General features: G+C 39.9%; 89 protein-coding genes and 1 riboswitch (2 of these 90 running past the window's edge). Of the genes, 49 read left to right on the plus strand and 40 right to left on the minus strand.

Annotation, left to right across the window (positions count from 1 at the left end):
- Positions 1-381: the 5' portion of an inositol-1-monophosphatase gene (gene suhB, locus ACRRSQ_RS14875; protein WP_440876548.1), read on the minus strand. It extends 423 nt beyond the left edge of the window; the window shows 381 of its 804 coding nt (coding positions 1-381); its start codon is at positions 379-381; the stop codon falls past the left edge of the window.
- 386 nt (positions 382-767) lie between these two features.
- On the opposite strand from suhB, the gene trmJ reads away from it, so the two are divergent.
- The 12 genes from trmJ (at position 768) to ACRRSQ_RS14935 (ending at position 11776) form a co-directional block, all read left to right on the plus strand.
- Positions 768-1538: a tRNA (cytosine(32)/uridine(32)-2'-O)-methyltransferase TrmJ gene (gene trmJ / locus ACRRSQ_RS14880; RefSeq protein ID WP_440876549.1), complete on the plus strand. Its 771-nt coding sequence runs from the start codon at positions 768-770 to the stop codon at positions 1536-1538.
- A gap of 52 nt (positions 1539-1590) precedes the next feature.
- Positions 1591-2403 (plus strand): serine O-acetyltransferase, encoded by an 813-nt coding sequence (gene cysE / locus ACRRSQ_RS14885; RefSeq protein WP_440876550.1) that lies wholly within the window; start codon positions 1591-1593, stop codon positions 2401-2403.
- A gap of 154 nt (positions 2404-2557) precedes the next feature.
- On the plus strand, positions 2558-3064 hold the full coding sequence (gene iscR / locus ACRRSQ_RS14890; RefSeq protein WP_440876551.1) for a Fe-S cluster assembly transcriptional regulator IscR: 507 nt from the start codon (positions 2558-2560) through the stop codon (positions 3062-3064).
- 39 nt (positions 3065-3103) lie between these two features.
- The gene (locus ACRRSQ_RS14895) at positions 3104-4318 is read left to right on the plus strand and encodes an IscS subfamily cysteine desulfurase (protein WP_440876552.1); all 1215 of its coding nucleotides are present in this window, start codon (positions 3104-3106) and stop codon (positions 4316-4318) included.
- 18 nt (positions 4319-4336) lie between these two features.
- A complete protein-coding gene (iscU, locus tag ACRRSQ_RS14900) occupies positions 4337-4714 on the plus strand; it encodes a Fe-S cluster assembly scaffold IscU (RefSeq protein ID WP_440876553.1) in 378 nt (125 codons plus the stop codon).
- A gap of 15 nt (positions 4715-4729) precedes the next feature.
- Positions 4730-5053, plus strand: coding sequence for an iron-sulfur cluster assembly protein IscA (iscA, locus tag ACRRSQ_RS14905; RefSeq protein ID WP_440876554.1), 324 nt, complete (start codon positions 4730-4732; stop codon positions 5051-5053).
- Between the two features lie 12 nt (positions 5054-5065).
- On the plus strand, positions 5066-5590 hold the full coding sequence (gene hscB, locus ACRRSQ_RS14910; RefSeq protein WP_440876555.1) for a co-chaperone HscB: 525 nt from the start codon (positions 5066-5068) through the stop codon (positions 5588-5590).
- A gap of 40 nt (positions 5591-5630) precedes the next feature.
- Positions 5631-7493, plus strand: coding sequence for a Fe-S protein assembly chaperone HscA (gene hscA, locus ACRRSQ_RS14915; protein ID WP_440876556.1), 1863 nt, complete (start codon positions 5631-5633; stop codon positions 7491-7493).
- Between the two features lie 23 nt (positions 7494-7516).
- Positions 7517-7855 (plus strand): ISC system 2Fe-2S type ferredoxin, encoded by a 339-nt coding sequence (gene fdx / locus ACRRSQ_RS14920; protein ID WP_440876557.1) that lies wholly within the window; start codon positions 7517-7519, stop codon positions 7853-7855.
- 263 nt (positions 7856-8118) lie between these two features.
- Positions 8119-8340: a YgaP family membrane protein gene (locus tag ACRRSQ_RS14925; RefSeq protein WP_440876558.1), complete on the plus strand. Its 222-nt coding sequence runs from the start codon at positions 8119-8121 to the stop codon at positions 8338-8340.
- A 9-nt stretch (positions 8341-8349) separates the two neighbouring features.
- Positions 8350-10281, plus strand: a complete 1932-nt coding sequence (locus ACRRSQ_RS14930; protein ID WP_440876559.1) for a putative bifunctional diguanylate cyclase/phosphodiesterase — start codon at positions 8350-8352, stop codon at positions 10279-10281.
- Positions 10271-11776, plus strand: coding sequence for a hypothetical protein (locus ACRRSQ_RS14935; protein WP_440876560.1), 1506 nt, complete (start codon positions 10271-10273; stop codon positions 11774-11776). The genes ACRRSQ_RS14930 and ACRRSQ_RS14935 overlap by 11 nt, the downstream gene beginning before the upstream one ends.
- A 79-nt stretch (positions 11777-11855) precedes the next feature.
- On the opposite strand, the gene ACRRSQ_RS14940 is transcribed toward ACRRSQ_RS14935, so the two are convergent.
- Positions 11856-12653 (minus strand): hypothetical protein, encoded by a 798-nt coding sequence (locus ACRRSQ_RS14940; protein WP_440876561.1) that lies wholly within the window; start codon positions 12651-12653, stop codon positions 11856-11858.
- 185 nt (positions 12654-12838) lie between these two features.
- Here ACRRSQ_RS14940 and ACRRSQ_RS14945 point away from each other — a divergent pair, with 185 nt between their 5' ends.
- The 7 genes from ACRRSQ_RS14945 (at position 12839) to ACRRSQ_RS14975 (ending at position 22305) form a co-directional block, all read left to right on the plus strand.
- Positions 12839-13525 carry an ABC transporter ATP-binding protein gene (locus tag ACRRSQ_RS14945; protein ID WP_440876562.1) on the plus strand — a complete coding sequence of 229 codons (687 nt, stop codon included), beginning with the start codon at positions 12839-12841 and terminating at the stop codon, positions 13523-13525.
- Complete coding sequence (locus ACRRSQ_RS14950; RefSeq protein WP_440876563.1) at positions 13519-16002, plus strand: ABC transporter permease; 2484 nt, start codon at positions 13519-13521, stop codon at positions 16000-16002. Before ACRRSQ_RS14945 ends, ACRRSQ_RS14950 begins: the two co-directional genes overlap by 7 nt.
- Before the next feature lie 74 nt (positions 16003-16076).
- Positions 16077-17195, plus strand: coding sequence for a type 1 glutamine amidotransferase domain-containing protein (locus ACRRSQ_RS14955; RefSeq protein WP_440876564.1), 1119 nt, complete (start codon positions 16077-16079; stop codon positions 17193-17195).
- A 40-nt stretch (positions 17196-17235) separates the two neighbouring features.
- Positions 17236-17922: a response regulator transcription factor gene (locus tag ACRRSQ_RS14960; protein ID WP_440876565.1), complete on the plus strand. Its 687-nt coding sequence runs from the start codon at positions 17236-17238 to the stop codon at positions 17920-17922.
- Positions 17912-19249: a sensor histidine kinase gene (locus ACRRSQ_RS14965; protein WP_440876566.1), complete on the plus strand. Its 1338-nt coding sequence runs from the start codon at positions 17912-17914 to the stop codon at positions 19247-19249. Before ACRRSQ_RS14960 ends, ACRRSQ_RS14965 begins: the two co-directional genes overlap by 11 nt.
- 129 nt (positions 19250-19378) lie before the next feature.
- Positions 19379-21508, plus strand: coding sequence for a methyl-accepting chemotaxis protein (locus ACRRSQ_RS14970; protein WP_440876567.1), 2130 nt, complete (start codon positions 19379-19381; stop codon positions 21506-21508).
- Between the two features lie 92 nt (positions 21509-21600).
- The gene (locus tag ACRRSQ_RS14975; protein ID WP_440876568.1) at positions 21601-22305 is read left to right on the plus strand and encodes a TorF family putative porin; all 705 of its coding nucleotides are present in this window, start codon (positions 21601-21603) and stop codon (positions 22303-22305) included.
- An 83-nt stretch (positions 22306-22388) separates the two neighbouring features.
- Here ACRRSQ_RS14975 and ACRRSQ_RS14980 read toward each other — a convergent pair whose 3' ends face one another.
- Positions 22389-22679, minus strand: coding sequence for an ArsR/SmtB family transcription factor (locus tag ACRRSQ_RS14980; protein WP_440876569.1), 291 nt, complete (start codon positions 22677-22679; stop codon positions 22389-22391).
- Positions 22680-22853: 174 nt separating this feature from the next.
- On the opposite strand from ACRRSQ_RS14980, the gene ACRRSQ_RS14985 reads away from it, so the two are divergent.
- Both ACRRSQ_RS14985 and ACRRSQ_RS14990 read left to right on the plus strand, forming a co-directional pair.
- Entirely contained in the window at positions 22854-23765 is a 912-nt protein-coding gene (locus tag ACRRSQ_RS14985; RefSeq protein ID WP_440876570.1) for a permease, read from the plus strand.
- 71 nt (positions 23766-23836) lie between these two features.
- Entirely contained in the window at positions 23837-25312 is a 1476-nt protein-coding gene (locus tag ACRRSQ_RS14990; protein ID WP_440876571.1) for a glutathione synthase, read from the plus strand.
- 134 nt (positions 25313-25446) lie between these two features.
- Here ACRRSQ_RS14990 and ACRRSQ_RS14995 read toward each other — a convergent pair whose 3' ends face one another.
- Positions 25447-25728, minus strand: a complete 282-nt coding sequence (locus ACRRSQ_RS14995) for a hypothetical protein (RefSeq protein WP_440876572.1) — start codon at positions 25726-25728, stop codon at positions 25447-25449.
- 1178 nt (positions 25729-26906) lie between these two features.
- On the opposite strand from ACRRSQ_RS14995, the gene ACRRSQ_RS15000 reads away from it, so the two are divergent.
- On the plus strand, positions 26907-28040 hold the full coding sequence (locus tag ACRRSQ_RS15000) for an L-dopachrome tautomerase-related protein (RefSeq protein ID WP_440876573.1): 1134 nt from the start codon (positions 26907-26909) through the stop codon (positions 28038-28040).
- A 129-nt stretch (positions 28041-28169) separates the two neighbouring features.
- On the opposite strand, the gene ACRRSQ_RS15005 is transcribed toward ACRRSQ_RS15000, so the two are convergent.
- The gene (locus tag ACRRSQ_RS15005) at positions 28170-29864 is read right to left on the minus strand and encodes a hypothetical protein (protein WP_440876574.1); all 1695 of its coding nucleotides are present in this window, start codon (positions 29862-29864) and stop codon (positions 28170-28172) included.
- Between the two features lie 77 nt (positions 29865-29941).
- Positions 29942-32932, minus strand: a complete 2991-nt coding sequence (locus ACRRSQ_RS15010) for a TonB-dependent receptor (protein WP_440876575.1) — start codon at positions 32930-32932, stop codon at positions 29942-29944.
- 377 nt (positions 32933-33309) lie between these two features.
- On the opposite strand from ACRRSQ_RS15010, the gene ACRRSQ_RS15015 reads away from it, so the two are divergent.
- Positions 33310-35997, plus strand: a complete 2688-nt coding sequence (locus tag ACRRSQ_RS15015) for a glycosyl hydrolase (protein ID WP_440876576.1) — start codon at positions 33310-33312, stop codon at positions 35995-35997.
- A 225-nt stretch (positions 35998-36222) separates the two neighbouring features.
- On the opposite strand, the gene ACRRSQ_RS15020 is transcribed toward ACRRSQ_RS15015, so the two are convergent.
- From ACRRSQ_RS15020 to ACRRSQ_RS15035, 4 genes are all read right to left on the minus strand, one after another.
- Complete coding sequence (locus tag ACRRSQ_RS15020) at positions 36223-36741, minus strand: NUDIX hydrolase (protein WP_440876577.1); 519 nt, start codon at positions 36739-36741, stop codon at positions 36223-36225.
- A gap of 56 nt (positions 36742-36797) precedes the next feature.
- Positions 36798-38156, minus strand: a complete 1359-nt coding sequence (locus ACRRSQ_RS15025) for a phosphomannomutase (protein WP_440876578.1) — start codon at positions 38154-38156, stop codon at positions 36798-36800.
- 75 nt (positions 38157-38231) lie between these two features.
- Positions 38232-39422, minus strand: coding sequence for an AGE family epimerase/isomerase (locus tag ACRRSQ_RS15030; protein ID WP_440876579.1), 1191 nt, complete (start codon positions 39420-39422; stop codon positions 38232-38234).
- Between the two features lie 148 nt (positions 39423-39570).
- Positions 39571-40572: a LacI family DNA-binding transcriptional regulator gene (locus ACRRSQ_RS15035; protein ID WP_440876580.1), complete on the minus strand. Its 1002-nt coding sequence runs from the start codon at positions 40570-40572 to the stop codon at positions 39571-39573.
- 340 nt (positions 40573-40912) lie between these two features.
- Between ACRRSQ_RS15035 and ACRRSQ_RS15040 the strand changes: the two genes are divergently transcribed.
- From ACRRSQ_RS15040 to ACRRSQ_RS15070, 7 genes are all read left to right on the plus strand, one after another.
- The gene (locus ACRRSQ_RS15040) at positions 40913-42319 is read left to right on the plus strand and encodes an MFS transporter (protein WP_440876581.1); all 1407 of its coding nucleotides are present in this window, start codon (positions 40913-40915) and stop codon (positions 42317-42319) included.
- 115 nt (positions 42320-42434) lie between these two features.
- Positions 42435-43604 carry a glycoside hydrolase family 130 protein gene (locus tag ACRRSQ_RS15045; protein ID WP_440876582.1) on the plus strand — a complete coding sequence of 390 codons (1170 nt, stop codon included), beginning with the start codon at positions 42435-42437 and terminating at the stop codon, positions 43602-43604.
- An 11-nt stretch (positions 43605-43615) separates the two neighbouring features.
- On the plus strand, positions 43616-44833 hold the full coding sequence (locus ACRRSQ_RS15050) for an AGE family epimerase/isomerase (RefSeq protein ID WP_440876583.1): 1218 nt from the start codon (positions 43616-43618) through the stop codon (positions 44831-44833).
- Positions 44834-44908: 75 nt separating this feature from the next.
- A complete protein-coding gene (gene pgi, locus ACRRSQ_RS15055; RefSeq protein ID WP_440876584.1) occupies positions 44909-46558 on the plus strand; it encodes a glucose-6-phosphate isomerase in 1650 nt (549 codons plus the stop codon).
- Positions 46559-46635: 77 nt separating this feature from the next.
- The gene (locus ACRRSQ_RS15060; RefSeq protein ID WP_440876585.1) at positions 46636-48570 is read left to right on the plus strand and encodes a sialate O-acetylesterase; all 1935 of its coding nucleotides are present in this window, start codon (positions 46636-46638) and stop codon (positions 48568-48570) included.
- A gap of 117 nt (positions 48571-48687) precedes the next feature.
- Positions 48688-51309, plus strand: a complete 2622-nt coding sequence (locus ACRRSQ_RS15065) for a sialate O-acetylesterase (RefSeq protein WP_440876586.1) — start codon at positions 48688-48690, stop codon at positions 51307-51309.
- 240 nt (positions 51310-51549) lie between these two features.
- Entirely contained in the window at positions 51550-52521 is a 972-nt protein-coding gene (locus ACRRSQ_RS15070; RefSeq protein WP_440876587.1) for a LysR family transcriptional regulator, read from the plus strand.
- Here ACRRSQ_RS15070 and ACRRSQ_RS15075 read toward each other — a convergent pair.
- The 6 genes from ACRRSQ_RS15075 to ACRRSQ_RS15100 all read right to left on the minus strand — a co-directional run bounded on the left by ACRRSQ_RS15075 (position 52516) and on the right by ACRRSQ_RS15100 (position 59575).
- A complete protein-coding gene (locus ACRRSQ_RS15075) occupies positions 52516-52902 on the minus strand; it encodes a hypothetical protein (protein WP_440876588.1) in 387 nt (128 codons plus the stop codon). The two genes, ACRRSQ_RS15070 and ACRRSQ_RS15075, sit on opposite strands and share 6 nt — an antisense overlap.
- A 38-nt stretch (positions 52903-52940) precedes the next feature.
- Positions 52941-53348: a hypothetical protein gene (locus ACRRSQ_RS15080; protein WP_440876589.1), complete on the minus strand. Its 408-nt coding sequence runs from the start codon at positions 53346-53348 to the stop codon at positions 52941-52943.
- Between the two features lie 26 nt (positions 53349-53374).
- Positions 53375-54016: a putative quinol monooxygenase gene (locus tag ACRRSQ_RS15085; protein ID WP_440876590.1), complete on the minus strand. Its 642-nt coding sequence runs from the start codon at positions 54014-54016 to the stop codon at positions 53375-53377.
- 71 nt (positions 54017-54087) lie between these two features.
- Positions 54088-54756, minus strand: coding sequence for an oxygen-insensitive NAD(P)H nitroreductase (gene nfsB, locus ACRRSQ_RS15090; RefSeq protein ID WP_440876591.1), 669 nt, complete (start codon positions 54754-54756; stop codon positions 54088-54090).
- 265 nt (positions 54757-55021) lie between these two features.
- The gene (locus ACRRSQ_RS15095; RefSeq protein WP_440876592.1) at positions 55022-58456 is read right to left on the minus strand and encodes a response regulator; all 3435 of its coding nucleotides are present in this window, start codon (positions 58454-58456) and stop codon (positions 55022-55024) included.
- Between the two features lie 72 nt (positions 58457-58528).
- Positions 58529-59575, minus strand: a complete 1047-nt coding sequence (locus ACRRSQ_RS15100; protein ID WP_440876593.1) for an HD-GYP domain-containing protein — start codon at positions 59573-59575, stop codon at positions 58529-58531.
- A gap of 553 nt (positions 59576-60128) precedes the next feature.
- Here ACRRSQ_RS15100 and ACRRSQ_RS15105 point away from each other — a divergent pair.
- Positions 60129-61682, plus strand: coding sequence for a response regulator (locus ACRRSQ_RS15105; RefSeq protein WP_440876594.1), 1554 nt, complete (start codon positions 60129-60131; stop codon positions 61680-61682).
- 174 nt (positions 61683-61856) lie between these two features.
- On the opposite strand, the gene ACRRSQ_RS15110 is transcribed toward ACRRSQ_RS15105, so the two are convergent.
- On the minus strand, positions 61857-64043 hold the full coding sequence (locus ACRRSQ_RS15110; protein ID WP_440876595.1) for an OsmC domain/YcaO domain-containing protein: 2187 nt from the start codon (positions 64041-64043) through the stop codon (positions 61857-61859).
- 384 nt (positions 64044-64427) lie between these two features.
- Here ACRRSQ_RS15110 and ACRRSQ_RS15115 point away from each other — a divergent pair, with 384 nt between their 5' ends.
- Both ACRRSQ_RS15115 and ACRRSQ_RS15120 read left to right on the plus strand, forming a co-directional pair.
- Positions 64428-65330, plus strand: coding sequence for an ABC transporter substrate-binding protein (locus ACRRSQ_RS15115; protein ID WP_440876596.1), 903 nt, complete (start codon positions 64428-64430; stop codon positions 65328-65330).
- Positions 65331-65340: 10 nt separating this feature from the next.
- Positions 65341-66912 carry a sensor histidine kinase gene (locus ACRRSQ_RS15120; protein ID WP_440876597.1) on the plus strand — a complete coding sequence of 524 codons (1572 nt, stop codon included), beginning with the start codon at positions 65341-65343 and terminating at the stop codon, positions 66910-66912.
- Between the two features lie 18 nt (positions 66913-66930).
- On the opposite strand, the gene ACRRSQ_RS15125 is transcribed toward ACRRSQ_RS15120, so the two are convergent.
- The 7 genes from ACRRSQ_RS15125 to ACRRSQ_RS15155 all read right to left on the minus strand — a co-directional run bounded on the left by ACRRSQ_RS15125 (position 66931) and on the right by ACRRSQ_RS15155 (position 77934).
- Positions 66931-67785: a hypothetical protein gene (locus ACRRSQ_RS15125; RefSeq protein WP_440876598.1), complete on the minus strand. Its 855-nt coding sequence runs from the start codon at positions 67783-67785 to the stop codon at positions 66931-66933.
- A gap of 10 nt (positions 67786-67795) precedes the next feature.
- Positions 67796-68638, minus strand: coding sequence for a hypothetical protein (locus ACRRSQ_RS15130; protein ID WP_440876599.1), 843 nt, complete (start codon positions 68636-68638; stop codon positions 67796-67798).
- A gap of 8 nt (positions 68639-68646) precedes the next feature.
- Entirely contained in the window at positions 68647-70728 is a 2082-nt protein-coding gene (locus ACRRSQ_RS15135; RefSeq protein ID WP_440876600.1) for a TonB-dependent receptor plug domain-containing protein, read from the minus strand.
- A 299-nt stretch (positions 70729-71027) separates the two neighbouring features.
- The gene (locus tag ACRRSQ_RS15140) at positions 71028-72827 is read right to left on the minus strand and encodes a thiamine pyrophosphate-binding protein (protein WP_440876601.1); all 1800 of its coding nucleotides are present in this window, start codon (positions 72825-72827) and stop codon (positions 71028-71030) included.
- A 65-nt stretch (positions 72828-72892) separates the two neighbouring features.
- Positions 72893-75391: an EAL domain-containing protein gene (locus ACRRSQ_RS15145; RefSeq protein ID WP_440876602.1), complete on the minus strand. Its 2499-nt coding sequence runs from the start codon at positions 75389-75391 to the stop codon at positions 72893-72895.
- 232 nt (positions 75392-75623) lie between these two features.
- Positions 75624-76901 carry a diguanylate cyclase gene (locus ACRRSQ_RS15150; protein WP_440876603.1) on the minus strand — a complete coding sequence of 426 codons (1278 nt, stop codon included), beginning with the start codon at positions 76899-76901 and terminating at the stop codon, positions 75624-75626.
- Positions 76902-76932: 31 nt separating this feature from the next.
- Positions 76933-77934 carry an ABC transporter substrate-binding protein gene (locus ACRRSQ_RS15155; protein ID WP_440876604.1) on the minus strand — a complete coding sequence of 334 codons (1002 nt, stop codon included), beginning with the start codon at positions 77932-77934 and terminating at the stop codon, positions 76933-76935.
- Between the two features lie 276 nt (positions 77935-78210).
- On the opposite strand from ACRRSQ_RS15155, the gene ACRRSQ_RS15160 reads away from it, so the two are divergent.
- The gene (locus ACRRSQ_RS15160; RefSeq protein ID WP_440876605.1) at positions 78211-79194 is read left to right on the plus strand and encodes a YeiH family protein; all 984 of its coding nucleotides are present in this window, start codon (positions 78211-78213) and stop codon (positions 79192-79194) included.
- A gap of 66 nt (positions 79195-79260) precedes the next feature.
- Here ACRRSQ_RS15160 and cobO read toward each other — a convergent pair whose 3' ends face one another.
- From cobO to ACRRSQ_RS15180, 4 genes are all read right to left on the minus strand, one after another.
- Positions 79261-79872: a cob(I)yrinic acid a,c-diamide adenosyltransferase gene (cobO, locus tag ACRRSQ_RS15165; protein ID WP_440876606.1), complete on the minus strand. Its 612-nt coding sequence runs from the start codon at positions 79870-79872 to the stop codon at positions 79261-79263.
- Positions 79873-80017: 145 nt separating this feature from the next.
- A riboswitch (adenosylcobalamin-variant (AdoCbl-variant) riboswitch) is annotated at positions 80018-80097 on the minus strand.
- 134 nt (positions 80098-80231) lie between these two features.
- Positions 80232-82292 (minus strand): M13 family metallopeptidase, encoded by a 2061-nt coding sequence (locus ACRRSQ_RS15170; protein ID WP_440876607.1) that lies wholly within the window; start codon positions 82290-82292, stop codon positions 80232-80234.
- A gap of 220 nt (positions 82293-82512) precedes the next feature.
- Positions 82513-83193, minus strand: a complete 681-nt coding sequence (locus ACRRSQ_RS15175; RefSeq protein ID WP_440876608.1) for a TetR/AcrR family transcriptional regulator — start codon at positions 83191-83193, stop codon at positions 82513-82515.
- A 24-nt stretch (positions 83194-83217) separates the two neighbouring features.
- Positions 83218-84444 carry a threonine/serine ThrE exporter family protein gene (locus ACRRSQ_RS15180; protein WP_440876609.1) on the minus strand — a complete coding sequence of 409 codons (1227 nt, stop codon included), beginning with the start codon at positions 84442-84444 and terminating at the stop codon, positions 83218-83220.
- A 222-nt stretch (positions 84445-84666) separates the two neighbouring features.
- On the opposite strand from ACRRSQ_RS15180, the gene ACRRSQ_RS15185 reads away from it, so the two are divergent.
- On the plus strand, positions 84667-84843 hold the full coding sequence (locus ACRRSQ_RS15185; RefSeq protein ID WP_440876610.1) for a hypothetical protein: 177 nt from the start codon (positions 84667-84669) through the stop codon (positions 84841-84843).
- Here ACRRSQ_RS15185 and ACRRSQ_RS15190 read toward each other — a convergent pair.
- Complete coding sequence (locus ACRRSQ_RS15190) at positions 84838-85671, minus strand: NRDE family protein (RefSeq protein WP_440876611.1); 834 nt, start codon at positions 85669-85671, stop codon at positions 84838-84840. The genes ACRRSQ_RS15185 and ACRRSQ_RS15190 overlap by 6 nt on opposite strands.
- 127 nt (positions 85672-85798) lie before the next feature.
- Between ACRRSQ_RS15190 and ACRRSQ_RS15195 the strand changes: the two genes are divergently transcribed.
- Positions 85799-86569, plus strand: coding sequence for a class II aldolase/adducin family protein (locus tag ACRRSQ_RS15195; protein WP_440876612.1), 771 nt, complete (start codon positions 85799-85801; stop codon positions 86567-86569).
- A 106-nt stretch (positions 86570-86675) separates the two neighbouring features.
- The gene (locus ACRRSQ_RS15200; protein ID WP_440876657.1) at positions 86676-87860 is read left to right on the plus strand and encodes a mandelate racemase/muconate lactonizing enzyme family protein; all 1185 of its coding nucleotides are present in this window, start codon (positions 86676-86678) and stop codon (positions 87858-87860) included.
- Between the two features lie 78 nt (positions 87861-87938).
- Here the strand turns inward: ACRRSQ_RS15200 and ACRRSQ_RS15205 are convergent, their stop codons facing one another.
- On the minus strand, positions 87939-88397 hold the full coding sequence (locus ACRRSQ_RS15205) for an Lrp/AsnC family transcriptional regulator (RefSeq protein ID WP_440876613.1): 459 nt from the start codon (positions 88395-88397) through the stop codon (positions 87939-87941).
- Positions 88398-88562: 165 nt separating this feature from the next.
- Between ACRRSQ_RS15205 and cysK the strand changes: the two genes are divergently transcribed.
- Positions 88563-89549 carry a cysteine synthase A gene (gene cysK, locus ACRRSQ_RS15210; protein WP_440876614.1) on the plus strand — a complete coding sequence of 329 codons (987 nt, stop codon included), beginning with the start codon at positions 88563-88565 and terminating at the stop codon, positions 89547-89549.
- A 36-nt stretch (positions 89550-89585) separates the two neighbouring features.
- On the opposite strand, the gene ACRRSQ_RS15215 is transcribed toward cysK, so the two are convergent.
- Positions 89586-90524 carry an amidohydrolase family protein gene (locus ACRRSQ_RS15215; protein WP_440876615.1) on the minus strand — a complete coding sequence of 313 codons (939 nt, stop codon included), beginning with the start codon at positions 90522-90524 and terminating at the stop codon, positions 89586-89588.
- An 11-nt stretch (positions 90525-90535) separates the two neighbouring features.
- Complete coding sequence (locus ACRRSQ_RS15220; protein ID WP_440876616.1) at positions 90536-91261, minus strand: SDR family NAD(P)-dependent oxidoreductase; 726 nt, start codon at positions 91259-91261, stop codon at positions 90536-90538.
- A gap of 148 nt (positions 91262-91409) precedes the next feature.
- Here ACRRSQ_RS15220 and ACRRSQ_RS15225 point away from each other — a divergent pair, with 148 nt between their 5' ends.
- Together ACRRSQ_RS15225 and ACRRSQ_RS15230 are read left to right on the plus strand one after the other, a co-directional pair.
- A complete protein-coding gene (locus ACRRSQ_RS15225; protein ID WP_440876617.1) occupies positions 91410-91835 on the plus strand; it encodes a DUF3010 family protein in 426 nt (141 codons plus the stop codon).
- A gap of 422 nt (positions 91836-92257) precedes the next feature.
- On the plus strand, positions 92258-94054 hold the full coding sequence (locus ACRRSQ_RS15230; RefSeq protein WP_440876618.1) for an acyl-CoA dehydrogenase C-terminal domain-containing protein: 1797 nt from the start codon (positions 92258-92260) through the stop codon (positions 94052-94054).
- A 221-nt stretch (positions 94055-94275) separates the two neighbouring features.
- On the opposite strand, the gene ACRRSQ_RS15235 is transcribed toward ACRRSQ_RS15230, so the two are convergent.
- A complete protein-coding gene (locus tag ACRRSQ_RS15235) occupies positions 94276-95877 on the minus strand; it encodes a GMC family oxidoreductase (protein ID WP_440876619.1) in 1602 nt (533 codons plus the stop codon).
- Between the two features lie 170 nt (positions 95878-96047).
- Between ACRRSQ_RS15235 and ACRRSQ_RS15240 the strand changes: the two genes are divergently transcribed.
- Positions 96048-97109 carry a helix-turn-helix domain-containing protein gene (locus ACRRSQ_RS15240; RefSeq protein WP_440876620.1) on the plus strand — a complete coding sequence of 354 codons (1062 nt, stop codon included), beginning with the start codon at positions 96048-96050 and terminating at the stop codon, positions 97107-97109.
- Positions 97110-97179: 70 nt separating this feature from the next.
- Here ACRRSQ_RS15240 and ACRRSQ_RS15245 read toward each other — a convergent pair whose 3' ends face one another.
- The gene (locus tag ACRRSQ_RS15245; protein ID WP_440876621.1) at positions 97180-97785 is read right to left on the minus strand and encodes a DUF4136 domain-containing protein; all 606 of its coding nucleotides are present in this window, start codon (positions 97783-97785) and stop codon (positions 97180-97182) included.
- Positions 97786-98159: 374 nt separating this feature from the next.
- Here ACRRSQ_RS15245 and ACRRSQ_RS15250 point away from each other — a divergent pair, with 374 nt between their 5' ends.
- On the plus strand, positions 98160-99752 hold the full coding sequence (locus ACRRSQ_RS15250; RefSeq protein ID WP_440876622.1) for an ATP-binding protein: 1593 nt from the start codon (positions 98160-98162) through the stop codon (positions 99750-99752).
- Between the two features lie 87 nt (positions 99753-99839).
- Here ACRRSQ_RS15250 and ACRRSQ_RS15255 read toward each other — a convergent pair whose 3' ends face one another.
- On the minus strand, positions 99840-100058 hold the full coding sequence (locus tag ACRRSQ_RS15255) for an EF-hand domain-containing protein (RefSeq protein WP_440876623.1): 219 nt from the start codon (positions 100056-100058) through the stop codon (positions 99840-99842).
- A gap of 513 nt (positions 100059-100571) precedes the next feature.
- Here ACRRSQ_RS15255 and glyA point away from each other — a divergent pair.
- The 5 genes from glyA to ribBA all read left to right on the plus strand — a co-directional run bounded on the left by glyA (position 100572) and on the right by ribBA (position 105483).
- Positions 100572-101828, plus strand: coding sequence for a serine hydroxymethyltransferase (gene glyA / locus ACRRSQ_RS15260; RefSeq protein ID WP_440876624.1), 1257 nt, complete (start codon positions 100572-100574; stop codon positions 101826-101828).
- Positions 101829-101959: 131 nt separating this feature from the next.
- The gene (gene nrdR / locus ACRRSQ_RS15265) at positions 101960-102424 is read left to right on the plus strand and encodes a transcriptional regulator NrdR (RefSeq protein ID WP_440876625.1); all 465 of its coding nucleotides are present in this window, start codon (positions 101960-101962) and stop codon (positions 102422-102424) included.
- Positions 102425-103570: a bifunctional diaminohydroxyphosphoribosylaminopyrimidine deaminase/5-amino-6-(5-phosphoribosylamino)uracil reductase RibD gene (ribD, locus tag ACRRSQ_RS15270; protein WP_440876626.1), complete on the plus strand. Its 1146-nt coding sequence runs from the start codon at positions 102425-102427 to the stop codon at positions 103568-103570. It begins immediately after the preceding gene.
- Positions 103571-103595: 25 nt separating this feature from the next.
- Positions 103596-104261 carry a riboflavin synthase gene (locus ACRRSQ_RS15275; RefSeq protein WP_440876627.1) on the plus strand — a complete coding sequence of 222 codons (666 nt, stop codon included), beginning with the start codon at positions 103596-103598 and terminating at the stop codon, positions 104259-104261.
- A 112-nt stretch (positions 104262-104373) separates the two neighbouring features.
- The gene (ribBA, locus tag ACRRSQ_RS15280; RefSeq protein WP_440876628.1) at positions 104374-105483 is read left to right on the plus strand and encodes a bifunctional 3,4-dihydroxy-2-butanone-4-phosphate synthase/GTP cyclohydrolase II; all 1110 of its coding nucleotides are present in this window, start codon (positions 104374-104376) and stop codon (positions 105481-105483) included.
- Positions 105484-105565: 82 nt separating this feature from the next.
- Here the strand turns inward: ribBA and ACRRSQ_RS15285 are convergent, their stop codons facing one another.
- From ACRRSQ_RS15285 to ACRRSQ_RS15305, 5 genes are all read right to left on the minus strand, one after another.
- The gene (locus tag ACRRSQ_RS15285; RefSeq protein WP_440876629.1) at positions 105566-106708 is read right to left on the minus strand and encodes a hypothetical protein; all 1143 of its coding nucleotides are present in this window, start codon (positions 106706-106708) and stop codon (positions 105566-105568) included.
- Positions 106709-106841: 133 nt separating this feature from the next.
- Positions 106842-110552, minus strand: a complete 3711-nt coding sequence (locus ACRRSQ_RS15290) for a hypothetical protein (protein WP_440876630.1) — start codon at positions 110550-110552, stop codon at positions 106842-106844.
- 423 nt (positions 110553-110975) lie between these two features.
- Positions 110976-112841, minus strand: coding sequence for a 1-deoxy-D-xylulose-5-phosphate synthase (dxs, locus tag ACRRSQ_RS15295; RefSeq protein WP_440876631.1), 1866 nt, complete (start codon positions 112839-112841; stop codon positions 110976-110978).
- 57 nt (positions 112842-112898) lie between these two features.
- The gene (gene ispA, locus ACRRSQ_RS15300; protein ID WP_440876632.1) at positions 112899-113789 is read right to left on the minus strand and encodes a (2E,6E)-farnesyl diphosphate synthase; all 891 of its coding nucleotides are present in this window, start codon (positions 113787-113789) and stop codon (positions 112899-112901) included.
- Positions 113786-114037 (minus strand): exodeoxyribonuclease VII small subunit, encoded by a 252-nt coding sequence (locus ACRRSQ_RS15305; RefSeq protein ID WP_440876633.1) that lies wholly within the window; start codon positions 114035-114037, stop codon positions 113786-113788. Before ACRRSQ_RS15305 ends, ispA begins: the two co-directional genes overlap by 4 nt.
- Positions 114038-114385: 348 nt before the next feature.
- Here ACRRSQ_RS15305 and pomA point away from each other — a divergent pair, with 348 nt between their 5' ends.
- Positions 114386-115150: a flagellar motor protein PomA gene (gene pomA, locus ACRRSQ_RS15310; RefSeq protein WP_440876634.1), complete on the plus strand. Its 765-nt coding sequence runs from the start codon at positions 114386-114388 to the stop codon at positions 115148-115150.
- A gap of 7 nt (positions 115151-115157) precedes the next feature.
- Positions 115158-115343, plus strand: the beginning of a protein-coding gene (locus tag ACRRSQ_RS15315; RefSeq protein WP_440876635.1) for a flagellar motor protein MotB. 762 nt of this gene lie beyond the right edge of the window; 186 of the gene's 948 nt are visible here — the first part of the coding sequence; its start codon is at positions 115158-115160; its stop codon lies off the right edge, out of view.

Consider the following 115343-nt stretch of genomic DNA (forward strand, 5'->3'; position numbering starts at 1 on the left):
GGCAGTAAATAGTTCGCCACGAATTGGGTCATAGATAACAGCCTGATCTAACTTGCCTTTTACTTTAAGCGCAATAGATACAGCAAAATGAGGAATGCCTTTAACAAAGTTGGTGGTACCATCAAGTGGGTCGATGATCCATTGGTAGTCGTTATCTTCACCTTTAAGTTCACCAGCCTCTTCACTGATAATGCTGTGATTTGGGTATGATTTACGAATGGTTTCAATAATTGTCTGTTCTGCGCTTAAATCAACACTCGTGACAAAATCATTTGTGCCTTTCTTTTCAATTTCTACTTTATCTAACTGTTCGAACGCGCGAACAATTACAGTACCTGCATTACGCGCAGCGCGCACAGCAATATTTAGCATCGGGTGCATATTGACTACCTTATTTAACGAATAAATAGTAATAATCTTCTAATAAATTAACACAATACGACCGAGCCGCGCCTATTCATAGGCAAATGCAGGGTTAATTTCTTAGAAAATATATTAAACAACTTTGTAAAAGAGCAACGCTTGAAACGCCGAGCGAAAATCAAGCGCGCGTATTATAGCAAAGCACAAACAAATAGGCGATAAAGAATTTATCTGAGTCGTTAATATTTGTTTTGTTGTTGTCTTCATTAGGGTTTTTATTAATAAATGCATCAGCTCATAATCAATAGCCATAGCTTAGACCAATAAATTAGTGCTTTTTAGCAGTACATTGTTATTTTTCTATGGTAAAATCGAGGCTGTTTTAGCCATCTAGATAGTTATAAATGTCAGACTCTTTATTAGATAATGTTCGTATTGTACTAGTCAATACTTCAGATTGCCGTAATATCGGCTCAGCAGCTCGCGCAATGAAAACCATGGGCTTAAGCCAACTTATTTTGGTTGACCCAATTGAAATGCCAAATGGCCAAGCTCAAGCTTTAGCCGCAGGGGCAACCGATGTACTTGCTAACGCTAAAGTGGTTGCTACTTTAGAAGAAGCCATTAATGAGTGTGGTTTAGTTGTTGGTACCAGTGCACGTTCTCGCACGTTACCTTGGCCTATGCTTGAACCGCGTGGCTGTGGTGAAAAGTTAATTGAAGAAGCTAGCGAATATCCAGTGGCATTAGTCTTTGGCCGTGAAAGCAGCGGCTTAACCAATGAAGAATTGCAGCTGTGCCATTTCCACGTGCAAATTCCAGCTAATCCTGAATATAGCTCGCTTAACTTAGCGATGGCGGTGCAAACCTTAAGTTATGAAGTACGCACTAGTTATTTGCTAAAAGAAGAGCAAAAACATCAGAGCAAAGCAGCGGCACAAACAGACGAAGAAGCGTTTCCTGTCGTTGAAGAGACCGAGCGTTTTTATCAGCATTTTGAAAATGCACTAAAAGGCACCGGTTTTATAGTGCCAAGTCATCCTGGTTTAGTCATGACTAAGTTAAGACGACTTTTCAACCGAGCTCGTCCTGACGTTAAAGAATTAAAAATGATGCGCGGTATTCTTGCTTCGGTAGAGCGAGCTAGCGCCAATAAAGATAACGATAACAACTAATCGCTTAGCAAAGGCAAGCGTGTACTAATAATTTCACATTAAGGGAAATAACATGTTCAGTCGTATCAAAGAAGATATAAACAGTGTCTTTGATAGAGATCCCGCAGCACGTACGGTTTTTGAAGTATTAACCAACTACCCAGGCATGCATGCTATTTGGTGGCATCGTTTGTCTAATTGGTTTTGGAAAAAAGACCTGAAATTAATTGCGCGTACCATTTCAACGTTTGCTCGTTGGTTAACTGGCGTGGAAATTCACCCTGGTGCTACCTTAGGTCGCCGTTTTTTTATCGACCATGGTATGGGCATTGTTATTGGTGAAACGGCTGAAATTGGTGATGACTGTACTATTTATCATAGTGTGACTTTAGGTGGAACGAGCTGGAATGCCGGTAAGCGCCACCCAACTTTAGGCAATGGCGTCGTTATTGGCGCTGGTGCAAAAGTATTAGGGCCACTTAATATTGGTGAAAATTCACGTATTGGTTCAAATGCGGTAGTGGTAAAAGATGTGCCTGCAGGAGCAACTGTTATTGGCATTCCAGGTCGTGTGGTAAACACTAAAAAAACTGACCAAGCCAGTAATGGCGAACGTGATGCTATTGCGAAAAAATATGGTTTTGACGCCTACGCGGTGGCAACTAATAATCCAGATCCGGTAGCTAAGGCGATTGGTCGAATGCTCGATCATATGCACTTAATGGACAACAAAGTGTCTGAACTTTGTAAAGAAATTAATCAACTTGGCGGTAGTGTTTGCCAAGAAGCGCTACCTGAACTTCGTGTTGGTGAGTTTGTCGAAGACGAAAAAGCCGCCGCTAAGAAGCGAGAAGAGACAGTAAACTCGTTTGATCCTGAGATCTAATCACGCAAAAAATTGAATACTTGAGTTAAATGCTCAAGTATTTAATTGACTCTCAAATTAAAGCAAGTAAAATACCCGAGTAAAGTGGTTGGTTATTTACTTGACTATATAACAAGGTTATGTAAAATTGCGCTGCGAATAAGACGGGGATCAAATGAAATTAACTTCAAAAGGGCGCTATGCCGTAACAGCTATGTTAGATGTGGCACTTCACGCTGCAACAGGCCCTGTGCCATTAGCTGATATTTCTGAACGACAGGACATCTCATTATCGTATTTAGAACAGTTGTTTTCTAAATTACGCAAGCACGGTTTAGTTTCTAGCGTGCGTGGCCCAGGTGGCGGCTATCGACTTGGTCGATGTTCAGCACAAATAAGCATTGTTGACGTGATTGCTGCAGTTGATGAAAGCATTAACGCAACACGATGCGAAGGTAAGGCTGATTGCCAAGGTGGCGTAAAATGTTTAACCCACTCACTATGGTCAGACTTAAGTGAAAGAATTGAAGGCTTTTTAGAAAACATTTCATTATCTGAATTGGTTAGCCAAAAAGATATTAAAGCTGTGTCTCAACGACAAGATCAGCTGTACATAAAGTCTCAACACCCAAATGAGTTAGAAACCCTAATTTCAACAAAGAATGTGATTAACGACTGGTAACTTGCCAGCGTAGCTATACAGATTGGAGATTGTGAGCGAATGAAGCTTCCTATTTATTTTGACTACTCAGCAACAACACCAGTTGATAAGCGTGTTGCTGAAAAAATGATGCAATACCTTACTACCGACGGTTTTTACGGTAACCCAGCCTCGCGCTCTCATAAATTTGGCTGGCAAGCTGAAGAAGCGGTTGATATTGCGCGCAATGACATTGCCGACCTAATTAACGCTGATCCTCGCGAAATTGTATTTACCTCTGGCGCAACTGAATCAAACAACCTTGCCATTAAAGGTGCGGCGAATTTTTACAGTAAAAAAGGTAAGCACATTATTACCTGCAAAACCGAACATAAAGCGGTTTTAGATACCTGTCGTGAACTTGAACGTCAAGGTTTTGAAGTGACTTACCTTGACCCTGAATCAAATGGTTTAATCGATCTTAAAAAGCTTGAAGCGGCGTTTCGTGATGACACTGTGCTCGTAAGCATTATGCATGTAAATAACGAAATTGGTGTTGTACAAGATATTGCTGAAATTGGCGAGTTATGTCGCTCACGTAAAATTATTTTCCACGTAGATGCCGCACAAAGTGCCGGTAAAATTGCCATTGATATGCAGCAATTAAAAGTGGATATGATGTCGTTCTCGGCGCATAAAATTTACGGTCCAAAAGGCATTGGCGCTTTATATGTTCGCCGTAAGCCGCGTATTCGTTTAGAAGCCCAAACACACGGCGGTGGCCATGAACGCGGTATGCGCTCTGGTACTTTGCCAACTCACCAAATTGTTGGTATGGGTGAAGCTTTCCGTATTGCTAAAGAAGACATGGCAAAAGACTTAGCTCATGTAACCGCGATGCGTGATCGCTTATGGGCTGGCATTAGCGAAATGGAACAAGTATTTATTAATGGTGATGCTGAGCAACGTTATGCAGGTAACTTAAATGTTAGCTTTAACTTTGTTGAAGGCGAATCATTAATTATGGCATTAAAAGACCTAGCGGTATCTTCTGGTTCAGCTTGTACTTCTGCAAGTTTAGAACCTTCATACGTTTTACGTGCGCTAGGGTTAAATGACGAAATGGCACATAGCTCAATTCGTTTCAGTTTTGGCCGCTTTACTACCGAAGAAGAAATTGACTACGCAATCGAAATTATTCAAAAAGCGATTGGTCACTTACGTGATATGTCACCACTTTGGGAAATGTTTAAAGACGGTATTGATTTAGATTCTATTGAGTGGGCTGCTCACTAGAGTAATTGGGAGAATATTATGGCTTATAGCGAAAAAGTAATCGATCATTATGAAAATCCACGTAACGTGGGTTCATTAGATAAAGATGATCCGCAAGTAGCAACCGGCATGGTTGGCGCACCAGCGTGTGGCGATGTAATGAAGCTTCAATTAAAAATTACCGACGAAGGTATTATTGAAGATGCTAAATTTAAAACCTATGGTTGTGGTTCAGCGATTGCGTCAAGTTCACTTGTTACTGAGTGGGTAAAAGGTAAATCAATTGACGAAGCAGCTGAAATTAAAAACACCGCTATTGCAGAAGAACTAGCATTACCACCGGTTAAAATTCACTGTTCTATCTTAGCGGAAGATGCAATCAAAGCCGCTATCGAAGATTATCGTAGCAAGAACTAGCAAGGCGGAAAAAGTATGGCTATCACGATGACCCCCGCAGCAGCTGATCGGGTAAAATCGTTTTTAATCAACCGTGGTAAAGGCTTAGGTTTACGCCTTGGTATTAAAACCACTGGTTGTTCAGGGCTTGCCTATGTGCTGGAATTTGTTGACGATTTAAACGAAGACGACGAAATGTTTACCATAGATTCAGTCAATATTATTGTTGACGCAAAAAGTCTGGTTTATATCGACGGTACGCAGCTAGATTTTGTTAAAGAAGGCTTAAACGAAGGCTTTAAATTTACTAACCCTAACGCCAAAGGCGAATGTGGTTGTGGTGAAAGCTTTAACGTTTAGGCTTAGGTAATCATGAATTATTTTCAGTTATTTGGTATCGAACAAGGCTTTAATATTGATTTAAATGCCTTGTCTGCTATTTATCAAAAACTTCAAAAAGCGGTCCATCCCGACCGTTTTGCGCATAGTTCAGCACAAGAACAATTAGTTGCTGTGCAAAAATCTTCAACCATTAACGACGCATACCATACGTTGAAAGACCCACTAAAACGCGCTGAATATTTGCTTAAATTACGTGGCACAGATATGCCAAGTGAACAAGCATCGTTTGGTGATGTGAGTTTTTTAATGCGCCAAATGGAATTACGTGAAATGCTTGATGAAGTTAAGCAAGCGGAAAATATTGACGATGCAATGTTTGCTGTCTCACAAATATTTGAGAGTGAATTTACCGAACACTTACAGCAGATGGAAGCGCAGATCGCAGAAAATAAAACGGCATCAGATGTTTTAGCTTGTGAAAACTTGCGCAAATTAAAATTTTATCAAAAACTTCAGATAGAATTAGATCGCCTTGAAGATCTATTATTCGATTAATACGTTGAACACTTATCTGAACTAATCAAAAGAACCTATCATGGCATTATTACAAATTGCTGAGCCGGGACAAAGTACAGTTCCTCATGAACACCGTTTAGCCGCAGGTATCGACTTAGGTACAACCAACTCACTTGTTGCGAGTGTAAAAAGCGGACTACCTGAAACACTTGTCGATGAGCAAGGCCGTGATATTTTACCATCGGTGGTGAGCTATCAAGACAACAATATTCTTGTTGGTGATGCAGCTAAAGCATTATCGGTTAGCGATCCTGAAAATACCATCGTTTCTGCTAAGCGTTTAATTGGTCGTTCATTGGCTGATATTCAAGCTAAATATCCATCGTTGCCTTATCAATTTACTGGCGATGAAAACCATCCAGAATTATTAACTAGGCAGGGCAAAATGAACCCTGTGCAAGTGTCGGCAGAGGTGTTAAAAACCTTGTCAATGCGTGCCGAAAAAGCCTTAGGTGGTGAACTTACCGGTGTTGTTATTACTGTGCCTGCCTATTTTGATGATGCACAACGCCAAAGTACAAAAGATGCCGCTAAACTTGCTGGGCTAAATGTATTACGCTTGCTTAATGAACCTACCGCTGCAGCTGTAGCTTACGGTTTAGACTCAGGTCAAGAAGGCGTTATTGCCGTTTATGACTTAGGTGGCGGTACCTTTGATGTTTCAATATTACGTTTAAACAAAGGCGTATTTGAAGTATTAGCAACCGGTGGCGATTCAGCGCTTGGCGGAGATGATTTTGATATTGCTTTAGCAGATCATTTTATTGAACTTGCAGGTTTAGAGCGTCCACTATCACATTCATTAGAACGTCAAATTCAGCAGCAAGCATGCCAAGTAAAAGAGTCACTGTCAGATGCTGAACAGTGTGAGATTAATTTAACTTTAGATGATGGCAAAACCTTTTCATCTACTGTTGATAAAAATACCTTTGAGCGTTTAATTCAGCCACTTGTTGCGAAAACATTACGTGCCTGTCGTCGTGCATTAAAAGATGCGCAAATATCGACGGAAGAAGTGATTGAGACTGTGATGGTTGGTGGTTCAACACGCGTACCTATAGTGCGTAGTGAAGTTGAAAAGTATTTCAACAAAACGCCACTAACATCAATCGACCCAGATAAAGTTGTTGCTATTGGCGCCGCCATTCAAGCAGATATTCTTGCTGGTAATAAGCCAGACAGCGAAATGCTACTACTTGACGTTATTCCCTTATCGCTTGGTTTAGAAACCATGGGCGGTTTAGTGGAAAAAGTCATTCCGCGCAATACCACGATTCCTGTTGCTAAAGCGCAAGAATTTACCACCTTCAAAGATGGTCAAACGGCGATGGCGGTGCATGTTTTACAAGGCGAGCGTGAATTGGTAGAGCATTGTCGCTCACTTGCACGTTTTGAATTACGTGGCATTCCAGCGATGACCGCAGGTGCTGCTCATATTCGTGTAACCTTTAAAGTTGACGCGGATGGTTTGCTTGAAGTGACGGCGATGGAAAAATCGACCGGTGTTGAAGCCAGCATTGCAGTAAAACCGTCATTTGGTTTAGAAGAGCAGCAAATTACCAATATGCTACTTGAATCAATGAGTAATGCCAAAGGCGACATTCAAGCACGGATGTTAAAAGAGCAGCAAGTTGAAGCCGCTCGTGTCATTGAGTCAATTCAATCAGCGTTAGCAGCAGATAGCCATTTATTAGCTGAGAACGAACAAGCTGAAATTAACCAAGCTATTGCTCAATTAAATCAAATTAGCCAAACTGATGTTGCGGACGATATTGAAGCCGCCATTGAAAAATTAAACCAGAGTACTGCCATTTTTGCTGAACGTCGCATGGATTCATCGATCAAAACAGCATTAGCGGGCCATTCTGTCGACGAGGTTTAGCTCGTAATTATTAGGATATAAAGATGCCAAAAATTATTTTTCTCCCTCATGAAGAGCTTTGTCCAGACGGTGCGGTACTTGACGCACAAGAAGGCGAAAGTGTGTTAAATGTCGCGCTTAAAAACGACATTGGTATTGAGCATGCTTGTGAAAAAGTCTGTGCTTGTACTACGTGTCATGTCATTATTCGTGAAGGTTTTGACTCACTTGAAGAAAGCGATGAGTTAGAAGACGACATGCTAGATAAAGCATGGGGATTAGAGCCAGAATCGCGTTTAGGTTGTCAGGCGAAAGTCACGGATGAAGATCTAGTGGTAGAAATTCCAAAATATACCGTCAATATGGTTTCGGAAAATCACTAGCTCATTTTTCAAACAAAACAAAACATAATATAAGGGTAATGGTTTGATGCTATTACCCTTTTTTGTGCCTCAAAAATACTGAAAAACCTCTTATAAGTAAATTGTTTACCTTTGTGTGGTATGTCATAGTTAATGGTTGGTAAACCTTCTTGGTAATAATAAATGATATAATTTTTATCATTGTCTCCGTTGTTTGAATGCTTTGTGAATTTTTCACCTATACTTTGTTAACCAAGATTAACAATATTTCAGTAGGTATTCATATGCTTAACATTAAACATAATCTGTGTGCTTTAGATCGAGCATTAAGAGGGATAATTGCGATTGCTTTGCTAAGCTATGTTATATTTTTTGGAGAGCAAATTGGTGATGTTTTATTGCAAGCTGCTATTCTTATTTTTGCGGTGTTGAATTTAATTTCATTTTTTTTGGGGTGGTGTCCTGTATACCAAGTTGCCAATATAAGCACTTGCCGCAAAAAATAATTTCAGCCTATGACTATTACTGATTTATCATCAGGTTTAAGAAATCGCTTGTTGTTTACGTCCGTTGCCCTTGCCATGGTGGTTTCGACAATTTTTATCTATGTTGCTTTCAATCTTTCGCAAGATTTAGGTGAGTCACTTGAACTTGATCATAATGAGCATTTATTGCAAGCGCTTAGTCAACATATACAAGATGAAATCTCTTCTGTTGACACAAAAAACGTAAACCTTAGTGAAAATATTAATGCTGATTTAGTCAGGCATTTAGACCTAGATATTGTTGGCGCTGAAATTTGGTTTAATAACCAACATATTAAGCTAAAAGTAGATGATTCTTATAATAAACAAGTTGATTTGGTCGCTGCTGTCAATAGCAAAAAAACGGCACAGGGAACAATAACAAAAGACGACACTAGGCTCTTTTGGAGTTATCACACAAGCCCTGTAGGCAAGTACTCTATATTATTAGTGCGAAAAACCCATGCGTTAGATAAAGCATTAGCCTTGGCAAAAAATCGGCTATCGATCACCGCATTTTTAACCTTTTGGTTACTTGTTTGGGCGGCATTGATTTTGTCTGCATTAGTAACTAAAAGGTTTGAACAAGGCAATGCTCGACTGCATTATTTAGCAACCCATGACGTATTAACTGGCTTGGGCAATCGAGCGTATTTGTATCAATATGCTCAGCATTATTTTTCAGCCGAACAAGTTAACAAACATAAAGAACACCATACCTTATTAGCCTTATATGTAATTGATCTTGATAAATTTAAAGATATTAACGACACCATGGGGCATTTAACTGGTGATGAACTGCTAAAAACAATTGCTGATCGTTTAAATAAAGTGCAGCAATGGCCAGTTAAAGTGATCCGCTTTGGTGGAGATGAATTTGTTGTTTGGTGTGATGGAATAAATGAGCAGCAAGCAGTCGCATTAGCGGAAGAAATTGTTCATTTATGTCGTCAGCCTATTGATATAAATGGTTACGTTTTTGAAACCAGTGTTAGTGTAGGCTTCTCATTTTATCCTACCAGTGGTTTACGACTCGATACCTTGTTAAAAAATGCCGATATTGCTATGTATCAGGCAAAAAAACATCGACTGGGTTTTCAAGTCTTCCAACAAGAGCTTTTCAGTCGCTCCGAGTTCCGAGTAAATTTACGAGGACAATTAAACAAAGCCTTAATGCAGCGACAATTTATTCTACATTATCAACCTAAAGTGCTATTGCCTGATAAAAATATGATTGGTGTAGAAGCGCTGGTGCGATGGCAGCACCCCAAAGAAGGTTTGCTGATGCCACAAGTGTTCATCGATCTTATTGAGCAAAGTATGTTTGTTCATGAGTTTACTCGTTATGTATTGCAACAAGCTATTTGTCAGTGTCGGTGTTGGTTAGATAGTGGCATTGAAATGCCTATTGCAGTGAATATTTCACCCTATAATTTGATGGACCCTAAGCTTGTCAGTTATTTAAGTGAGATGTTAATTCATTATCAAGTACCGCCACATATGCTTGAATTGGAGCTTACTGAAAACGCTAGCATGGTTAATATTGACAAAACAATTGAAGTGTTTGGTAAATTAAGAGCGCTAGGTGTGAAGCTTGCCATTGATGACTTTGGCACTGGCATGAGCTCTTTGGCTTACATTAAACAACTTGATGTAGATTACATTAAAATTGATAGATCTTTTATTGTTGACTTGGTCACCGATCAACGAGATGAAGCGGTAATGGTGAGCATGTTTGTATTGTGTCAAAAATTAGGCAAGTTAATTGTTGCCGAGGGAGTTGAAACCATTGAGCAAGAAACAAAGTTGAAAAGCTTAGGCTGTAATATAGTGCAAGGGTATTTGTACAGTCGACCAATATCTGCCCAAGATGTAGTAAAAGGGATCTATAAACAGCAAATGGAGCCGCGTTATGTTCGCTAGTTTTCAACGCCATACATTGATGAAGTTGATAAAAGGGCAATGTATTTTTTTACTTCTGTGGCCCTTTTATGCAATAAGTGACATTGTGGTCGGTGCTGATGACTGGGAGGGGTATACTCATCAAGACGGTTCGGGGATTTATTTTGATTTAATGAGAAAAATTTACCCTGAGCAAAAGTTGATTTATCAGATTGAGCCGTTTAATCGGGTTAAACAAGGTTACAAGCAAGGTAAGGTAGATGTTATTCTTGGTGTCTACCCCAATGAAATTCAAAGCAAGGTACTGCCTAAATGGCCTATTGATCTTGAAGACCCAGTCGTGGCATTTTATGACAGCCGTAAAATAAACTTCAACCACATTAGTGATATTGAACGATATTCAGTGTCTTGGGTGAGAGGTTATGACTTTGATCAATACTTGCCAATTAAAACCTCCCAGTATGATGTTGACCACCCCAGTGTTGGCTTTAAATTACTGCTTAATAATCGAGTAGATGCTTTTATTGACTATGCTTACAACCGACCTAAAGGTACCCCCGATTATATTAAATCCTTCGAACTCTTGCCCGCCAGAAAAGTATATGCCGCATTTCAAAGCAATATTCGCGGAAAAAAACTGGCTGCTCAGTTTGATGTAGAGATCGAAAAGTTGATGGCATCGGGGGAGTTGGCCGCGATATATGGCGACGTTTTTAGTGACAGTGGTTTTGAGCAGCCTATCAGTAATCAGCAAAAGGTGGTGTTGTTTACCGATGAACGCGATTTGCTAGGCATTAAAAATAATGCTTTGATTAAGTCACATTCTTCTTTATACCAAGTAGCTATGCTGCTTAAAGAACTGTTACCTGAATATCAGTTTGTTTATCGACATAACAGAGGTGTTGAAACGGCGTTAAATCAAGCAAAAGAGCCTGCTGCTTGTATTCTTAATGCGGTAAAAACGCCAGCAAGAGAGCAAGCGTTTTTGTTTAGCCAACCCTTAATGTTGTATCAAGGCGTAAGGCTTTATTCACCTACCGCTTTAGCTGAACAGACTCGGTTAAATTTAGCCAAGTTATTAGCTGAACACACCGAGCTAACGTTAGGGGTGCACGCTGGTCGAAGTTATGGGGCTCAGGTAGATGATGTGATTAAAGCATTAGATAAAGATCAGGTTTTTTACACGCCCAATGATGAAATTTCAGCGATAAAACAACTTGCTAAAGGGCGCTTTGATCTGTTGATTGAATCACCAATAGTGTTTAATGGTTATTGGTCGCAGCTTAATAATAATATGCCTTTATATCATTACGAATTAACGGAAACCGCAGCCTATTTAACCGGGCATTTATTATGCAAAGCAAATAAAGACAATGGCGTGCTAATTGAAAAAGTCGATGCCGCCTTGGCTCAACTCTATCAATCAGGCGCGTTTTATAAAGCGCAAAGAGCGTTAATGACAGATATTCATCTGCCTTCTTTTCAGCAAGCTTATCGCGAGAATTTTGCTCACTAACTTTTATAGACTATCGCGATAATTGGCCAAATATTGAGACGTTGATGTTTACGCAATAGGGGAAGTGAGCAACAAACATTTACCTTTTTTGGAAGTGCGAATAGCTGTCGGTTGAGCGTTCATCTATTTTGGTGAAATAAGCAAAGCTGCCTTTCATGATCATATCTTGCTGTAAAGGCAATATGCTGCCATCAATATGGGTGAAGTAAAAGCTTAGCGTGAGCTCGGTAATATTTGCGGTAAATAATGGTGAAAACTCAGCATTGTTGTTAATGGTAATTTGTTCAATAAACTGATGTTTTTTATGATAAAGCAACTCGCCATCAAGCTTACCTATTGCATCATCACCTAATTTTTTTAGCGATACCTTAAAACCCATAGTGATATATTTTTCGTTTTCTGCTAGCAAGTGAAGACTTGGCACATTAATCATTTCTCTAAGCGCAACCGAATAACTTTGCCCAGAGTCCTTATTTTCCTTGGCGTGGCGTTTTTGTTGCTGAAATTTTTGTCTTTGTTTTACTGTTGGTAACTCACCATTAAGCTGTAACAGCGTCCACGGTTTTTCTTTGCTTAAATTCGGCTGATAAGCTTCAATGCTGCTAGTAATATCTCCTTCTTCATTCTCATAACGAGAAACTTGATAAGCCCATTTTTTGCGTGGCGTTTGCTCAAATTTTGTGATCGCATCATTAATTTTTACTCGCAGTAAGCTCTGTTGATCATCAAGGTGCTGCCCATCAAGATACTGTTCAACAAGGTGTTCAGCTCGCTGCTTGGTATCACTAGCTGTTTGTATAACGCTGACTTGCGTCTCGGTTTTGGCAATACTGGACCAAGGTAAAAAAGCCAGTGATAGCAGATAAAGGTAAGCCATAATTTTTCCGGTTAATTGCTTTACAACAAGGGTAAGCGGGACGATGTGAAATGTTTGTGAATTATTCTTAATAATTTAATCTGAGTTAAAAAATTTATTAAAAGCACTTTTTAAAGGCATTTCACAACTATTTCACAAGCGGGCTTTTAAGCTTTGTCTAACCTAGTTATTAGAGAGCCCAGCTTATGGAACATCGAATCGACCTGAAAAACATTAGCCAGTCATTTGAAATGAATGGCAACGCAGTGACCTTATTTGAACAGCTAAATTTGTCTATTTGCCAAGGGCAATCTTATGCCATTACTGGCCCGTCAGGTGCAGGTAAATCAAGCTTGCTGATGTTAGCCTCAGGGCTTGAAAAACCGACCACAGGGCAATGCGTGGCGGTTAACCATGGCCGAGAATTTCCAATAGCAGAGCTAAGAGCTGAGGTTGGTTTTATTTTCCAGCAATTTCATTTGTTACCTGAATTAACCGCGCTCAATAATGTTGCCCTGCCGCTGAAACTACGCGGTGATAACAAGGCACTAGCAAAGGCTAAGCAGTGGCTTGAACACGTAGGCTTAAGCCACCGCCTTGATCATAAACCGAGCGAGTTAAGTGGCGGCGAGCAGCAACGTGTTGCCATTGCCCGCGCGTTGGTATTTAAGCCTAAGTTTATTTTTGCAGATGAGCCAACCGGTAATCTTGATCCTAAAAGTGCGGCAGAGGTCGCTAAGCTGTTGATCAGTTGTTGTCAGCAACAAAATGCTGCGCTGGTGATGGTCACCCACAGTGACGCACTGGCCAGTCGCGCAGAGCATATTTATTCTTTAGCCGGCGGTACGTTAAGTTTGAAAAAATCAGTTCAGGCAAAGGAGCTGTTATGTTAATTCATCATTTTAAACTGGCTTGGCATTTTTATTGTCAGGAATATCACCAAAGCCATCAAAAATTACTGCGTTGGGTACAAGCGGTATTGTTACTGTTTATCGTCACTTTAAGCCTTACCAGCTATAGCATTCAGCACTTTTTACAGCAAAACTTAAACGGTTTGCTTGGCGCTGATGTGGTGCTTAGTCAAAAACATCCGTTAATGGCGCAGCAGCTGAAAACGATTTCAACTTTTACCTCAAAACAGGTGACCACTCAGCAGATCTCCACAACCTTGACCCACAAAGGACTGTGGCAACAAGTTCAGCTAAAAGCAGTTGATCAGCATTATCCTTTACAAGGGCAGCTTATTACTTCAACAAGTTTGCAAGGTGAAGGCGAAAGTACGTTAACAGGGCCAAGGGTTGGGAATATCTGGTTAGATGCGAGGTTATTCGCAAGCTTGTCAGTCGCTATTGGTGAGCAATTAGTTATCGCAGGTAAAACTTTTGTCGTTGAAAAAATTATCCAGCACGAGCCCGATCGTTTGATGGAAGGTCACAGCGTTGCGATGCGCGCGATGATCAATAGCGCCGATATGCAAGCACTTAACTTTTCACAAGATCTTATTCAGTACCGGTATTTATTAGCGGCAGAGCCAGCACAAATCGATAAACTGTTAACTTGGCAACAAAAAGCGCTACCAGCAGCGCAAATGCACCATAAACAAGGTCGACATCCTTTGGCGCTGTTTTGGCAAAGAACGGAAAATTTTATTGGTTTAGCCTCGATTATTTTATTTTTTATGGCGGCAATAGCCATTGAACAACTTGCGCAAGTGCACATTAAAAAAGATCAATACTTTTCTGCAGTATGCATGAGCTTAGGGGCGTCACAAACCAGTGGCCTACAAATATCCATTTTTAAATGGCTGATCAGCACTTTACTGTTACTGCCTGTGGTTTTGCTGGCAGCGCTTGGGCTACATTATCTGGTCATTGAATTTTTAAGCGATACCTTTGCCAATGTAAACCGAAATTGGCAACTGGCCACCATGCTTAAATCAGCGGGCGCGGTCATTACTGTGTTTGCGGTGTTTCATGCGCCGGTGTGGTTATCGCTACATAATAGCTCAGTTGCGCAGCAGCTATTAGGGCAACAAAGCGTGTTCAAACAAGGTTTAACTAAGCTGTCAGGTTTATTAGTTTTAATCATTATTGCTTACGCATATTCAGACAACGGCTTATTAACGTTTATGATGTTGGCTGCGATTGCATTAAGCATTGCCTTGATGATCGTGATGAGTTGGTCGGCACTAACGGTTGGAGAAAAGGCCACGCAGCGCTTTTCAGGTTTAGTGCCTTTTGCGTTATTTATGATGAAGCAACGCTTAGTCAGTAAAAGCACCCAAATTCTGGGGGTTGGTTTATGTGCTTTTTTATTGCTGTTTACCTTAATGCTGCTAAAAGATCTTGGCGCGAGCATGTCGGCTTACCAAAGGCAACACGACGGCAATGTTTTTATTTCACAAGCAAGCAGCGCTCAAATGCAGTTTATTGAGCAGTGGGCAGCTGAGCAAAATATTGCTATTCGCCAGAGCAAACCTTATATGCATGCAAAACTTGTCGCGGTTAATGAGCAGTCGCTGAATGAATTTAGCCAAAGCCCAAGCGAGAGTTTAGCCACCTTTAGTAAAAGCATTCGCCTGCATTGGAATGATAAACTACCGGAAAATAATCGAATTATCAGCGGTAAATGGTGGCAAGGTGATGGCAAGCATTGGCAGCGAATATCGGTTGAACAAGAAGTGCTGTCAGATTTGGGCCTAGCACTTGGAGATAAACTCACTTTTTTCATCAATCAAAAATCTTATGATTTTGAGATTACCGCTAGCCATGAATTTAAACCCGGCGCAGGCTCCATTACTTTTTGGGTACAAATGCCAACAAGCGCTTTATTACATATTCAATCGGCTCATTATTCCATGGCAAGCATGGAATTAGCTGAGCAGCAATGGCCTTTACTGGCGGGGTTATGGCAAAAATTTCCGTCATTGCGCATGGTTTCGTTAAAAGAAATGACAGAGCGCTTTGATCGCATGCTAGCTATGATCACAAAAGTTATCGCCGGTTTTGCTGCTATGATCATTGCACTCGCCTTAGTTGTTATTTTGGCGTCAATTAAAGCGTTATCACCTAGGGAAAAACAAAAAAACAGTGTTATTTTAAGTTTTGGTTTTGCGCGCAGCACTTGCTTAAAATTGAACCTGATTGAGTGGTTAGTCACAGCAGTTATTACCGCGATAGGCGCCATTGCTGGCACCTATATCGCCGGGCTGCTTATTTATCAATCGCAGTTTTCACTCAATTATCAGCCTGATTTTATCTGGCTGGCGATAACCCTTATCAGCATTTTATCTTTTGTTACGCTAATTGGTGTTTATGCCAGTAGAAAAAGCTTAAACAGCTCGGTCAGACATTTATTAGCCAGTAATTAAAAATATTTCACATTCGTTTCACATCGACTTTGTCATCATGGCTTCACTAATTACCGAAACGAAGGATTAATTTGATGAAACATATACTAAATGTACTGATGGTATTAGCGCTTTTGTTAATTACGTCATGGCAAGTAAAAGCACAAACCTCTGCCAAAAAAGTAGTGATGGTGCTGAGCAGTTATGGTCAACAACAGGGAGACTTAACGCCAGGTTATGAGTTTGATGAGTTTTCAAAAGCGTACCAAGTTTTTAAAGCTAATGGCATTGCCGTTGATCTTGCCAGTCCAAAAGGCGGCATGGTTGAAGCGGATAAATATGACCCAAGCAAACCTTATAATGTGCCGGTACTGGCTGATAAAGCGATTATGGCTAAACTGGATAATACCCTAAAAACGGGTGAGCTTGATGCTAAAAATTATGACGGTATTTTTATTGTTGGCGGTAAAGGCGCAATGTTTGATTTACCCAAAGATAAAGCGCTGCAACAAGTGATTGCCGATATTTATCAACAGCAAGGCAGTGTTGCTGCTGTGTGCCATGGGCCTGCCGCATTAATTGATGTAAAACTTGCCGATGGTAGTTATTTAATCGCCAATAAAGCAGTGAATGGTTTTACCAATCAAGAAGAGCGTTTATTTGGCAAAAAGTGGCTGAAACAGTTTGAATTTATGCTTGAAGATAAGCTGATTGAACGCGGCGGAAAATATCAATCTAGCGATATTATGCTTAGCCATGTCGCTGTCGACGAGCGCTTAGTGACTGGGCAAAACCCAAGTTCAACTGTTGGTGTTGCCACTGAATTAGTGAAACAATTAGGGCTTATTCCAGTGGAATTAGCACAAGATATTGAAGATAAAACCTTGGCCGAAATTGCGCAGTTTTTATCGGGTGATACATCTGCGATAGCAAGATTTAACAATAAGCCCAATGACTACCACATTCCGCTAGTTGGCATGTATGGTTTTTATTACCTAAAAGCGGCAGAATCAACACTGCAACATCAAAATTCGCTTGCGCTGATGTTGGTCGCACAAGAGGCGTTGAATAATGCCACGCTTGATCTTACCATTGCTAAAACTCAGCATAAGTTAGGGCAAATTGCCCAAGCCAAAGCAACGGTCACAAAACTCATTGCCGCTAAGCCTGATTATCAACCGGCACAAACGTGGTTAAAAGAGTTGTCGCTTTAAAATAGCTGTTTTATTAAAACCTGTGTCGACGGAGCAAACCATGTCACTGAATGTACTGCTGGTAGAAGATCAGTTAAGTATCGCCAAAAACATTGCCGATTATATGGAAGCAAAAGGGCATACTTTTGATTTTGCGACCAATGGCGAGCAAGGCTTAAATTTGGCCCTAACTCATCATTACGATCTGATCTTGCTTGATTTAAATCTACCGGTCATGGACGGCTTAGAAATTTGTCGCCAGCTAAGAGAAAAAGCCGAGCGGCATATTCCGATTTTAATGTTAACCGCCCGTGATAGCATTGAAGATAAAGTGACCGGTTTTGGCGTTGGCGCAGACGACTACTTAACCAAGCCGTTTCAGTTACAAGAACTTGAAGTGCGCTGTTTAGCGTTGTCCCGCCGACATTTATTGCAAACCAGCAATACCCTAACTTTAGGGCCTCTGGTGATTGACCGCACGCAAAAAAAAGTGAGCCGAGCAGGCCAGCCGCTTAACTTACATAGCATGGGGCTGAAAATTTTAACGATATTAGCCGAAGCCTATCCGCAGGTGGTTAGTCGCTCTCAACTGCTGCAAAAAATTTGGGGCGATGAACCAACGGAGTCTGACGCCATGCGCTCCCATATTTATCAGTTGCGCAGTGTTTTAGATAAACCTTTTTCATACCCGTTAATTAAAACCGTGCATGGCGTAGGTTTTGTATTGGATATAAAAGATGAGCAATAAACCGAAAAAGTTTCACAGTTTAAGCCGGCGCATTGTTGCTCAGTTTTGTATTTTTACGCTGTTTTTGTCAGCCATTTTTGGCTTTTTAGCTTTTATCTTGTTGTATAACTTAGAAGATAGTTTTATCGAACGTGACATTGACCAAGAAGCGCAGTATTTAGTTAATCATTATCAGCAAAATCAGCAGTGGCCCGCTGTTCGAAGTGCTTATTTTTCTCTGCACTTTTCGACAGAAAGCTTGCCAAAAGATATGCGCGAAACATTTATTGCCGAGCCGCAGCGTAAAGAGTTTTACGGAGAAGCAGGCCGGCATTATCATTTACTTACCTTGTCCACTATTAGCAATATTAACAATGTTAATAATGCCTATTTGCTGGCAGAGGTTAGCCAAAAACTATTGGTGCGCCCAGTTCGCGAAGGCATATTCAAATTACTGATTATCAGTGCGCTGATGTTAACCGTAATTGCCTTTATTATCGCTTGGCTACTGGGGCGAAAAACCGCGAAACCGTTAAAAGACTTGGCTGATTTAGTTGATGGCGTAGCGCCTGAAAATATACCTAATACTTTTGCTGATAAATTTCCAAACAATGAAATTGGCATTTTGGCGCAAACCCTTGAACATTCAATGCAGCAAATTAGTAAAGCGCTAGAGCGTGAACGTTGCTTTACTCGCGATGTTAGCCATGAACTGCGCACTCCGGTGGCAGTGATCAAAAATTCGGTCGAGCTTTTTCAGCAAAAAAATAACGCTCAAACGGCTGATAGTGCTAACAAGGCAGCTCTTAATAAGGAAAGTGCCAACAGGGAAAATACTGAAATTGTCAGCCGCATTGGCGAAGCAGCAGTGCAAATGGAGCAAACCGTTACCACCTTATTACTTTTAGCGCGTGAAGAGCATGCACAGGCGAAGCAAACGTTAGTGCCATTATTGCCGTTAATTGAGCAATCAATCATTGAACAAAGTTATTTGCTTGAAGGTAAATCAGTCGACGTGCAAGTTGATGATAATTGCGCAGTATCAGTAATGGCGCAGCAGGGCATGTTAAAAGTACTGTTAGATAATTTATTAAGTAATGCTTTTCAATATACCGAGCAGGGCAAGGTTATCGTCAGCTTTAATGACAATACCTTAACCATAGAAGATACCGGCCCGGGCATTGAAAAAGACATTTCACAGCAAGTGACCGAACCTGCCATTAAAGGCAGTCAAAGCACCGGCTATGGTTTTGGGTTGTCGATTGTTAAACGTTTATGTGAAAACCAGCAATGGCAACTTACCGTGGTAAGCGAGCAAGGAACCCGAATTTCTATTGGTTTTAATTAATTGGTTTTAGTTGAAATATAAAAAATAGATTTCACTTGATAGTAAATTTATTTGGCGAGAATCATTTTGTATTACTAAGCTTAATTATATTTTTAATTTTTATATGCTTATATAAGATTAAGGTTGGTTATGCTTTTACAAAAACAAAGTTTATCTATTAAGTTATTATTGGTTGTTGGTGGCTTATTGATCCTCATGTCACTCAGTTTCATTTTAATTAGTGCGATATCGTTAAATAGTGCTGAAAAAGAGATTGTTTCTGAGGTGAGTAATGAGGTTCGCACTCAAATAGAACAAACCGTTGCTGCAAAATCCAGCGCCATTGCTTTTGATATTTCAAATATTTTTAATGAGAGTTTTGTTTACCCTTACCAATTAGCGAATCAAATTTCAGCCAGTATTGAAGGCAAACTACCTGAACCTTATAGTCGAGGTCAGGTTGAGGCTATGGTTAGCAATACACTTTCTTATAGCAGTGTTTCTTCCATGTATTCTCAATTTGATGCGAATAAATTTGATGGCAGAGACTCGGAATTCACGGAAGGGTTTAGTCATTCTGTTGTTGGTGCAGGAAGTTTAGAAGTATATTTTGTGCGAGAGCAAAATAATAATATTTCTCAACAACCTATTGAAAACGCTACCGACAAATATGACGAAACATTAGATGAGTTTGGTAACCGCGCTGCACAGTGGTATTTATGTTCTAAAGAAACCTTAAAAGCTTGTATTAATAACCCTTATAAGTACGAAATAAGACCTGGGTATACGGAGTTAATGACCAGTTTAGTTGTGCCAGTTGTTGCTGACGGTACGTTTAGAGGTGTTGTTGGGGTTGATCTTAATTTACCTATTTTACAAGAGAAAGCCAAACAGCTAAAAGCCTCTCTTTATGGTGGCAAAGCAAGTGTTTTAATTGTGAGTAATGATGGCTTTTTGGCAGCAGCTACCGAATATGAAAAAAGCTTAGCCCGACCAATTAAAGAAGTCCTTAAAAGAAGCAATGAATTACTGGATATTTCAGGGCAAAACAAATCGATTATTATTGATAATTTACTCTATTTTGTACGCCCAATTAAAATTAATGCCTCAGGTGAAGCGTGGAATCTAATTGTCGGTATCGACCTGAAAGCGGCCATGTTACCTGTAAGTGAAATATCTGCAGGCATTGCTGAAATCATTAGCCATATCATCACCAGTTTCTTAATACTTGCCATAATCTCTACTGTTGTTGCATTAGTGTTAGTTAACATCTTTACGAAAAGTATTGTTAAGCCTGTTAAGGCAGTGGCAGACAAAATGGCTGAGCTGGCGGGGCAAGGCGGAGATTTAACACAAGAATTGCAAGTGCATTCGCACGCGGAACTTATTAGCTTAAGTAATGCTTTTAACCAATTTAGAGAAAAAGTAAGAGATTTGTTAGAGCAGGCGAAAATGTCAGGACAAGCCGTGCTAGAGCAAAGTGAAGAAAGCAAGCGTAATGCTGAGCAAACACATGGTCAAATATCGCTGCAAGAAACCGAAGTTAATAGCATTGTTACTGCCATTACCGAGATGTCAGCAACAGCGTCTGAAGTCGCAAATACTGCGTCTGATGCCGCCACTAATGCTGATGCTGCAAGTCATTCTATTAGAGGCACTGAATCTGATGTTTCACTAGCAACCAATGAAATCACTACTTTATCCAATGAAATGTCTACCGCGACTGACGCAGTAAAAGCGGTATCCGTAAGAAGTGAAGATATTCGAAAAATCTTAGATGTTATAAGCTCCATAGCCGACCAAACAAATTTACTGGCTCTAAATGCCGCCATCGAGGCGGCAAGGGCGGGTGATCATGGTCGAGGTTTTAGTGTGGTTGCAGATGAGGTTAGGGCGTTAGCTTCAAAAACATCTGACTCTGTTGATGAAATCTCACAAGTTATCTCTTCATTGCAAGAGGAGGTGTCTACAACCGTTAGTCTTATTGAGCAAGGCACTGAAAAAGCTCAAACTGCGGCCGATAAGTCAAATGCTGCTTTTCTAAAAATGAAAGAAACTGTGAGCCAAATTGGCGAGGTTACCCAACATATCATTCAAATTGCGGCGGCTGCAGAAGAACAAAGCCAAGTGTCAGAAGAGCTCAATAGAAATATGGTAGTTGTTGGCGATGCCACTAAAGAAGTGCTCAGTTTATCTGAAGCTTCTAAACAAAGCGCGATGATCATTAATAAAGATGTCATCTCCTTGGAAAACGCATTGAGCAAGCTTAAAACCAACTAAAAAACAACGGAATAACGTTAAGCGAGCTTAAGCTAATAGCAACAAATAAATTGTCTGTTTTGAACCAAGTGTACATATTAAGGGATAGCATAATGAACAAATACATTTTTATTGCGGTTATCAATTGTTTAGTGTTTTTTTCAATGAATGCGATTGCAAATATTTCAGCAACTATCAACCTTGCCTCCGATTATACCTTTAATGGTGTAAGTCAAACCGGCAATGACCCTGCTTTGCAAGGGAGTCTAGACTATGCAAACGATAATGGCTTTTATGTAGGCACGTGGGCATCAAATGTTGATTTTGGCGCTGGTGATGACACTAATATTGAGTGGGATGCTTATATCGGTCAGTATTTTCAACTTAATAAACAGATTGGTTTAGATACCGGCATTGCTTATTACACCTATCGAGGCGATTCATTATCAGACGAGTATAACTACCCTGAGGCATATGCAAAACTTTCATATAATTCTTCAATGGGAGATAGCGAATTAAACTTTTGGTATACCTGGGATTATTTTGGTCTAGACGTAAAGCATTACATTGCAATGGTCGCTCACAATGTTGAAATAGCGCCAGGGCATACGATTAGAGTGAGTTTTGATCGCTCTGTATCAGCAGACGAAGATAAGTGGTCTTGGGATAATAGCGATGCCTATAATCACTACCGTATTGCGTATATGACAAGCTGGAACGGGTTAGATTTTGACTTAGCCGTTGAAGACACGAACATGGATATTGAAAGCGCCGATGCCAGGGTAGTATTGTCAGTGTCTTATACCTTAAATCTATAGTTTTTTAGTCGCTTGATAAGTTTGTTGTGACTTTGCATTAAAAGCTTGTAAGGTCATAACAAATCAAGTTGAACACTAACTTCTTATTGCTCATCCGCGCAGCATTCTTCTTGCAAAAAAGCGATCACCGACAGCAACTTTTCGTATTCAACCACGCAAAAAAGCGTGCGTCCTTCACGGCGTTGTTTAATTAACCCCGCCGAAGCTAAGCTTGAAATATGATGTGATAACGTTGAGCCAGGCACTTTTAATTCTTCTTGCACTGTGCCAACGGCGATGCCTTGTTGGCCCGATTTTACTAAGCGTTTGAATATCGCTAATCGTGTTGGATGTCCTAATTCTTTTAGGGCTTTGGCAATTGTTTCTAGTTCCATTTTCTCTCTCAACTCATCTTTTATAATTCGATATTACTAGAAATATATTGACATGAAAATGTTTATCTCTATAATTCGAGAAAACTAGAAATATAGAAATATAGAAATATAGAAATATAGAAATATAGAAATATAGAAATATAGAAATATAGAAATATAGAAATGTTGTTTGAGATGAATATTACCCACCAAATGATTGCTGATACGTTGCAGATGTTTGCTTTTTTAGCCGTAGAGCTAACCCTGCTATTTTTATTGATAAGCTACCTTGTTGGTGTGCTTCAGGAATATATTCCGCCAAGTAAAATTCAAAGCATATTAAGCAGTAAAAAAGGCAAGGGCTATATTATTGCCGGCTTTTTAGGAGCAATAACGCCTTTTTGCTCGTGTTCAACTATTCCTTTTTTAAAAGGCTTGCTGCGCGCAAAAGCAGGCTTTGGCACCATGATGGTTTTTCTTTTTGCTAGCCCGTTATTAAACCCAATTATCATCGGCTTATTTGCGGTGACATTTGGCTTACAAGTCACCTTATTTTATTTTACCGTCGCCTTGGGCGTATCAATTATCGCGGGTATTAGTTTAGAAAAGCTAGGCTTTGAAAAATACATAAAAGCGCAAGCCTATATAACACCAGAAAGTGCAGGCTGCTCAGCAAGTTGTAATACCAAAAATCCGGTGAGTAAATGGCAAAAAATTTGGCAAAGCACATGGTCTGATTTTAAAAAAGTACTGCCGTATTTAATCGGCGGTATCGCTTTAGGCTCATTAATTTATGGCTTTATGCCGACGGAATTTGTTGCGCGTGTCGCCAGTGAAAACAACCCGTTTGCCGTACCTATTGCTGCGGTAATTGGCATTCCTTTATACATTCGCGCAGAAGCTGTCATTCCTTTAAGCGCTGCGCTTGCCGCTAAAGGCATGGGGCTTGGCGCGGTAATGGCCTTAATCATTGGCAGTGCTGGCGCGAGTTTAACGGAAGTCATTTTATTGAAGTCAATATTTAAGAAGCAAATGATCCTCGCCTTTTTAGCCGTGATTTTATCCATGGCCATTGGCGCTGGTTATCTTTATTCCTACTTGTTTTAACCATTATTTATTAATCATTATTTTTTAAACATAAGTTTATAAATTAAATCGATAACGCACTTGGAGCTAGCATGAAAACTTTAGCTAACGATTTGGTTGCCCAGCCAATCATTAATGAGGCAATTGAATGGGCGCTGATGCATGGCGTTGCCTTTCGTCGAGCAGACAATGGCGCTAGGCATTGCCCCTTTAGTATTGCGCCGATGACGATGGCAAAGCGCACTTTCCAACACTTACGAAAAGTCACGCCTTTGATCACTAAGCTCATCAGTGAGGTTTCAGAAGATCATGACTTTTTGCAAACCTCTTTGGCTAAGGTAGCTAAAGCTGATCCATTTATGGCAAGGTTATTTGCTTTGCATCAGCAAGGGCATGGAACACCAAGTCATCGTAATATGGCGGCGCGAAAACCTTTGCTACTGATGCGCACCGATTTTATGGATGATCGCCAGCAAGGGCCAAAAGTGATTGAATTTAATGGCATTGCCGCAGGTATGGCACCTTTTGGTCAGCGCGCGAGTGAGTTTCATGCCTTTATGCATAACCAATGGCCTGATACCTATCACCAATGGTCAGAAAATAATGCGGCGATAGCGGAGAAAAACCAAGGGCTTGAACAATTAGCTGTAGCTATTGCACAAGCGGCGCGCAATATACACAAAACATTTTCCAGCAAAGAAACAGCGAAATCGCCGACATTTTTAATGGTGGTGCAAGAAAATGAGGACAATGTTTATGACCAACACTTACTTGAACTAGCCCTGCACAAACTTGGGGTGAAAACGGTGCGGCGTACTTTTGAACAGCTTAGCAGAGAGCTTTCAACCGGTGAAAATCAACGTTTATTGTTAGCCGGTGTTGGCGCAATTGATGTCGTTTATTTACGAGCCGGTTATCAGTATAAGGATTATTACTCGTACCAGCGCATTGAGTCGACATGCTGTCATACCTTAAGCCAAACTAGACTGTTTATCGAACAACATCATGTTGCTGTGAATGCCACTTTTAGCCAGCAATTAGCCACCAGTAAAACCATGCAAATGTTGTTAACCATGATGCCAGCTAAAGAATATGCCCGCTGGGGACTTAATCTTGATCAGGCGTTATTGGTTAAAAGTGTTTTGGCGCAGATGAAAGCTGTTACCCCTGAAACAATACATTGGTATCACCATCACGCTAACAAAGACGAGTGGGTGTTAAAAAATCAAGGCGAAGGTGGTGGTCACTGTGTTTTTGGTGACGATATTAGCGATAAGTTAACTTCTCTTAAGCCTACAGAATACGATGCGTGGGCGTTAATGCAGCGCTTGTATCCACACGAGCGAGAAGTAGCAATCGTTGCAGTACGTGATGGTAAACAAGAAGTTATTGACGACCTGGTCAGTGAAATAGGCTTATTTAGCGCCTATTTTGATGGCGAGCCGATAACCGAATTAGCGGGGTATGCCGGCTATCTTATTCGCAGTAAACCGGCCAGTGAAAACGAAGGTGGCATTCATAGCGGTAAAGGCATTTTAGACTCGCTGGCACTGGTGAGTAATGAATAAATGTTGAGTAGTGAATAAATGCTGAGTAGGGAATATAAGCTCAGTAGTAAATGGAAGCTAAGAAGAGAATAAGACAAACAGCACCTGATGAATATCAGCTGCTGTTTCATAAATCCTTATTCTCTCAACAGCCTCTAAGTATTTTTTATCTCATTCAGTTTCGCTAGCGCATCATCAAAGTTATAAGCATCAACCAAGGCCTCTATCGCTTTTATCGGCTCGTGGTATGGGCTATTGGCAATTTTCGGCAATAGCTCACTAATAAAGTCAGTTGCTTCAGTATCATAATCTTCTAATAGTGCGGCAAGCTCTGTCAATAATGTGTTAATTTCATCATCTCTATTTTGAGCACTAACAAAGTCTTGGTTAACTTGTTGTTGGCCTTGATAAAAACGTAATAATAGCTTTTTGTTCAAGGTATGATTGTTCTGGGTGGTTTTAAGACCGGAGCGAATATCTATGCCCTTAAGTGGCGGAATATCATCGCTAATCTCATTTTGCGGCTGAGCTTTATTCGTATTTTACTTTCGATGAATACATTCCAGGCATTTAATACTTGTTAAATAGGATTTAATTCGTGTGAATAAAAGGAGGTTTTATCAGCGTCACATTTGAAAAGGACTGGGCGGCACCCTGAGTATGCCTGCTTGTGCCATCAACAATGACGGCAGCATTTCTATCAGATGGATTCGCTTCGATAGTTGAGAAAGGGACTGAGTCATTAATTCGTTATCCACTAGCGGAGTAATTAATTCTTGTGTTTAGTTTGTGTTCGTACAAGCCGCTACCAAAAAATTACCATATTCAAGCTGCTGTTACTTTACTACTCGAGGCGAGTTCCTTTCTCAGTCTATACACTTATAGTCTAATTTTGACGGCCAAAGCGTACTTCATCCATAAACCCAACATCAATATTTTCAGTTGGACATTAAACGGATCGTGACATATCGTTTACGACCAATAGGTTTTTAAAAATCTTTTGGACATTTTGAAATTGCTTTAAGTGTTTTGAGCGGCACGTTATTCAACTGAATCCTAGTGCATGAAGTAAGCGATAGATTTTACTTAAGGATATAGCGCTTGCTACCTTCAGCTATCAACCGAACTCTTGTTGGTTTGGATCTATTATTTTGAATAGATAAAGCCCATTGTTTTAATTGTTTATTGGTTAATTCAATAGGACGAGCTTTACTGCGTTTGATATATAACCTATCAATACCTGAGGTTAAGAGGCTTATTATCTATGTTTTAACATTTCCTCTTGCGATACTAAGGTATTTCGCTTTTTCAGTTCGACTACTTTCAGGAAGAAAGTGGTCTATAGCTAAAGATCTGACTTCCAGTCGGCGATCACTTTCTCAGTGAGATAACCTTTTAAAGTCTTTTCCTATATTTGTGTAAGCACTTAAAATAAGGGAAGTTTTATTGAAGGAAACTTTGTTGAAATTGGTGTTAACAGAAAGAGGGCGCATATTTTATTCCATAATTATGGAATAAATCCTCCACAATGTTAGGAACATAGTGCTATGTTTTATGACTTTGAGCTTGTTTATACTAAACTTATTAATAAATAACTAAGAGCAAGGTGATACCAGTGAATGTAATTAAAGATATAAAAATGATTATACTCGGTGTTGTTATACTTTCTGGCCACGTTAGTGCAACTGAGCAAGTGAAAAGTGAAGTATTTTTATCGTTAAAAGAAGCCGCAGCGGGTATTGCTTATACACAGGATAAACGTTTGTTTATTACCTACCATCCTTTTTATAACCCGAAAGTAAAAGTTGCAGAGCGTTTAGGTAATGGCGATATTGTTCCGTTTCCAAATGCTGACATGCAAAATGCTTATGATACCAAAGAGCGCTTAAAGAGCCCTGACGAATATTTTAATTGGGTTTTAAGCACAAGAACAGACGGCGAAGGAACGTTGTGGATACTAGACTCTGGTCAAGCTGAACCAAGAATTACACCTAAACTCGTCGCTTGGGATTTGGCAAAGCATCAATTGAAAAAAATAATACATTTACCAAAAACGGTGGCTTTACCTGAGTCTCAACATAATGATTTTGCTATTTCGACCAAACATAATGTCATTGTTATCGCAGATGAAGGGATTGCTACAGGTCCTATTGGCGCCAAAGCTGCCTTAGTGGTGATAAATACTGTTACCGGTGAAAGCCGACGTGTAATGCAGGGTACCGACCGTGTCGCGCCAAGAATGAATATGCCAATGCTGATGGATAAAGGCACGCCGTACGAAAAGTCGATTGACTTGTTTATTGGGGTAGATGGTATCGCCCTTGATAATCAGCAACAGTGGCTGTATTTTACCTCGGTGAGTAATAGCAGTGTTTACAGAATTAAAATGGCTGAACTTGCAAACTTTTCACTGAATAATAGCGCCTTGGTAGCTAAAGTAGAAACATATGCTGACAAGCCTATGAACGGCGGCTTAACCATTGATTCTGCTGGTAACTTATATTTATGTGAAATAGGTACACGTACAATTGGCATTATCCCTGCTGATACACGTAAATATCGCGTGTACAGCCATGACAAAAATATGGTTTGGCCTGACGGGCTTCATATGGGGCCTGAAGGATATTTATATACTTCCGCAGCTCAAATCTCGCTTTCAGCAGCATTTAATGGCGGGAAAACGATTAACAAACCACCTTATAATATTTATCGTTTCAAGCCCATGGCAAGCCCCTTGATAGGTCGTTAATTATATGGAATATGCTCAACACTTTGGTTAATAGAGTGTATAGCTGGATATTTTTAAAGGTATTAACTGAAAGGCCAGACCCTGTAACATTTTTTGTTACAGGGTCTGGCGTTAAGTTTTCGTAACTGATCACAGGTTATAAATAATGACCCAATTTTGCTTTGCAGCTAATGTATAGTCGCCTGTATGTTTTACCTTGATAAATTCACCACTTTCACAGTCATAAATTTTATCTAAATGGCTTAATGATGGCAGATTATTTAGGGTGAAATTTTGTGCTGTGTCACTTGGGTTATTCACATAAACAAAGGCTTTTTTGCCATTGGTTAGCGCTAATGTTGTCAGTTGTGCATTGCTATTGTTCACGCTTTGCGCTGCCAGTGCTTTGTTGCCAGTCGATAGCATTAAATCATTAATGGTTTTTACGTGATTGAAATAAGCAGAGGTCCCTTTTTCGTCGAAATATTCCCACCACCAGCTAAGTGGCATGATTGGTGACGGTGAAAACATACCAAACCAAAGGCCTTGCTTGTAGTCACTAATCATTTCCTCTTGAATTAAATCAAAATTTTGGCTCCAATCCCATTCCGCGCTAAATTCTCCAACAAAATAGGGGGCGTCATGAGCTTTTTCAAACTTGCTAATGATCTCAGGAATGTCATTGGTGACTTTATATAAGTGTGACTGGTTAATATCAATTGATGGTAGATCAAATAATCCATCGACTTCTCGGTGAGAAATACTGGTGGTGATCAAATGATTATGGGCATCAATAATGGCTAAATACTCACTCATTTCTTTATGCCACGCTACGATGATGTCGTCAGAAATATGCTGATGTTCGCCGTTATACATAACATTATCAATTTCGTTAAAAAACTCCCATGCAGCTATTTGCGAAGAGTAGCCCCACTTTGCCACCATAAAGCGTAACTTGTCTTTGTATCGCTGCTTGGCTTCATCACTTGTGAAAAATTCGGCGACAGTCTCGGCAGGGCCACCATTTTTTGTATTGTAGGAATTAAAATTCCAACCTTGCCCTGAAAAAGCCGCATGACTGTCTAACGATAAAATCATCTTCATATCGTACTTGCTAGCGATATCGAGCAATTCATTCATTCGCTTTATACCAGAAGGGTTAAAGCGTTCATTAGTGTTTTCGTAGCGAGCATTATTATCGACGTGTTGAAAGTCTACTGGTAAATTCCAAAAAATCATCCATGTACGAAAAATATTAGCGCCGTCTTCACTTAAACTTTTGAGCATATAATCGTAATTAAAGCGCGGCTTTTCATGCAGTTCTTTAAAGAACTTGGAGTCATCGTTGTCGCGTTTTTCCCAACCAAAATTTTCACCTAAACCACGAAATAATTGGCCGTTGTCATATTGAAAGCTCCATTTATCGTTGCTTCTTAAAAAACCTTTAAGAGTCGATTGGCTAACGGTAAACTGCTCAGTTTTTCCATGCTGTAACATGTTATTATTGTTGATGAGTACTTTAACAGTGTATGTGCCAACTTCGGCTGGTGTAAATTTAAATTGCCAGTGTGATAGCTCTCCACTTTGTCCGCTAACATAATACCCCGGCAACGTTAATTGTTGCTTACTCGGAGTTACAATCGTTAAATCAACAGCGATATCTGCACTTTGATAAGGCGACTGCCAATTCGCTACTACATACGTATTTAGGGTGATCGTTTCGTTTTGCGCAATAGCACTTTTATTGAAAACATCTGAAGATAGAGTTGGTGTTGTTGTCGAGGAATTAGTTTGTGCACAGCTGCTAATTAAACAGAGGCAAATGATAAGAATTATATGTTTCATAAACTACTAAATATTTATGTTGAAGTGAACAGGGAGAGAAATTAACTTTCTCTCCCTAGGTTAGTTAGATGTGCTTATTAAAACTTGCCCCTAAGACCTAAGCTGTATCGAGACTCAAAAACATTTTGGCTAACTTTAGCATCTTTCCATTGAGCATAAGTTGTTTCATACTCTTCGGTGATGTTTTGCCCTAAAAGGTATACCTCAAAGTTGTCATTAACTTCATAAGAGACTGATAAGTCTACAAACTCTGTAGGCTCTACATATAAGGCTACTCTATTTGAACCTTCAGTGGTCGCTTCAAATATTTTTGATTGAATATAGCGATCGCTTCGGTAGTTATATGCAAGCCTTACTTCAAGACCGTGTTTTTGATACCAAAGAATAACGTTTGCTTGTTCTTCTGATATACCGCCAACAATGGTAGATTCACCGTAGAAGTCAGTATCACCACCTTCACCGTCTGTCCAAGTGTAATTGATGTTACTGCCTAATCCGCTAAGAAAGCCCGGTAAAAAATCATAAGCTTGCTGATAACCAACTTCAAAGCCCTCTAATTTTCCACCATCTCCATTTGTCAGAGTGAAGTGCTCTAAGCCATCGTTTCTTACTACACCGTCGGTATCAGCAATGCCGTAAATTGTAGTTTGAAGCCCCGTTGGAAAACTGTCGATATCAATTTGGTATAAACCAAAATTTAACAAACCTTGGTCATTGAAATACCACTCCAAACTCAAATCAAGGTTTGTTGAGCTCCAGGGTTGTAAATCAGGATTACCAGAGGTGTTGACTTGCGTCGCTGAAAAAACACCTTCTAATGTAGGGTGAGCCACAAAAGTTGTTGAGGAACCGCCGCCTAAGGTATTGGCATCAAGCTGAGTGAGGTTTTCAACATAAGACAATCTTAGCTTTAGATCTTCTTGTAGATCGAAAGCTATATTAACTCTAGGTAAAAAGTCTAAGGTTTTATTTGTTGTTACTGTTTTGCCAACGCGTGGGTCGGGAACACCAAGAATGCTTTTGTAATTAACACGACCGACTTCTAAAGTACCTGCACCTGTTTGTTCATTGTAGCTGGTTACTTCACGCTCTCTATTAACAGCTTGAACACCAAAGTTCGCTGAAAAAGGGAATACTAACTCACCGTCAATATTTAACTGCACATAACTAGTAAATGAGGTGTCTTCTACTTCATAGGTATTTGTCCAACGATTGGCTTTTACATTACCCGGATACAAGGAATTTTGAAAGCCGACAACATCTCGCATAACATTGGTATCGATAAAGTAATAACCATTTTGCGCTGCGCTAATTGAGTCATAGTTACCGTTGTAAGTAAATGTATTAGCCGGGCCAAAATCGGTGATCTCGGTAACGTAACCTTGGCTATATAAGTGCTCAAAAGATATTGGCATAACGGGTTGTATTGTTTCGCCACCACTTGAAATAGTGCCGCTAATATCTTTCCATTTTGCATAAGCGGTTTCTTCTTCACCATTTCTGTTTAATGCGGAAACTGGCGCAGCTAAATCATATTTTTGAGAACTTACTTTCCAAACACCATATCGTGTACCAAAGTCGATTGATGCATTCTCAATAAAAGCAAATTCGTTTTCAAATTCATAACTGCCGTCAAAGCGAACCGCATCAAGATTAGACTCATCGTCTGCGTTATTTTCCGAGAAGGTTGATACTAATGCATAGTTGCTAATGTCGTGCCCTAATGCACTCGGAAAAGCAAATGATGGGTGTTTACCTGTGGTATCAACAAGCACAGCTGCGTCTTCTGGCCCGTAACCTCCGGGGTTGACAGGTGCACGTTCGCCGTCAATATAAATAGAGCGATTAACGGCAGATTGCTCTCCAGATGTGGTATAAGCATCGACAAAATTTTTCATCAATTTATTGGTGGCTTCACCATGAACATACCTGAATGTACCCGTAAATGCGTCGGTAAAATTAACATTCGCTTGTAAGTTAAAATTGAGTGAGTCACGCTCACTAACGACTGCTTCACTGTTTGATTTTATTCGAGGTGCTTGAATTTCGTATATTGACGAGGTAATTAAGTCTCTACCTGAGCCATTGAAACTTGAACCACGGTTTACGTATTCAATCGGGTTGATATAGCCTTGGTTTTTTGACCAGTTATTGTCAATAATCAAACCGTTAGCTAGGTCGTCATTACTCATTTTGGTATAAAATGCTTCGGCAGTTATTTCAATATCATCATTGATAAAATACTGTAATGATGTTGATAAACCGGTTCTATCACGTGTAGCTGTCTTGTTAGTAATGCCGTAGTCAATATTACCAAATACTTCTTCGTTAACTCCATCACCATCAATATCATCAACAAAGCCTTGCCAAAAATCACCCCACATGCCGTATCTATAATTTGCTAGTGTTGATTCAGATGAAGTGGCGGTAACAATAAGGCCAAAGTCTTCGCCTTTATACCCTGCAAAACCGGTAACCTTTTCGCCGGTATCATCGGTAAAACTACCTTGTGAAGCTTCAGCAGAAGCAACAAAGCTCCAACCATCTTTTGCAAGATTCATCGGACGTCGACTTCTTAAGTCGATAGTTCCTGAAATGCCACCATTCATTAAACTTGCTTCTGCGGCTTTATATACGTCTACGCCACCTAATAATTCAGCCGGAATATCGCCAAAATCAGGTGTTAGTCCTGTAATTGAACCCGCACTAATAAATTGCTCACCATTCATTAGGGTCGTTACTTGCGATAAACCCCTTACATTAACTTGGGCACCTTCACCTGCGGAGCGTTGAATTTGTACACCAGTCACACGTTGTAATGTATCGGCAATGGTAATGTCGGGCAATTTACCAATATCTTCTGCCGTGATGGATTCTATAATTGAATTCGAATGCCTTTTAGCACTCAAAGATGCGATTACTGAGCCTCTAATACCTTCAACAGTAATAACTTCCACATCATCATTTTTTTGTTCTGGTTTATTCTCTTCAGCGATAGCGACACTACTCAGTGCGTGAAGAATGCCAACGGCAACGCTGCTAGCTATGAGTGTCTTTTTAAAATTCATATTCTATAACCCCATTGTTTCAAGTCTATTGTGCAATTAATTTTTCTTGTTTAGAACCGGATTTTATTTTTTATTTTATAAATCAAAATTGGGCCTGATGATTTGTAACCGGTTACTTAATTACTCTAAAAAAAAATAGAATTTCTCTATTTCTTAACTGAATCTATCGTAAAAATATCCACTTTACAATAGCGAAATTCAATATTTATAAGAGTTACATGTTAGTTAGAGGAAAAGTAATGAGTTTTTATAAATAATGAAGTTTCTCTTGTTAACCGGTTACATTTGTGGTTATTATTATTGTAGGCCAGATGAATACTCTAAATAAATATTAACAAGTTGAGCTTTAGGCTCTATATAAAAAATTAGGGGTAGAAATGAAAAAATTATTTAAACTAGGAGTGCTAACCAGCTTAAGCTTAGCACTTAGTGCGTGCGGCAATGAAGACTCAACCACAACCTACATCCCAGATGCAGGTTCAGATGGTAAAGAAAACTCAATAGATATTGGCCCAACAATAGAGCCGGTAATGCTGAATTACCTAAATGAAATAAAGGGCACTAAAACTGTTATTGGTATCCATAATGATGAAAAAGTATTAGAGAACGATCCTAGTTATTGGACTAAACAAGCCGCAGAAGTAGCTGGTGCATGGCCTGCTCTATGGAGTACCGATTTTGGTTATACATCAGCAGGATTAGCTTTGCGGGGTTCAATGGTTGCGCAAGCGGAAGGTGCTTGGGCACAAGGTGCACTTATCAATGTCATGATGCATGTTTGCCCTCCTACTATGGGTGAAGAGTGTGGCTGGGAAGGTGGAGTACTTTCAGATTTAAGTGAGGAACAGTGGGCAGATTTATTAGCCGATGGCGGTTCACTTAACCAAGCATGGAAAGCAAGACTTGATAGCTACGCGGATATTTTTAGTGCCATGAACCAGCGTGGTGTAAGGGTACTATTTCGCCCATTTCATGAAATGAATCAAACTTTGTTTTGGTGGTCGCTTGCCGGTAAGCCTGAATATACGGCTGAGCTATATCGTTTAACCCATGACTATTTAGTAACAGACAAAGAGCTGACAAACCTGACTTTTGTTTGGAATTTACAAGACTTTGCAACACTTGAGCAAGACTTACAAGATTACGATCCAGGTGCGGGTTATTGGGATGTCTTGAGCCTCGATAACTACAACACTGATGGGCAAGGTTTTTCTCAGGCAAAATATGATGTCATGTTAGCAAAAGCAGGTGATAAACCAATCGGAATAGGCGAAACAAGTCATTTACCGTCTTTGCAAATATTAGAGCAGCAACCTAGTTGGAGTTTTGTAATGACGTGGAGTGAACTGACGTTCACCGACAATTCAGATGCGTCAATTCGCAGTTTTTATAATGCCAGTAATGTTGTAACCCTTGAAGATAAAGACGGTTGGCCAGGATATCAAGATGATAATCGTGTCGTACTTGCCGTTCCAGGTGATGGTGGCTCCGGCGGTGAAGGACCAGTAGATGTTGTTGAACCGTTTGTTGTTTTTGATGGTGCCATTGAAGGTTGGGCATCTGGGCAAGCAGATAAAGTAACATCAGAAGTAGTTGATGCTGGAGAAGGGCGTGGTAATGTACTGCAACATACCTATATTGGTGGCGAAACCGTTAGTGAATTAATATTTGATACACCGCAAGACTTGTCAGCTTACGCGGAAGGCACAGTGCAATTTGATATGAAAATTGTGACTCAACCTGATGGTATCACCAGTTGGGCAATGAAAATCGACTGTGGTTGGCCATGCGGTACAGGCGATGTTGCGCTAACAGCTAATGTTGATGAAACGACGCCAGAAGTGGGTCAATGGCAAACATATACTTTTAATATTGCTGATTTACTTGAACTTAACGATGAAAATGCGTTAACAATCGATAATGTGACATCCCCATTAGTTATCGTGCCACAGCCATGGAGTGCAGAACAAATTGGGGTGGTTATTCAATTAGATAATATTAACTACTTCCCACCAGAGTCAGACGAAGAGCCGCAAGCTTCAAATGATTTTGTTGTTTTTGATGACGAAATTAATGGCTGGGCAGCAGGTCAAGTTGAAAAAGTTACGCAAGAAATCGTAGATGCTAGCGGCGGACACGGTAAAGTGGTTCAACATACCTATATCGGTGGTGAAACCGTTAGTGAGTTGATTTTTGAAACTCCACAAGATTTATCGGCATATGTTGACGGTACGATTGAGTTTGATTTGAAAATTGATAATCAACCTAGCGGTATTACGGGGTGGGCGATGAAAATTGATTGTGGCTGGCCATGTGGTACAGGTGATGTTGATTTAATGAATAACCTTGATGGTATTGTGCCGGTTGTAGGCCAATGGCAAACCTATAAATTTAACATTGCCGATTTAATGATGTTAAACGGTGATAATGCTTTAACCATAGATTATGTAACGTCACCATTAGTTATCGTGCCACAGCCTTGGAGCAACGAACAAATTGGCGTAGTTATTCAACTTGATAATATTCGCTATAAAACGGCGCAATCAACTCAAGAGCCTGAAGTTGAAGGTAGAGTGATATTTGCTGATGCCGTTGATGCGTGGAGTGCAGGGCAAGCAGAAAAAGTAACGCAAGAAATAGTTGATGCCGGTGGCGAATACGGTAATGTAATTCAACATACTTATATTGCTGGTGAAACAGTAAGTGAGTTAATTTTTGACAATCCGCAAGATCTTACTGAGTATCAAAATGGTAAAATATCGTTTGATTTAAGAGTTGTTGAACAACCTAGCGGAATTACAGGTTGGGCAATGAAAATTGATTGTGGTTGGCCATGTGGTACTGGAGACGTTGCGTTAACAGACAGTGTAGAAGGAGCATCACCTACCGTTGGTAACTGGCAAACCTTCACTTTTAATGTTAGTGACCTTATGGTACTTAATGGTGATAATGCTTTAACGATAGATTACGTCACGTCACCGCTTGTTATCGTGCCACAGCCGTGGAGCAACGAGCAAGTGGGGGTTATTCTTCAGCTGGATAATATTATTTACACAGCTAATTAAAAATCAATGCTTTGACATAGGCCGTTACTAATGTTTAGTAACGGCCTTTTTTATATGGGGTTTAGGGTTTCGACGTCACAGCAATCACATATGAATTACCGAAGCATCTCAATAGTTAAAACTACCATCTGCTTGCAATTTGCAATTGTTATTCATGCTTTAATGGTTTGTAGGTGGTGGCTTATACAATGGCGTTGTCGATTAATGAGCTAGGTAGAAAGTCGTTTACGAGGTGCAGCTACTAATACTTGATATATACCGCTCTAGAGCTTGTCGGCTAGAATGAAAGGCAAGTTTCGAAAGATCAAGAGTATGTAAGTCTACCCATAAAAAACGAGCTGTTTCACTTTCTTGAATGGCTATTGTTGGTTTTTCTGATAATTGACAACTAAAAAAACAATCCATGGTTGCGTAAGTTATATTTTTATATTGATAGCTATTAGACAAGCCGCAAAGGTATTGCCAATGGTTGATAGATATATTTAATTCTTCATTTATTTCGCGACTTAGTGCTTGTTCAAGTGATTCGTTTGGATCAGCAAACCCTCCGGGTAAATCAAGCATGCCTTTGCCGGGATCTTTAGCCCTAACTGTGAGTAATACTTGCTCATTATGTGCAATGATAGCCGCAGTTGATGCAGCAACATTGTGATAATAAGTAAATGAACATTGTTGGCAAGTGAAACGCTGTTTATTGATGAAATCAATTTTCTTACTTTTGCAGTTAGGACAATATGAAAACATGGATACCTTTAGTTAATTAAATGGACCGTATGTTAAAAAAGCAGCGCTTTAAACTGTTAGTCGTCTAAACGGCGAATTAACGCTAGTAGCTCGTTGGTTGCATTGTCGAGTAATGCTTGATCGTTGCGACTTTCAACATTTACTCGCAATAATGGCTCGGTATTAGAAGCACGCACGTTAAACCGCCATTGGCTAAATTCGACACCAATACCATCAATAAAGTCAATTTTAACGGCGTCTTTTTGATAATGCTCTGTTAAACGTTCTAAAATTTTAGGTGTATTTTTAACGGTTAAATTAATTTCGCCACTACAAGGAAAACGTTTTTTACAATCGTTAATAAGCGCGCTTAGTGATGTTTGCTTCTCTGCAATTAATTGGCAAATAAGCAACCAAGGAATATTGCCATTGTCACAATAGGCAAACTGTTTAAAGTAATGGTGAGCACTCATTTCTCCACCATAAATTGCGTTTTCTTTACGCATAGCTTCCTTAATAAACGAATGTCCTGTTTTGCTGATAATAGCTTTGCCACCTGCCTGTGCGACCATTTCAAGCGTATTCCAATATAAACGCGGATCGTAAATGATTGCGGCACCTGGGTGAACTTTGAGTAAGGCCGTGGCAAGTAAACCTACCATGTAATAACCATCAACAAAGTCTCCGGTCTCATCAAAGAAGAAACAGCGGTCAAAATCACCATCCCAGGCGATGCCTAAATCAGCGTTATGCTCAATAACGGCTTGTTGAGTTGTTAAGCGGTTGTCTTTCAACAATGGGTTAGGTACACCGTGCGGAAAGTTTCCATCAGGGGTATGGTTTAATTTAATAAATTCAAACGGTAAGCTATCTTCAAGCAAATCAATGATTTCACCTGCACCGCCATTACCAGCATTAACAACTATTTTTAATGGCGTTAATTTAGTGCCATCAATATAGCTCAATAGGTGTTTTTTATAGGCCTGTTTAAGGGATTTTTTAATGATTTTACCAAGCGCCTTTTTAGCACCAAACTCGTTTATAGCAGCAAGCCTTTCTATATCGAGCAAACCGTTATTATTGCTTATTGGTATGCCTTTTTTCCCGACAAATTTTAAGCCATTATAGTCTTTAGGATTATGGCTGGCGGTAATACATATGCCTCCGTCTACTTCTTCATTAAAAGCGGCAAAGTAGACTTCTTCTGTACCACCTAAGCCTATGTCCATTACATTAACGCCCGAGTCGGCAAGGCCTTGCGCCAAGGCATTAGATAACTGTGGACTGGTTAAACGAATATCGTAACCAACAGCAACAGTTTTTGGTCTATAGCATTGTGCGTATGCTCGTCCGATACGGTAAGCAATGTCTTCATTTAATTCGTCAGGTACTCTGCCTCTGACATCGTATGACTTAAAACAAGCAAGTGTATCCATTATTATTCCTCTGTTAACGCTATTTTATATTACCAGCAATTGATCATTTAAAAGGCTTTAAGTGCCTAATAAACACTATTCGTTTGATACTTTTAATATACTGCTGTTATTTAATGACAGGCAGTAGTTATGTACTTCATGACAGGCAACTGCTAAATGATAAAGTGTACTCGCAGGCGCATGACTGTTGATAACATTGTTATCTGTGTCTAATTGGTCGTAGTAGCTGCCTTTTACTTTTGGGTTAATAAAATGAGTTAACATGCAAGATATTGCATTAGCGGCTTGTTGTTCATATTTTTCTTTTTCATTAGGGCAACGAGTGTGCTTGGCTTGGGCAATACTGGCTTTAATGAGTTCTGTCATTGGCCAACAACGCTTAGTGGCGCCCATGGTGTCACCGTGTTCGTTGGTTTTATCAATAATTAAACCGGTTACATTTTTTCCTAGGCGCAGCGCATTGTTATATAACGTGTTTACATAACGATCTACAGGGGTATCTGTTCGTGCAGAATACTCCCTTAATAGCCAAACCCACTCTAACATGTGACCAGGCTCAATTATTTTACCTTCAGTACCAAATTGTGGTGTCCAATCAGCATTAAAATATTCCAGTACAATGCCATTTTGATGGTCATAAAAGTGTGACTCAAACATACTAAAAACTTCACCAGCTCGGGCAAGCCATTTAGGTTTATTGCTGGCATCATGTAATGCCATGAACGCTTCAAACAAATGCATATGGGGGTTTTGACGGCGAGCATCCGCAGGGTAGTCACCTTCAAGCCAACCGCTTTTTATGCCTTTTATTTGCGTATCGATGTTAATCATCATTTTGTCAGCTTCAATAAGTGCGGTTTCATCTTTAAAGGCTTTATAGCGCCATGCACATGCTAATAGATAAAACGCTAAGTCATAGGTATCTTGTTTTGGATCTATTATTTGGTTCTCTGAGTTAAGTAAATGTGCAAATGTACCGGGTGAATTTGGATTGCTGCCATATATTTTTATAAAGCGATTAAGTTTGTTCACAACTTCTTCGCCATTATCAATCCAGTTCATATGGCTTGCCATTGAAAAAACAAACATTTGGCGATAGTTCACGCGCACTCTGCGATTGCATGTTAAGTCGGGTAAACCATTGCTGTGTAGCCGTTCATATGAACAGCCAGTTTTATCTTCTATTCCAACTGAAGCCCAAAGAGGAACGGACTCGTTTTTTAACCAGTCTGTAAAGTCGCTGCTTAGCTGCTCTAGCTTAGTCATTTTAATTTATCTCTTAAAAATGGTGATAATTTTGAATTAAATTACCTTGTGAATATGTTTATATTAACTTATTTGTAACCGGTTACAAATAAAAATAAAAATTTATTGTAATAACACAGCTTAAATTATGTCATTTACTGGTTATGAATTATTTGGTTGGTGGCGCAGTAGTGCTTTCTCGCACCATGAATTCATGAGGAAGAATATATTCTTGTTGGCTTAACTCTTTACCTTCCAGCAAATTATAAAGAATATTCATTGCCGTATGGCCCATTTCTGTCGCGGGCTGCGAAATAGTGGTTAATGTAGGATCAATATATTTTGCTACTTCCAAATCGTCAAAGCCGGTAACAGAGATATCGGTAGGTACTTTTAAGCCTGATGATTTTAGCCCTTTTATTGCACCAATAGCCATTTGGTCGTTAAAGGCAACAATCGCGGTAGGTCTTTTGTCCATATGGACAAATTGTGTGGCAGCATTTAAGCCTGACCATTTTGAATAGTCCCCTTGTAAAACAATGCTTTCATCGTAAGGGATACCTGCTTCTTCCAGCGCAGCTTTATAACCACTTAAGCGATTAATTGAATGTGGATTATCACTAATACCTGTAATTGCACCAATTCGCTTGTGACCGAGAGATAACAAATAATCCACGACTGTTTTCTGCGCATTTGCATTATCAATTCGAACTGAAGGGTAGGGAGTGCCAACACAGCCACAGGCATTTACAACGGGGAAGTCCCTACCAACAAAAGTGCTAGTGTCTTCTTCCCTATGAGGGCGAAGTTGAATAACGCCATCTGCTTGGCTTGTATCTATAAGTTTTAAATAGTCTTTTTCACGCTCTAACGAATCACGTGAATCACCCAAAAGTACATTAAAGCCTTTTTGGCGTGCAACATCTTCAATACCTTTAACAACAGTTGAAAAGAAGGGATTGGCCAATTCAGGCACAAGTACTAAAACTGCGTAACTTCTATGAAAGCGAAAGTTTCGCGCGAGCATGTTTGGTTTATAACCAATTTTATCAATAGCATCTTGCACCTTTTTTAGCGCTTTTTCTGATACTTTTTCAGGTGAGCTTAACGCTCTAGAAACGGTTGCTGTTGATACACCGGCAAGTTTAGCGACTTCTCTGATATTAGACATGAATATTTCCTATAGGTAACAAGTAAAGCCGTACATAGTGCTGATGAAACAGTTACAAAAAGTGTTTCATTAGCATACTTAAGATAGCAAAATCGTCAGTTAGCATATTAACATGCTGAATAATATACTAAAGTACTTGATGTTGCGCTATGCGGTGAACATTATTATAGAGATAAATGTAACAATCTTAAAGGGTTTTAATGTTTTTACTATAAAAAGGTAAGATAAATTGACTTACCGTTAGTAACCGGTTACATTGGTGTCAAATTAAAATAATATATGGAACTCGAACAATTAACTATTTTGAGTATTGTTGGGGTTTAACATTGGGTTTAATGACATGACAGTATTAGCAAATAGACCAGATATTAAAGAAAAAATAGGTTACGGATTAGGCGATTTTGCATCTTCTATGTATTGGAAGTTTTTTTCAGTGTACTTAATGGTGTTTTATACCGATATTTTTGGCATTAGCGCGGCAGCTGTTGGCACTATGTTTTTAATAACCCGTATCTGGGACACTGCCAACGACCCAATTGTTGGTGTATTGTCAGACAGAGTTAATTCTCGCTGGGGAAAATTCCGTCCTTTCATTTTATTTGGCGCAGTTCCTTTTGCGTTAATAGGTATACTTACTTTTACAACCCCTGATTTATCAACTCAAGGAAAGCTTGTTTATGCTTATGTGACTTATACGTTAATGATGATGGCATATACGATTGTAAATGTGCCTTATGCGTCATTATTAGGGGTAATGTCATCTCATACTGAGGATCGTACCGCACTAGCATCGTACCGTATGGTATTTGCATTTGCCGGTAGTATTTTTGCATTTTTATTGATTGACCCACTGATTTCATTTTTTAGTGACATTGGCACTGGCGAACCAGATCTTGAACGTGGTTGGATGTTGACTATGGTGGTTTATGGTGTGATTGCCGCAGGGCTTTTTTTCTGTACTTTTGCGCTAACCAAAGAGCGCATACAGCCACCAAAATCACAAAAAAACTCCATTAAAGCAGATTTAAAAAATTTACTGGCTAATAAACCTTGGTTTATTTTACTCGGCGCTGCGTTGTCGACCCTAATATTTAATAGCATGCGTGATGGCTCGGCTGTTTATTACTTTAAATACTATTTTGAGATAGAAAGCATTGAGCTGTTAGGCTTTAGTCTTGGCGTTACCACCACCTATTTAATTGTAGGGCAAGCAGCTAATATATTGGGTGTGGTTTTAGCTAAACCTATTTCAGCGATACTAGGTAAAAAGCAAACTTTTATGTTCGCCATGTTTGGTGCGGCAATTTTTAGCTGCGGTTTTTATTTTATGAATGAACAGCAATTCTTATTCATTCTTCTTTTACAAGTCCTTGTTAGCATATGTGCGGGCATTATATTTCCGCTGCTTTGGTCAATGTATGCCGATATTGCTGACTATTCTGAACATACTACTGGGCGTCGTGCGACCGGACTTATTTTCTCATCATCTTCTTTTTCACAAAAAATGGGTTGGACTTTAGGTGGTGCTATGACGGGTTGGACCTTAGCTATTTTTGGCTACGAAGCAAACGTCGAGCAAACGGAGCAGGCCAAAGAAGGACTTAAATTAATGATCAGCTTTATACCAGCGGCTGGCGCGCTATTGTCAGGTTTGTTTATTATTTTCTATAAGCTCACTGACGATGTTGTCGCTGATATTAATAAGCAACTAATGGATAAACGTGAATTAGAGCAGTCTGCTAGCTAGTTTAGGTAAATTAATAACATATAAAGTATCGTCGCTGTTAATTAGTTCTTAAAATGTAACCGGTTAACTTTTCTGCGCTACGTAGATAAAGGCGATTTTTCTGCAAGAGGTAATAATGACTATTTTTAAAAAACGATTGGATAATTTAACTAACGCACAAAAAGTGTTGATTTCCCGAGAAAATTCACCAAAAGAACATTCAAATGGCATTTATCAACGCTATGTTAATCCAATCGTTACGCCTGAGCATATTCCACTGAATTGGCGCTACGACTTAAATGAACAAAGCAATCCGTTTTGTATGGAGCGTATCGGTGTTAACGCAACGCTAAACTCAGGCGCTATTCGTTTTAATCATAAATTTGTCATTGTCGTGCGGGTTGAAGGTAACGATCGTAAATCATTTTTTGCGGTTGCTGAAAGTGACAATGGCATCGACAATTTTACCTTTTGGGAACGTCCAGTTGTAATGCCTGAAACTGATAGACCTGATACTAATGTTTATGACATGCGTTTAACTCAACATGAAGATGGCTATATTTACGGCTTATTCTGCACTGAACGTAAAGATGAAACTATGCCGCATGATACCTCAGCGGCAGAAGCTCAATGTGGTATTGCTCGCACAAAAGATCTAATTAACTGGGAGCGCTTACCTGATTTAATTACTCACTCTGGCCAGCAACGTAATGTAGTTTTACACCCTGAATTTGTCGACGGAAAATATGCATTATATACGCGTCCGCAAGATGGCTTTATTTCTGTCGGTGGTGGTGGTGGTATTGGCTGGGGTCTTGCTGACTCGATGGAAAATGCTGAAGTGAAAGAAGAAGTTATCATCGATAATAAAGTTTACCACACCATTAAAGAAGTTAAGAATGGTCAAGGACCCGCGCCAATAAAAACCTCTGAAGGTTGGTTACACTTAGCCCATGGCGTACGTAATACCGCAGCTGGTTTACGTTACGTACTTTATGTCTTTATGACTGAGATAGAGCACCCTTGGGTGATCACACACGCACCTGCGGGGCATTTTATTGCTCCTGAAGGTGATGAACGTGTTGGCGATGTATCTAACGTAGTATTTTCAAATGGTTGGGTAGTCAATGACAGTGGCGAAGTATTTATTTATTACGCTTCTTCAGATACACGTATGCATGTAGCTACCTCGACGGTTGAGCAGCTTGTTGATTATGTGAAGCATACGCCAGAAGATGAATTGTATTCTGCTAAATCAGTGCAAGCGATCAACGCACTTATCAACCGTAATAAAGCTGTTTTGTAAAAGGATTTTATATGTCACAGCAACTTGCAATGCCAGTGCAAAAATTAAAGCTAGAATTTATGCAAGAGCAAAATAATATCACCGACTGGTGGTATAAAAATACGCTTGATGAAGAAAATGGTGGTTTTATTGGCGAAGTTTCTAGTAGCGGAATGCGTATGGAATGCGCAAACAAAGGCATTATTTTAAATACACGATTACTTTGGTATTTTAGTGAAGCTGCGCTATTTACCAAGTGTGAAAATACTTACCAATTGGCTGAGCGTGCTTACCACTATTTAATGACTTATTTTGACGATCCTGAGCATGGCGGTGTTATATGGGAAGTCGATTATTCTGGCCACTTAGTAGATAGTAAAAAACAAACCTATGCACAGTCTTTTGCTATTTACGGCTTATCATCTTATTACCAGTTAACCGGTGACAAACAAGCCATCAATAAAGCTATGTCTTATTTTGATTTGCTCGAAGCGAAAACCCATGACGATGACCGAGGTGGTTATTTAGAAGCGTTTGATCGTCAGTGGCAAGAAATTGATGATATGCGTTTAAGCGACAAAGATGACAACTTGCCAAAAACCATGAATACCCATTTACATATATTAGAAGCGTATGCAAATTTGCAAAAAGTATATCCTAGTGAAAAAGTCGCGGCAGCACTGAAGCGACTTATTGGCTATTTTCAAGGTTCAATCATTGATCACTCTAACTATCATTTACGACTCTTTATGTGTCGTAATTGGGGCGATCATTCAAAAGCCTATTCATACGGGCATGATATAGAAGCTAGCTGGTTACTCTATAAATCACTAAGAATTTTGAAAAACCCTAAAACCACAGCACAAGTTACGCCAAGTGTTATTAAACTGGCTGAAACGTGTCTTGCTGAAGGTATTGGTGAACTTGGTCAAGTTCTTGATGAAATTGATATTAAAACTAACCAATTACATAAAGGTAGCGTCTGGTGGATTCAGGCCGAGGCTATAGTTGGTTTCTTAAATGCTTTTCACTTAACCGGTAATCCTGCTTTTTATAACGCGGTTGTGAAGATTTGGGAATTCACTAAAAAGTATCATATTGACGCGAAGCACGGCGAGTGGCATTGGATGTCGATTTTAGATCAAGGTGAAGATTACAATATTAACAAGGCCGGTTTTTGGAAAGGCCCATATCACAATGGTCGAGCAATGATAGAGGCGATTAAACTCCTCGACGAGTTATATCTATAAGCTTTAAATAAAATTAATTCAAAAAAGCAGCGGGGGTAGCTCCGATGTGTTTAAAATAAATGAAATGAGAATACTATGACAGCCAGAACTCAATTAGCCAGCTGGCAAGCACTAACCCTGCATGCTCAATCGATGAAGCAGCAGCATATGAATGACTTATTTGCCGCTGACGCACAGAGATTTGATAAATTTACCGTTCAATTACCTGAATTTTTACTCGATTACTCTAAGAACTTATTAACCGATGAAACACTTGATAGATTAATAGCCTTAGCAAAAGATTGTGATGTTACGGGTTGGCGCGAAAAAATGTTTAACGGTGAACGCATTAATAAAACAGAAGATCGTGCCGTACTGCATACCGCGCTTCGAAATCGCGCTCAAACGCCATTGTTTTTAGATGGAGAAAATATTACTGAAGCGGTACAAAACACATTAGATAAAATTCAACACTTTAGTGACAAAATTCGTCAAGGATTGTGGAAAGGCTATTCAGGAAAGCGCATCACTGACGTGGTTAATATTGGCGTTGGTGGTTCTAATTTAGGTCCGCAAATGGTGACTGAAGCACTTAAAGCATATAGTGATGATAGTGTAAATGTGCACTATGTTTCGAATGTTGACGGTATGCAAATCGCCAGTGTATTAAGACCTCTAAGCCCAGAAAATACGTTATTTATCGTCTCCAGTAAAACATTTACCACCACCGAGACCATGACCAATGCTCGCACGGCAATGAATTGGTTAACATCGGCATCGTTTAGTGACTCGGCCATTGAACAGCACTTTGTTGCCGTTTCATCTAATAAAATTAATGCCGCGGCTTTCGGCATCAAAGAAGAAAATATTTTTGATATGTGGGATTGGGTCGGTGGTCGTTTTTCTTTGTGGTCGGCGATTGGCTTGCCAATTGCTATAGACTTGGGTTTTGATAACTTTCTCGACTTACTTAAAGGTGCACATGAAATCGACCAGCATTTTTGTCAAGCACCTTTGGCTGAAAATGCACCGGTGATCATGGCATTATTAAGTGTATGGAATTGCACCTTTTTAGGTTTTCGCTCGCAAGCAATTCTGCCCTATGATCAAACTTTGCATATGCTTGCCGCATACATGCAACAAGCCGAAATGGAAAGTAACGGTAAGTCGGTTACTATGGCAGGTGAAGAAATTATTTACCCGACGGTGCCTTCTATTTGGGGCGAGCTAGGTATTAATGGCCAACATGCTTTTTATCAGTATTTGCATCAAAGCAATAATATAGTGCCGGCTGATTTTATTGGCTCTATTGAAAGTATTACACCCGTTAAAGGTCATCATGAAACCTTAATGGCTAACTTCTTTGCGCAAACAAAAGCGTTAATGCAAGGCGTAAATGAAGAGCAAGTCAAAGCAGATTTACACGCCAAAGGTCGTAGTGATGATTACATTAAAAAAGTAGCGCCTCATAAAGTTCATAAAGGCAACCGCCCTTCTAACACCTTGTTAATGGATACCATTTCACCAAAATCTTTAGGTGGCTTAATTGCCCTGTATGAGCATAAAATATTTGTTCAGGGAATTATTTTAGATATTTGTTCATTCGACCAATGGGGTGTTGAACTGGGCAAAGGCTTGGCTAATGAAATTCAACAAGAATTAGAGTCAGCAACCACGTTCAATGTTCATGACAATTCAACTTCGGGCTTAATTACCCATTATAAAAAAAGCAAACAACTCGCTTAGGTGATTCAAGTGAGTTGTTTTTGTTGAATGTTAATAATGAGTAAGCATCCACAACAGAAAATTAAAGAGAGAAGCTTGTGATTAAATATTTATTATCAGCAATGGTATTATTAGGTACATGTTCAGCTATGGCGCAAACATTATCGGTTGCTCAAGTTTTCTCTGACGACATGGTGTTACAGCGTCAGCAAGTCATTAACGTTTGGGGGAAAGGCCCTGCGGGCGAAAACGTTACGGTAACGCTCAATAAACAGCGTCACTCTGGTGTAGTTTCTGAAAATGGTCGCTGGCGTATCGCCGTAGATAAAATGTCTGCAGGCGGTCCGTATCGGATGCATATTGCTTCTGCAAACGAATCACTCAATATTGACAATGTGTTAGTTGGCGATGTTTGGCTCGCCTCTGGTCAGTCGAACATGGAATGGAAACTTGATTGGGAAACCACCAATTGGCAACAAGAAAAAGCAGATGCTGAATATCCGGATATTCGCTTTTTTAACATGAATACCGATGTCAAAGTACGCCCGAGTCGTGAAATAAAAAGCAAAGGCTGGCAGCAAGCAAGTCGTGAAAACGTCGGTGACTTTTCTGCAGTTGCTTGGTTTTTTGCCAAACAATACCACTTAAACAAAAACATCCCGATTGGCATTATTGAAAGCAATGTTGGCGGTACGCCAGCAGAAGCATGGACACCCATGCCAACCTTGCTTAATTTTGACAGCTATAAGCAACAAATCACGGATATGTTAGAAAATCCATCAGCATGGCAACAGCGCATTAAACAAAGAGGTATTAATGAGCAACAGAAATGGCAACTGATCAATGATAGCCACGCCATTGACACTTTAGGGTTGCATTTAAGTGATTATGACGACAGTCGTTGGAACCAAATTTATGTGCCGTTTAAAAATACGTTAACGGATATCGTTTGGCTACGAAAAAGCATTAATTTAACCGATGAATCTTTACTACAACTTTCTGCAGCAGATGCGACGCTTTTCTTCGGTGATATCAATCAAGGAGGGAAAATTTTTGTTAATGGCCTATTGGTCGCTAATGAAGGGTGGCAAGACCAAACTCAAATCATCACATTACCTAAAAAGTTACTTAAAAAAGGCAAAAATACCATCGCACTTCGCGTTGTCAATACTTGGGACAATAGAGTGAAAGTCGGTAATACTGACGAAGTTTGGTTAAGTTTAGGCGCTGAAAAAATATCGTTAGCGGGTAAGTGGCGTTACGCTAATAACATTGAGCAAAAAATGCCTGAGGTGGAACGGATCAGTAGTTGGCCTGCAGGTTTGTACAATGCCATGATAAACCCATTAACGGGCTTATCAATGAAAGGCGTTATTTGGTATCAAGGCGAAAGCAATGTTGGCCGCGCACAAGAATATCAAACCTTATTTCCTAGTATGATCACTAGCTGGCGGGAAAGCTGGGGCATAGGTGACTTTCCGTTCTTATTTGTGCAATTGGCAAGTTTTTTACCTCAAAAAGCAACTCCTTCAGACAGCAACTGGGCTGAATTAAGAGAAGCTCAAACTAAAACCTTATCGTTAAAAAATACTGGCATGGCAGTAACTATCGATATTGGTGATGCTGAAGATATTCATCCTCGTAATAAAAAAGAAGTAGGCCGAAGGTTATGGTTAGCCGCTCAGTCTGTGGCTGATAACAATACAAAACCTTATTTTGGGCCGGCTTTTGCAAAAACCAAGATAAACGACCAGCAGTTAACAGTGCAATTTACCACTCAGTCGGCGCTTAAAGTTAAAGGTACAGCACTTCTTGGTTTTGAACTGGCAGGTTTAAATGGCGTTTATTACCATGCTAAAGCGCAAGTTATTAGCGCCAATACCATTGTATTATCGTCGCCAGCGGTAAGTGAACCAAAAGCTATTCGTTATGCTTGGGCTGATAACTCTCCTGCGAATTTATACGATGGTGAAGGCTTACCAGCGATACCTTTTCGCTACGGTGAACAATTAATGTCAAAGAATTCCAAGTGAATTAACAAGAACAGATAGATAAAAATATTACTTAATTATAATGTAACCGGTTACTATGGGCGAGTGTAAATGAATGATGCTGCGTAGAAACTAATAAGAAGAAATGGGGAAGCAAAGATGAAAAATATAAAATCAATTTCACAAGTCGCTTTACTAATATTACTTGTCGGCCTAACAAGCGCTTGTAATAGTGATTCGACACATCAACCGTCAATTCCTGGCAAAGCACAAGAAGGTAGTACCGGCACGATACTTGACGAATTTGATTTATCAGGCGTACTTTATTCTGCCGCAACACAATCGTTTATCATTGATGAAAGTTTTACTGATAGTCTGATTGTACAACAAGGTAAAGCGCTTACAGTTTTTGGTACCGCTCAGCCTGGCACCTTAGTCGCGATCAAATTACAAAATGATCATTCGATACCAGATAACGACAAAGGTTTTGTAAAAGTATCAGCCAAAGGGACTTGGGAAATTAGTCTACCAAGTAGACCGTTAAGCAGCGATACTTATACCTTAACCCTTGCCAACGATAGCTTTGAGTCAACCCTAGCTAACATTACCTTTGACAATGTTGCCACGGGGACTATCGTTGATGAATTTGATTTATCAGGCATTGCGTATACGCCGGCAAGTCAAGATATTACTTTGCATTCACTGATGGCAAGCAATGCCATTTTTCAACAACAAAAACCTATTCGTGTATTTGGCCAAGCGCAAGCAAATACTGTAGTGGCGGTGAAATTAATTAAAGACTCAGACGGCTCTGAAGCGGGTAAAGGCTATACTGTAGTTCCTGAAAGCGGTGAATGGCAAATTAGTTTACCTGCACTTTCCGCATCATATGAAAGTTATACTTTGGTGGTCGCTGATGACGCTCAAGAATATCTACTAGAAAATATTTTGATTGGTGAAGTTTGGGTAATGAGTGGTCAGTCAAATATGGAATTAAAAGTCAGCCAAATGGAAGGTGGCGAAGAACTTATGGCATCAATAGATGAAGCCAATATCCGCATTTTTCATCAAGCGGTGTCTATGGGAAATGCTAACTTTCCATTTGAACCACAATTTGATGTATTAGATGGGAAGTGGACTATTGCCAATTCACCTGGAGGCGTTCAAGACAGTTCTGCGATTGGTTTGGTCTTTGCACAAAAAACCTTGGCGGCCTTTTTAGCGCGTGGCGAAAATGTACCGGTAGGGATTTTAAATGCACATCGTGGTGGCAGTAAAATTCAAGCATGGTTACCACGAGATGTTGCTAAAAACGCCCTTGAAATTAGCAATTATATTACAGCTCAGCAAAACCAATATATTGACAATAAGTTCTTTACCGTTGATGACCAAGCTGACTGGAATAGTCATGATTGGGACAACTATGTGCAAACATCTGCGCTTTTTAATCAAAAGCTGGCACCACTTACTCATTTCAATGTTAAAGGAGTTGCTTGGTATCAAGGAGAAAGCGATCCTGTACGCGAGGCGAATGTCTATAACCTGAAAGCGCTGATTGACTCTTGGTCCGCATTGTTTAATGACTCTGACGAATTACTTGATTTTGCCTTAATTCAGTTAGCACCATATAACGGACAAGATCCGATGTTAGATGAGCCGACTAACTATGGTCAATATCTAGGTTTTGCTGATCATAGGCTGGCACAGTTAGATGTGATCAGTGATTTGAAATATGCTGATAAAGTACGTTTAATTCCTATTTACGATGTTGGTTTACAGTGGGAAACCGATGAAAGCATTTTTCAATGGAAAGACCCCATTCATCCTTTAGATAAAGCACCGGTTGGTGAGCGTTTAGCTAATATGCTTTTTCATTCTGTGTATCAAGATGATGACCAATTTTTAGCGCCTGTGTTTAATGACTTGGTGGTCTCTGATGATGCGATTATTGCTAATTTTAATCGTTCCGGTGAAGGACTCACCTTGTTTAAAAACCAAGAAAGCGGTGTTGATACCGTCAGAATTAGTAACCGTATTGGTCAAACAAAAACAGTACCCGCAACAATCGTTAATACTAGCTCAATCGCGGTTTCTGCTGACGATATCGCTGCATTGGGGATGGATATAAACTCGGTAAGCCAATTGAGTTACGGTTACTTATCTCGTAATGAAAATAGTAACTTGGCGAGTAGTGTCGGCACGCCAGTATTGCCATTTCTGGCTGAGACAGGCTACGTAGGCGGTGAAAATGTACAACCGCTAGTATTGTTTTCTGACATGTTAACTGATTGGCGTTTATCAGCGGCATTTACTAGTGCAATCACCGAAGAAGTTGTTGATGATGAGCCAATGTATGGCAAAGTGATTGAGCATACTTATGTTGGCAATCAAGTTGTTAGTGCCTTTTCGGCAGACTACGTCATGAATTTATCAGACTATATCGGTGGTACCTTAGAATTTGATCTTAAAGTGATTAGTCAGCCAGATAACGACGCTAATGCTTCATGGTTTATAAAAATTGATTGTGGCTGGCCTTGTGGTACCGGTGATGTGCCAATTAGTAATAGTGAAGAAGGGCTAAATCCAACTGTTGGCCAATGGCAGCACTATACCTTTGATATTGATTACTTGTTGGGTCTGCCCGGCGGTGTTGAATCGAATGCCTTACCATTAAATATTTCAGCGGTTGTTTCGCCTTTTACTGTATTTCCTGCTTGGGGAGCCAACCAATCAGGTACTATTTTTAGAATAGACAATATAGTGTATTCAAAAGACGACTAAAACACTTGTACTTTAAGTGGTTGAGATTTAAAAGGTAGTTACTTTTATGGTTGCTGCCTTTTTTGAATGCCATTGGTTAAGTTATGCTTATATCTTAATAGCTGGTGATGGAATGGAAGCCATAATTAATTTTATTAAGGGCATATATTTATTTGCTATGCACTAGGAGATTTTTATCATAAAAGGTGTAAAATAATTTAATAGATTATTTTTACGACTAATCAGTCATCAGTAGGGCATATGTCAATTGCAAATCAATTATCATTATTTATCGATGTCGTGCAGCAGGGCTCTTTTTCTAAAGCTGCAACCTTACTTGATATGGACAACTCTTCTTTATCAAAACAAATTAAAAAGCTAGAAGCAAGTTTAGGCGTTCAGTTAATAAACCGTTCTACGCGCTCATTCGCGTTAACCTCAGCCGGAGAGGAAATATTTAAGCAAGCGCAATTACTTAGCGAGACTTTAGAGCATATATATAATATTGCTGATTCGTATCAAGTAAACCCCAAGGGGCACATCAGAATTGCCTCATCCATCGCTTTTGGTCAAATGTATCTTCAGCCAGCGATTACTCGTTACTTGAAAAAATTTCCTGAAGTTAAAATCACCTTGTCATTGGATGATAAGAGAAACGACATTATTGCGGAACATTTTGATTTAGCCTTTCGAATAGGAAAACTTGCTGAGTCTAATTTAATCGCCAAAAAAATAGCCAATACCAATTTTGCTATTGTTGCCTCTGAAGACTTTGTCGAACAGCATGGCTACCCCAAAACTCCAGAGGAGTTGGTTAATCTTCCTGCGGTTGTTTATAGTAATACCCGTGTAACCCTTGACCAAATGGAGTTAAGTGAATCGCCTACCAGTAGTCAGTTCAAGAGTTATCGTATGAAAGGTAACTTTAAAGTGAGTGATGTTAAATCAATGGTCGACGCAGTAAGAGCGGGACTTGGCTATACACTTATTGATTTATTTAATTTAGAAAAGCCAATAAATGAATTAAAACTGGTGCCGTTATTAACTCACTACAAGCTATCAATGATGGATACTGGTATCTTTGCTGTTTACCCGCATAGAAAACAAACACCGTTAATTACCGAGTTTATTCGAGAGCTGCAAAGCTACATCGGTAGCCCTCCTTTTTGGGAAAGCCACATTCCTAACTATAAAAATTTATACCCAATAAAGAAGGGGAAATCATCGTTATAGTTGTTGCTCTATCCAGATTTTTGCTTCATTAACTTCTGTAAAAAAGGCATGGTTAATTGAATATTTTGCATAACATCGTGACAGCTGTTGTTTTATAAATGAATGATAAATCGATTCAACAACAATCGCCGAAACCGACAAACCATTGTTAATTCTATAATCTAACGTATGGCAAAGCGCTTGTTCGGCTTCTGGCGTAAAAAGGCTCATCTCTTTCATTATGATTAATTGTTGCCAGTTTTTATGCGTTAATTCGCTGATATAACTTTTAAGCTCTGCGTGAAAGTTATCAATGACTTCTTTATTAAATGGACCTGTTGCCTCAATTTTGAGGCAGTCGCCATTATTCTCAATCAGGTAATTTCCATGAGCGGCAAACATATTTCATTATCCTTTAATATATTGTTTGGATTACGAATTTATTTAGCAGTTTTATTCACCGAGACTATTTTAGCCCCGTGAAAATGCACTGTTTCACCTTGTAAAATGGCACTTCCATATAATAAATTTGAATTGAAATTAATATGTAAAGTCACGTAATCGCCGTAACCTTCTTCAAACCAAGCAGCTAAATAAATATTTTCACTCACCTCAAACGCTTTATAAGGGAATGGCCCCCACCAAACATCGGGTCTTGAGCCGGTTAAATACTGATAGCTTATTCCTGCTGGTTCAAACTTTAAGTGATAAGAGCGGCCGCTAGTGTAGTTATAGGCAATAGACATACCATCAAGTTTATTTGTTGATGCCGCTAACTCATTTGCTGTGGTAAAGCTTGAGAGTAATGCCAAGCAAGTTATAAGTAATAATTTAGTTAAGGTTTTCATTAAAACACTCTCTTTTGTTATTAAATTTATGCAATACCTATTTCAGTCACGAAATTCATGTATTGCTCTAACTCGCCAATAACTGCTTTGTGCATTAATTCTCCTGTTTCAACTGCATAAGGTTGATTGAAGTGAATATCCCAAACATCAGACTCTTTTCGCCAGTGCTCGTAAACAGCTAGAGTGTCTTCTTGTCCTTCAACGGTGTATAAGTCAAAAATAATACACCCTTCTTCTTCTGTGCGAGTGCAAGTCACATGTTTATTGAATTGCGCGAGTAATTGCTCTCGGTAATCAGGTTTTATTTTGAAAATAAAGAAAATAATAAATAAATCATCTTCATCATTTGCACTTTTAGGGTTTTTCTCGTGTAAAGGTGCTGGATTGGTGTCAGTTAATTTCATCACTTGCGGAGCTGAATTTGAAGCACCGCTAAGCAAATTTATTAAATGTTTAGCTGATGATTGGTTTGTTTGAGTATTCATTGCTTCAATACTGTTAAAACGCTGATAAATAAAAAATTTAGAGGGTTGGTTCTTGTCTTGAAATAAGCTGAATTCAAGGCATTCCTCATTCTTTTCTATATTTTGCTTTTCTGCAATAAGCGCTGTTTTAACATTGTCAATGTACTCAGTTTTAATATCGAATTTTATAATTTGTGTGATCATCTGAATGCCTACTTAGAAAAAATAATCTTCATTTAATGACTTAACCGTTACCTTGAAAGGTCAACTTACTATTACACTTCAGTGATAATATCCGAATATGGTAAACGTGATTTAGGCAATGCGGCATTGAAATCATTTTCAGCGTCGCTATAACCCAGTGTTACCACAAATAAACTTGTTAAACCTTTTTCAGTTAAACCAAACTCTTTATCAAGTATTGACGTATCAACTCCTTCCATAGGTGTTGCATCAATACCAAGCGCTGCTACACCTAATAAAAATTGACCTAAATTAAGGTACACTTGCTTTTCCATCCAATGGTTTACGTCGTTAAATTTCTCTTTATGTAAATTGATAAACATTTTTCGACCAGCATCCATACCGGCTTTAAATGTTTCAGGATCGCCATCAAAACGGCCATCTTTTTCTTCTTGTAAAAGTAACTGCTGTAAGTGCTCTTCGTTGGCTTCTTGGCGGCTCGAAAAAACAACAACATGAGAAGCTGAACGAATAGAGCTACTATTAAAAGGGTAGGCTTCATCAGTTGATTTTGCGACCCTTTCTTTCCCCTCATCAGTTGAAGCAATGACAAAATGCCACGGTTGAACATTTACACTCGATGGGCTGTAACGTAATAACGCCTTAATTTTATCAACATTTTCAGGAGAAATTTTCTGATCTGCTTTATAGGCTTTTGCTGACTGTCTGTTTTTTGCATAATAAGTAATATCGTTTTTCATGATGTTGGCCCTTGGTTAATTTATGCACTGAATTATGAAGGATACTGACATGAAGTAAATGGCGTAAAATTCAAATTATTATGGATAAATCCATCCATAATCTATTTCATGCTGCTTTATCACTAAAGCTGTTGAACTAAGGGAGAAGACAGGAGACTGACTGCAATATGCCTTGAAATTGAAAGAGGTTAATGACAAACACCTGCTATTAAACAGGTGTTTGTGAAGTGCGCATAGTCAGGGGCGAAGGAACTGTTATCTGTATTTAGCTCCTGATAATATCCTTCATTTTTGTTAATGCCTCATCAAAGTTATAGGCATCAACCAAGGCTTCAATTTCTTTTAATGGTGCATGGTATTTTGTATTCACCATCTTAGGTAGCAGCTCAATAATAAAATCGGTTGCCTCGGTATCATAATCATCTAAAAGCGTAGTTAATTGCGCAAATAAAGCATGAATATCATCTGATGATAAGGCCGATGCGCCATTTTCTTTAATGTCGTTTTCATTTTGGCTCTCGCTTTGTTCATCGTTTAATGCTGCTAAGCTATTTAAGACAATGGCTAATTCACTTTCAACAACTGTTAACAATTCATCAATGTTGTTTGTTTTGTCTAAACACCCTTGTTCGAGTTTTTCCGCAGCGCTATAAACGGCGGTTGCGCCAATAGTACCGGCAGTGCCTTTTAAGGTATGAGCACAGCGCTGGGCTGCGCTTTCATCCGCACTGTTTTGAGCACTAGAAAAATCTTCATGAAAGTTCTGCTGGCCTTGATAAAAACGTAATAATAGCTTTTTATACAAGCTGTTATTGTTCTGGGTGGTTTTAAGACCGGCGCGAATATCTATGCCCGCAAGTGGCGGAATTTCATCGCTAATGGCATTATGTTGCTTAGCTTTATTTGCTTTTGCACTTTCTGCACTTTCTGCTCTTTTTGCGCTTTCTTCACTTGGGGTGATCCATTTCGCCATAGTGGTAAACATTTCTTTAATGTTGATTGGTTTTGAGATGTGATCATTCATGCCAACCGACTTTACATGCTCTTTGTCTTTTTCCATGGCGTTGGCGGTCATGGCAATAATGGCTAAGTCTTTAAATGCTGGATTTTGGCGAATATATTGTGTCGCGGTGTAACCGTCCATAACAGGCATTTGACAGTCCATTAATACGCCGTCAAAGCTTTGCTCGGCGAGTAAATCTAACGCTTGTTGGCCATTTTCCGCAAGGGTAACTGTTAGCCCGTTTGTTTCCAATAATTCGGTGGCGAGTTCTTGGTTAATGTCATTGTCTTCAACTAATAATACATGAGCGCCATTTAACTGTGCAAAAGCCTTATTGAGATCGGAACTCTGTTCGTCAACCACTTTGTGCTGCACCACTTCTTTACCCATGGCGCTCATCACTGCGTCAAAAATGCTCGAAGAGGTAATGGGTTTGGTTAAAAAGTCGCTGATGTTAAGATCTTTTGCCGCGTCACTGGCTTCGTCTTTACCGTAGGCTGTCACCATAATAACCACCGGTGGCGTGCTAATTTTTTCATTGTTTTCAATGGCGCTGATGGTTTCAATGCCGTCCATGCCGGGCATTTTCCAATCGATAAAGGTTAAGTCGTATGGCACCAAATTATTGGCTTGCTCTAATAGGGCAATGGCGGTTTCACCGCCGGCGGCTTGGTCGACTTTAAAGCCAAAGCCAGCAAGCATGGCGCTGAGCAATTCGCGCGCGGTTGCGTTGTCATCAACAATTAGTACATGCAAAGCGCCAAGTTCTTTGTTTAATGGTGGCGTGGGGCTAGGCAAGCTGTTTTGAATACCTAGTTTTATCGTGAAGGTGAAAGTACTGCCTTTGCCCAATTCACTGTCTAACCAAATATCGCCATGCATTAACTCAACTAAGCGTTTTGAAATCACTAAACCTAAACCGGTGCCGCCATATTTTCGGGTAGTTGATGTATCGGCTTGTGAGAAAGAGCGGAACAATTTGCTTTGTTGCTCTTCACTCATGCCGACGCCGGTATCTTGTACCGAGAATTGGTAAATGACTTCTTGATTATCTAACTGCTTAACTTCTTCTACAGCAATTAACACTTCGCCGCCTTCATCGGTGAACTTTATCGCGTTATTGCCTAAGTTAATTAAAATTTGCCCAAGGCGCAGTGGATCGCCAATGAAACTTGCCGGCAAGTTTTTAGGTATTTTAAATAATAACTCAAGCCCTTTTTCTTCGGCTTTTAGGCCAACTAAGCTGGCTAAGTTTTCAAACACATCTTCAAGCTTAAACTCCACCTGTTCAACATTCAGTTTACCGGCTTCGATTTTAGAGAAATCGAGAATATCGTTAATTATCCCCAGTAATGATTCGGCGCTGCGATGTACTTTTTCGATGTAATTACGCTGCTTTTTGGTTAAGTCGGTTTGCAACGCCAAATAACTCATACCAATTACGGCGTTCATTGGTGTGCGAATTTCATGTGACATATTGGCGAGAAAATCACTTTTAGCGCGGGTTGCTTCTTCAGCAGAATTTTTAGCAACCGCTAACGCTTGTTCGGCTTTCTTGCGTTCCTCAACTTCGTCTTTTAGCGCTTCCATTTGCGCGGAAATTGACTTTTGAATATCGTTAAATGAACTGGCGAGTACGCCAAGTTCATCGTGGCTATCTACTAATATCGCTTGTCCGGTTTCACCGCGCACTAAGGAATATGCGGCAGTAGTGAGTTTTCGAATCGGCAGTGATACCGCGCGACTAATGACAATGGCGGTGAATAAACCAAAGAAAATAGCGACCGCTGAAAAGACCATGAAAAATAAGGACGTGCTTTCAAAGTTTTCTTGGGTTTTAGGACCAAGGGTGTCTTGTTTTTCTTTAATAGCCAATTTTAAGCGTTCAATTTGCTCGGCTACTTTGGGACCAATGCGGTTGAGCTCGTATTTGATGATCATATTGCGCTGTGTGATCATGGTATAAACTTCATCGAAGGCGGTTAAATATTCTGATTGCAGCTCTTTTGCTTCAATAGCAATGTTTTGTATTTCTTGAGATTTAACCGACTCGATTAATTTACCGGCATTAACTTCCATTTCGCGAAATTCGCTCATTGCACGGGTGCGGTTAGCTATTTTATTATCTAATAAAAAACGATTGGCGTAGAGTCGCCCTAAGAGTAGGTTTCTTAAGGTTAAACTGGCGGTAACGGTTGAGTGGTCATCATCGGCATCAACCGCCTTTGACAGTACTAAGGTGAGTTTTTTCTCAATTTGAGGGCCAAGCACATTGAGTTTATTTTCAACCCAATCATCGCGCTTTACTTGCAGTTCAGTAACCACTTTAAATTCGTCTAAATAACGTAATAGCTCTGATTCTAATTCCGCTAATAATACCCGCCGTTCGGTATTGTGATTGGCAAGTACTTGCGCTTTGGCGATCATATCTAGCGTGGTTTGTGCCCGTTGCTGCACAATTTCAATGTTCTTTGGACTGGCATCAATAACAAAGTTTTTTACCGCAATATTCGCCATTAGCATATTGGCTTGTACGCGGCCATCAACGTTGGTTTCGCGTGCTAAGGCTCGATATTCTTTAAAAGCAGACTCGGCATTTTCTAAACTGCTGTAGCCTGTTGAAGCAATCAATAGTGTTAGAAATAATAAAAAACCAAAGCCAATATATATTTTTATTGATAGCGATAATTTTTGCATTGTGAGTCCGTTTTATACGTTGCTTTGAATGATAACTGCTGTTAATCGTGGTAATTATGCTGCGATTTGAAGTTAACTTTCTTGTTCTTGCTCAAAGTGCTCTTTATATTTTGCTTGTACTTCGCGTACTTTATCAATGCAATTTAAGAATTTTTCTACAATGTTAGGATCAAAATGTTTACCCGATTCGCTTTTTAGCAAGTCGAGGGCTTTTTCTTCTGACCAGGCTTTTTTGTAGGGGCGTTCACTAGTTAGCGCGTCAAAAACATCGGCGACAGCGACAATACGAGCGGTAAGCGGAATATCGGTGTCTTTTAAGCCATAAGGGTAGCCTGAACCATCCCACTTTTCGTGGTGATAAAGTGCTAATTCTTGTGCCATTTGAAATAATGGGAATGAATGTTCGCCAATAATTTTAGCGCCATATTCAGAATGTTTTTTCATGATTTCCCATTCGTCGGGGTCAAGTTTGCCGGGTTTTAATAATACGCTGTCGGGAATGCCAATTTTGCCAATATCATGCATTGGCGCGGCATTATAAAGCAATTCGCACCACTTAGGCTCCATGCCTAATTCCTCGGCGATAAATTTAGCAAACCAGCTCATACGAATAACGTGCATGCCAGTTTCATTGTCTTTGTATTCTGCAGCTCGACCTAAGCGGCGGATAATTTCTAAGCGGGTATCGTTAAGTTCTTGGGTGCGTTGCTCTACCAGTTGTTCTAAATGGCGGGCTTGGTCGTAAAGGGATAATTGTGTTTGCACCCGAGCAAGTACAATTGCCGGTTTTACTGGCTTGGTGATGTAGTCAACTGCGCCAAGTGCAAAGCCGACTTGCTCGTCAGTTGTTTCAGATTTTGCGGTAACAAAAATAACTGGAATTTGAGTGGTTAATGGGTTTTGCTTTAGCCGGCGGCATACTTCAAGACCGTCCATTTCCGGCATCATAATATCGAGTAAAATCAGATCCGGCTTTTTATCTGAATTGGCAATTTTTAGCGCAACTTCACCACTTAAGGCTGCTCTTACTTTATAATTCGCGCGTAAAATTCCAGATAAAACATCAATGTTTTCTGGTGTATCATCAACAATTAATATGGTTTGCTTATTGTCTGACATAAGAGGCTCGGTAGTGTAGTTGCGTTATTATTTTGTTCATTATCGACTAGAGCGTGTTGATCTTTCAAGTTTGTTTTTGCAGCAGTTTGTTGGGTATTTATACAAGGCGGTGCTTTTGATGTGTGGTTATTCCACATGATAAAGCACTAACACTGTATAAATGACAACAAACGCTGTCCGAAGGATTCGGCTAAAAGCTTTTTACTCTTTGTTACCTACATGGATGCAGGTACTTAGGTTACGTCTGGAACTTGTAACCTGTGTGAGGTGTTTTGCTTAGGTGACTAGGCAACAAACCTCACGCCGCGATTAAAACGCTTTTATCTCGAACAAAATTCAAACAGCAAAGATCAACACGCTCTAATTAGATTCTCTGCTGCATTACGCCATTTGTAACAAGGTGTGTTACAGCTGCTGCAATAAAGTGAAGAAGCAACAATAATGGCTTTTTTATTCTATTCTTTAAAAATATAGAGGATGTTCTCGGGCAGTCAACTATCACACCAAGAAAGTGTGATTTTTGTGGCTAAATCAATCAAGGCGGCATGGTTTAATGAATGAGTCAGTACTAAAAACGTTTAATCAAATGACTATTTTAATGGTTGATCCGGTCGATAATATTCGGGTAACGCTTGCTTCAATGTTAAAAGAGCTTGGATTTAAAAACATTATTCAAGCCAGAGATGGGCGAGATGCGCTGCAAGCGATAGAAAATAATAGTGCAAACGTTGATGTTATTATTTCTGATTTTAACTTGCCAAAACTTGATGGCATTGAACTGCTTCGTGAAATACGAAAACACCCTAAACTTGGGCGAATTCCGTTTTTGATGTTATCTGCTCATATTGAGCAAAGTGAAGTTATACGTGCGATTAAAAATGGCGTGTCTGAATATGTGGTTAAACCGTTTTCGATTAATATTTTAAAACAGCGGCTTAGCCAAGCGATTAAAACGCCAATTAAATCATCTGCTACTTTACTTACTCAGTCTGCCAATAAATCAGCAGCGTCAGAGGCTAAAGATGAAAAGCCAAAAACCACCATTTTAATTGTGGATGACGTGCCTGATAATATTCATTTATTAGCGGATATTTTGCGGGGCGATTATCAAGTTAAAGGGGTGACCTCTGCTAAAAAGGCGATCGAATTATGTCGTTCCGACAAAGCGCCAGACTTATTACTGCTTGATATTATGATGCCGGAAATGGACGGTTTGCAGCTATGCAGGCAATTAAAACGTGACCCGTTAACGCAACATATTACCGTGATTTTTATCAGCGCTTTAGATCAAAACGAAAAAGTGGTTGAAGGGCTTGAGCTTGGCGCTGTTGACTATATTACCAAACCGATAGTGCCGGCGATAACCAAAGCGCGTATTAAAAACCATGCCGCTGGTATTGCTCATTTGAAAAGCCTGCGTGTGCAGGTTGATACCTTCATTGAAAATGTGCAGTTACGGGATGAATTTGACCGGCTAATGCAGCACAGTTTGAAAAGCCCGCTGTTGCAGATGAATGTTACCATTGATGATATTGCTAAAAGCAGCCGGCATCCTAACCGAGTGGAAAAGCTTTCACATAACTTAGCTTTTAATTGCAACAGCCTAGTACAGCTAGTGGATAACATGACCACGCTGTATAAATTAGAAGATGGCAGTTATCAAATTTCGCCAACGGTGCTTGATTTATCAACAATTGTTGATGATGTGGTTGCTTCATTCACCAGTGCTAATGAGGCAAAACAATTGGAAATATCGATTGAAGGCGAAGGCAAGCAGCCCATATTTGCCGAGCAATTTTTAACTTTTGCCTTAGTCAGCCATTTATTTAAAAACGCTATAGAAGCTGCGCCTTCTGGTTCGGCGGTCAATATTTTGTTGGAAAAATCTGCCAACGTTAGTTTATTAAAGATCACCAATGTTGGTGAAATACCTGATGAAATACGCGCTAGCTTTATGGATAAATATGTTAGCTTTGGCAAAAAAGACGGGGCGGGCATTGGCTGTTATGCCGCTAAGTTGATGGTTGAATTACAGCAAGGAAAAATAGCTTTTGAGCTTAATGGCGACGGCCTCACTCATGTATTGGTGGAATTACCCTCTGTGTAGTTGAGCGTTAAACCGATTGAAGATAATTGAAAAATAGTCACCAAACTCGTTGCCTAATTTAGTGACTATTTATCTGCTGAACGCTTGTCGCTTTTATCTTTCGACTTACCGCTTACCGCTTGTCGCTTTCAGCTTGTCGCTTTCAGCTTGTCGCTTCCAGCTTAGCCTTTTCCGCTATTCACTCTTAGCTTTTAGCGCGCGGGCTTGATGCAGTTTTTTATAACTGTCGATCAATCTTAAATGGCGATCTAAGCCTTCTAGGTTCATGCTAGTTGGCGTTAAACCATAAAATTTAACCTCACCATTAATTGAACCTACCGCATTGTCGATCACTTCTTTGCCAAACATGCGAGTTAAGTTTTCAACATAGTCTTCATATTCAAGTTCATCGTTTAAGCATACTTCAAGCAAGGCTTGTATGGCTTGATAAAATAACCGACGCGCGACGGTATTATCGTTGTATTGCAAGAAGGCATCAACAAGTTCAACCGCTTCTTCAAGTTCACCTAAGGCAAGGTAGATCAGAATTTTTAACTCAAGAATGGTCAGCTGTCCCCAAACGGTATTTTCATCAAATTCAATACCAATTAAGGTAATAATATCAATGTAGTTATCGAGTTGACTTTCTTCTAATCGCTCTACTAAATCGACCAAAGCTTCGTCATTTAAGCTATGAATGTTTAAGATATCTTCACGGTAGTTAAGGGCTTTGTTGGTATTGTCCCAAATAAGATCTTCAACCGGGTAAACTTCAGAATAATCAGGCACCAGAATACGACAGGCAATGCCTAGGTCTGAAAATTCAGCAATATAAGCTTCTTTACCTAAAGTTTTTAAAATGCCAAACAGGTGGTCACATTCTTGGGCGTTCGTGCCTGAGAAATCCCATTCACAAAATTCAAAATCATGTTTTGCACTAAAAAATTTCCACGAAATCACGCCGGTTGAGTCAATGAAGTGCTCAACAAAATTTTCTGGTTCAGCAACAGCCATGCTGTTAAAGGTTGGTTTGGGTACATCGTTTAAACCTTCAAAACTACGCCCTTGCAATAACTCAGTTAAGCTGCGCTCAAGGGCAACTTCAAAGCTAGGGTGAGCGCCAAAAGAGGCAAATACGCCGCCCGTTTTTGGGTTCATCAAGGTGACACACATCACTGGAAATTGGCCGCCTAATGAGGCGTCTTTTACCACAACCGGGAAACCTTGCTCTTCTAAGCCTTTTATTCCTTCAACTATGCTTGGGTATTTGTCGAGTACACTTTGCGGCACATCGGGTAATACCAGCTCTTGTTCAATAATTTGTCTTTTTACCGCACGTTCGAAAATTTCAGATAAACATTGTACTTTCGCTTCTTCAACATTATTGCCGGCACTCATGCCATTACTGAGAAATAAGTTTTCAATTAAGTTTGACGGAAAATAAACGGTGGCGCCGTCAGAATAGCGGGTATAGGGAATTGAGCAAATTCCGCGGTCAATATTGCCAGAGTTAGTATCAATTAAATGCGAACCACATAACTCATCTTCTGGGTTATAAATATCGAGGCAGTATGGGTCTAAAATGCCAGCAGGCAGGCTGTCATCATCTTCAAGCGCAAACCACTTTTCGTTCGGGTAATGAACAAATTCACTGTTGGCGATGTCTTGCCCTAAAAACTGATCGTTATAGAAAAAGTTACAGTTTAACCGTTCAATAAATTCACCTAAGGCAGAGCATAGCGCGCTTTCTTTGGTAGAGCCTTTACCGTTGGTAAAACACATTGGCGCAGCAGCATCACGAATATGTAACGACCAGACATTAGGCACAATATTGCGCCAAGATGAGATTTCTATTTTCATGCCTAAATCGGCCAATATCTTGGTCATGTTGGCAATGGTTTGTTCAAGCGGTAAGTCTTTACCTAAAATATAGGTATTGGCAGCATCATCTGGTTCAACCATCAGCATGGCTTGCGCGTCTTGGTCGAGGTTTTCTACGGTTTCAATGTTAAATTCAGGTTGGGTTTGCACCACTTTTTTCACGGTGCAGCGGTCGATTGAGCGCAAAATGCCTTTTTTATCTTTTTCGCTTAAGCTCTCAGGTAGTTCAACTTGAATTTGGAAAACTTGGTTGTATCTGTCTTCGGGGTCAACAATGTTGTTTTGCGATATACGAATGCCGTCGGTCGAGATGTCGCGCGAGACACAATAGACTTTAACAAAATACGCTGCACACAATGCTGACGAGGCTAAGAAATAGTCAAAGGGGCTTGGGGCTGAACCATCGCCTTTATAACGAATAGGTTGGTCGGCAACGACTGTGAAATCATCAAACTTTGCTTCTAGCTTGAGGTTTTCAAGAAAATTTACTTTGATTTCCATTAGATAATGTCCGAAGTGAAATGCTGTATGTATTATCAACTACACGAAAACGTTTATGTTGTCGTGATTGTGAGTTTATTTAATAAGGTGATTATCTGATTTTTTGCTGCAATAGTCTTTAATAACTTACATAAAAACGTAAATAGCCATCGCTTTAATGTAAAGCTAGCACTATTTTATCACGAGTTTGAAAGATAACAGCCTGATAAAAAACATCTCCATTCTTTATTTTATACTGGCTTACTTATGGGTAAAAAAACAGTACGATTAAACGTCACAAAAAACTGATAAATTGTAACAGTAATAACTACATATAAGATGACTCTTATAAAAAATGGGGTTATTATAACCAGCGAGAAGTAAGTGAATATTTTAGGATGTAGGTTGAAACGGATTCAGTTTGGTCGCTTTATAGTTTGTTGGTTGCTTGGCGCTTTTTTTGCCGTTATGGCTGAATCAGTAACTATCGTATATCCTGATGTCAAAGCGCCGTACGATAAAATTTTTCAACAAATTACTCAAGGTATCGAAAGCCATTATCAAGGCAAGGTAATTCATCTAAAAGTTCCCGCTAAGTTTTCAGCTAACTCTATTGCCGAGCAAATTGCGACTGAAAAAGTGATCGCTCTAGGTAAGCGCGGTTTAATAGTCGCTAAACAAGTTTATACGGAAAAGCCGGTTGTTGTTGGTGCTCTACCTATTAAACCAAGTAATGTTGCTGGCGTAAGTTTAATGGCAAGTCCTGAGGCTCTATTCGAATCATTACAACAGCTAGCGCCACGCGTCAAAAAAGTCACTGTTTTATACTCTGACGCATCTGCTTGGATAATTGAACTCGCTAAAGTTGAAGCCACTAAGCTTGGGCTGACATTAAATCCAATCGCCGTTGATGATATTCGTAGCGCCGTTAAAAGCTATGATGATATTTTTAAAGGTGATAATTTAAAGGAAATGGCAATTTGGTTGCCTTTAGACCCTGTGACCGCAAACGATAAAGTTATTGTGCCCGTTATTCTGGAAAAAGCGTGGGAAAATAAATTAGTGGTATTTTCAAGCAAACCAAGCCATGCGAAACGTGGTGCCTTGTTTTCAGCGATTCCTGACAACATAAGGTTAGGTGAGCAGCTTGCACAAATGGTAAAAACAGTAAACTATGATGCCCGTCCTTCAGTGGTTAAGCCCTTATCTGATATTGATTTAGCGGTAAACTTAAGAACGGCAGCGCATTTAGGTTATAACTATTCTGCCACCGAACAAGCTGAATTCTCTTTGACTTTCCCTGAGTAAAATATTTTTTATGCCTAATTATCGCCTTTTATCTTCCTCGTTAAGCATTAAAAACCAAGTGGTTTTGTTTTTAGTGGCAGGCATTACCATAATGACATTGCTCATTAGCACGATCACTACAAAAGCCGTGAACGAGCAGTCGCGCCAACTCATGCTAAAAAATGCGCACCAAATTACAGAAGGCTTAGCCAAGCAGTCGGTTTTTTCAATTTTGTCGGGGTCATCTCAAAACGCGCAAGATGCGTTGGCACAAGTGGCAGGGTTTCAATCGGTAGTTGTGGCAAGGTTGTTACTAGAAGATCACAGTGTTTTTATCAGTACGGGGGAATACCCAAAAGATATTGAAGTGAATTCAAGACAACAGCCAAGCGATGAAAATGTGGTACAAAATTTCATTGAAACCCAAGCGCATTGGTTAATTAAAATGCCTGTGAAAGTTATGGCAACAGCACAAGATGCTGATGAAAGTGAGTTCGGTTTTAGCGAAGAGCAAGTGCCACAAGAGCAAGTGATTGGTTATGCCGAGGTTGCTTACAGTAAAGAAAGCTTGATTGCCTCTCAACGACGCGTTGCTGAAATTATTGCCAGTATCGGTTTTGTCGCTGTGGTCTTGTTAAGTTTGCTCATGCATATTGGGTTAGTGGTTTTATTTAGGCCGCTCGAGCAGCTTTCGCAAACCATGCAAACGTCACAAAAAACTGCAGAGCATGTATTGGCACCGGTACAAGGTGCAAAAGAAGTGCGCCGTATGGCACATTCATACAACAGTATGATGCAAGTACTTGATCAACAAGAAGACATTTTAAAGCAGCATAGAGATCAGCTGGAAGCAGAAGTTGATGTGCGTACTCGAGAATTAGTACAAGCGCGTGATTCCGCAATTATTGCCAGTAAACATAAGTCAGAATTTATGGCCAATATGAGCCATGAATTGCGTACGCCGATCCAGTCGATTATTGGTTATGGTGAACTTGTTGTTGAAGAATTAGAGTTAGAAGGTCATTTTGAATTGATTGAGGACATGGATAAAATTGCCACTAATTCTCAGCGTCTGTTAAACATGATCAACAGCTTGTTAGATTTAGCTAAAATTGAAGCAGGTAAAATAGATCTTCACTTAAGTGTTATTAACTTTAGTGACTTGCAAAAAACGCTCACCGATATTGTTCGACCTTTAGCTAACAAAAATCACAATAGTTTTATTATTGAGCAAAGCGGCACTATTGAGGACTTTACGTCTGATAAAGAAAAGTTAGAGCAAATATTGATTAATTTATTAAGTAACGCATGCAAATTTACTGATAACGGTGATATTTCACTGAATATTCATGTTGATAATCAGCAGCTGGTTTTTTCGATAACAGACTCGGGCATAGGTTTAACTGACGAGCAACAACGGTATATATTTGATGAATTTCGTCAAGCTGACGGCAGTCAATCTCGAAAATTTAGTGGCACCGGCTTAGGCTTGGCCATTTCAAAACGCTTTGTTGAATTACTTAATGGCAAAATATTTGTGCAAAGCGAACTCGGGCAGGGGGCAACCTTTAGCGTAGTGTTACCTTACCTTAAGAAATTATAATGGGTTTTAAATATTACGTTAGCCAGGCTCAACGGATCTTATCTTCGGCCCCGTATAGTTAATATCGGCACATTTTTGCGGTAAAAATTCGTGGTTAGTGTGCTTGAGATTATCAAGGTAGCAGGCCGTTACTCCGCTTGAAACACAAAGGCTTTTTATTTGGTACCCTTGAGTTGGTGTGAAGCTTTGGTCTGATAAAAAGGCGGCAGTGTAGCCACCAATATTGATACCCGCACCAAATTTTTCCATTAAATAATTTGAAAGTTCATTGGCGAGCTGCATGTGTTTGCCTATGCCAAAGCCAAGATTTTTGGTCATTTTTTGATGAGGAATGATGCGCTCATCTACCTTATCGACTGGACGAGCAAAACCAATAATCGCTGGTCGGCCGTGTTTTAAAGGTTCATTGGCAACTATGTCGGCTATTGACTGACCAGCCTGTGCTTTTTTTAAAGCTAACTGAATAAATTCCATCGCTAGTTTGGTGGTTTGACTACCACCGTATATTCGAGAGTCGGCCGCTAAAATACCCGCAACCGTTGCCGCCGTTGGCGATGCATGTGTTGTACCTGCTAAAGCGCCTACTTGATTACACCATATTCTGGCATCGGGATAACTCATACATAAAAAATTATTCTCTAACCAGCTTGCCAGATTTTTGCTAATGATGCGGCCAGTGATATTTAATACCATCATTTGCATATAATTTATTTGTTCGAATAAATCATTAAATAGGGTGTAGTGGTGAACATGAATGTCTTGACCGCCAAGCCACTGCCCAATATCTGTTTCAATTATGCCTTGTCTATCGTTCCAGTAATCAAGCGATATGTTTCTTTTATCGGGCTTGTTATGCGCGCTGTTTGATGACATAAATACCTCGTTACTTTCTCTTTTCAGTTGAAGAAAAGTGATACTGCTCGTCAGGTAACATTGGAATTGCCGTAACTGGTTTGTGGGTTTGTTCCATGCCATGAGCTAATATTCCCGGCGCGCGCAATAATTGATATAAGCCGATGCTTTCTCTCGCGCCCAACTTTAATTGCAAAAATACCGCGCCAGCAAGCCCCGTTGGCGTAATGCCGATATTTAACGAATTTAATTGCTTAAGTAAATCACTGACCCAATTAAATACTGGCGATTGAGGGGCTAAGGCAAATAATTGTTTTGCAAGGTTATGACTTAAAAGGTCAATATCGCCATAATACTGATTAAAGCCAGGGCACAAGCTTGATAACTGTTCGTTAATTTTTTTATTCGATGCTTTATTTGAATGTTGAGTGATGACGTCATGTATGTCATTCATCAGTTTACCGGGGTTATCGTTTAGACTTTTTTCAATGAATTGATAAGCGCTAGCAACGGCCTGTGCGCCATTGTACTCGCCGCCAAGTACGTTTAAGCCAATAGGAATGATATGCTCTGCCTTTGTTTTACTAACGCCCGCAGTCATTGCGGCTTTTACCGCAGCATCTCTGGGACCTGCGTTAATCAAAGCAATCATTAATGACTCTAATAGCTTCGCTTGAGATGAGCTCGGTAGTTCCCCTTTAAATAATAAAAACAGGGTATCTACAAAACTACGTTTTTCAACTAACTGCTGAAGATCATAGCCTGCCAGATACATTTTTTCTGCCACATAAGGGTTTTTATCACTCGCTTGCTCAAAGCATATACTGGTACTGGCAGCATTTGAATAATTAAAACCCGTTGCGTTATTTTTCATATTTTTGATTAAAAGCTATATCGACCAGTAAGCCAGAAGCCACGTTCTTCTAATGGGTAATCGTTTACAATTCGGCCATTTGAAGCTTCTCTGGCATCACTGTTAAATAAATTACGTACCGTTAATGTTAGGTTAATATGTTCTATCCCATCATAGTGCATCGATAAATTGGTCCAGTTATAGTCATCTATATGATTACGCGAGTCTAACGGCGCTCTGTAACGGTTGCTTATCCAGTAAGTATCACTGTAAATATTAATATCTTCTGTTATTTGCCATTGAATACTGGCATCGATACTGTGCTGAGGCGCGTCTGCAATAGGGTGGTTATTTGCATCTTTTGCATCTTGCCATGCATAACCCATTTTCACCTTTAAGGTATCAGATGGTTGCCATCTTATTTCTAGTTCACTGCCGATACCGTCTTGTTTGCTGCTGTTTTCAAGTTGATTGTCGACATAAGCTAACAATTCAGATGCTTGATATTGATAGATATTAAAAAGCACCTGCCAGTCGTAGCTTGGGCGATAATCAAACGCAAGATCCCAGGTATCAATTTGCTCTGGTTTTAAGTCTGGATTACCGAGTTTTACTGGGTTATTGGTTGCGTATAAGTCACCAAATGAAGGTGCTCTAAAAGCACTGCCATATAACAGTTTCGTGGTCAGGTTATGTCGGGTTTGCCAAACTAAAGCTAAACGCGGGTTGATGGTACTGCCAAAGTCAGAATAATGATCATACCTAACGCCAGCGGTTAGCTCCCAATCGCTGCTGAGCAGCCATTCATCTTGCAATGAAAGGTATGAAAGTTGACGAGTATTATCACCAATAAAAATATGTTCAGTGCCTTTAACGCTAGTTAAGGTGCCGTCTTGTTCTGTTTGACCTTCGCTAATAATGCCTGGACCAAAGTTTTTGAATTCGTCGGTGGTTTCTTCACTGTCTTTGTAACCAAACTCAAGGCGAATTTTATGTTTGGCAAAGCCTGAATAGTTCGAGGTAACACGCGCTTGGTAATTGGTATCTTCTAAAAGAGGATTGCCAATATAACCCTCGGTGTAGTTTACGCCTGCTGCGTCAATGTATCCTGCAGGGAAAATTTCAAAATATGTCGCGGCTTTGTATTGCTGAAATTGCAAATTAACGTCAATATCAAAGTCGGCGCTCAATTGTTTTTTATAGCCGGTTTGAATGGCGATTTGTTCACCTGAAGTGGTATCGTTATTCGATAGCGCTTGCGCTGCACCGGCACCGGTTCCACCTTCAAGATCTAAATACCACAATGACGCATACCAGTTATCGACGGTAAGTTGCATGTGAATATCTGTGTAACGATGGCGAGTGTCAAGTGGTCCGGGGGCGTTTGATATTTCACTCTGACCAATGAGATGCAATAAATCGGTCGGTACAACTCGACTTGAGTCGCCTGCACTATCTTGCCACTGAGCATTGGCGCTAAATTTTATGTTGTCTTGCTGGTAGCCGTAGTTGAACCATGCATTTTTACTATCAAATGAACCCGCTTTAACGCCGACGTCATTTTCAAAAACGGCGTCGTTGCCTTTGGTGATAATATTAATGACACCAGAGTATGCGTCTGCGCCATAAACAGCAGAACCTGGCCCGCGAATAATTTCAATACGATCAATTAAGTTAACGCCAACATCAAAAATATTCCATTTTGCGCCGGTAAATTCATAGGTAGTTCTTACCCCATTAACTAATACCAATACTTGGGAGTTTTCTGGGGTGTGGATGCCGCGAATAGAATAGGAAGGATTCATTCGATTGATATTAGAAGGGTAGGTATGAATGCCGGTTACGGTTTCAATGACTTGATGGATTGTATTGGCGCCCATCGCATGTATATCGTCAGCGCTAATGACGGTGGCAACTGCGGGCGCTTTATGAACCGATTTTTTTGTGCCGGTGGCAATGCTAACAAAGTCTTCATCACCATAAAAATCTTCAAAATAGTCATCTTCAGCACCATCGCTATCAGCCCATGGGCTGCCATAAGCAAAATTAGGCGAGGAGAGTGCAAATAAAATAGCCAAAGAAAGCGTTTTTATTTTGATCGAATGCAGCATGTATAAACCTTAAAACTTCAACGGAGTAAATAATTAAGTACTTAGTTTTTAATTTTATTGATACTTAGTTACTTTGAGTAACACCTTGTTAACAAGGATCACATACTTAAGTTCTAATGAAAAGCTTTTGTTATCAGTATCATAAATCTTTTTTAAGATTTTCGTGCTTGCTTGTTTTTTGCGCTAAAAATTTGAACCTGTAATGGCTAGGCAGGTGCCTTTAGGGGGCTGAATAAGCACAAGGCTTGCTCAAACAGACTTGCCATCTAAGTGTTTTGCCATTTTCTGCGGTGTATGAGTTAATCGTTATTGTCGATATTAATGTTAGTGGCGATATCGGTACCCGTTAAAAATACCGCACCCTGTTGTAAGCTTTTAACGCGACCCATCATTGGCGGGGTTTCATTTTTATCAATTCTTACATCAAGCACTGTTGGCAGGTTTGCATGTAGCAATTCATTCCAGTCGAGCGCTTCTAACTCTTGAGGTGTTTGTATTATTTTTCCGTTTGCCCCTTGGGCAATGGCCAGTAGTGAAAAATCGACAGGATTGAGTTGCCAGCCGATAGACTCCGCTCGACTCATTTTTTGCCCAAATTTCACCATGCCGTAAGCAGCGTCATTTAAAATAATAAAAACAATAGGAAGTTGATGTTGCACTGCAACGCCGATTTCCGCTGAACTCATTTGCCAAGCACCATCGCCAACGATGCAAATGTGTGGTTTTGACTTTGCTGCAATCGCAGAACCAATCACCGCGCCTATAGACCACGCCATGCTGCCAAACCCCATGCCAATGCGATAATAGCCGGCATTAGATTCGGTATTTAAATAGTGGGTTGCCCATGCCCAACTATTACCCGCATCAATAAAAAAGCGCGTATCAATTGGCATATTCTTGCTTAAATAGGCCATAAGGCGTTGCGGTTTAATTGGATGTGCGTCTGATAAGCATTTGTCACCATCGATGAGTGTCGTAAAACCGCCAAGCTCATTTTGTTGGCAGTTTATTTCCAGCCCTTGCCATGTTTTTTGCCAACTTAATTGAGAAATGCGATTGTTGACTCGATTCATTACCACATCTAAATGACCACAAACATGCAGTTTAGCCATAGGTGAACGACTAAAACTTTCTACCGATGAGTCAATGTGAATGAGTTTTTTGTTAAGTATTTCTTCGGGTAAACTTCCTATACCTGTTTCGGTGATGGTGGTACCAAATGCGAGAATAAGCTCGATATTGCTGTCTTTAAATATTTCTCTAGCTGATTGATGACCAGCATAGCCGTATACGCCACGATACAAAGGGTGTTTTTCATTGACCCATCGCTTACTCATGGGCCCTGATACAAACGGAGCATTTAATGATTCAGCCAAATGTTCTATTGCTTGATAAGCGCGTCCACAACTATGCCCTAAATATAAGACGATGTTATCGCAGCTAATAATTTCTTCAATAAGTGCTTCGACAGCTGAAATGTCTTCTAAAGAAGCATTATTCATTAAATAGTTAACGTGTACATTAGGATTTGGCTCGAGATAGGGCAGCTGTAAAATGTCTGATGGAATGCTTAAATGCACTGGCCCTTTGGGTGATTGAACGGCTTCAATGAGCGCAGAAATGAGCTTACTTTCTAATTGCAGTTGATGTGAGACTAATGCGTTAAATTTAGTGAAATTTTTGTAAATGCCAACCGTATCGATAGCTGTTTCGCTTGAGTCTTGCAACGATCGTTTGCCAAACTTCGGTAAGGCAGTTTGCGCGGTAATAACCAGCATTGGTATTTTATCAACTGAAGCAGAAGCGACACCGGTTATTAGGTTAGTAGCGCCAGGCCCGGTAGTTGAACACACCACTCCGAGTTTGCCTGTTTCTCTGTAGTAGCCATCAGCCATAAAGGCGGCACCGGCTTCGTGTCGTGCAATAATAGCTTTTGGTCCGCCCGCTCTTTCTGAACGAGCCAATGCATTATAAAAAGGTTCTATTGCGCCGCCGGGGACACCAAAAACATATTCGACGCCGAGTTGTTCTAAGTATTTAACGATTAGATCGGCATGGTCAATGATGTCGAGTTTGGAGCTTGTAGCTGAGATATTCATGACCTTACCTTTATGGAGTTTAGTTCGGTAGACTTGCGTTATTCACTCTGTATCTCTTTAGGCACTTAACTCACCGCTTTAACATCACCGAGCATTTTATTGCTGCAAATGCTTTCAATATCAGCGGGTTTTCCTATGTGATAGCCCTGAGCAAACTGCACGCCAAGCTCCTCAAGTTTGAGCAAGGTGGCTTCATCTTCAACAAATTCGGCAATTGTACTTTTGCCGAGCGAGCGAGCGGTATCATGTATTGCTTTTACTAAGGCTGCATCGATAGGATCTTTAGTCATATCTTTAACAAAAGAGCCGTCTATTTTTACGCTACCGGCAGGAATTTGCTTGAGGTAAGCAAAAGTACTAAAACCGGTACCAAAATCATCGATTGAAAAGTGACAGCCTAACTCGTTGAGGTGCTTAACCATGCGCTGCGTACCTGTGATATTTGACAAGCTAGCACTTTCCGTTAATTCAAAAATGATGTTTTCAGGGTTCACTTGATACTTTTCAATTTTCTCTTTAATAAACGCATAGAGACGATCATCATTAAAGGCTTGAGCGGAAAGGTTAATCGCAAGTTTTTCTAGGCAAGGATTTTGGCTCATTAATAGTAACGATTTACCGATAACGTGGCGGTCTAATAGATTCATATCTTCCGCCTTTTCTAACGAAGGTATGAAGTCATTTGGGTAGACAAGGCGTCCGTCAACCATCAGCCGGACTAGAGTTTCATAACATACCGTTTGTCGGGTTTTTATATCGATAATTGGCTGAAAGTGCAGCACGATATTATCTTCAAACAAGGCGTTTTGTAATTTTTGAACCCATTGAAAACGTTGCTTAAGTTCGTCTGTTACCTTGTCGTCTTTACTGTAAACATGGACGCGGTTTCTGCCTTGTTCTTTTGCCGCAAACATAGCGATATCTGCTTGTTGTAGGTAAACATCGCTACTTAATGCTTTGCCGTCTATGGCGGAAATACCTAAACTGCAACTGACTTTATAGACTTGTTGGGAAAACTGAAAACTGGTGTCGGAGATCACTTGGCAAATTCGGTTGGCAATGGTTAGTGCTTCGTCGCCTGAGGTATCGGTTAAAATAATGGCAAATTCATCACCGCCAATACGACTAAGAATATCTTGCTCTCGGGTATGTTCAGTCAACAAGCGGGCGATTTCTTTTAAAACAAAGTCGCCTTGATGGTGCCCTTGAGAGTCGTTAATGATTTTAAAGTGATCGAGGTCGATAAACAACAAACTATGTAATTGACCGGTGCGTATTGATGACGATGAGATGTTTTGTAATTCATTGTCAAAAAAGTATCGGTTATGAATACCCGTTAACGTATCGTGCAAGGCGACATGTTTTAGCCGTTGTTCAGCTTTCTTGCGGGTACTAATGTCGTCTATGGTTCCTGTAATGCCAACGGTTTTTTGTTCGTTATCATAAATGGCTGATAAGTTTATTTCACACCATAAAAAGTCGTTGTTTTTTTGCGCCAGTTGAAACTCTAAGCTTTCGTGGTTACTTTTACCCGAAGCCAACGCGTTAATCGCTTTTGCGATATTTTCATGCTGGAGGTTGTTACCTTGAAAGGTAAAATCAGTGAAGTATTTGCCTATGCTTTCTGCAATTAAATAGCCGCTGTATTTATGCCACGAATTGTTTAAAAAGGCGATGCGACCATTGGGATTTATTTCAATAACAACATTGGTTAGGGTATCTAAGATGCGATTATGGGTTTGCGCTAAGGTATTGTATTTTTCTTGTTGGTTAATTAATTCCAGAGTTTTGGCGTTGAATTGTTCATTAGCGACCAGAAAGTCTTCACGTTTGGCGGCAATTTCACATATTTTTCTGAGTTGCTCAGCTTTAAAGGGTTTTTGAATGTAGTCTGCAGCCCCTTTAACTAACATGAGCTCAGCAAGGTCGACTGTGCCGTGAGCGGTCATGATGACGACGACTTGGTGAGGGTTAAGTGCCATTAACTCATCAAGCACTTCACCGCCCGACATACCCGGCATCATAATATCGAGCAAAACAATGTCGTAGTGTTTTTCTTTAAACGCTTTTAAGCCGGCATAGCCATCTTGTGCAATATCAACAGTAAAGTTATTTTTAAGGATGCGCTTAATTAACAGTGCGGTGTCTTCGGTGTCTTCAATGACGAGAATATTGTGAGGGTCGTTTAAGTTACCTTGAAAATTAACCACTTGCTCAATAACATTGTTAATGTGTTGTATCTCTTGGAAAGAGATAACTTGGTCAATGTCGAACATTTTAGCTGTGGTTTGAGCAATGCGTTCACTGTAACTTTCGGTGAGTAAGATAATTGGCAGATCTTGATTTGCTGGTAAAACGCCAGATCGTATAAGTCTTGATAGTCGCCAACCATCAACGTCACCAATGTCAACTTCAGTGATCACTAAGTCAACATGCTGAGTTTTTAAAACGGCAACCGCTTCAATGCTATTATTAGCGGCAACTACTGTATGCGTTGATAAGTTAAGTAACGCAGTAATTTCAGCACTGACACTGGTGTTTTGTATAATTAATAATACTTTCAATGTGAGGTCCATCCAAGAGCCATTGAATACAGCTTTCGGTCTAAGCCGAATTTCCTACTAGCCGATAATATCACCTAGTTGTAGATAAATGTACACCTTTTATTTAATAAAAATCCATTGATAAATGCAGTTAAAAACAAAGCAAAATCATGTGCTTTGCGCAATATACTATGATGACTATTTTTTATGAGCCATTACTTAAAGGCAATATGATACTTGCTCTGTTTAACGTTTAGTGCAGAGCGTTTGGTTGTGTTGTTTCAATGCGGTTGCGGCCTTTGTTCTTGGCAATATACATTGCCTTATCGGCATCATTGATTAGCTGTTCAAAGTTTTTGTGCTTTTTGGTATGACTGGTAATTCCGATACTGACGGTGATGAAAACATCTTCGTTTTCTACGCGTAGTGGGGAGTTTGCTAACGATTTTTGAATGCGCTTGCCAATATCGAACGCGTCATTTGTATTGCAGTTGGGCAGCAGTAAAAAAAATTCTTCGCCGCCATAGCGTGCGATAAAGTCAATATCTCGAATCTCCGCCGCACAAATTTTGCATAGGTGGATAAGTAATTGATCGCCGATTAAATGACCATATTTATCATTAACTTCCTTAAAGAAATCACAGTCGAGTAAAACGGCGGTAAGATCTGTGTTTTGCCTTGTTGCTCGAGAAAACTCAATATTGCCGCGTTGGAATAATGCTCTGCGATTGGCAACATTGGTTAATGCATCTGTGTTTGACAGCTCTGTTAAATCATGGGTGCGCTCGTCTACTGCTTTTTGCAATGCATCTAAGGTAATCGTATTTTCGCTAAGCTCTTTATTCATGCTATTGAACTTGTTGACGATCATCCTTGTTTCAGGAAAATCATAAGAAAGCTTAACATCTTGAAAGTTGCCGCTATGGTTTTTTTCAATTGCTTGTTGCAGCTCCATCAGTGAAACAGTGAATATATTGGCGATACGAAATAAGCCAAATAATAAAATACTGGCTGCAACGGTTAATAAAATAATGCTTAAAAATATCGCTTTTTTAATGGTAGAGACAATGTCTAATTGCGCAATTAACGACAATTGTTTGCTATCCGCTTTAATTGACTCTATTTGTGTTACCAGTTTACTGAGCAGATGTTCACTAATATCTTTGGTGAGTAACTCGCCTTGTAGGTGATTGTAGAGAATTTTAATGCTGTTATTTTGGCTATCAATACTGTTTTGCAAGGTTTTTTGTGCAGGCGTTAAAGGTGGTGGCGTAGCAAGTAAACGACTTAATTGGCTATGGTGATCTAACCAGGTGTTTTTTTTACCTTGCGAATAGGAAAATTGGTCGATAATGACAGCTTGCGCGATATGGTCGGTATGAGTGCTTATTTGTCTGGCGTAATTGTCGCGCTCTAACGCGGTATTAATGGTATCCCAAGAAAAAAGCACATGGCTTATCACCCAAACAAAAATAATTCCTGCAAAAATACTAAAACATAGAATACGTTGTTTTAATCCAAGTTTTATCATAACGCTCATTTCGCTTTTTGGTGGCTATCAATTAAGGGCGTATATTGACCGCCATCGGGTTAATTTGCATAAGTGCTCGACTATCAATGAAATTATTAGCATCGGTTGACTGTGTTTGCTTGGTCATTTTATATTTTATTGCCCAATTGGCTTGCGATTCAATATTTAACAACAATGACCGATTTAGATTGAGTTTAAAAATATAATCAGGCCATGTCCAACTGATAAACTCGGGTGATAGTTGCAGTTTCTTTTGAATAATTTGCTGCGCATGTTTAGGCTTGGAAGCGATATAATCTATCGCTAAGCTTAAGCCATCTAATAGACATTTCGCCTGGTCGATTTGCTCATTGGTATAGAGCTCTTTCGAGATTAAATTAAAGGTTAACGTATAAATGTTTTTAGTTTTATGTAACTGAGCCTGATCACCTAATTGCTGAATGCTTTTAAATGCAAAGGGTTCCCAGGGCACTATTGCGTCTACTTCATTATTTTGAAATGCGCCGAGTAGTTGATTTGGTGAATAATAAATTAACTGAATATCATCAAATGATAGCCCAGCCAACGCTAAGTAAATACTGAGGTAATATTCACTGGCGCTGCTTCGAATAACACCAATACGTTTATTGACTAAATCCTTGCCAGAACCAATATTGTCGTTTGCTCGGGTGATCAGTTTTACATCATTATCCGATTGCACAAAGGTTGCATGGGTGACAAATTTAAGATCGTTCAAACTTTGAAAGGCGAGCACGGTATCTGAACTGGTGGCAAAGTCTACGTTGCCGTCAATGACTTCCTCAAAGGCTTTATTGCCGCCATAAACATCAACGATATTCACAGAAACGCAGGTTTGTGCAAAAAAGTCTTGCTCTTGGGCAATATAAAAAGGGGCTGACAGGGGCGTTCTGGACACAGCAACTGAGACTTCTGTTACCTTTTTTTCGGTAAGAGTTTCATAGCTAATAAAAATAACTACGGTAAAAATGATGGTTAACATGAGTGCTAAATTAATAAACCAATTTTTTTTCAACGCTTGTGCATCCTTTCATGAGTTGACGTTAGCTTGAGGCTAATAATAAGCCCGCATATTACAATATAGTCGGATATTCAAAATTCACTAAGGTAAATGCTATTAACTGATGATTTTTTAAGTTAATTAAGAGGTCAATGTGGTTGTGTAATTCATCGTTGTAGATTGGCAAGCTGGCAAGGAAGTTATATTTTTTATTGATGGCTTTAGTTACACTGACAATATTCGCGAAACACTTTTCTTTTAAATAAATTTTCTAAGATGATTTTAAAACTGATGTCGTTTTTTAAAGTGCACATACACGGTATCGCTTTATGCGTATTGGTTGCGGCGATTGCTAAGGTATTAGCATCAACGTATCAAGCACCTGTTATGCTACTGGCACTGCTGCTTGGCTTGGCATTGCATTTTTTATTTCACTCGCCAAAGCTACAATCGGGTATTGCATTTTGTTCAACCGCGCTGCTGAGAATGGCAGTGGCTTTAGTGGGAGTGCGAATAGCCTTTGCTGATGTCATGTCTTTAGGCTTTGAAGCACCATTGTTGATTATTGCATCTATGATAGTTTCTATGGGCTTTGCGGTTGTGCTTGCTCGATTATTGTCATTACCGACCTCGTTTGGTGTGTTATCGGGTGGCGCAGTGGCAATATGTGGCGTATCTGCGGCAGCGGCTATATCAACGGTATTGCCTAAAAACGCGCAGTTTGAAAAGTTTTTTGCATTAACCGTTGTCAGTATTACCGCGCTCGGCACGATGGCGATGATTTTTTACCCGATTGTGGTAACTACGCTAGGTTTATCAGATCAACTTGCAGGCGTATTTCTTGGCGGCGCTATTCACGATGTTGCCCAAGTTGCAGGTGCCGGTTATTCGGTTTCAGAAACCACTGGCGATATTGCGATGTATATTAAGCTAATGCGTGTTGCTTTATTATTGCCGATTGTGATGATCATTTTTTGGCTATTCAAAGGGCAAGGACAAAGTAGCAAGAAAGGCGTTAGCAGCTTTATACCAAGCTTTTTAGTGGTGTTTTTTGTCTTGGCGTTAGTGAATAATTTAGGACTGTTACCAACCGCTTTGGTTGATGTGATTAAAATATTATCTCAATGGTTTCTTGTCATTGCTATGGTCGCAATAGGTATTAAAACCTCGTTAGCTCAAGTGCTGTCGGTTGGCTGGAAACCGATATTTTTACTGACCTGCGAAACGCTATTTTTTGCGGTGTTGATCATCTTGGGCGTTTTGTATTGCTTATAGACAAGACAATCATAGTTTCAGAAAAAGTCGAACCTTAAGGTGTGTAACGTTCGACTTTTCAGTTAGTTACCAATCAATGCCTTTTTGCGCTTTAATGCCAGCATTAAAGGCGTGGCGCGTTGGTTGAACTTCGCTGATGGTGTCGGCAATATCAAGTAATGAACGATGACAAGCACGCCCCGTTACAACCACATGCTGGTTAACTGGGCGATTAGTTATTGCGTCTAGCACGTCGTCTAAATCTAGATATTTGTACGACAACATGTAAGTCAGTTCATCTAATAAAACCAGATCAATGCTATCGTCGGCTAACATTTTCTTAGCTTCAGCCCAAACCGCGGTTGCAGCAGCAATATCTTTACTTTTATCTTGGGTATTCCAAGTAAAGCCGGTATTCATTACGTGAAAAGTTACGCCATTTTTTTCTAATAAGTTACGTTCGCCGCTATCCCACTGGCCTTTAATAAATTGCGCAACGCCAGCGGTTAAACCGTGGCCAACCGCACGAGTTACTGTACCAAAACCCGACGTTGACTTGCCTTTACCGTTACCAGTAATAACAATAAGTATGCCGCGTTCTTCGGTTGCTGAGTCAACTTTTGCATCAATTTTGTCTTTGAGCTTTTGCATGCGTTGTTGGTGCTTTTCTTCACTAGAAAGAGATTTTTTGTCTGTCATAAGAGGAGCCTTAATATTTTAAGGATACCAATGTAGGAGCGAAAGTAGTGCGCTGGACCATTTTGATTCAGACACTCTTCGTGTTTTCCCGCACGAATATCTATTTAATCTAATTGTTTTTTAGCTTAGTCATTTAGCTTAGCTTTTGGCGGCAGGTACTCTGGCTTTACAGTTGCGGGAACAGCAATGGACTTTCACCATTTTCCCCTGCGAGTCAATCACCGAATTCTTTAACGGCAATTAAACTGCACCAGTTTACCTTGTCGTTAATAGCAGCGCAAAACAATAAAAATTGTTTGATAAAAAAGGGCCTGTTGGCCCTTTTTACATTGCGATTAACGATAAAACCTAGTGCTTAATTACCAAATTTTTACGCGTTTCTCAGGGGCAATATACATGGCATCACCTTCTTTTACGTCAAAGGCTTGGTAGAATTCATTCATGTTTGATAAAGAACCTAAGGCTCTAAATTCACCCGGTGAATGTGGGTCAGTTGCCACGCGGTTGCGCATCGCCTTCTCTACAAATTTTGAACGCCAGATTTGCGCGTAACCCATAAAGAAACGTTGATCGCCAGTTAAACCGTCGATAATTGGTGCTTCTTGACCATTTAAAGAGGCTTTATAGGCTTTATATGCGATAGTAACACCTGATAAATCACCAATGTTTTCGCCTAAGGTTAGCTCACCATTAACATGTAAACCTTCAAATACTTCGTAACCCGCGTATTGCTCAACAAGTATTTGGGTGCGCTTAGCAAATTCTGCTAAGTCTTGCTCTGTCCACCAATTTCTTAGGTTGCCGTCGGCATCGTACTTACTGCCTTGGTCATCAAAACCGTGGCCCATTTCATGGCCAATTACCGCGCCAATGCCGCCGTAATTTACTGCGTCATCTGCTGCCATATTGAAAAATGGTGGTTGTAATATTGCTGCAGGAAATACAATTTCATTCACGGTTGGGTTGTAATAAGCATTAACGGTTTGTGGTGTCATACCCCATTCCCAATCTTGAATTGGACCACCTAATTTTTCAACTTCTTTGTGATGACCCACCATGCCAGAGCGGACAATGTTGCCAACTAAATCATCTGCTGAAATCGTTAATTTTGAGTAATCCTGCCACTTATCTGGGTAACCAATTTTAGGAGTAAATGCCGCTAATTTCACATGCGCTGCAGCTTTGGTGTCTGTGCCCATCCACTCAAGCTCGTCAATGCTTGCGCCATAAGCGCTACGCAAATTTTCCACCAACTGACTCATGCGAGTTTTCGCTTCAGGTTTAAAATGACGACCTACGTAGATTTTCCCAATAACTTCACCTAGGTTATTATTAACAACACTTACACCGCGCTTCCATTGTGGGCGTTGCTCTTGGCGACCATTGAGCTGTTTTGAATAGAAATCAAAATTCTCATTATCAATTTCTTCAGTTAAATAAACCGCATAGGCACTTAAGGTATGAAACGTTAAGTAAGTTTGCCAGTCAGCTAAAGAAGATTTAGCGAAAACTTTACCAAAACCTTCAATGAAATCAGGTTGGTTAATAATAATGTCTTTTTGCTTAGCCACGCCTTGAGCATCAAGGTAAGCTGACCAATTAAAGTCGCCTGCTAATTCAGCTAATTGGCTCACTTGGAATTTATTGTAACGCTTTTCGCTATCACGACTTTGTACACGAGTCCAGTGGTAACCCGCGAGCTCAGTTTCCATTGCTAGAATAGTTTCTGCAGCAGCTTTACCGTCTTTAACGCCGGCAAGGTTAAACATATTTTCGATATGTGCTAAATAACCCTCGCGCATGTTTACAAAGCGCTCAGCTTCATTAAAGTAATAATCACGATCTGGCAAGCCTAAACCACTTTGCCAAATATGCGTGGCGTAACGAGATGAATCTTTGGCATCAACGTTAATGTAAAACGCTAGTGGGTTATTCACACCTGCGGCTTGATATTTACCAAAAAAACTGGCTAATTGATCTTTGTTTTTGAGTTGGTTGATATCGTCAAAAATAAATTGAATTGGCGTCGTACCTGCTTGGTTGCGCGCTTCACTGTTCATAAATGAACGAAATAGGTCAGCCACTTTTTGTTCGTCGCTACCTTCAACTAAGTTTGTTTGACCTGCTAACTCTTCAATAATTGCTTTTACCGCATCATCAGCATCGTCACGTAAGTCATAAAAAGAACCGACGGCCGTTTTATCGCCCGGAATTTCTGTGGCGTTTAACCAGCCACCATTAATGTAGCGATAAAAGTTATCTTGCGGACGAACACTCATGTCCATGTTAGCTTTTTCAATACCAGAAACTAACGCTTTTTTAACAGGTTGAATTTGTGCTTGTGGCGCTTGTTCTGTTGTATTACAGCCAGCCACAAGTAGCAGCGATGAACAAAGTGCACCGGTGATCAATGTTTTCATGATATTCCCACTTGTTTATTTGTCGTTGTTATTGTTAATTAATAAAACATCTAGCTTTTGTGTCTAGTTCGCTAATGATTGTGCTAAGCGAATTTAGGTAGATGTCGAAACGTTTAAATAGTAAGGAGTGTGCAATGTAATTGCCAGCGCTAGCAACATCTGTTTACATCTATTTACATTTGCTAGGGACTTGGTTGTACAAAGATTTTTACGCTTGTGGTTATTGGCTTTTACTTTGATTGAGAAAAAGGTTGAGGGCACATTCACACATTTCATCAATATTGTGGCTGTCTGCGTATATTCCGTCGATAAGTAAACGGGCAATGCCGTGCATAGTGCCCCAAGTGACTTGTGCTAAACGTAATGAGTTTTCATCAGCGGGCAAAATACCTTGTTGCTGCCAAGTTTTGGTCATTTCAACTTGGTATTGAAAACTCGGGTAGGCGGCGTCTCGTAGCGATTGTGTACTGGTGGCATCTTTCCAAATAGTGCGGCCGAACATTAAATCGTAAACCGACGGATTTTCGGCGGCAAACTGAATGTAACGCATGAAAAACTGGCGATAGCGTTGTTCATTGCTTAATGATTGATCGTTAAATACTTGCTCTTCAATTGCTTTCCACGCCATAAAACCTTGCGCGGCAACTGCGCACAATAGGTCGTTTTTATCGGTAAAGTGATGATAAGCAGCGGTTCTTGAAACACCGACACTAAGCGCTAATTTTCTAAGTGATAAGTTGTCGATGCCATCTGCTTCAATCATCTTAGTTGCGGCACTCACTAAGGTACTTTGCAAGCTGCCGTGATGATACTTAGCCTTGGTTTTTTCATTGCTTTTACCAATGCTTTTGTTATGGCTTTTTTCACTGCTGTTTTTATTTTTATCGGTGTTATTCATCATTAGCGCTAAGTTAATTTATGTATATTAAAGTGTTTTTCTACTCGGTAATGCAACATTAGAAAAAATTAATCCTGCCACTAGCGACATAAAAATTAAAAATGTTTGTGAACCTAAATCGGTTGTTTGAATAATAGATTGCCCAGTGACTAAGGTATTTAAGCCCATATAGACTTTACTGCCGGGCACTAAGACAACTAAGCCTAATAACTTAACAATACTCGACGGTAAATTCATCACCCGAGAAAAGATATTACCATAAATGCCTAAAATAAACGCACCTGCAAATGCGCCCAGTGCGGCACCTAAATAATGTGCACCCCATAATGAGGCGCCATAAGCGACGTAACCTGCCACTAAGCCCCAAAGGGCATCTTTTACTCTGACTTTAAATAAAATAATTAAACACACGGATAATATAGTAACCGCGAGCCAAGTCGCCCATTGCGGGATCATTTCAGGCGCAACATAGGTAATGTTTCCCCAGAATATTTGCCCTAAGGTGACGCCAAGCAGTGCGCCAAAATAAAGCTTAAATAACACCATGATCGCATCCATGATGCGTGCCGTGCCTGAAATTAAGTTGCGAGAGGCAAGTTCTGACAAACCTAAGGTAAGTGCTAAACCCGGAATAAAGGCAATAATGCTTGATAAGATAACCAGTGGCACATTAATGCCGGGATCAATTAAAGTAATTGCCGAGGCAAGTAACGCCGAAGTAATCGCTGAAATAGGCTCTAGCATATCGGTAACACGCTTTGAACGCTCAGCCCAAAATACGTAAATGCAAACGATAAAACCTAATAGTGTCGACCAAAAAATATCTTGCCAGCTAGTATTCATCAACATGGCAAAGGCGCCACTACAACAGCCAAAAGCGATAAAGGTTAATAGTCTGCCATAAGGGGCAGGTTTGGTGACGATATCGTCTAGTCGCTCAATCGCTTCGGCTAAGGTGCGTTGACCCGATGCCAGTTCATCAACTAATTCATCAGTACGTGCTAAGGCGCCTAAATCAATTTCCCCTGGGTTAACCCTCGCTAAATGGGTATATTCTTGCTGCTCGTCACCTTCAGATAAGACAAAGGTTAAGGCTGTTGGGCTGATAATAAAGTTTCCGTGCAGTTGCAATAAATTGGCAACACTTTCAAGGTGTGCTTCTAAACGATACGCCGGTGTACCAAATTTATGCAATGCTTTGCCAAGCCTGATAATAAAACGTCTTTTTTCAAGAAATTGGGCTGTTGGGCTCATATATTGTTGAAACTCTAAAGTAGTCGCCGAGTGACGGCTGAACAGATAAATACTAATAATAGCTATTATCGCAATATTTGGGTGTTAAATACATGTAAGCTAAATGAAATAATCGCGCCAATTTGTAAAATTATGGTAGGGTTAGTTGCCAGTATTATCGGTTAACTGGCTTTTTTGCTGTGTTTTTGTTTAAATTTTGTCGAGTGTGCGTAGGTTTATAATATGACGTTATTAATTATTTTATTATCGGTGTTTGCTGGTGTTGCCTTGATGGTGATCCTCAGTGAGCGTTTTGGCACGCCGATGGATAATCAACAACAATCCAAATATGCTAAAATTACGCGAATTTTAGTGTTTGTTTTACTCATTACCGCCATTATTAAACTCGCTGTTTCATAACGCCTTGTTATCGCCGATACTACTAACGGCTTTATATTGCTTAAGGCTTGGCGTCACTACAAAGCTTTGCGGTTGAGTCACTTCCCCTTCAGGCGTGTAACTACGGTCATAAATTGTCACCTCACCTTTATCAGATAAAGTAATAAGTGTTGTTGTGCGGGTGCCATATTCAGGTGATACGATAAAGATTGAACTTAGCATTTGCTCCCATGTTTGGCTTATTCCTGTGCTTGGTAATTGCTCAGGCTCAGCTTGACTTGGGTTAGTCATCAGCGTGAATAGTTGCTCAATTGGTAGCTCTGCATGAGTTAAAATTAGCTGTTCAAGTTGTTGCTGACCACGTGCCATTTTCGGCCAAATATCGTCGAGTGCGCCATTACATATGCTATGAAATCCTGCCGATAATTTATGATGACGTTTATTGACGCTGTCAAAGCAAGCTAGTTGCTGCAGGGGGCCATAAATTAAATTATAGCCATTGTATTGCTCAGCATTTGTTTCTAATGCTTGGCTAAACTGGCTGAGCTTATTTGGGGGGTCACTGGGAGCGCCAAGTATTTCAAGTGCTTTTAATGCCAAGTCGCCACGGGATTTCTTACTCGCGTCAAGTTTATCGCCTTGGCGAAAATTAGTCAGTGCGGCAAAGTTGCCTTGTAAATCTAAACCTAGCCACGTGCCACCTGCGGCTAAATCTTTTCCTGCTAATATTTGCTGCGCTGGCCACAAGTGCATTTTTTGACTGGGGCGCTGATGAAACTCGTCACGATTGGCGCAAATAATAACCGGATATTTAGGATGTTGCTCAATGGCAAAAAACAAAATACACATAGTGTCTTGGCATACCTAGATGAAATCAATAATGTGCTAACTTAGCTCAACTTCGTCTTTATAGAAAGCCTTGCTTGGGGTAGAGTTTGCTCATTCAGTAAAACTTCCTAATGTTAAGGAGTTTAAGGTGTTCGAAATTCCTCAAATATCACTTAAAAATAAAGTGTCAGCGATTGAATGGCAAACTCGTGTCGATTTAGCCGCGTGTTATCGTTTATTGGTTTTACATGGTTGGGACGATTTAATTTATACGCATATTTCTGCTCGTATACCCGGGACTGAGCATTTGCTGATTAATGCTTTTGGTTTAGCGTTTGAAGAAATCACCGCATCAAATCTTGTAAAGATTGATATCGATGGCAATATTGTTGACCCTGATTGCCCGTTTGAAATTAACCCAGCAGGTTTTACCATCCATAGCGCCGTTCACCAAGCGCGCCATGACGATATGTGTGTGCTGCATGTGCACACCAACGAAACGATTGCGGTTGCCAGTTTAGAAGAAGGTTTACTACCGCTTAGTCAATATGCCATGTTTGCCTTGGCCTCAATAAGTTATCACGATTATGAAGGCTTAGCGGTAAACGACGATGAAAAGCGTCGTCTGCAAAACGATTTGGGTAATGCTAATTTTATGCTGCTGAGAAACCATGGTGCATTAACTTTAGGTAAAACGATTGGCGATGCATTTATGCATATGTACGACCTAACCCGAGCGTGCCAAACGCAACTGCAAATAATGGCAACCGGCATGAAACCTGTTTACGCCCCGCAAAGCATTATTGATGGCATTAAAGCGCAAGCGAATATTGTTCATACCGGCACCACCGGTGGGCAAAAATCGTGGCCGGCAATGCTTCGACGAGTTTATCGTAGCGATCCTAACTTTGCGACTTAGTAACATAAGCCCAATAGATGACAGAAAATATTTAAAACAATAATCGAGGGAAAATATCCTTCGAGAGTATGACTAATCACTCGCTTATTGGTGAAAAAGGAAAATGATGAAAATAACCCATGTTGAAATTTTTGATATTGAATGCCCTGAACGCCCGCCGTGGAATCCGGTCTTTATTCGCATTCATACCGACCAAGGTATTTGTGGTGTTGGTGAAGCAGGGCTTGCTTACGACTGGGGCCATAGCGCCGCGGCGGCGATGATCAAAGAAATTGCTGAAGCGGTACTTATTGGTTTTAACCCGTTTAATACCGAGCTTTTATGGTCAAAAATGTTACGAGAAAGCTTTTGGGGCTTAGGCGGCGGGCCAGTTTTATATTCAGCGATGAGCGCCATAGATACCGCGCTTTGGGATATTAAAGGTAAAGCGTTAGGCGTGCCGGTTTATCAATTACTGGGCGGAAAAGTCAATGATAAATTACGCACTTATGCTAGCCAATTACAGTTTGACTGGGACAGCGAAATTAAAAAACTGATCGAACCTGAAGAATACGCACAAGCGGCATTAAAGGCAGTAGCCGAAGGTTTTGATGCGGTAAAAGTTGACCCGATCGTGTATAACAAAGATGGCAGTTCATCATTTGATCGCACTAAGCTTTTTACTAAACCGCAAATGCGTTTATTTGGAAATCGACTACGTGCTATTCGTGATGCGGTCGGTGAAGATGTTGATATTATTTTTGAATCGCACTCATTAATGGGCGCGGCATCGGCCATTCAAATGGGCGAAGTTGTTGAAGAAGTTGGCTGTATGATGTACGAAGAACCAGTGAATTACTTAAATTCAAAAGTACATAAAAAAGTATCAGACCGAGTGAATGTGCCGATTGCTGGCGGTGAGCGTTTATATCATCGCTGGGATGTTCGTCCGTATTTTGAAGATCAAAGCATTGACGTATTACAGCCTGATGTCGGTTTATGTGGTGGCTTTACCGAGGCGAAAAAAGTGTGTGATTATGCCGATGTATACGACATTCGTATTCAAGCCCATGTGTGTGGTGGACCCGTTGCTACCGCAGCGTCATTGCACTTAGAAACTGCGATCCCTAACTTTTTAATTCATGAGCATCACACTTATGCCACCAAAGCGTGGAATCGAGAATTATGTATTCAAGACCCGCAACCAGTTAACGGCTTTTTCCAAGTATCGGAAGTGCCGGGCATAGGTATTGAATTAAATGACGACGTGGTTAAGCGTTCACCTAATGTTACCGTGAAATCATTAAAGTAGATAAAATTATCATGGTATATTAATAGGGAGCTTCTGCTCCCTTTTTATTTTTAAATTGATGCTAGCAATGATGAGGCGCTAAATATAATCAACCGGAAGGGCGGTGGTGTATTTAATTTCTTCCATAGCAAAGCTTGAACTGATATCTGAAAAGTCGGTGCGGGTGATCAGCTTTTTATAAAAATTATCATAAGCTTTCATATCCGGCACCACCACACGTAATAAATAATCGATATCGCCGCTTAAGCGATAAAACTCGACAATTTCGTCAAAATCTTCAGCAATTTCAGCGAAGTTGGCAAGCCACTTAGGGTTGTGCTGATTGGTTTTTACCGTGACAAAAATCGTTAGCCCAACGTTAAGTTTCTCGGCATCGGCTAAAACTACGCGCCCTTTAATTACGCCCGATTTTTCTAAGGCTTGAATGCGTCGCCAACAGGGTGTGGTTGACAAGCCTATTTGCTCGGCAATCGCTGCGGTAGACAAAGTACAGTCTTGTTGTAATAAGGTTAATATTTTTTTATCAAATGAATCCATGTTAACGCCAATGTCATTTTGAGTAGATTAAATTTTTAATAATAGTTTTACTTTTAGAACTCTATTCTAATAAGTGTCGTATTTCTAGCGAATTACGCAGAAATATTTCGCAAAAGTTATGAAATAATATTTTCATTATTACGATAAATAACAATGGGAAGATTAATGGATCAACTGACTGAAAAACTATCAACAACTGAAACAGCAACTCACCTTCATGGTCGTGGTGTAATTTACGACGATATTACGCAAACAATCGGTAATACGCCGCTGGTTAAACTGAGTCGTTTTGCACAGGCACTCGACGTGCCGGCAAATATTTTAGCGAAAGTTGAATTTTTTAATCCCGCCGGTTCAATAAAAGACCGCCCGGCCTTAGCGATGATCGAAGCAATGATCGCTGATGGTCGCATTACCGAGCAAACCGAAATCATTGAAGCGACTTCAGGTAACAATGGCGTGGCATGTGCTTGGATTTGCGCATTGAAAAAAATTCCACTAACTATTGTTATTCCTGAGCACATGTCGGTTGAGCGTAGAAAACTGATCAAACATTATGGTGCTAAGTTAGTGCTTACTCCAAAAGAGTTAGGTACAAAAGGTGCCATTGATAAAGCTAAGCAAATGATCGAAGCTCAAGAAAATGCCATTATGTTGGATCAATTTGGTAATTTTGCTAACTCGCAAATGCACGCTAAAACCACCGCAGAAGAAATTTGGACCGATACCCAAGGTAAGGTTGATGTGTTGGTGGCAGGTGTTGGCACCGGCGGCACGTTATCGGGCATAGCAGAAACGTTAAAAGCGTATAACCCAGAGGTGAAAATTATCGCAGTTGAGCCTGCGTCTTGCCCAGTATTGTCAGAAGGTCGCAGCGGAGTTCATAAAATTCAAGGCTTAAGTTCAGGCCATGTGCCTGCTATTTTGCGTCGAGATTTAATCGACGACATAGTGACTGTATCGAATGAAGATGCGGTGAGTTTTGCCCAAGATATTGCGTGCTTAGAAGGCTTACCAGTTGGTATTTCATCGGGTGCAGCACTAAAAGCTGCGATGTTAATCGGTCAGCGCGTAGAATTTAAAGGCAAAAATATTGTCACCATTTTAGCCGATAACGCTGAGCGTTATTTCAGCACTGAATTATTTGCTTAGGCTTTTAAAATAGCGAGCTGTTAGGTTGCTAAAACGCTAGCTAGCTAATTCGTTAAGTCGATACCAGTTAGCCGCGTTGGCAAAGGTTAGTTTAGTGAGTTGCTCAGCGCTTAGCGGCAATTGTTGGTAACTTTGCCACAATTGCTGAAAACTTTGCCTGAACAAGCAAAGTGGAAAATTACTGGCGAGCATTACACGATTCTCGCCAAAGGCATTTAGACATTCAGCGACGATGTTTGCCGTTAACTTATCGTACTTGTCCACAGAAATCGGTAAGGAAAGCGCTACCTTGCTGTTTGTCATCATTTCCCAACCTGAGCACTTTATTGCGCATTGCTTTATTGTGCTCATTCTTTTTAAATTGCTTTGCCATAAAGCAAATTCGGCGTTGCCTTCGCTTTCATTTACACTGACACTTGTTTCTTCATCTTCATTTGGCGGCCAGCCGGCATGATTAATAATAAAAGTGAGTGCTGGAAGTTGCTGTGCAAGTGCAATTAGGCGATCAACCGCTGCAGAATCTTGTAACGATAATTGCAGCTCGACAATTAATTTTTGTTCGTTTAACGCAATTAAATTTTGCTGACAGTATTGATGGTTGAGTATATCAAGTGCGTCCTCGTCTAAAATATGACGAATTCCAACAAAGCTGTTAAAAGCGGATAATTGTTTAAGCTGTTGGTTAAAGGGCTTAGGCGCTAAGGTTAAGTCGATAAAGGCAATACTGCGATAGGGCAGTTGGCAATGTTGGTTTAGCCAGTTTAGTTCTTGCCAAGGCTGTTTGTTATTAAAGCCTGCTTCAATATGCACAAAGCCTGCTAATTGCAGCGGTGTTGTTAAATGAAGATCTTGCTCATTAAAATTTTGCACAATAATGCGTTTGTCGCCGTTGAAACTGATATTGTCGTTATACAGCCAAGCATATTCGCCTTGTTCAAGGTTAAATAAGTGCAAGTGCGGATCGATAATTTTCATATTACTTACCGTTATTGCGTAGTATAACCGCCGTCGATAACTTGCAAGCTTCCAGTGATAAATTTCGCTTTATCAGAAGCCAAGAATAATGCAAGTTCGGCCACTTCTTCAGGCTGACCTAAACGACCAAGTGGCTGTAATTGAGCTTCTTCTTGATGTATTTCATTAATATCTGCGCCAGATTTTTTACAATATTTTTCTATGGCTTGATGATAAAGCGGCGTTTCAATTGTGCCAGGGCAAATAGCATTGGCGCGAATATTAAATTGCGCATAATCGAGCGCGGTTGTTTTAGCAATAGAGGCAAGCGATGCTTTACTTAAATTGTAAGCAAACGAATTTCTTTTCGCGACTAGCGCTTGCTCTGAAGCCATTAAAATAATGCTACCTTGAGCTTGTTGTTTCATTGCAGGTAATACAGCTTTTACCGCGGCATAAGCGCCTTTAACGTTAATATCGAATACGCGTTGAAACTCTTCGTCGCTGGTATTTTCAATATTGCCAGAAAAGTGAATACCGGCATTGGAAATCAAGACATCAATAGTGTTGGTCGCAGCAATCTCATTGATAATGTTTTGCACATTGTTGCTGTCAGTTACATCACATTGCCTAAATTCGCCGATAGTTGACGCGGCTACATCTAAATTAAAAACTTGATAATTATTGGCTAAAAATAGCTGCATTATGCTCAAACCTATGCCTGAGCTGCCACCTGTGATCACACATGTTTTTGTCATTGCTGTACCATTTATCGTTGAAAACCTGCTGATAATACCTTTAGCGCTTAATAAGTGCTATTTTTCTTGCGCTAATTTGTTAATTAGCATGCAGCTTTTTATTAATTGGTATTATAATAGCGCCAATTAAAAAATTGAGGTTTATGTGATGAAAATATGTGGTGTTGAATTAAAAGGCAATGACGCCATTGTCTGCATTATGTCTAAAGCAAATGGTTTATACGATATACCACAAATTCGTGTGCAAAAAGTGAGTTTGGTTGATGCTGGCGATGCTGAGCAGGTAAAGCACTTTCAATTTACATTTGCTAAGCTAATGGAAGATTATCACGTAGAAAAAGTTGTTATTAAAGGGCGTGCGTTAAAAGGTAAATTTGCCGGCGGCCCAGTTGGTTTTAAGCTAGAAGCCGCGATTCAGCTGATTGATAATTTGCAGGTAGAAATTTTATCAGGTGCTTTTATTAAAAAAGCGCTAACGCGTTCTCAAGTGAATATTGATTTTAGAGATACTGGCTTAAGAAACTATCAAGAGCCTGCTTTTCAAACCGTATTTGCGTATTTTGAAAGCCAATAAGTCGCTATTAATTTTGTAGCTAGTTAAAAATATAGCTAGCGAAAAGTATACCTAGCTAAAAGTATACTGAGTTAAAAGAATACCGAGTCAATAAAGCAACGCTTTAACTGCACAGATAAAAGCAAACTGTCGTTGTTACGATAGACAAAACCTAACCAGGGTAAAACCGGGTTAGGTTTTTTAGTTTTTAACGTTTTATTTTTTATAAAAATCAATATTTAACCAAGTTGAATTCCCTTTAAACGCTAGTTTTGATAAATAGGCCTATATTTATTTTATTTAAATTCAATTGCTTATCTTTATTTGAAGTAAAAATTAAACGCTTGTTTTAATTTTTCCTTTAAATTTATTCGAACACGTGTTTTAATCTTGACATTGTTTAGACGTCAGACCACTAAGTTACGGTCGCAAAGGAAATAAAAATGCCAGAATATAAAGCCCCAGTGCGAGATATGAAATTTGTTATGCAAGAGTTGTTAGATTGTGAACAACATTATCAGCAACTTGGTTATCAAGATGCGAGCATTGATATGGTTGATGCGATTATTTCTGAAGCGGCTAAGTTTACCGAGCAAGTTATTGCGCCACTTAATCAAATTGGTGATGAGCAAGGTTGTACCTTTAACGACGGCACAGTAACAACGCCAGATGGTTTTAAAGATGCGTATCAACAATACGTAGAAGGTGGCTGGCCAACGCTTTCACAATCTGAAGAGTTTGGCGGTCAAGGCTTACCACATTCACTTAATACTGCTATTGGCGAATTCTCTTCTGCCGCAAACCACAGTTTTGCCATGTATCCTGGTTTAAGCCACGGCGCTCTGGCAACAATTGAAGCATGGGGCAGTGACGAGCAAAAACAAATGTTCATGCCTAAATTGGTTGAAGGTAATTGGACCGGCACCATGTGCTTAACTGAACCACATTGTGGTACAGACTTAGGGATGTTGCGCACTAAAGCAGAATTAAATGATGACGGCAGTTATTCAATTACTGGTACTAAAATTTTCATCTCGGCTGGTGAACACGATATGTCAGACAATATCGTTCATATTGTTATTGCTCGTATCCCTGGTTCGCCAGAAGGTAGTAAAGGTATTTCGTTATTCATCGTGCCTAAATTATCTGTGAATGATAATGGTGAAGCAGGTGAAAACAATGGCGTAAGTTGTGGATCGATTGAACATAAAATGGGTATCAACGCGAACGCAACTTGTGTGATAAATTTCGATGGTGCAAAAGGTTACTTAATTGGTGAAGTTAACCGCGGCCTTAACTGTATGTTCACTTTCATGAATGCGGCACGTTTAGGTGTAGCAAATGAAGGTGCAGCAGCGGCAGAAGCCTCATTCCAGGGAGCATTAGCTTATGCCAAAGATCGCTTACAAATGCGTTCTTTATCAGGTATTAAAAACCCAGACGGGCCTGCGGATCCAATTATTGTTCACCCTGATGTACGTAGAATGTTGCTTACGCAAAAGTCGATTGCAGAAGGTGGTCGTGCTTTAGTGGCTTATTTAGCGCAGCTTGTTGATATTGGTCATGCTGAATCAGACAAAGCCAAAAAAGTTGCAGCTGAAAATAAGCTTGCCTTACTGACTCCAATTGCCAAAGCATTTTTAACTGAAATGGCGGTTGAATGTACTAGCCACGGCATCCAAGTATTTGGTGGTCATGGTTTTATTAAAGAATGGGGCATGGAGCAATTATTACGTGATACTAAAATCAGTTGTATTTACGAAGGTACTACAGGTATTCAAGCCCTCGATTTACTGGCACGTAAAGTACTTGGCACTAAAGGTGAATTACTAAAAGACTTTGCTGCTGATGTAGGTGCGTTCTGCATGGAAAATTCGCAAAATCCTGAGATGGCGGAATTCATCAAACCGATTATGGCTTATGCACAAGACTGGCAAAAACTAACCGAGACTATTGGCGCTAAAGCGATGCAAAATCCGGATGAAATTGGCGGTGCATCGGTTGATTACTTAATGTATTCAGGTTATATGACCTTAGCTTATTTTTGGGCGAAAATGGCGAAAGTTGCGCAAGAAAAGCTTAAACAAAGTGATGCTGACAAAGACTTCTATCAAGCCAAAATTGCAACAGCACGTTTTTACTTCCAACGCATGTTGCCACGTGCCAAAGGGCATGATGCGTGTATTGTAAACGGTGTTGATTCTATGATGGCGCTAGATGCTGATCATTTTGAATTTTAACTTAAGGTAGGCGGTTAATGTCGATTTGTTGAGATAATTTCGACTACTCAACGCTTAGAATTTTAAAATCCGTTATCAGCAATGATAGCGGATTTTTTTTTGCAATATCGTTATCTTTAATGCACTTTTTCAACTTTCAACTTTCAACTTTCAACTTTCAACTTTCAACTTTCAACTTTCAACTTTCAACTTGTAGCTTCCAACTTGTATCTTGTTTTAGCTTACAGATGATCTGCCAAGATCAAATCAGCCGCTTTAGCTGCAATCATTATCGTCGGTGCATTGGTATTGCCGCTGATTAATGTTGGCATAATTGACGCATCGATAACTCGTAAACCTGTTAAGCCGTGCACTTTAAGTTCATGGTTTACTACCGCCATTTCATCATTACCCATTTTACAAGTGCCTACTGGATGATAAATGGTATTCGCTTTATTTTTAACAAACTCAGCCAGTTGTTCGTCATTTTGACATTGATTACCAGGGAATATTTCTTGGCCGTTGTTTTCAGCCAAAGGTTGCTGCGCAAGTATATTTCGGCAAATCTTGACGGCTTGTACCATAACGTTTAGGTCGTAAGGGTCTGATAACATATTCAGTGAAATTTTAGGATGCAAGCTCGGACTACTACCGTATAACGATACTTTACCTCGACTTTTAGGACGCAATAAACATGCATGCAATGCAATGCCGTAATTACACAGCATTTTGTGGTTTCTGCCATGATCATCGAACGCGGCAGGAATAAAGTGTAGTTGCAGATCGGGGCGTGACAATGATGGGTGAGATTTAATAAAGCCGCCAGATTCGGCGACTGAAGAAGTTAACAGCCCGCGTTTATTGGCAATGTATTTATACGCTTCTTTGGTAAACCACCAAGCAGCTTTTGGGCGATAAGCTAATAATTCACTCTTATGGTGACGAATCACAGAAATAACATCTACGTGATCTTGCAAGTTCTCGCCAACGCCATCAAGACAGTGAACCAACTCGATATTATGTTGCGCCAATTCAGCTTCTGGTCCAATGCCTGAAAGCAGTAATATTTGCGGTGAATTAAAAGCACCTGCGCTTAACAGCACTTCTTTATTTGCGTTAATTTGGTAGGTTTTTCCTTTGCTTTTGTAGCAAACGCCAATGACCTTTTTGTCTTCAATTATTAAACGTTTGACCAAGGCATTTGTGATTACTGTCAGGTTTTTGCGTTGCAGGTTTGGTGTTAAAAAGGCTTTTGCTGCGCTACAGCGTTTACCATTTTTTTGCGTTACTTGGTAATAACCAACGCCTTCTTGGTTTTCACCATTAAAGTCATTATTTAGCCGGAAACCTGCTTCGTGTGCCGCTTGAATGAATTGATCATGAATCTCGGGTTTTGAACGTGACTCGCTAACATTGAGTGGTCCATGAACGCCATGATATTTACATTCACCTCGCTCTTGATGTTGAGTTGCTCTAAAGTAAGGGAGAACCTCTTCAAACGACCAGCCACTGTTACCTAAAGCGGCCCAATGATCATAATCTTGCTTTTGCCCTCGGGTATATAGCATGGCGTTAATTGAACTACTGCCGCCGAGAGTTTTCCCTCTAGGGTTAAATATTCGTCGATTATTTTGGCTTGGCTCGGGAGCTGAGTTAAATTGCCAATTGAGTTGCTTATTTTTTATCAGGTCGACAATACCGATTGGCAGGTGAATGCTCCAATGCTTATCTTTTGAACCGGCCTCTAAAAGGCATACTTGAAAACGACCACACTGACTGAGTTTATCGGCGAGAACACAACCAGCAGAGCCTGCTCCTATGATAATGAAATCATATTTATTCATAAGCTTACCTAAAAATAACCACTATTGAGTCAGTGTAATTGCGAATAAAAATAATACAAGCCTTGTATGGAAACTGTTCATTGAGGCAGGTGTAAATTTAGCGGATTTAACCATTGATTTTCCCCGTGTTAACTTTAGTATGGATATGTGTTTTTTATCGTTAGGTTTTTATGCATTCTTTGACTCTTTTTTTCTCTAATTTCGCCTTTGCACAAATGGTACTGTGCATTATTTTATTATTACCTTTGTGGCATAAAAACCCGTCGATACGTTTGTATATTTTATTGATGTGCTGTGGCAGCGGCTATTTGTTAGGCGAAGTTTTGGCTCCTAGTAGCCAGTTTCAAGTGACATGGTTGATTGGGTTTATCGCGGGAAATGCTTTACCCGGCGTTTTCTGGTTGGTGAGCTTAAGTGTTTTTGGCGATCATATTGTTTTAAAAAGCAAACAATACTGGCTAGCTTCGTTAACCCTGTTGATCCCAACCCTTTCGTTCTTAATACAGCTGACTTTTAATCTTAATTTAAAGGAACACGCTGAAATTTATGGTTTGGTAAAATATGGCGCTTTGTTGTTAGAGTTGGCTTTAATTGCTCATGCCTTAATTACTGCGGCCAAGTATTGGCGAGACGATTTGGTACAAGAGCGACGCTATATTCGCGGCGGCATGATCACGGTATCAGCGCTTTATATCTTTTTAGTGATTGTCTTTGAACAACTATTGCAAGTTGACTGGTTGGTTATTGTTCAAGCCAAAGCGATTTTATTAGCCATATTATTAACGAGCATTAATTTTTTCTTATTTAGCCTTCGTCCGTCGAGTTTATTTGCCACTGTTAGTCAACCCATTGAGGAAGTAGAAGTCGAGCAAGTACAGTCGCCAGAGCTTTTAAATATTGTCGCCGCCATGGAACAAGACAAGCTTTATCAAAAAGATGGTATTACTATTTCAGAGCTGGCGCGACATCTATCAATTCATGAATATAAATTGCGTCATTTAATTAACGGTGAAATGAATTATCGCAATTTTAATGATTTTCTTAATTATTATCGCATTAAAGAGGTTACTGAGCATTTAGAGCAAGCAGAGTTTAGCAGTACACCTGTGCTAACACTTGCACTTGAAAGCGGCTTTAGAAGTTTAAGTTCTTTTAACAAAGCGTTTAAAAACACTCATGGCATAACACCGACTGAATATCGCAAAAAAGCCATTGCCGAACCTAGCATATAGGTATTAATCGCTTAATCAATGTCTGTTAGAAGTAGGTTGTTTGTGACCACAACCTACGTCTAATCGGTTATTACTGTGGTTTCTTTTGCGGAGGATAATGTGCTAGCAAACGTTTTACGGTAAGCTCAATTTGTTGAAGTTCTTGCTCTGGCGTGTATTTAGCATCGCTTTCGTATTTATCTCTGCCGTGCCAAATAGGTACATTGTTATGGCTCATATCAATGATGATATGGATAAGTTTATCAACTTTAGTGATTGGAATGCTTGTGCCTACACTAATGCTTGATGAATGATTTCTACCGGCACTGCCCGTGCCCAACCCAATGCTAAATGACGAGTCGTTTTCGTGGATCGTTTCTTTAATGGTAATTTTTACTTCGATATCAGCTTGTGCTATTTCGTCACCATTTTCATTTGTATTTGCTTCAACATACGTTAGCGGTTTTTCAGATAACTGTCGCTTAACGACCTTTTCTACTTTCATTTTAGCAATTGGGTTTTCGTCGACTTTCTGCATATTAGTGCCTTGCGCCAAGGTAAACGAGGTTAATTGCTTGAAGTTGGTTTCGCTGTTGAAGTCAATTTTAGGTTTAGCAGGGGTTTGGCATCCTGAAACGGTTAATAGTGTTAATGCTAACAATAAGGGCGTGCTTACTTTTTTTAACGACAATTTCATAATAATTTCTTCGGTAATTTTAAAGGAAAGTAAATGCCATACAGGCAGCTAAGTCTATTTCAAATACGCTACAATAAGATAAGTGTATTTGGAAAAGTTTACTTTAGAGCATTGGTCATTGTTAGTTTAGCTTATTAAGTGCAGCTTATGTGTAATTAACTGTAGGCGCTAAATAAGTATGCTAGGTAGAGTAAATACCTAAATATAAGTTCACTACAGTTCACATGGATTTACAGAGAAGGGCTTACAATTCAAGGTTTTTTGCTTAAAAATAATGCAAAAAAATTGACTTTGAGTACTGAGCTGATATTAATATAAGTAGGATGAATAAAGGCGGCATAATACTGTAAAAGCTATTGTGCTGAGTGATATTAATGGATCAAGCGATATCGTTTAACAATAAACTTAGCCGACATGTACTGGTGTACATATTAGTCTGCAGTTTATTCCTTTCTGTTTGTTCAACCATTTTTCAACTCTATTCAGATTTTAACGACGACGTGGCAACTTTAAAGCAGCGTTTTGTCAACATCGAAAACAGTTACCTGCAATCATTGTCGACAAGCTTATGGGATTTTAACGAGCCTTTAGTTAATCAACAAATTCAAGGTATTGTTAACTTACCTGATATTAACTACGCCGAAATAACCACAGGTTTTGGTAAGTCTTATACCTTTGGCCAAGAAGAGCCGACAACCCAAGAATCTGCGCAATATTCTATTTTTTACGGTGATAATGAGATCGGCGTATTAACGGTGCATGCCAACTACGCAGATATTTATAAAAAGCTCAAACAACGCGCTTGGGTGATCATTATCTCAGAGTTTGTTCGAACCTTTATCGTTGCCCTTTGTATTATGTTTATTGTGCACTGGTTGGTTACTCGCCATATTTATACCATTACTAAATATTCGCAAAATTTGGCCAGTGACAATTTAGACAAACCTTTAATTTTACCTAATCGCTCTATTGCTAATGAAGATGAATTAGACATGCTTGCCGCAGCAATAAACGATATGCGTATGACCTTAAAAAGCGATATCGTAAAATTGGAAGAAGCGGAAAATGCTTTGATTAACCTTAATGGCGAATTAGAAGTAAAAGTCTATGATCGCACTGAAAAGTTAGCGGTGAGTAATCGTCAATTGCAGCAATCTCTTGATGACTTAACGTTAGCAAAAGACTCTTTAGTGCAATCAGAGAAAATGGCGTCGTTAGGGCAATTAGTGGCTGGGGTTGCCCATGAGGTAAATACCCCGTTAGGCATATGTGTTACGTCAATTACAGCGTTAAAAGAGAAGCTCACCGATTTAACTGATGCTATTGAAAATGAAAATTTAACCAAGTCGCAGCTAACCAGTACACTCAGTTTATTTGATGAGTATCAACAAATTATTGAACGTAGCCTAAATAAAGCAGTGGAACTTATTCGTGGTTTTAAATCCGTTGCGGTTGAGCAGCACACAGATCCTGAATTAAACATTAACTTAGCTCAACATGTTAATGATGTTGTTAATACCGTTAAAACCCTATTTAAACGTAAAAAATATACGATTAATTTGTCGGTCGATAAAGAACTTAGCTTGATCACTTACCCAAGTGCGTGGAATCAAATTCTGACAAATTTTCTAATGAACTCTCACATTCACGGTTTTGAAGGCCGCGATGAAGGTGAAATTAACGTATGTTTTACCGAAGAAGACAATGAGTTGGTTTTGAATTATTCGGATAATGGCAAAGGTATCGACAATCACTTAAAGAAAAAGGTATTCGACCCATTTGTGACAACTAAAAGAGGGCAAGGAGGCTCAGGCTTGGGGTTAAATATTGTCTTTAACTTAGTCAGTAGTAAGCTTCATGGTTCAATTCAGCATATTGACGATGTGCAGGGCTGTCATTTTAGGGTGAGGGTACCACTTGTGAAAAAAGATCGCGGTAAGCCTAAAACAATCGAAATGGTCGGTTAACAAAACATTTTATTCATCTTTGGCAATTAAATTTTAGGCATAAAAAAAGGCAAGTGAATACTTGCCTTAACTTCATTTATTTGTACTTTACAATGCTAAATCAATGACCATTTCTTTTAGCTCAGACTTTGAAATTGAATTGTCGTGGTTAGTATCAAAACGCTTAAAAATGGTCTCGCACATGCGAATACCTTTATCTTGTAATAAGCAATCAATTAACTCTACAAATTCACTGCGGTTAATTACACCATCTTTGTCTTCATCAAAGATTTCAAATAACTCATCTACCCACTGATTAATATCCATCAGCCTACTCCGTTGCAACAATGCTTATTAAATAAGACTGTATCGTTAATTCTCTTCGATGGGAATAAAAAAATGACATTAATAGGGAAATACAGGAAATTAGTTTGCTGGGTTTAACGTATTTCGCACAAAGGCGAATTTTTTTTGTTGGTAGTAATGACATTTAACAGAGGTTAAGTCACTAGTTTCAAATCTTAATAAGGATTACTTGTTTAAAATTTTATTATTTTATGTTTTTGTTGTTTTTAATGTTGGTAATATTGTTTTTGTTGTATTTTATTCTGTTTGTTGTTACTTTTTATTTTCTTTGGTTTGTTTGTGAACATATTTGCCGTTAGTACTAAAAGTTTCTATGGGTAATTACACGGCATATTAGATTACCAAAAGAGCTAACGCAGGGTGTATTTTACATATACATCATCGCTTAGTTCAGGCAAAATAGCGCCCATAAAATTTTGTGGATTATAACCCTGTTGTTGCAGCCTTTGGCTGACTACTTGTAGAGGAAAAAACATGTTAACTCGTAATATGAACATTGCTGATTATGATGCTGAACTTTATCAAGCCATTACTGATGAAGTTGCTCGTCAAGAAGCGCATATTGAATTAATTGCATCTGAAAACTACTGTAGCCCGCGTGTTTTAGAAGCACAAGGTTCACAATTAACCAACAAATATGCTGAAGGTTACCCTGGTAAGCGTTATTACGGTGGTTGTGAGTATGTTGATAAAGCAGAGCAATTAGCGATTGAGCGCGCGAAAGAATTATTTGGTGCAACTTATGCCAATGTTCAGCCTCATGCTGGTTCTCAAGCAAATGCTGCTGTTTTCCAAGCACTTGTTAAGCCTGGCGGAAAAGTACTAGGTATGAGTCTTGCTCATGGTGGTCACTTAACGCATGGTTCTCATGTTAACTTTTCTGGTAAATCTTACGAAGCTATTCAATATGGCTTACACCCAGAAACGGGTTTAATTGATTATGAAGAAATTGAACGTTTGGCATTAGAGCACAAGCCTGAAATGTTAATTGGCGGTTTCTCTGCTTACTCAGGCATTGTTGACTGGGCACGCATGCGTGAAATTGCTGACAAAGTTGGCGCATATTTCATGGTTGATATGGCTCACGTTGCAGGTCTTGTTGCTGCTGGTTTATACCCGAACCCAGTACCTCATGCACATGTTGTAACAACAACTACGCACAAAACATTAGCTGGCCCTCGTGGCGGTTTAATTGTTTCAGGCTGTGATGACGAAGATGTTTATAAAAAATTAAACTCTGCAGTATTCCCAGGTGGTCAAGGTGGCCCTCTAATGCACGTTATCGCGGCTAAAGCGGTTGCTTTTAAAGAAGCATTAGAGCCAGAATTTAAAGCTTACCAACAAAAAGTGTTAGACAACGCGAAAGCGATGGTAGCGGTATTACAAGAACGTGGTTACAAAGTTGTTTCTAACGGTACTGAAAACCACTTATTGTTATTAGACCTAATTGACAAAGATATTACCGGTAAAGATGCTGACGCTGCCTTAGGCCGTGCACACATCACAGTAAACAAAAACTCTGTACCAAATGATCCACGTTCACCATTTGTAACCTCTGGTCTTCGTTTAGGTACGCCAGCGATTACTCGCCGTGGTTTTGGTGTTGAAGAAACTAAAGCATTAACTGGCTGGATTTGTGATATTTTAGACGATATCAACAACGAAGAAACTATTGCTAAAGTACAAGAGCAAGTAAAAGAGATTTGTGCTCGTTTACCTGTTTACGCTTAAGTAAATAACTATCGCTTGCTAGGCTAGTAACTTAGCTCATAAATAGTTTAAAATGGCCGCATTCGCGGTCATTTTTGTATCGGTTAATAAATAATTACTGATAAATAGCCGCACCCATTTTCGGAGCCACCATGTATTGCCCATTTTGTTCAGCTGTAGACACTAAAGTTATTGACTCTCGTCTAGTCTCAGACGGTCACCAAGTTAGGCGTCGTCGAGAGTGTGTAGACTGTCATGAGCGCTTTACCACGTTTGAATCAGCAGAGCTGGTTATGCCGCGCATCATCAAGCGCGACGGCTCTCGTGAACCGTTTAACGAAGATAAAATGCGTAATGGCTTATTACGCGCCTTAGAAAAACGTCCGGTAAGCCTTGAGCAAACAGAGCTCGCGGTAAATAAATTAAAATCGCAATTACGTGCTACCGGTGAACGCGAAGTGGGTAGTGAAATGCTAGGTAACTTGATCATGGAGCAATTAAAGCAATTAGACAAAGTGGCCTATGTGCGTTTTGCTTCCGTTTACCGTTCATTTGAAGATATTCGTGAGTTTGGCGAAGAAATTGCCCGCCTTGGCGATGAAAGTAAAAGTAGCTAAATGAGTACCTTTAGCCTGCAAGATCACGCCTTTATGCAGCGAGCTATTCGTCTTGCTAAAAAAGGCCATTACACCACATCACCCAATCCTAATGTTGGTTGTGTATTGGTTTTAAATAATGAAATTATCGGCGAAGGCTTTCATCAAAAAGCCGGACAAGGGCACGCCGAAGTAAACGCGATAGCTGATGCAAAAGCTAACGGTTTTGATACTCAAGGCGCCACAGCTTATGTCACCTTAGAGCCTTGTAGCCATTTTGGACGAACACCGCCTTGTGCTCAGGGCTTGATAAAGGCGGGCGTTAAACAGGTTATTGCCGCTATGGTTGATCCTAATCCAGAAGTTTCAGGCAGAGGTTTAGCTATGCTTGAACAGGCGGGCATTAAAACGCAAGTTGGTTTATTAAATGCAGATGCTTTAGCGCTAAACCCGGGCTTTATCAAACGCATGACCAAAAACTTACCTTATGTGCGCTGTAAGTTAGCAGCAAGCCTTGATGGTAAAACGGCAATGGCCAATGGTGAAAGCAAGTGGATAACATCTTCACCGGCACGAGAAAATGTTCAACAATTACGCGCGCAAAGCTGCGCAATTATTAGCGGCGCAACGTCAATCATTACAGATAACGCCAAAATGTCGGTGCGTTGGCAAGAGCTAGGCGAATTAAAAAACAGCTATGCAGAGTCTGATTTAAGACAACCTGTGCGCGTTATTATCGACTCGCAAAACCGGCTTACGCCTGACTTGGCACTTTTTCAAATACCCTCGCCAATAATATTAGTTAGAACAGCTATTGAAAACTTACCAAAGTGGCCTCATTTTGTAGAGCAGGTTGTTTGTAAAACGGTTAAAAACTCTCAAGATCAAGAAAAAATCGATTTACCCGCGTTAATTGCGCTATTGGCAGAACGTGGCCTAAACGACATTTTAGTTGAGTCAGGTGCACAATTAGCGGGCGCATTCATTGAGCAAAACTTGGTTGATGAACTAATTCTATTTCAAGCCCCTAAATTATTAGGTAGTGACGGCAAAAGCTTAGTGGCAATGCCGAGTATTGAAACCTTGAGTTCAGCTAAAAATTTAGTCGTAAAAGATATTAGAATGGTCGGCCCAGACATTCGTATTACAGCAAAATTTAAACCTTAAATTAACGAGTTACAGAGTATTAAATATGTTTACCGGAATAATTGAAGCGGTAGGAAGTATTAAAGCCATTAATGTTAACGCTGATGGCGCACGCGTAGAAGTGGCAACAGGTTCGCTTGATATGAGCGACGTTAACCTAGGTGACTCGATTGCCACTAATGGTGTTTGTTTAACGGTTGTCGCCTTTGACCAACACAGCTACAGCGCTGATGTATCAAATGAAACTCTGAAATATACCGGTTTTAGTCATTACCGTGTTGGCCAAAAAGTGAATTTAGAAAAAGCCATGTTACCAACAACACGTTTTGGTGGTCATATGGTTTCTGGCCATGTCGACGCTGTTTGTGAAGTTGCCAGTATTAAAAATACCGGTAACAGTACAGAATACTGGCTGACAATGTCAGAAGAAATCGCCCCTTATATCGCGCACAAAGGCTCAGTGACGATTGACGGCACCAGCTTAACTGTTAACAAGGTTACGGAAGATCAGTTTATGCTAACCATAGTGCCGCATACCACAGAACAAACTATAATTAGCGGTTATCAAGCAGGTACTGCGGTAAACGTTGAAGTTGACGTGGTTGCTCGTTATTTAGAGCGATTGTTATTCAAAAAATCAAATAATAGTCACAGTGGTGAAAGTGCTGGCGTGACAAAAGAGCTATTAATGAAAAGTGGTTTTATGAAATAAGCCACGTTAACCGCGTGAGTTGAAATCATCAATAAAACCAAGCTTTCTAGCAACAAGCAACAAGTTGCACGATATACAAATTGAAATTTATGACACTTAAATAGAGGTTGCCATGCAATTAAACACCCCACAGGAAATAATCGACGATATTGCCCAAGGTAAGATGGTTATTTTGATGGATGATGAAGACAGAGAAAATGAAGGCGACTTTATCATGGCGGCAGAAAAAGTGACGCCTGAAGCGATAAACTTTATGGCGACACACGGTCGTGGCTTAATTTGCATGCCAATGACTGTCGAAAAATGTCAGCGTTTAAAACTGCCGTTAATGGTTGAAAAAAATGATGCGCAATTTAGTACCAATTTTACGGTATCTATTGAAGCGGCAGAAGGCGTAACAACGGGTATTTCTGCGGCTGATCGTGCCACTACGGTATTAGCGGCTGTTGGCAAAGACGCTAATCATTTAAGTATTGTTCAGCCGGGCCATATTTTCCCGTTAATCGCCAAAGACGGCGGCGTACTTAACCGAGCAGGTCATACCGAAGCGGGTGTTGATTTAGCGCGCTTAGCAGGGCTTGAACCTGCTGCGGTAATTGTAGAGATTTTAAATGAAGATGGCACCATGGCGCGTCGTCCAGATTTAGAAATTATCGCTAAAAAACATGGCATAAAAATGGGCACGATTGCCGATTTAATTGAATTTCGAAATGCTAACGAAACGACTATTGAGCGCATTTCACAATGTAAATTACCAACGGCGTTTGGTGACTTTGACTTAACGGTATTTAAAGACACTATTGATGGTCAAGCACACTTTGCCCTGACCAAAGGCGAAATTAAAGCAGAAGAACCGACGTTAGTACGTGTTCACTTAGAGAATACCTTCCGTGACTTATTATTTAGCCAACGTGAAAGCGTTGCCAAATGGCCAATTGCCCATGCACTGGAAAAAATTGGTAAAGAAGGCGGTGTTTTAGTTTTATTAGGTAAACATGAATCTCCGCTTGAGCTCATTAACCTTGTTGAAAAATACGCTAAAATTGACGCAGGTGAAACGGTTAAAGAAGTTAACCGTCATGTGGGTTCACGCAATGTTGGCGTCGGCTCGCAAATCTTAGCTAATTTAGGCGTCAGCAAAATGCGTTTATTAAGTTCACAAACGAAGTACCATTCACTTTCTGGGTTTGGTTTAGAAGTGGTTGAATATATTGCTGACTAGTTTGGTATGGCTTTGACAATCATAAATGAAAAAACGCGACTTAGGTCGCGTTTTTTCATGGTTACAATTTTGGGCGCTTAGACTAAAAGGAATAATTAAGCGCAAGCCCAAGGTTAGCTTGCATGGCTTTATCAAGGTCAACTTCATCTAGCGCTAAAGTGAAAGTTATCCATTGGTTTTTAAATTGGAATTCTGGAGAAAGGTTTTCTAGATCAAGCATTAAATGAGCACGATAGCTGCTGTCTATCCATTGCGCACCTAAGTAATAAAAATTTGTATCACCTTGGCGTTTATAGCGCGCTAAGTAACCTAAGTTTGTTAAGGTGCCTGAGTCAATTTGAGGTGTGTATTGCGCAACAAAGTTAACCTGTTCTGGTAAATCAAAACGATAATCGTCATTTGTTTCTACACCGCGATAAAGAGGTAAATATGATTTTCCGCCAAGGCTATTGATGAAGGTGCCATCGGTATCGACATTGCCTTGACTGTAACCTAAATCGGATAATTTAAACCGAGAATAAATATCGTTAATGTCTAAATTAAGAGCTATTTGTTGGCTTACTTGCCAATTAAAAGCAAGGTCGACGGTAATGCCATAGCCATCGGTTTGCCATGTGTCATTGTTTGGGCGTTTAAGAAAATTTTTATCACTATAAAACTCAACTAACTCGGCAACGCCATTAATATTGTTATTGGCTTCACCTGATATTTCACCTGTAATCTGCGACTCTCTTGTGGCATCTACATCCCAATAACCTATGCGTATTTGGCTGCTGAAATTATCGAACTGCCATTGATATCCTAAGCGAATACCTGTGCTTTCTTGGTGATGTAATTTAAGCGCTAATTGGTAATTTTCTTGTGTGGTCAGTGGTATATCGTTGCGTTCTAAATAAAATGCTGTTGCCGTATCTGGATTGGTAAATACAAAGTAATCAAGACGCTTGGCGATACCTATACTGATATTTTGCCACCGGGTTTCGATGCCCACTTCATTTTGGGTAAAACCAATGCTTGAGTCGGTTGCTGGTGCTTGTTTCCAGTCATCCTCAAGTAATTGTTTAATCGGTAAAATATTACTAAACGATTCGCTTTTAACATAAGCTGAAACTTGCATTGCAGGTTGAGCTTCATCGTCAAAGTTTTTGGCAAAACTCGTTGCTTGAACAAAGCTAAAAGGTAGTGTTGCTGTTAGCAACATTGAAAATAACGGTACTGCTCTCACTTCGTATTCCTTGTGTAAAAACGTCTGATTGTTGTTATTTTATTGTTTGTTGAAGAAAAAATGCCAGCCTTGACAGACTGGCATTTTACAACGTTGAATATTTATATCAGATTAGTTCGCGAAGAACTCATTGCTATAAACTTTCAACTGTTCCGTCAGAGTAGACTACTAAGATTAAACCGTCACGGTCAACAATTTGTGCGGCTTGCTCTGCGTCGTCACCTGTTCCAACAACAATCGTACCGATCACAGATTCACCTGAAGCTTGATCTTCTTCAGATAATTCCATTAGCGTTACAGTAACGTCTTCGCTGTTAGTAACCAATACTGTATCTTCTTCTTCAGTATTTGCGTGCACGGTAAATGAACGTTGTGCTTCATCACCTGGAAGTTTATAAACCATTTCTAGTTCAAACTCGCCATCTTCAAGCCCAGTTCTGTCACCAGCAAGTTGCACTTTAACTTCATAGTCACCTAATACAGCTTCAAGTGTTAATGCGGCATTAATGTCTAAGAAGTTTTCTGCGTTTTCTAAGATGTCTAACGAGTCTGCTTCGGTATTGTAGCCGTCAAACATAGTGCTAGTATTTGCCGTCAATGCTGCAACCTCTTCACTCGAAAGATTAGTTTCAACAAGACCAATATCGTCTACATAAGTATAAATCTCTGAGCCACGCGCATTTGCTAACCAACCTTGATAAGCCACTAAAGCATTGTTCACAGTAAGTGGATTAAAAGGTGTATGCCAACCGAATGGTAATTCGTCATACGAGTTCGCATAAAAGTATGCGTCGCCTTCTGAAGTCTCTGTACCATTTTCATCAGTAATTATACCATCAGCATTAATATAATCTCCCCAAACTCTGGTTTGATTGATAAAGTCTGATGCGCCATCACCGTTGCTATCAACTGGTGTAATGCGAATTTGAGAGTAGTGTGACATACCATCATATGTATTTGTTCTCAATATAACGACTTCAGGGGTATCTAAACCAAGGTCATTAGTTGAGTATTCTCTTACGTCTGAATGGTTAATATCTGTGTCTTCAAAACGTTCACGTGTGAAGGTGAAGTTTCCTGTACTGGTGAAGTCCATGCTATAGACACGGCTGTTGCCAGCAGGTTCATTTAAAGTCACGGTATTGCTGTCTTCGCTTACAGATATTGTATACGCCTCGGCTAGCAGGGCTTTGGTGATATAACCTGTTGGGTTAATGCTAAGTACTTCACCACTGGCGATTATCTCAAGGTCGTCTTCGTCAAAAAAGAATGTTACTTCACCGATATCTTCTACGGTTAAGTTACCTTCATTTTCCCACCAATTATCAATTGTTTGTGCGAGCAATTCTGCGCCGTTAGATACCGTTAATGGATTAGCAATTGGTTTATAGTAGAACTCGTGGTCGTTGCTGGTCATGAAACTATCAACACTTTGGTAGCTACCCATAAACCAAGCATTATCCCAAGTATGCAGTGTGCCATCGGCAAGCAATAGATCTCCATCAGCATTGACTAAAGTGCTAATTGAAGTTCCGTCATATGCCATGTCATCGTAGGTATGAAGTTGCTCAACATCATAATAATTGGCGCTATTATCGCCATCTGTATCCATCGGTGTAAAGCGAATGACACGAACGCCAAATTCACCATCACCAACAACAAAGGCTCGGGTATAAATAAGACCTTGTTCATTAACATCAGCTACGCTGAAACGACGACTGAATATTTTACGCTCTATACCCGTTTCCCAATGGTGTTCTTCAGCATTGGCGGCTACAACCGTACTTGTTGCAGTCCATTCACCAACCTGGCCACCTGGTGTAGGAGTGAAAATACGAGTTTCAGTAGACTGTTGATAGTCAATGACGCTGTCGGCTTCAGTAATTACAACAGTGTTTAAACCTTCTGAAATTTCAATATTCATAATATCGGCTACTTCACGGCCTAAATATTCAAAATCAGGAGCTTGATACTCAGCTAGTTCATCAATATTTACCGTTAATGTAGCTTTAATTAGGTCGCCTTCCAGTGCGCTAAACTCGCCACTTAAACTCAACATTTCAGGTAAAATAGTATCCTCGATACGTGTTTTACCATAGTGGTAGTCATATTGAGGATTTTCGAATTCGTCATAACTTACCGACTCTTGCTCATCTAAAACACGTTCGCCAACCAATAATAACTCTGTATGCAATGATCCTGAAAAAGTAATAGGGTTGGTAACCGTTTCAGTTGCTTTTTGAGCAAGCTCAATTGATAGTTTTAATTCGCCACCAACAATTTCACCGTCGTAACTGTCATCTTCAATGCCATCGCGTGTTGCTGCACTGTCTAAAATGATAACGGCTTTGGAATCATCGGCTAAGGTAAAGCTTGCGCCTGTAGATTCTATTTTTCCGTCAAGGTTTAATGCGATGCTCAAACCGTCTTCAGCAATTGTGATACTGGCTTCAAATTGAGCTGACTCAACTTCTTCACCTTGTGCAGAGGTTGTAACGTCGACAGCAAAAACTAAATCGTCTGGGTCAAGTCTGAAAGTACCGGTTACCTCTAAATCACTGTTAATGTAATCAGCCGCTTGAAATTCTGTGCCTTCAATTATTTCATCATCAAGGCCCATAGTGATAACTGATAATGCTTCACTGATCTCTGTTAATAACACAAAACTGTCTGCTTCTTCGGCAACCATATCACCGGCGGCTTGCATTAAAGCAACATATTCGTCACCTTGCGTTTCAATGCCTGCACCTTGTTCAGTGTCTAAGTCAAATAAATGCGTGAATAAACGCACATCTTCAACCATAGCAGCAGCTTTTGCGACCGCGTCGCCAACGGTTGGCGTATCAACACCCACATCACTAAAGCCGTCTTCACCAACTAAAGCTTCTTCAGCGATTTTTTCATTTTCTAATTTGGTTTCTTCTTGGGCAAGATCAATTTCTGCGGTTAATGTTTCGTCGGCTGCAATTTCTTCAGCTACTTGAGCTGCAGTTTCACTGGCTGCTTCTAACACATCACCTAAAGCAAGTTCAAAGTCATCATCAGCATCTTGACTAACCAGTACTTTACCTTCATTGGCAACTAAGTCTTGTGCAATAGTGGTCAATTTAGTTGATAACACAGAATCTGTCGCATCTTCACCTGAGAAAATAGCTGACATAATACCCGCGTTAATTAAACCATAACGAAGTTCATCTGGGTTATCTTCACCAGCAACAGCTGCGGCATCGTCAACAACGGTTGGTTCTAAATCGGTAAGGCTTCCAGATATGCCAAAAGTATTTGCAACCAAAGATGATTGCTCTTGAACTGACTCGGCAGTTACGCCAGTCTCAGCTTCTTCAATAAGCGCTGCAGCTAAATGCGTTAATGCTGAAACATTCATTTTTACATCGCCATCACTGCCTTCTTCGACCACTGAAATAGCGGATAACGTAAAGCTAGGATCTGCACTTGAAATATTTAATGTTTCGCCAAAGGCTACATCACCACAACCGTCAGCTGCATCACAAACCATAGTAGTATCGGTGCCAGCAGACAGCTCAATTTTTACAGGCCCAGTGTAGTCTAGTAGGGTAAAACTGTAATTACCGTCACCATCTGTGGTGATATCTGAGTCAGCAAGCTCGTCAGCTGTTAACTCAACTGGTTCACCGTCTACAAATTTAAAGACTTTTACAACAGCGTTAGCTAGTGTGCCTTTTACAGCTTTACCATTAACGATAGTTTCAACAGGTGCAGGTGGTTCAACAACAGGAGGTTCAACTGGTGGTGGGGTGTCGCTAGAGCCACCACAAGCGGCGAGAGAAGCACTAAGGGCAAGTGCAATTATACTTTTGTTCATATCCATGAAATATCCTTGTATATATATTACAAATTTTTATTTTTCTATGTGATTAAACCACAAACTTAATCTACGACAAAGCGCTCTTTGGTCTAATTGTGAACAAATTATGACCTGCTTGATTAAGGTCATGATTTTGTTTGTAAATAAAGTGTAAAGGGGGGGGCTTTGTGGTTGATAAATAGGCTTTAGCCTTTACGGTTGCATATTTTATGCACTTTATTAATAATTGATTTAAAAGAGTGTTTTTATATTATTTATGTTCTTTATTTTTTGAGATTGTTGATTTGTTTTTTGATTTTTAATTATGTTTTGTATTAATAAAATTTATTAATGAGTTGGTTGGTTTTCTTATTTTGTTGTCAATAAAAAACGCCGATAGGGTCGCTATCGGCGTTTTTTGTTTTTTTCATCGGAATAAAATTAACGATTAGTAAATGCTGAAATTTTTTCAATAATACCTTTACTATCAAGGCCAAGTTCTTGATGAATTTCTGCTTGAGTACCGTGTTTAATAAACTGATCAGGTAAACCGATATTAAGTACTTTGACTGAAATACCTTGGTTTAATATAAATTCATTGACTGCTGAACCGGCACCGCCAGCGATAACATTGTCTTCTAATGTCACTAAGGTTGAGTGGCTTTTGCCAAGTTTTTCAATTAACGCTTCATCTAATGGTTTAACAAAACGCATATCAACTAGGGTTGCACCAAGTGTTTTGGCGGCTTGTTGCGCTTCGCCTAATAATGTACCAAAGCTTAATAAGGCAATGTCTTTACCTTCTTCAATAACGTTAGCTTTACCAATTTCAATGGTGTCATTAATCTCAGGTAATGCTTCGCCTGTACCACTGCCGCGAGGATAACGCACTGCAGCAGGTTGCTGTAATTTATGCCCTGTAGATAGCATAAGCTGGCATTCGCGTTCGTTTGCAGGCGCCATAACCACCAAGTTTGGAATACAACGTAAAAAGCTTAAATCAAATTGCCCTTGATGAGTTGGACCGTCGGCACCAACAATACCTGCGCGGTCAATGGCAAATAATACCGGTAAGTTTTGGATCGCTACGTCGTGAATAAGCTGATCATAACCACGTTGTAGGAAACTTGAATATATTGCTACAACAGGTTGCTGACCACCAATGGCTAAACCAGCAGCAAATGTTACTGCGTGTTGTTCGGCAATGGCTACGTCGTAATATTTATCTGGAAAACGCTGACTAAATTCAACCATGCCTGAGCCTTCACGCATGGCTGGAGTAATGGCAACAAGCTTGTCATCTTGCTCTGCGGTTTTACAGAGCCAGTCACCAAATATTTGCGAATACGTCGGTAAACTTGGTTTGCTGGCCGGTAACTTCGCTTCTTCTGGGTTGAACTTTGGAACAGCATGATACTTAATTGGGTCTTGCTCTGCGGCGTGGTAGCCTTTACCTTTTTTGGTAGCAATGTGCAGTAATTGCGGGCCTTTAAGGTTACGCATATTACGAATAGTATCAACTAAGCCATTAACATCGTGACCATCAATAGGGCCAATGTAATTAAAACCAAGCTCTTCAAAAAAGGTACTAGGTACTACCATGCCTTTGATGTGCTCTTCAGCTTTACTGGCTAATTCTTTAATTGGCGGAATGTTTTTTAAAATACGTTTGCTGCCTTCACGCAGACCTGTATATAAACTACCCGATAACATTTTAGCAAAGTGATTATTGAGCGCGCCCACATTTTCTGATATCGACATTTCGTTGTCATTTAAAATGATCAACATGTCTTTATTAATATCGCCACCGTGGTTTAACGCTTCAAATGCCATACCGGCGGTCATCGCACCGTCACCGATAACGGCGGCAACTTTTCGATTATTATTTTCTTTCTCAGCAGCAACCGATAAACCTAAAGCCGCAGAAATTGACGTGCTAGAGTGACCTACGCTTAATACGTCGTATTCACTTTCTTCACGCCATGGAAACGGATGCAAGCCATCTTTTTGTCGAATAGTTGACAGTTTATCGCGGCGACCGGTTAATATTTTGTGAGGGTAGGCTTGGTGGCCGACATCCCAAATAAGCTGATCAAATGGAGTATGGTAAACATAATGCAATGCCACAGTCAGTTCGATGGTGCCTAAACCCGAGGCAAAATGACCACTGCTCTTACTGACAGAATTAAGTAAATAATCTCTTAACTCATTACTGACTTGCGTTAATTGGCTTTGATCTAATAAGCGAAGGTCGCTAGGCGAGTCGATTTTGCTTAGCAATGGGTAGTCAGTTAAATTAATGGTCATAGTCTTTTAAATAGTCGTTTTTGAAAGTAGCGTGTTATTGTTAAATAAATAGCCGCGTTAACTTCTACGCTTAACAATAAAGGTCGCTAAATTCGATAAATTCTCAGTATTGTAGGGCAAAGTGGCTAAAGCTTGAAGTGCTTGTTGATATAAGTCTTCTGCTTTTTCCATAGCGCCTTGTAAACCAAGCAGTGCAGGGTAGGTGCTTTTATTTGCCGCTACGTCAGAGCCAGCAGGCTTTCCTAACTCTTCTTCGGTTGACGTAATATCGATAATGTCGTCTTGTACTTGATAAGCTAAACCGATAAGTTTTGCATAAGTTGCTAGTGCAAGCTTGTGCTTAGTTAACATATCTTGTGAACATTCCGCCGCCATTAAAATCGCCGCACTTAATAACGCGCCGGTTTTTAATGAATGTAAATGTTCAAGCTGCGCTAGTGTCACATCTTGATTGGTTGCCGATAAATCTAAAGCTTGGCCGCCGCACATGCCTTGATAGCCAGCAGCGTTTACTAATTGACGAATAAGCGTTACGCGTTTAGCGGCTACCTTATCGGAAAACTCATGATTCGCCAAAATATCAAATGCTAAGGTTTGTAAACTGTCGCCCGCTAAAATCGCAGTTGCTTCATCAAAGGCTTTATGACACGTTGGCTGACCACGACGCAAATCATCGTCATCCATTGCGGGTAAATCGTCGTGCAATAGTGAATAGGCATGAATACACTCAAGTGCAGCGGCAATGCCGTCGATATCATTACTATCCGCATCAATCGCTTCACCCACAATATAGGCTAAGTATGGACGCATGCGCTTGCCGCCGATCAGTAAGCCGTAACGCATTGCATCGAGCAGTTTTTGATCGTTAACTTCAAGCGCATCAATTTTTGCTTCAAGAAATTGATTAATACGTTCTTGATATAAAGCTAGGTTGGCTAAAGTGCTCACGAATTTTCTTGCTCAGATAAGTCAAAGTCTTCAAGTTCATTGTTACCGTTTTTATTTAACAATATTTGAATTTTTTGTTCGGCGTCTTGAAGTTTTACTTGGCTATTTTGGCTTAAGTTTAAGCCGCGTTCAAAAAGTGCCATTGACTCTTCTAAGTTAAGCTCTCCTTGCTCAAGGCGTTGTACAATAGTTTCTAACTCTGAAAGTGACTCTTCAAAGTTTAAATTTTCAATTTTTTTTCTCGCCATGATGAATAACCGTTGCGCTATTTTTGCCAAGTAATTTTTATAGGCGCAAACTTACCTTAGCTTGGCGCTTGGGTCAATTAATCCGCCAAAGTATTCGCCTTTTTCATGAGATAAAGTGAAACAGCATCAGCTCATAATTTAGCGATAGGGTTAGTTGATTGGTTGATTTTTGTTCAGTCACAATTGATTGTTTACATAAACAACTTAAGTTATTGACAAAATGGACGATAATAAAAGAACAGGTTTTAAAAATGTATACGAATTGTATTCGCGAATCATTTACCCTTGTTGTATTATCAAAAATATAAAAATCAAAATTTTCTGTAAGCACGTCATTAGGAGGCTATTGTGGATTTAGCTACGCTACTTGGAATACTAGGCGCCATTGGCTTTATTGTCATGGCGATGATACTCGGTGGCGATATCAGCATGTTTGTTGATACTCAATCGATTCTTATCGTATTTTGTGGTTCATTATTTATTGTTCTGGCTAACTACAATTTGGGGCAGTTTTTTGGCATTGGAAAAATAGCCGTTAAAGCTTTTTTATTTAAAATTGAACAACCTGATGAGTTAATTGAAAAATCTGTAGAAATGGCTGACGCTGCCCGCAAAGGTGGTTTTTTAGCGTTAGAAGAAGCTGAAATTAGCAACGCCTTTATGCAAAAGGGCGTAGATATGCTTGTTGACGGTCACGACGCTGATGTAGTGCGTGGTACGCTTCAAAAAGATATTGCTTTAACCTCAGATCGCCATGAAAAAGGCGCGGGCATGTTTATGACCTTAGCCGATATAGCACCTGCGATGGGCATGATAGGTACGCTAATTGGTTTGGTTGCGATGCTTTCAAACATGGATGATCCAAAAGCGATCGGTCCAGCAATGGCGGTGGCACTACTGACAACCTTATACGGTGCATTTTTAGCAAACGTAATTGCGATCCCGATCGCGGCGAAATTAAAACTTAGAATGGAAGAAGAAAAGCTTAATCAAGAGCTTATTTTGGATGCGGTATTAGGTATTCAAGACGGTCAAAACCCACGTGTGATTGAAGGCTTATTAAAGAATTACTTGCCTGAAAGTAAACGTGCAATTGATACAACAGAAGAGTAACTAAGTTATGTCGAATCCTCCTGAGTGTAAGTGTCCACCTCCTGGGCTACCGCCATGGATGGGGACGTTTGCCGACTTAATGTCGTTATTAATGTGTTTCTTTGTTCTATTGTTATCTTTCTCTGAAATGGATGTACTGAAATTTAAGCAAATTGCTGGCTCGATGAAATTTGCGTTTGGTGTACAAAATAAA

It is taken from the genome of Thalassotalea sp. PLHSN55, assembly GCF_052030545.1.
GTDB lineage: Bacteria > Pseudomonadota > Gammaproteobacteria > Enterobacterales > Alteromonadaceae > CANMXU01.

What these genes read in the sequence shown, in the direction of transcription:
- ACRRSQ_RS15205 (WP_440876613.1), bottom strand. Translation starts at nt 88,397, where the DNA reads ATGGATTCATTTGATAAAAAAATATTAACCTTATTACAACAAGACTGT.
- ACRRSQ_RS15075 (WP_440876588.1), bottom strand. Translation starts at nt 52,902, where the DNA reads ATGTTTGCCGCTCATGGAAATTACCTGATTGAGAATAATGGCGACTGC.
- ACRRSQ_RS15105 (WP_440876594.1), top strand. Translation starts at nt 60,129, where the DNA reads ATGAATGAGTCAGTACTAAAAACGTTTAATCAAATGACTATTTTAATG.
- ACRRSQ_RS15290 (WP_440876630.1), bottom strand. Translation starts at nt 110,552, where the DNA reads ATGAACAAAAGTATAATTGCACTTGCCCTTAGTGCTTCTCTCGCCGCT.
- ACRRSQ_RS15240 (WP_440876620.1), top strand. Translation starts at nt 96,048, where the DNA reads ATGCATTCTTTGACTCTTTTTTTCTCTAATTTCGCCTTTGCACAAATG.
- ACRRSQ_RS15080 (WP_440876589.1), bottom strand. Translation starts at nt 53,348, where the DNA reads ATGAAAACCTTAACTAAATTATTACTTATAACTTGCTTGGCATTACTC.
- fdx (WP_440876557.1), top strand. Translation starts at nt 7,517, where the DNA reads ATGCCAAAAATTATTTTTCTCCCTCATGAAGAGCTTTGTCCAGACGGT.
- hscA (WP_440876556.1), top strand. Translation starts at nt 5,631, where the DNA reads ATGGCATTATTACAAATTGCTGAGCCGGGACAAAGTACAGTTCCTCAT.
- ACRRSQ_RS15185 (WP_440876610.1), top strand. Translation starts at nt 84,667, where the DNA reads ATGACGTTATTAATTATTTTATTATCGGTGTTTGCTGGTGTTGCCTTG.
- ACRRSQ_RS14950 (WP_440876563.1), top strand. Translation starts at nt 13,519, where the DNA reads ATGTTAATTCATCATTTTAAACTGGCTTGGCATTTTTATTGTCAGGAA.
- hscB (WP_440876555.1), top strand. Translation starts at nt 5,066, where the DNA reads ATGAATTATTTTCAGTTATTTGGTATCGAACAAGGCTTTAATATTGAT.
- ACRRSQ_RS15150 (WP_440876603.1), bottom strand. Translation starts at nt 76,901, where the DNA reads ATGATAAAACTTGGATTAAAACAACGTATTCTATGTTTTAGTATTTTT.
- iscR (WP_440876551.1), top strand. Translation starts at nt 2,558, where the DNA reads ATGAAATTAACTTCAAAAGGGCGCTATGCCGTAACAGCTATGTTAGAT.
- ACRRSQ_RS15035 (WP_440876580.1), bottom strand. Translation starts at nt 40,572, where the DNA reads ATGTCTAATATCAGAGAAGTCGCTAAACTTGCCGGTGTATCAACAGCA.
- ACRRSQ_RS15230 (WP_440876618.1), top strand. Translation starts at nt 92,258, where the DNA reads ATGCCAGAATATAAAGCCCCAGTGCGAGATATGAAATTTGTTATGCAA.
- ACRRSQ_RS15010 (WP_440876575.1), bottom strand. Translation starts at nt 32,932, where the DNA reads ATGAATTTTAAAAAGACACTCATAGCTAGCAGCGTTGCCGTTGGCATT.
- ribBA (WP_440876628.1), top strand. Translation starts at nt 104,374, where the DNA reads ATGCAATTAAACACCCCACAGGAAATAATCGACGATATTGCCCAAGGT.
- ACRRSQ_RS15050 (WP_440876583.1), top strand. Translation starts at nt 43,616, where the DNA reads ATGTCACAGCAACTTGCAATGCCAGTGCAAAAATTAAAGCTAGAATTT.
- ACRRSQ_RS15020 (WP_440876577.1), bottom strand. Translation starts at nt 36,741, where the DNA reads ATGTTTTCATATTGTCCTAACTGCAAAAGTAAGAAAATTGATTTCATC.
- cobO (WP_440876606.1), bottom strand. Translation starts at nt 79,872, where the DNA reads ATGACAGACAAAAAATCTCTTTCTAGTGAAGAAAAGCACCAACAACGC.
- ACRRSQ_RS15255 (WP_440876623.1), bottom strand. Translation starts at nt 100,058, where the DNA reads ATGGATATTAATCAGTGGGTAGATGAGTTATTTGAAATCTTTGATGAA.
- cysE (WP_440876550.1), top strand. Translation starts at nt 1,591, where the DNA reads ATGTTCAGTCGTATCAAAGAAGATATAAACAGTGTCTTTGATAGAGAT.
- ACRRSQ_RS14945 (WP_440876562.1), top strand. Translation starts at nt 12,839, where the DNA reads ATGGAACATCGAATCGACCTGAAAAACATTAGCCAGTCATTTGAAATG.
- ACRRSQ_RS15005 (WP_440876574.1), bottom strand. Translation starts at nt 29,864, where the DNA reads ATGAAACATATAATTCTTATCATTTGCCTCTGTTTAATTAGCAGCTGT.
- ACRRSQ_RS15200 (WP_440876657.1), top strand. Translation starts at nt 86,676, where the DNA reads ATGAAAATAACCCATGTTGAAATTTTTGATATTGAATGCCCTGAACGC.
- ACRRSQ_RS15180 (WP_440876609.1), bottom strand. Translation starts at nt 84,444, where the DNA reads ATGAGCCCAACAGCCCAATTTCTTGAAAAAAGACGTTTTATTATCAGG.
- nfsB (WP_440876591.1), bottom strand. Translation starts at nt 54,756, where the DNA reads ATGAAAAACGATATTACTTATTATGCAAAAAACAGACAGTCAGCAAAA.
- cysK (WP_440876614.1), top strand. Translation starts at nt 88,563, where the DNA reads ATGGATCAACTGACTGAAAAACTATCAACAACTGAAACAGCAACTCAC.
- iscA (WP_440876554.1), top strand. Translation starts at nt 4,730, where the DNA reads ATGGCTATCACGATGACCCCCGCAGCAGCTGATCGGGTAAAATCGTTT.
- ACRRSQ_RS15305 (WP_440876633.1), bottom strand. Translation starts at nt 114,037, where the DNA reads ATGGCGAGAAAAAAAATTGAAAATTTAAACTTTGAAGAGTCACTTTCA.
- ACRRSQ_RS15015 (WP_440876576.1), top strand. Translation starts at nt 33,310, where the DNA reads ATGAAAAAATTATTTAAACTAGGAGTGCTAACCAGCTTAAGCTTAGCA.
- ACRRSQ_RS15275 (WP_440876627.1), top strand. Translation starts at nt 103,596, where the DNA reads ATGTTTACCGGAATAATTGAAGCGGTAGGAAGTATTAAAGCCATTAAT.
- ACRRSQ_RS15130 (WP_440876599.1), bottom strand. Translation starts at nt 68,638, where the DNA reads ATGAAAAATAACGCAACGGGTTTTAATTATTCAAATGCTGCCAGTACC.
- ACRRSQ_RS15245 (WP_440876621.1), bottom strand. Translation starts at nt 97,785, where the DNA reads ATGAAATTGTCGTTAAAAAAAGTAAGCACGCCCTTATTGTTAGCATTA.
- ACRRSQ_RS15250 (WP_440876622.1), top strand. Translation starts at nt 98,160, where the DNA reads ATGGATCAAGCGATATCGTTTAACAATAAACTTAGCCGACATGTACTG.
- ACRRSQ_RS14975 (WP_440876568.1), top strand. Translation starts at nt 21,601, where the DNA reads ATGAACAAATACATTTTTATTGCGGTTATCAATTGTTTAGTGTTTTTT.
- ACRRSQ_RS15235 (WP_440876619.1), bottom strand. Translation starts at nt 95,877, where the DNA reads ATGAATAAATATGATTTCATTATCATAGGAGCAGGCTCTGCTGGTTGT.
- ACRRSQ_RS15100 (WP_440876593.1), bottom strand. Translation starts at nt 59,575, where the DNA reads ATGTCAGACAATAAGCAAACCATATTAATTGTTGATGATACACCAGAA.
- ACRRSQ_RS14940 (WP_440876561.1), bottom strand. Translation starts at nt 12,653, where the DNA reads ATGGCTTACCTTTATCTGCTATCACTGGCTTTTTTACCTTGGTCCAGT.
- ACRRSQ_RS15070 (WP_440876587.1), top strand. Translation starts at nt 51,550, where the DNA reads ATGTCAATTGCAAATCAATTATCATTATTTATCGATGTCGTGCAGCAG.
- ACRRSQ_RS15190 (WP_440876611.1), bottom strand. Translation starts at nt 85,671, where the DNA reads ATGTGTATTTTGTTTTTTGCCATTGAGCAACATCCTAAATATCCGGTT.
- ACRRSQ_RS14960 (WP_440876565.1), top strand. Translation starts at nt 17,236, where the DNA reads ATGTCACTGAATGTACTGCTGGTAGAAGATCAGTTAAGTATCGCCAAA.
- ACRRSQ_RS15170 (WP_440876607.1), bottom strand. Translation starts at nt 82,292, where the DNA reads ATGAAAACATTGATCACCGGTGCACTTTGTTCATCGCTGCTACTTGTG.
- dxs (WP_440876631.1), bottom strand. Translation starts at nt 112,841, where the DNA reads ATGACCATTAATTTAACTGACTACCCATTGCTAAGCAAAATCGACTCG.
- ACRRSQ_RS14990 (WP_440876571.1), top strand. Translation starts at nt 23,837, where the DNA reads ATGAAAACTTTAGCTAACGATTTGGTTGCCCAGCCAATCATTAATGAG.
- ACRRSQ_RS15045 (WP_440876582.1), top strand. Translation starts at nt 42,435, where the DNA reads ATGACTATTTTTAAAAAACGATTGGATAATTTAACTAACGCACAAAAA.
- ACRRSQ_RS14970 (WP_440876567.1), top strand. Translation starts at nt 19,379, where the DNA reads ATGCTTTTACAAAAACAAAGTTTATCTATTAAGTTATTATTGGTTGTT.
- ACRRSQ_RS15120 (WP_440876597.1), top strand. Translation starts at nt 65,341, where the DNA reads ATGCCTAATTATCGCCTTTTATCTTCCTCGTTAAGCATTAAAAACCAA.
- ACRRSQ_RS15125 (WP_440876598.1), bottom strand. Translation starts at nt 67,785, where the DNA reads ATGTCATCAAACAGCGCGCATAACAAGCCCGATAAAAGAAACATATCG.
- ACRRSQ_RS15160 (WP_440876605.1), top strand. Translation starts at nt 78,211, where the DNA reads ATGTCGTTTTTTAAAGTGCACATACACGGTATCGCTTTATGCGTATTG.
- ACRRSQ_RS15135 (WP_440876600.1), bottom strand. Translation starts at nt 70,728, where the DNA reads ATGCTGCATTCGATCAAAATAAAAACGCTTTCTTTGGCTATTTTATTT.
- ACRRSQ_RS15065 (WP_440876586.1), top strand. Translation starts at nt 48,688, where the DNA reads ATGAAAAATATAAAATCAATTTCACAAGTCGCTTTACTAATATTACTT.
- glyA (WP_440876624.1), top strand. Translation starts at nt 100,572, where the DNA reads ATGTTAACTCGTAATATGAACATTGCTGATTATGATGCTGAACTTTAT.
- ACRRSQ_RS14985 (WP_440876570.1), top strand. Translation starts at nt 22,854, where the DNA reads ATGAATATTACCCACCAAATGATTGCTGATACGTTGCAGATGTTTGCT.
- ACRRSQ_RS14965 (WP_440876566.1), top strand. Translation starts at nt 17,912, where the DNA reads ATGAGCAATAAACCGAAAAAGTTTCACAGTTTAAGCCGGCGCATTGTT.
- ACRRSQ_RS14895 (WP_440876552.1), top strand. Translation starts at nt 3,104, where the DNA reads ATGAAGCTTCCTATTTATTTTGACTACTCAGCAACAACACCAGTTGAT.
- iscU (WP_440876553.1), top strand. Translation starts at nt 4,337, where the DNA reads ATGGCTTATAGCGAAAAAGTAATCGATCATTATGAAAATCCACGTAAC.
- ACRRSQ_RS15110 (WP_440876595.1), bottom strand. Translation starts at nt 64,043, where the DNA reads ATGGAAATCAAAGTAAATTTTCTTGAAAACCTCAAGCTAGAAGCAAAG.
- ACRRSQ_RS15040 (WP_440876581.1), top strand. Translation starts at nt 40,913, where the DNA reads ATGACAGTATTAGCAAATAGACCAGATATTAAAGAAAAAATAGGTTAC.
- ACRRSQ_RS14955 (WP_440876564.1), top strand. Translation starts at nt 16,077, where the DNA reads ATGAAACATATACTAAATGTACTGATGGTATTAGCGCTTTTGTTAATT.
- ACRRSQ_RS14925 (WP_440876558.1), top strand. Translation starts at nt 8,119, where the DNA reads ATGCTTAACATTAAACATAATCTGTGTGCTTTAGATCGAGCATTAAGA.
- ACRRSQ_RS15030 (WP_440876579.1), bottom strand. Translation starts at nt 39,422, where the DNA reads ATGACTAAGCTAGAGCAGCTAAGCAGCGACTTTACAGACTGGTTAAAA.
- trmJ (WP_440876549.1), top strand. Translation starts at nt 768, where the DNA reads ATGTCAGACTCTTTATTAGATAATGTTCGTATTGTACTAGTCAATACT.
- ACRRSQ_RS15095 (WP_440876592.1), bottom strand. Translation starts at nt 58,456, where the DNA reads ATGCAAAAATTATCGCTATCAATAAAAATATATATTGGCTTTGGTTTT.
- ACRRSQ_RS15220 (WP_440876616.1), bottom strand. Translation starts at nt 91,261, where the DNA reads ATGACAAAAACATGTGTGATCACAGGTGGCAGCTCAGGCATAGGTTTG.
- ACRRSQ_RS15215 (WP_440876615.1), bottom strand. Translation starts at nt 90,524, where the DNA reads ATGAAAATTATCGATCCGCACTTGCACTTATTTAACCTTGAACAAGGC.
- ACRRSQ_RS14980 (WP_440876569.1), bottom strand. Translation starts at nt 22,679, where the DNA reads ATGGAACTAGAAACAATTGCCAAAGCCCTAAAAGAATTAGGACATCCA.
- ACRRSQ_RS15025 (WP_440876578.1), bottom strand. Translation starts at nt 38,156, where the DNA reads ATGGATACACTTGCTTGTTTTAAGTCATACGATGTCAGAGGCAGAGTA.
- ACRRSQ_RS15140 (WP_440876601.1), bottom strand. Translation starts at nt 72,827, where the DNA reads ATGAATATCTCAGCTACAAGCTCCAAACTCGACATCATTGACCATGCC.
- nrdR (WP_440876625.1), top strand. Translation starts at nt 101,960, where the DNA reads ATGTATTGCCCATTTTGTTCAGCTGTAGACACTAAAGTTATTGACTCT.
- ribD (WP_440876626.1), top strand. Translation starts at nt 102,425, where the DNA reads ATGAGTACCTTTAGCCTGCAAGATCACGCCTTTATGCAGCGAGCTATT.
- ACRRSQ_RS15175 (WP_440876608.1), bottom strand. Translation starts at nt 83,193, where the DNA reads ATGATGAATAACACCGATAAAAATAAAAACAGCAGTGAAAAAAGCCAT.
- ACRRSQ_RS14930 (WP_440876559.1), top strand. Translation starts at nt 8,350, where the DNA reads ATGACTATTACTGATTTATCATCAGGTTTAAGAAATCGCTTGTTGTTT.
- ACRRSQ_RS15085 (WP_440876590.1), bottom strand. Translation starts at nt 54,016, where the DNA reads ATGATCACACAAATTATAAAATTCGATATTAAAACTGAGTACATTGAC.
- pgi (WP_440876584.1), top strand. Translation starts at nt 44,909, where the DNA reads ATGACAGCCAGAACTCAATTAGCCAGCTGGCAAGCACTAACCCTGCAT.
- ACRRSQ_RS15225 (WP_440876617.1), top strand. Translation starts at nt 91,410, where the DNA reads ATGAAAATATGTGGTGTTGAATTAAAAGGCAATGACGCCATTGTCTGC.
- ACRRSQ_RS14935 (WP_440876560.1), top strand. Translation starts at nt 10,271, where the DNA reads ATGTTCGCTAGTTTTCAACGCCATACATTGATGAAGTTGATAAAAGGG.